Annotated in this window: 109 protein-coding genes, 3 rRNA genes and 2 pseudogenes (2 of these 114 only partly in view); 47 read left to right on the top strand and 67 right to left on the bottom strand. The window is 67.4% G+C overall.

The features are described 5' to 3' along the window. The 3 genes from B840_RS11520 to glf form a co-directional block, all read right to left on the bottom strand. Nucleotides 1-177, bottom strand: partial view of a three-helix bundle dimerization domain-containing protein gene (locus B840_RS11520; RefSeq protein ID WP_052491190.1) — the start only. 465 nt of this gene lie to the left of the window's left edge; 177 of the gene's 642 nt are visible here — the first part of the coding sequence; it begins with the start codon at nt 175-177; the stop codon falls past the left edge of the window. A 252-nt stretch (nt 178-429) separates the two neighbouring features. Next, nucleotides 430-1071, bottom strand: coding sequence for an arsenate-mycothiol transferase ArsC (locus B840_RS11525; RefSeq protein WP_042622250.1), 642 nt, complete (start codon nt 1069-1071; stop codon nt 430-432). Between the two features lie 129 nt (nt 1072-1200). Continuing rightward, nucleotides 1201-2394, bottom strand: a complete 1194-nt coding sequence (gene glf / locus B840_RS11530) for a UDP-galactopyranose mutase (RefSeq protein ID WP_042622251.1) — start codon at nt 2392-2394, stop codon at nt 1201-1203. A 196-nt stretch (nt 2395-2590) separates the two neighbouring features. Here glf and B840_RS11535 point away from each other — a divergent pair, with 196 nt between their 5' ends. Next, nucleotides 2591-4684: an N-acetylmuramoyl-L-alanine amidase gene (locus tag B840_RS11535; protein WP_042622252.1), complete on the top strand. Its 2094-nt coding sequence runs from the start codon at nt 2591-2593 to the stop codon at nt 4682-4684. Between the two features lie 7 nt (nt 4685-4691). Here B840_RS11535 and glpK read toward each other — a convergent pair whose 3' ends face one another. From glpK to serS, 4 genes are read right to left on the bottom strand one after another with little or no spacing between them, the layout of a single operon-like run. Further along, nucleotides 4692-6200: a glycerol kinase GlpK gene (gene glpK, locus B840_RS11540; RefSeq protein ID WP_042622253.1), complete on the bottom strand. Its 1509-nt coding sequence runs from the start codon at nt 6198-6200 to the stop codon at nt 4692-4694. Nucleotides 6201-6234: 34 nt separating this feature from the next. After that, nucleotides 6235-7071 (bottom strand): Cof-type HAD-IIB family hydrolase, encoded by an 837-nt coding sequence (locus B840_RS11545; RefSeq protein WP_042622254.1) that lies wholly within the window; start codon nt 7069-7071, stop codon nt 6235-6237. Nucleotides 7072-7082: 11 nt separating this feature from the next. Beyond that, nucleotides 7083-8024, bottom strand: a complete 942-nt coding sequence (locus B840_RS11550) for a lysophospholipid acyltransferase family protein (protein ID WP_042622255.1) — start codon at nt 8022-8024, stop codon at nt 7083-7085. A gap of 2 nt (nt 8025-8026) precedes the next feature. Further along, nucleotides 8027-9286 (bottom strand): serine--tRNA ligase, encoded by a 1260-nt coding sequence (gene serS / locus B840_RS11555; RefSeq protein ID WP_042622256.1) that lies wholly within the window; start codon nt 9284-9286, stop codon nt 8027-8029. Between the two features lie 116 nt (nt 9287-9402). Here serS and B840_RS11560 point away from each other — a divergent pair, with 116 nt between their 5' ends. Genes B840_RS11560 through B840_RS11570 form a run of 3 tightly spaced genes read left to right on the top strand, consistent with a single transcriptional unit; the run spans nt 9403 to nt 11593 of the window. Continuing rightward, nucleotides 9403-10161, top strand: coding sequence for a GntR family transcriptional regulator (locus B840_RS11560; protein WP_042622257.1), 759 nt, complete (start codon nt 9403-9405; stop codon nt 10159-10161). A gap of 35 nt (nt 10162-10196) precedes the next feature. After that, on the top strand, nt 10197-11231 hold the full coding sequence (locus tag B840_RS11565) for a septum formation family protein (RefSeq protein WP_042622258.1): 1035 nt from the start codon (nt 10197-10199) through the stop codon (nt 11229-11231). Between the two features lie 14 nt (nt 11232-11245). Next, nucleotides 11246-11593: a metallopeptidase family protein gene (locus tag B840_RS11570; protein WP_042622259.1), complete on the top strand. Its 348-nt coding sequence runs from the start codon at nt 11246-11248 to the stop codon at nt 11591-11593. A gap of 32 nt (nt 11594-11625) precedes the next feature. On the opposite strand, the gene B840_RS11575 is transcribed toward B840_RS11570, so the two are convergent. Both B840_RS11575 and pheA read right to left on the bottom strand, forming a co-directional pair. Next, nucleotides 11626-12312, bottom strand: a complete 687-nt coding sequence (locus B840_RS11575) for a histidine phosphatase family protein (RefSeq protein ID WP_042622260.1) — start codon at nt 12310-12312, stop codon at nt 11626-11628. Between the two features lie 7 nt (nt 12313-12319). Continuing rightward, nucleotides 12320-13267, bottom strand: a complete 948-nt coding sequence (gene pheA, locus B840_RS11580; RefSeq protein WP_156971912.1) for a prephenate dehydratase — start codon at nt 13265-13267, stop codon at nt 12320-12322. A gap of 34 nt (nt 13268-13301) precedes the next feature. On the opposite strand from pheA, the gene B840_RS11585 reads away from it, so the two are divergent. The 3 genes from B840_RS11585 to B840_RS11595 are packed head-to-tail and all read left to right on the top strand — an operon-like array spanning nt 13302 to nt 16498. Beyond that, nucleotides 13302-14528 carry an amidase gene (locus B840_RS11585; protein WP_156971913.1) on the top strand — a complete coding sequence of 409 codons (1227 nt, stop codon included), beginning with the start codon at nt 13302-13304 and terminating at the stop codon, nt 14526-14528. Continuing rightward, complete coding sequence (locus tag B840_RS11590; RefSeq protein WP_042622262.1) at nt 14525-15256, top strand: CPBP family intramembrane glutamic endopeptidase; 732 nt, start codon at nt 14525-14527, stop codon at nt 15254-15256. The genes B840_RS11585 and B840_RS11590 overlap by 4 nt, the downstream gene beginning before the upstream one ends. Before the next feature lie 9 nt (nt 15257-15265). Beyond that, complete coding sequence (locus tag B840_RS11595; RefSeq protein WP_084603022.1) at nt 15266-16498, top strand: LCP family protein; 1233 nt, start codon at nt 15266-15268, stop codon at nt 16496-16498. An 83-nt stretch (nt 16499-16581) separates the two neighbouring features. Here the strand turns inward: B840_RS11595 and B840_RS11600 are convergent, their stop codons facing one another. The 4 genes from B840_RS11600 to B840_RS11615 form a co-directional block, all read right to left on the bottom strand. After that, complete coding sequence (locus B840_RS11600) at nt 16582-17502, bottom strand: DUF5926 family protein (protein ID WP_042622263.1); 921 nt, start codon at nt 17500-17502, stop codon at nt 16582-16584. 22 nt (nt 17503-17524) lie between these two features. Beyond that, complete coding sequence (locus tag B840_RS11605; RefSeq protein WP_042622264.1) at nt 17525-18241, bottom strand: glycerophosphodiester phosphodiesterase family protein; 717 nt, start codon at nt 18239-18241, stop codon at nt 17525-17527. A gap of 4 nt (nt 18242-18245) precedes the next feature. Further along, nucleotides 18246-20120, bottom strand: a complete 1875-nt coding sequence (locus B840_RS11610) for a pyruvate kinase (RefSeq protein ID WP_042622265.1) — start codon at nt 20118-20120, stop codon at nt 18246-18248. An 83-nt stretch (nt 20121-20203) separates the two neighbouring features. Beyond that, nucleotides 20204-21169, bottom strand: coding sequence for an L-lactate dehydrogenase (locus B840_RS11615; RefSeq protein ID WP_042622762.1), 966 nt, complete (start codon nt 21167-21169; stop codon nt 20204-20206). A gap of 109 nt (nt 21170-21278) precedes the next feature. Here B840_RS11615 and B840_RS11620 point away from each other — a divergent pair, with 109 nt between their 5' ends. Continuing rightward, nucleotides 21279-23120 carry an alpha/beta-hydrolase family protein gene (locus B840_RS11620; protein WP_084603024.1) on the top strand — a complete coding sequence of 614 codons (1842 nt, stop codon included), beginning with the start codon at nt 21279-21281 and terminating at the stop codon, nt 23118-23120. Here the strand turns inward: B840_RS11620 and B840_RS11625 are convergent. Continuing rightward, complete coding sequence (locus B840_RS11625) at nt 23110-24816, bottom strand: alkaline phosphatase D family protein (RefSeq protein ID WP_229676623.1); 1707 nt, start codon at nt 24814-24816, stop codon at nt 23110-23112. The genes B840_RS11620 and B840_RS11625 overlap by 11 nt on opposite strands. Before the next feature lie 109 nt (nt 24817-24925). Between B840_RS11625 and B840_RS11630 the strand changes: the two genes are divergently transcribed. Further along, entirely contained in the window at nt 24926-25600 is a 675-nt protein-coding gene (locus B840_RS11630) for an HAD family hydrolase (protein ID WP_042622267.1), read from the top strand. Here the strand turns inward: B840_RS11630 and msrA are convergent. Then, entirely contained in the window at nt 25597-26268 is a 672-nt protein-coding gene (gene msrA / locus B840_RS11635; protein ID WP_042622268.1) for a peptide-methionine (S)-S-oxide reductase MsrA, read from the bottom strand. The genes B840_RS11630 and msrA overlap by 4 nt on opposite strands. Before the next feature lie 165 nt (nt 26269-26433). Here msrA and B840_RS11640 point away from each other — a divergent pair, with 165 nt between their 5' ends. After that, a complete protein-coding gene (locus tag B840_RS11640) occupies nt 26434-27033 on the top strand; it encodes a superoxide dismutase (RefSeq protein WP_042622269.1) in 600 nt (199 codons plus the stop codon). 67 nt (nt 27034-27100) lie between these two features. On the opposite strand, the gene B840_RS11645 is transcribed toward B840_RS11640, so the two are convergent. Next, a complete protein-coding gene (locus B840_RS11645) occupies nt 27101-27985 on the bottom strand; it encodes a LysR family transcriptional regulator (protein WP_156971914.1) in 885 nt (294 codons plus the stop codon). A gap of 70 nt (nt 27986-28055) precedes the next feature. Here B840_RS11645 and B840_RS11650 point away from each other — a divergent pair, with 70 nt between their 5' ends. After that, nucleotides 28056-29243, top strand: a complete 1188-nt coding sequence (locus B840_RS11650; RefSeq protein ID WP_042622270.1) for an MFS transporter — start codon at nt 28056-28058, stop codon at nt 29241-29243. A gap of 1 nt (nt 29244) precedes the next feature. Here the strand turns inward: B840_RS11650 and B840_RS11655 are convergent, their stop codons facing one another. Next, on the bottom strand, nt 29245-30780 hold the full coding sequence (locus B840_RS11655) for a TM0106 family RecB-like putative nuclease (RefSeq protein ID WP_042622271.1): 1536 nt from the start codon (nt 30778-30780) through the stop codon (nt 29245-29247). A 78-nt stretch (nt 30781-30858) separates the two neighbouring features. Here B840_RS11655 and B840_RS11660 point away from each other — a divergent pair, with 78 nt between their 5' ends. The 3 genes from B840_RS11660 (at nt 30859) to B840_RS11670 (ending at nt 33515) form a co-directional block, all read left to right on the top strand. Then, the gene (locus tag B840_RS11660) at nt 30859-31494 is read left to right on the top strand and encodes a DUF6474 family protein (RefSeq protein ID WP_042622272.1); all 636 of its coding nucleotides are present in this window, start codon (nt 30859-30861) and stop codon (nt 31492-31494) included. A 192-nt stretch (nt 31495-31686) separates the two neighbouring features. After that, on the top strand, nt 31687-32037 hold the full coding sequence (locus B840_RS11665) for a histone-like nucleoid-structuring protein Lsr2 (protein ID WP_042622273.1): 351 nt from the start codon (nt 31687-31689) through the stop codon (nt 32035-32037). Between the two features lie 179 nt (nt 32038-32216). Next, complete coding sequence (locus B840_RS11670; protein ID WP_084603026.1) at nt 32217-33515, top strand: benzoate/H(+) symporter BenE family transporter; 1299 nt, start codon at nt 32217-32219, stop codon at nt 33513-33515. Here B840_RS11670 and B840_RS11675 read toward each other — a convergent pair. Beyond that, on the bottom strand, nt 33512-34150 hold the full coding sequence (locus tag B840_RS11675) for a LuxR C-terminal-related transcriptional regulator (protein ID WP_042622274.1): 639 nt from the start codon (nt 34148-34150) through the stop codon (nt 33512-33514). The genes B840_RS11670 and B840_RS11675 overlap by 4 nt on opposite strands. A 22-nt stretch (nt 34151-34172) precedes the next feature. Then, complete coding sequence (locus tag B840_RS11680) at nt 34173-35450, bottom strand: sensor histidine kinase (protein ID WP_042622275.1); 1278 nt, start codon at nt 35448-35450, stop codon at nt 34173-34175. Between B840_RS11680 and B840_RS11685 the strand changes: the two genes are divergently transcribed. Continuing rightward, nucleotides 35449-36063 (top strand): DUF2020 domain-containing protein, encoded by a 615-nt coding sequence (locus tag B840_RS11685; RefSeq protein WP_042622276.1) that lies wholly within the window; start codon nt 35449-35451, stop codon nt 36061-36063. The genes B840_RS11680 and B840_RS11685 overlap by 2 nt on opposite strands. Here the strand turns inward: B840_RS11685 and B840_RS13725 are convergent. Both B840_RS13725 and B840_RS11695 read right to left on the bottom strand, forming a co-directional pair. Then, nucleotides 36060-36212, bottom strand: coding sequence for a hypothetical protein (locus B840_RS13725; protein ID WP_042622277.1), 153 nt, complete (start codon nt 36210-36212; stop codon nt 36060-36062). The two genes, B840_RS11685 and B840_RS13725, sit on opposite strands and share 4 nt — an antisense overlap. Further along, nucleotides 36213-37028, bottom strand: coding sequence for a class E sortase (locus B840_RS11695; protein WP_042622278.1), 816 nt, complete (start codon nt 37026-37028; stop codon nt 36213-36215). A 91-nt stretch (nt 37029-37119) separates the two neighbouring features. Here B840_RS11695 and yidC point away from each other — a divergent pair, with 91 nt between their 5' ends. Beyond that, nucleotides 37120-38328 (top strand): membrane protein insertase YidC, encoded by a 1209-nt coding sequence (gene yidC, locus B840_RS11700; protein WP_042622766.1) that lies wholly within the window; start codon nt 37120-37122, stop codon nt 38326-38328. On the opposite strand, the gene B840_RS11705 is transcribed toward yidC, so the two are convergent. From B840_RS11705 to B840_RS13730, 4 genes are all read right to left on the bottom strand, one after another. Further along, the gene (locus B840_RS11705) at nt 38255-38887 is read right to left on the bottom strand and encodes a TetR/AcrR family transcriptional regulator (protein WP_042622279.1); all 633 of its coding nucleotides are present in this window, start codon (nt 38885-38887) and stop codon (nt 38255-38257) included. The two genes, yidC and B840_RS11705, sit on opposite strands and share 74 nt — an antisense overlap. A gap of 183 nt (nt 38888-39070) precedes the next feature. Then, nucleotides 39071-39337, bottom strand: coding sequence for a GlsB/YeaQ/YmgE family stress response membrane protein (locus B840_RS11710; RefSeq protein WP_042622280.1), 267 nt, complete (start codon nt 39335-39337; stop codon nt 39071-39073). 223 nt (nt 39338-39560) lie between these two features. Continuing rightward, on the bottom strand, nt 39561-40457 hold the full coding sequence (locus B840_RS11715) for a universal stress protein (RefSeq protein WP_042622281.1): 897 nt from the start codon (nt 40455-40457) through the stop codon (nt 39561-39563). Between the two features lie 159 nt (nt 40458-40616). Then, nucleotides 40617-40763, bottom strand: a complete 147-nt coding sequence (locus B840_RS13730; RefSeq protein ID WP_169745281.1) for a hypothetical protein — start codon at nt 40761-40763, stop codon at nt 40617-40619. Between B840_RS13730 and B840_RS11720 the strand changes: the two genes are divergently transcribed. Further along, nucleotides 40762-41763, top strand: coding sequence for a pseudouridine synthase (locus tag B840_RS11720; protein WP_042622282.1), 1002 nt, complete (start codon nt 40762-40764; stop codon nt 41761-41763). The genes B840_RS13730 and B840_RS11720 overlap by 2 nt on opposite strands. Here the strand turns inward: B840_RS11720 and B840_RS11725 are convergent. From B840_RS11725 to B840_RS11780, 12 genes are all read right to left on the bottom strand, one after another. After that, nucleotides 41726-42256, bottom strand: coding sequence for a Na+/H+ antiporter subunit E (locus B840_RS11725; RefSeq protein ID WP_042622283.1), 531 nt, complete (start codon nt 42254-42256; stop codon nt 41726-41728). The genes B840_RS11720 and B840_RS11725 overlap by 38 nt on opposite strands. Then, the gene (locus B840_RS11730) at nt 42253-44001 is read right to left on the bottom strand and encodes a proton-conducting transporter transmembrane domain-containing protein (RefSeq protein ID WP_042622284.1); all 1749 of its coding nucleotides are present in this window, start codon (nt 43999-44001) and stop codon (nt 42253-42255) included. The genes B840_RS11725 and B840_RS11730 overlap by 4 nt, the downstream gene beginning before the upstream one ends. Next, nucleotides 43998-45500: a complex I subunit 5 family protein gene (locus tag B840_RS11735; protein WP_042622285.1), complete on the bottom strand. Its 1503-nt coding sequence runs from the start codon at nt 45498-45500 to the stop codon at nt 43998-44000. Before B840_RS11735 ends, B840_RS11730 begins: the two co-directional genes overlap by 4 nt. Further along, nucleotides 45494-47122, bottom strand: coding sequence for a complex I subunit 5 family protein (locus B840_RS11740; protein WP_052491193.1), 1629 nt, complete (start codon nt 47120-47122; stop codon nt 45494-45496). Before B840_RS11740 ends, B840_RS11735 begins: the two co-directional genes overlap by 7 nt. After that, complete coding sequence (locus B840_RS11745; RefSeq protein WP_042622286.1) at nt 47119-47406, bottom strand: NADH-quinone oxidoreductase subunit K; 288 nt, start codon at nt 47404-47406, stop codon at nt 47119-47121. Before B840_RS11745 ends, B840_RS11740 begins: the two co-directional genes overlap by 4 nt. Further along, nucleotides 47403-48383, bottom strand: a complete 981-nt coding sequence (locus tag B840_RS11750) for an MnhB domain-containing protein (protein WP_156971915.1) — start codon at nt 48381-48383, stop codon at nt 47403-47405. Before B840_RS11750 ends, B840_RS11745 begins: the two co-directional genes overlap by 4 nt. After that, nucleotides 48364-48675, bottom strand: coding sequence for a monovalent cation/H(+) antiporter subunit G (locus tag B840_RS11755; protein WP_042622768.1), 312 nt, complete (start codon nt 48673-48675; stop codon nt 48364-48366). The genes B840_RS11750 and B840_RS11755 overlap by 20 nt, the downstream gene beginning before the upstream one ends. Beyond that, entirely contained in the window at nt 48665-48967 is a 303-nt protein-coding gene (locus tag B840_RS11760; RefSeq protein WP_229676624.1) for a hypothetical protein, read from the bottom strand. Before B840_RS11760 ends, B840_RS11755 begins: the two co-directional genes overlap by 11 nt. 229 nt (nt 48968-49196) lie before the next feature. Continuing rightward, nucleotides 49197-49314 (bottom strand): 5S ribosomal RNA (gene rrf, locus B840_RS11765). Nucleotides 49315-49462: 148 nt separating this feature from the next. Further along, nucleotides 49463-52545: ribosomal RNA gene (locus tag B840_RS11770) — 23S ribosomal RNA — on the bottom strand. Between the two features lie 474 nt (nt 52546-53019). Continuing rightward, nucleotides 53020-54537 (bottom strand): 16S ribosomal RNA (locus tag B840_RS11775). Together the 16S, 23S and 5S rRNA genes form the textbook arrangement of a ribosomal RNA operon. A gap of 663 nt (nt 54538-55200) precedes the next feature. Then, nucleotides 55201-55575 carry a GntR family transcriptional regulator gene (locus tag B840_RS11780; protein ID WP_042622769.1) on the bottom strand — a complete coding sequence of 125 codons (375 nt, stop codon included), beginning with the start codon at nt 55573-55575 and terminating at the stop codon, nt 55201-55203. A gap of 202 nt (nt 55576-55777) precedes the next feature. On the opposite strand from B840_RS11780, the gene B840_RS11785 reads away from it, so the two are divergent. After that, a complete protein-coding gene (locus B840_RS11785; RefSeq protein ID WP_042622289.1) occupies nt 55778-57046 on the top strand; it encodes an NYN domain-containing protein in 1269 nt (422 codons plus the stop codon). A gap of 6 nt (nt 57047-57052) precedes the next feature. Here the strand turns inward: B840_RS11785 and B840_RS11790 are convergent, their stop codons facing one another. Together B840_RS11790 and trxA are read right to left on the bottom strand one after the other, a co-directional pair. Continuing rightward, the gene (locus B840_RS11790; RefSeq protein WP_042622290.1) at nt 57053-57946 is read right to left on the bottom strand and encodes a PspA/IM30 family protein; all 894 of its coding nucleotides are present in this window, start codon (nt 57944-57946) and stop codon (nt 57053-57055) included. Nucleotides 57947-58119: 173 nt separating this feature from the next. Then, on the bottom strand, nt 58120-58503 hold the full coding sequence (gene trxA / locus B840_RS11795) for a thioredoxin (protein WP_042622291.1): 384 nt from the start codon (nt 58501-58503) through the stop codon (nt 58120-58122). Nucleotides 58504-58647: 144 nt separating this feature from the next. Between trxA and B840_RS11800 the strand changes: the two genes are divergently transcribed. Further along, nucleotides 58648-58854, top strand: a complete 207-nt coding sequence (locus B840_RS11800) for a heavy-metal-associated domain-containing protein (RefSeq protein WP_042622292.1) — start codon at nt 58648-58650, stop codon at nt 58852-58854. A 111-nt stretch (nt 58855-58965) separates the two neighbouring features. Beyond that, nucleotides 58966-59853 (top strand): annotated as a pseudogene (locus tag B840_RS13265) (IS5 family transposase). Between the two features lie 45 nt (nt 59854-59898). Here B840_RS13265 and B840_RS11815 read toward each other — a convergent pair. From B840_RS11815 to B840_RS11840, 6 genes are all read right to left on the bottom strand, one after another. Then, nucleotides 59899-60711 (bottom strand): hypothetical protein, encoded by an 813-nt coding sequence (locus B840_RS11815; RefSeq protein ID WP_042622295.1) that lies wholly within the window; start codon nt 60709-60711, stop codon nt 59899-59901. Then, complete coding sequence (locus B840_RS11820) at nt 60708-61427, bottom strand: ATP-binding cassette domain-containing protein (RefSeq protein WP_052491194.1); 720 nt, start codon at nt 61425-61427, stop codon at nt 60708-60710. Before B840_RS11820 ends, B840_RS11815 begins: the two co-directional genes overlap by 4 nt. After that, nucleotides 61424-61966, bottom strand: a complete 543-nt coding sequence (locus B840_RS11825) for a helix-turn-helix domain-containing protein (RefSeq protein WP_042622296.1) — start codon at nt 61964-61966, stop codon at nt 61424-61426. The genes B840_RS11820 and B840_RS11825 overlap by 4 nt, the downstream gene beginning before the upstream one ends. A gap of 632 nt (nt 61967-62598) precedes the next feature. Further along, nucleotides 62599-63411 carry an AAA family ATPase gene (locus B840_RS11830; RefSeq protein ID WP_042622297.1) on the bottom strand — a complete coding sequence of 271 codons (813 nt, stop codon included), beginning with the start codon at nt 63409-63411 and terminating at the stop codon, nt 62599-62601. After that, nucleotides 63411-64874: a Mu transposase C-terminal domain-containing protein gene (locus B840_RS11835; RefSeq protein ID WP_042622298.1), complete on the bottom strand. Its 1464-nt coding sequence runs from the start codon at nt 64872-64874 to the stop codon at nt 63411-63413. Before B840_RS11835 ends, B840_RS11830 begins: the two co-directional genes overlap by 1 nt. A gap of 333 nt (nt 64875-65207) precedes the next feature. Continuing rightward, a complete protein-coding gene (locus B840_RS11840) occupies nt 65208-65831 on the bottom strand; it encodes a recombinase family protein (protein WP_042622299.1) in 624 nt (207 codons plus the stop codon). 350 nt (nt 65832-66181) lie between these two features. On the opposite strand from B840_RS11840, the gene cmtR reads away from it, so the two are divergent. From cmtR to B840_RS11855, 3 genes and pseudogenes are all read left to right on the top strand, one after another. Further along, entirely contained in the window at nt 66182-66541 is a 360-nt protein-coding gene (gene cmtR, locus B840_RS11845; RefSeq protein WP_042622300.1) for a Cd(II)/Pb(II)-sensing metalloregulatory transcriptional regulator CmtR, read from the top strand. After that, nucleotides 66499-67137, top strand: coding sequence for a cadmium resistance transporter (locus tag B840_RS11850; protein WP_206436436.1), 639 nt, complete (start codon nt 66499-66501; stop codon nt 67135-67137). Before cmtR ends, B840_RS11850 begins: the two co-directional genes overlap by 43 nt. A 485-nt stretch (nt 67138-67622) precedes the next feature. Further along, nucleotides 67623-68862, top strand: a pseudogene (locus B840_RS11855) (IS256 family transposase). A 54-nt stretch (nt 68863-68916) separates the two neighbouring features. Here the strand turns inward: B840_RS11855 and B840_RS13270 are convergent. Further along, complete coding sequence (locus tag B840_RS13270) at nt 68917-69726, bottom strand: IS5 family transposase (RefSeq protein ID WP_084603031.1); 810 nt, start codon at nt 69724-69726, stop codon at nt 68917-68919. A gap of 190 nt (nt 69727-69916) precedes the next feature. Between B840_RS13270 and B840_RS11860 the strand changes: the two genes are divergently transcribed. From B840_RS11860 to B840_RS11870, 3 genes are all read left to right on the top strand, one after another. Next, nucleotides 69917-70123 (top strand): heavy-metal-associated domain-containing protein, encoded by a 207-nt coding sequence (locus tag B840_RS11860; RefSeq protein WP_042622302.1) that lies wholly within the window; start codon nt 69917-69919, stop codon nt 70121-70123. 118 nt (nt 70124-70241) lie between these two features. Then, nucleotides 70242-72524, top strand: a complete 2283-nt coding sequence (locus B840_RS11865; protein WP_042622303.1) for a heavy metal translocating P-type ATPase — start codon at nt 70242-70244, stop codon at nt 72522-72524. A gap of 58 nt (nt 72525-72582) precedes the next feature. Then, on the top strand, nt 72583-73923 hold the full coding sequence (locus B840_RS11870; protein ID WP_042622304.1) for an MFS transporter: 1341 nt from the start codon (nt 72583-72585) through the stop codon (nt 73921-73923). A 17-nt stretch (nt 73924-73940) separates the two neighbouring features. Here B840_RS11870 and B840_RS13585 read toward each other — a convergent pair whose 3' ends face one another. Continuing rightward, the gene (locus B840_RS13585; protein ID WP_156971916.1) at nt 73941-74111 is read right to left on the bottom strand and encodes a hypothetical protein; all 171 of its coding nucleotides are present in this window, start codon (nt 74109-74111) and stop codon (nt 73941-73943) included. Nucleotides 74112-74551: 440 nt separating this feature from the next. Between B840_RS13585 and B840_RS11875 the strand changes: the two genes are divergently transcribed. After that, nucleotides 74552-75733 carry an MFS transporter gene (locus B840_RS11875; RefSeq protein ID WP_042622305.1) on the top strand — a complete coding sequence of 394 codons (1182 nt, stop codon included), beginning with the start codon at nt 74552-74554 and terminating at the stop codon, nt 75731-75733. Here the strand turns inward: B840_RS11875 and B840_RS11880 are convergent. The 9 genes from B840_RS11880 to B840_RS11920 all read right to left on the bottom strand — a co-directional run bounded on the left by B840_RS11880 (nt 75699) and on the right by B840_RS11920 (nt 84542). After that, nucleotides 75699-76268: a PadR family transcriptional regulator gene (locus B840_RS11880; RefSeq protein ID WP_042622306.1), complete on the bottom strand. Its 570-nt coding sequence runs from the start codon at nt 76266-76268 to the stop codon at nt 75699-75701. The genes B840_RS11875 and B840_RS11880 overlap by 35 nt on opposite strands. A gap of 125 nt (nt 76269-76393) precedes the next feature. Then, a complete protein-coding gene (gene dnaB / locus B840_RS11885; RefSeq protein WP_042622307.1) occupies nt 76394-77887 on the bottom strand; it encodes a replicative DNA helicase in 1494 nt (497 codons plus the stop codon). A gap of 582 nt (nt 77888-78469) precedes the next feature. After that, nucleotides 78470-78922 carry a 50S ribosomal protein L9 gene (gene rplI / locus B840_RS11890; RefSeq protein WP_042622308.1) on the bottom strand — a complete coding sequence of 151 codons (453 nt, stop codon included), beginning with the start codon at nt 78920-78922 and terminating at the stop codon, nt 78470-78472. Nucleotides 78923-79021: 99 nt separating this feature from the next. Continuing rightward, the gene (locus B840_RS11895) at nt 79022-79657 is read right to left on the bottom strand and encodes a single-stranded DNA-binding protein (protein WP_042622309.1); all 636 of its coding nucleotides are present in this window, start codon (nt 79655-79657) and stop codon (nt 79022-79024) included. An 87-nt stretch (nt 79658-79744) separates the two neighbouring features. Further along, nucleotides 79745-80032, bottom strand: a complete 288-nt coding sequence (gene rpsF, locus B840_RS11900; RefSeq protein WP_042622310.1) for a 30S ribosomal protein S6 — start codon at nt 80030-80032, stop codon at nt 79745-79747. Nucleotides 80033-80168: 136 nt separating this feature from the next. Next, entirely contained in the window at nt 80169-80369 is a 201-nt protein-coding gene (locus tag B840_RS11905) for a hypothetical protein (RefSeq protein WP_042622311.1), read from the bottom strand. Between the two features lie 7 nt (nt 80370-80376). Further along, nucleotides 80377-81804, bottom strand: a complete 1428-nt coding sequence (locus B840_RS11910; protein WP_042622312.1) for a glycosyltransferase family 87 protein — start codon at nt 81802-81804, stop codon at nt 80377-80379. Nucleotides 81805-81819: 15 nt separating this feature from the next. After that, the gene (locus B840_RS11915; RefSeq protein ID WP_042622313.1) at nt 81820-84060 is read right to left on the bottom strand and encodes a transglycosylase domain-containing protein; all 2241 of its coding nucleotides are present in this window, start codon (nt 84058-84060) and stop codon (nt 81820-81822) included. Between the two features lie 107 nt (nt 84061-84167). Beyond that, entirely contained in the window at nt 84168-84542 is a 375-nt protein-coding gene (locus B840_RS11920) for a DUF5318 family protein (protein ID WP_169745282.1), read from the bottom strand. 169 nt (nt 84543-84711) lie between these two features. Between B840_RS11920 and B840_RS11925 the strand changes: the two genes are divergently transcribed. The 4 genes from B840_RS11925 to B840_RS11940 are packed head-to-tail and all read left to right on the top strand — an operon-like array spanning nt 84712 to nt 87853. Further along, nucleotides 84712-85803 (top strand): inositol-3-phosphate synthase, encoded by a 1092-nt coding sequence (locus tag B840_RS11925; protein ID WP_042622315.1) that lies wholly within the window; start codon nt 84712-84714, stop codon nt 85801-85803. A gap of 35 nt (nt 85804-85838) precedes the next feature. Continuing rightward, a complete protein-coding gene (locus tag B840_RS11930) occupies nt 85839-86300 on the top strand; it encodes a MarR family winged helix-turn-helix transcriptional regulator (protein WP_042622316.1) in 462 nt (153 codons plus the stop codon). Nucleotides 86301-86349: 49 nt separating this feature from the next. Further along, nucleotides 86350-87300: a universal stress protein gene (locus tag B840_RS11935; protein WP_042622317.1), complete on the top strand. Its 951-nt coding sequence runs from the start codon at nt 86350-86352 to the stop codon at nt 87298-87300. Between the two features lie 22 nt (nt 87301-87322). After that, nucleotides 87323-87853: a hypothetical protein gene (locus B840_RS11940; RefSeq protein WP_042622771.1), complete on the top strand. Its 531-nt coding sequence runs from the start codon at nt 87323-87325 to the stop codon at nt 87851-87853. A gap of 16 nt (nt 87854-87869) precedes the next feature. On the opposite strand, the gene trhO is transcribed toward B840_RS11940, so the two are convergent. The 3 genes from trhO to B840_RS11950 are packed head-to-tail and all read right to left on the bottom strand — an operon-like array spanning nt 87870 to nt 90663. Next, nucleotides 87870-88781, bottom strand: a complete 912-nt coding sequence (gene trhO, locus B840_RS11945; RefSeq protein ID WP_042622318.1) for an oxygen-dependent tRNA uridine(34) hydroxylase TrhO — start codon at nt 88779-88781, stop codon at nt 87870-87872. Then, entirely contained in the window at nt 88718-89125 is a 408-nt protein-coding gene (locus B840_RS14075) for an Imm70 family immunity protein (protein WP_084603033.1), read from the bottom strand. The genes trhO and B840_RS14075 overlap by 64 nt, the downstream gene beginning before the upstream one ends. Nucleotides 89126-89169: 44 nt before the next feature. After that, the gene (locus tag B840_RS11950) at nt 89170-90663 is read right to left on the bottom strand and encodes a DUF1846 domain-containing protein (protein ID WP_042622319.1); all 1494 of its coding nucleotides are present in this window, start codon (nt 90661-90663) and stop codon (nt 89170-89172) included. A 74-nt stretch (nt 90664-90737) separates the two neighbouring features. On the opposite strand from B840_RS11950, the gene B840_RS11955 reads away from it, so the two are divergent. After that, nucleotides 90738-91556, top strand: coding sequence for an Fpg/Nei family DNA glycosylase (locus tag B840_RS11955; protein WP_042622320.1), 819 nt, complete (start codon nt 90738-90740; stop codon nt 91554-91556). A gap of 10 nt (nt 91557-91566) precedes the next feature. Next, entirely contained in the window at nt 91567-93219 is a 1653-nt protein-coding gene (locus B840_RS11960) for a bifunctional ADP-dependent NAD(P)H-hydrate dehydratase/NAD(P)H-hydrate epimerase (RefSeq protein WP_042622321.1), read from the top strand. Here B840_RS11960 and B840_RS11965 read toward each other — a convergent pair. The 3 genes from B840_RS11965 to B840_RS11975 form a co-directional block, all read right to left on the bottom strand. Next, nucleotides 93216-94553: an MFS transporter gene (locus tag B840_RS11965; protein ID WP_042622322.1), complete on the bottom strand. Its 1338-nt coding sequence runs from the start codon at nt 94551-94553 to the stop codon at nt 93216-93218. The genes B840_RS11960 and B840_RS11965 overlap by 4 nt on opposite strands. Nucleotides 94554-94600: 47 nt before the next feature. Beyond that, nucleotides 94601-95908, bottom strand: coding sequence for an AMP-binding protein (locus B840_RS11970; protein WP_042622323.1), 1308 nt, complete (start codon nt 95906-95908; stop codon nt 94601-94603). Between the two features lie 235 nt (nt 95909-96143). After that, nucleotides 96144-96770, bottom strand: a complete 627-nt coding sequence (locus tag B840_RS11975; protein WP_042622324.1) for a TetR/AcrR family transcriptional regulator — start codon at nt 96768-96770, stop codon at nt 96144-96146. Nucleotides 96771-97001: 231 nt separating this feature from the next. On the opposite strand from B840_RS11975, the gene paaI reads away from it, so the two are divergent. The 10 genes from paaI (at nt 97002) to B840_RS12025 (ending at nt 105051) form a co-directional block, all read left to right on the top strand. Further along, entirely contained in the window at nt 97002-97433 is a 432-nt protein-coding gene (paaI, locus tag B840_RS11980; RefSeq protein WP_042622325.1) for a hydroxyphenylacetyl-CoA thioesterase PaaI, read from the top strand. A 150-nt stretch (nt 97434-97583) separates the two neighbouring features. Continuing rightward, complete coding sequence (gene paaA / locus B840_RS11985; RefSeq protein ID WP_042622326.1) at nt 97584-98558, top strand: 1,2-phenylacetyl-CoA epoxidase subunit PaaA; 975 nt, start codon at nt 97584-97586, stop codon at nt 98556-98558. Between the two features lie 30 nt (nt 98559-98588). Next, entirely contained in the window at nt 98589-98879 is a 291-nt protein-coding gene (gene paaB, locus B840_RS11990; protein WP_042622327.1) for a 1,2-phenylacetyl-CoA epoxidase subunit PaaB, read from the top strand. Beyond that, a complete protein-coding gene (gene paaC / locus B840_RS11995; RefSeq protein ID WP_042622328.1) occupies nt 98876-99712 on the top strand; it encodes a 1,2-phenylacetyl-CoA epoxidase subunit PaaC in 837 nt (278 codons plus the stop codon). The genes paaB and paaC overlap by 4 nt, the downstream gene beginning before the upstream one ends. 28 nt (nt 99713-99740) lie before the next feature. After that, the gene (paaD, locus tag B840_RS12000; protein WP_229676562.1) at nt 99741-100268 is read left to right on the top strand and encodes a 1,2-phenylacetyl-CoA epoxidase subunit PaaD; all 528 of its coding nucleotides are present in this window, start codon (nt 99741-99743) and stop codon (nt 100266-100268) included. Continuing rightward, nucleotides 100268-101428, top strand: a complete 1161-nt coding sequence (gene paaE / locus B840_RS12005) for a 1,2-phenylacetyl-CoA epoxidase subunit PaaE (protein ID WP_042622330.1) — start codon at nt 100268-100270, stop codon at nt 101426-101428. The genes paaD and paaE overlap by 1 nt, the downstream gene beginning before the upstream one ends. An 11-nt stretch (nt 101429-101439) precedes the next feature. Further along, a complete protein-coding gene (locus B840_RS12010; protein WP_042622331.1) occupies nt 101440-102210 on the top strand; it encodes an enoyl-CoA hydratase/isomerase family protein in 771 nt (256 codons plus the stop codon). Between the two features lie 31 nt (nt 102211-102241). Then, nucleotides 102242-103441 carry a thiolase family protein gene (locus B840_RS12015; RefSeq protein WP_042622332.1) on the top strand — a complete coding sequence of 400 codons (1200 nt, stop codon included), beginning with the start codon at nt 102242-102244 and terminating at the stop codon, nt 103439-103441. Between the two features lie 4 nt (nt 103442-103445). Then, a complete protein-coding gene (locus B840_RS12020; protein WP_042622333.1) occupies nt 103446-104204 on the top strand; it encodes an enoyl-CoA hydratase/isomerase family protein in 759 nt (252 codons plus the stop codon). Between the two features lie 10 nt (nt 104205-104214). Next, on the top strand, nt 104215-105051 hold the full coding sequence (locus B840_RS12025; RefSeq protein WP_042622334.1) for a 3-hydroxyacyl-CoA dehydrogenase family protein: 837 nt from the start codon (nt 104215-104217) through the stop codon (nt 105049-105051). Here B840_RS12025 and B840_RS12030 read toward each other — a convergent pair. After that, on the bottom strand, nt 105048-105440 hold the full coding sequence (locus tag B840_RS12030; RefSeq protein ID WP_042622335.1) for a PaaI family thioesterase: 393 nt from the start codon (nt 105438-105440) through the stop codon (nt 105048-105050). The two genes, B840_RS12025 and B840_RS12030, sit on opposite strands and share 4 nt — an antisense overlap. A 102-nt stretch (nt 105441-105542) precedes the next feature. On the opposite strand from B840_RS12030, the gene paaZ reads away from it, so the two are divergent. Further along, nucleotides 105543-107627, top strand: coding sequence for a phenylacetic acid degradation bifunctional protein PaaZ (gene paaZ / locus B840_RS12035; protein ID WP_042622336.1), 2085 nt, complete (start codon nt 105543-105545; stop codon nt 107625-107627). A 51-nt stretch (nt 107628-107678) separates the two neighbouring features. Here paaZ and B840_RS12040 read toward each other — a convergent pair whose 3' ends face one another. The 3 genes from B840_RS12040 to B840_RS12050 are packed head-to-tail and all read right to left on the bottom strand — an operon-like array spanning nt 107679 to nt 110343. Further along, nucleotides 107679-108641 carry a winged helix DNA-binding domain-containing protein gene (locus B840_RS12040; RefSeq protein WP_229676561.1) on the bottom strand — a complete coding sequence of 321 codons (963 nt, stop codon included), beginning with the start codon at nt 108639-108641 and terminating at the stop codon, nt 107679-107681. 8 nt (nt 108642-108649) lie between these two features. After that, nucleotides 108650-109297: an ABC transporter ATP-binding protein gene (locus tag B840_RS12045; RefSeq protein ID WP_042622338.1), complete on the bottom strand. Its 648-nt coding sequence runs from the start codon at nt 109295-109297 to the stop codon at nt 108650-108652. Next, nucleotides 109294-110343, bottom strand: a complete 1050-nt coding sequence (locus B840_RS12050; protein ID WP_042622339.1) for an ABC transporter permease — start codon at nt 110341-110343, stop codon at nt 109294-109296. The genes B840_RS12045 and B840_RS12050 overlap by 4 nt, the downstream gene beginning before the upstream one ends. Nucleotides 110344-110578: 235 nt before the next feature. Here B840_RS12050 and B840_RS12055 point away from each other — a divergent pair, with 235 nt between their 5' ends. Genes B840_RS12055 through B840_RS12065 form a run of 3 tightly spaced genes read left to right on the top strand, consistent with a single transcriptional unit; the run spans nt 110579 to nt 112896 of the window. Then, nucleotides 110579-111061, top strand: coding sequence for a hypothetical protein (locus B840_RS12055; RefSeq protein WP_169745283.1), 483 nt, complete (start codon nt 110579-110581; stop codon nt 111059-111061). A gap of 27 nt (nt 111062-111088) precedes the next feature. Next, a complete protein-coding gene (locus B840_RS12060; protein ID WP_052491195.1) occupies nt 111089-112291 on the top strand; it encodes a sensor histidine kinase in 1203 nt (400 codons plus the stop codon). Then, a complete protein-coding gene (locus B840_RS12065) occupies nt 112288-112896 on the top strand; it encodes a response regulator (protein WP_042622341.1) in 609 nt (202 codons plus the stop codon). Before B840_RS12060 ends, B840_RS12065 begins: the two co-directional genes overlap by 4 nt. Here B840_RS12065 and B840_RS12070 read toward each other — a convergent pair. After that, a protein-coding gene (locus B840_RS12070) for a cupin domain-containing protein (RefSeq protein WP_042622342.1) crosses the window boundary here: on the bottom strand, nt 112893-113115 show its 3' portion. It continues 122 nt past the right edge of the window; the window shows 223 of its 345 coding nt (coding positions 123-345); its start codon lies off the right edge, out of view — the gene reads right to left on this strand; its stop codon occupies nt 112893-112895. The genes B840_RS12065 and B840_RS12070 overlap by 4 nt on opposite strands.

Below are 113115 nucleotides of genomic sequence, written 5' to 3' on the forward strand. Positions count from 1 at the left end.
GATCCGCTCCGCCGCCTCTCGGTGGACCAGCAGCGGCATGAAGTCGCTGATCCGCGCGGTAGCCGCGTGCTCGGAGATCACGTGCTCGAGAATCTCGTCGATGAGCGCGCTGTCGGCGCGGTGGCCGAAGCGGGTGTACAGGTCGTGGCGGACGGGGCGGAAGATGTTCTCGTTCATTATTACACTCACTTTCTCGGTGCGGCGGGCCCAGAAGCCCGGCCGCAAGTCGTTTACCTTTCGTTCACTTTAGATGAACATAAGGTGAACGAGCAAGTGTTGTGCTGGCCTTTTCTGTTCACGATTCCCATTATCGCAGGTTAACGCAGTTAACTATCCGTTCATCTTCCCGCCCCTCCGGACAGAAAAGCTCCCCCCGAACGACAAAACCGCCACCCGCCGGGGAGGCGGATGGCGGCGAACTTCGGGCGGTTAATTGACGGAGGCCCCGGAGGCCGACTCGCTGGGCTCGACGTCGAGCTCGTGGAGCAGCTCGCGGACCTTCGCCTCGACCTCGTCGGCAATGCGCCGGACAGTCTCGATCCCCCGCCCCGCGGGGTCGCCGATGTTCCAGTAGACGTAACGGTGCCCCGGGACAGCCGGAAGCTCCTCGACGCCCATCAGCACCACGACCTCGGCACGGTGGACTGTGCGCGGGATGATCGTCGCCTTGTAGACGTGCTCCGTCGAGATTCCCCGCTCCTCCAGGACGGCGAGCACGTTCGGATCGACCCCGTCCTCCGGATCGAGACCGATGGAGCGGACGAAGACCCGGTCCCCCGCGAGATGATGGGTGATGCAGGCCGCCAGCTGCGAACGGCCGGCATTGCGCTGGCACACGTAGAGCACCTCCGGGCGCGCCACGACCTGCGGAGCGCTCTTGGCGGCGAGCTGCTCGAGCACCTCGGAGACCTCGCGCTCCACGAGGACGGGCAGGTAGGTCTTGATCCTGGCCCGTGCGGAAACCTCGGCGACCGTCCGGTCGAGGAGGTCGTCGATCATGTCGGCCTCGAAGTGCTGGCCGTAGCGGCGGTGCAGGTCCTCGCGGACGATGGCGAAACGGTCACCGGTCATTATGATGACCCCTTTCTGTGCGGGCGGGAGAACCGGAGGTTCTCCTTTAGTTAACCTGCTGTTAACTTTACGCCGGGTGGTTGGCACTGGCAAGAAAGTAGTGCGCGGGCCGAAACAACCCCCGCCACCTTAGTGCCCGCGCTCCTGCTCCAGCGGCGCCCCGTCCGCGAAGTGGGGGGCGAGTTTGTTGTCGAACATGGTCAGCGCCGCCGCGATCGCCATGTGCATGTCCAGGTACTGGTAGGTCCCCAGCCTTCCGCCGAAGATCACCTTGCCGTCCCTGGCCTCCGCGGCCGCGAGCTCGCGGTAGGCCTTGAGCATCTCCCGGTCCTCGCGCGTGTTGATCGGGTAGTACGGCTCATCGCCCTCCTCGGCGAAGCGGGAGTACTCCTTCATGATGACCGTCTTGTCCCTGGGGTAGACGCCCTCACGCTCGGGGTGGAAATGACGGAACTCATGGATTCGGGTGTACGGGACGTCCGCGTCGTTGTAGTTCATCACCGGGGTGCCCTGGAAATCACCGGTCTCCAGCACCTCCGTATGGAAGTCCAGGGTGCGCCACCCGAGCTGGCCGGCGGAGTAGCCGAAGTAGCGGTCGAGCGGTCCGGTGTAGACCACGGGCGCCTCCGGGGACTGCGCGCGCAGCTCCTCCCGCACCTCGAACCAGTCGGTGTCCAGACGGACATCAATGAGCTCGTGATCGGCCATCCGGTGGAGCCAGGCGGCGTAACCGTCGACGGGCAGACCCTCGTAGGTGTCGTTGAAGTAGCGGTTGTTGAAGGTGTAGCGCACCGGCAGGCGGGTGATGTTCGAGGCCGGCAGATTCTTCGGGTCGGTCTGCCACTGCTTGGCGGTGTAGTCGCGGATGAACGCCTCGTAGAGGGGGCGGCCGATGAGCGAGATCGCCTTCTCCTCCAGGTTGGCCGCGTCGGCCGGATCGATCTCGCTGGCCTGCTCGGCGATGAGCTCGCGCGCCTCGTCCGGGGAGTAGTAGCGCCCGAAGAACTGGTTGATCATCCCCAGCCCCATGGGGAACTGGTAGGCGGTGCCGTCGTGCATGGCGAAAACGCGGTGCTGGTAACCGGTGAACGCGGTGAACTGGTTGACGTAGGTCCACACGCGTTCGTTGGAGGTGTGGAAGAGGTGCGCACCATACTTGTGGATCTCGATGCCCGTCTCCGGCTCGGCCTCGGAGTAGGCGTTGCCACCGAGGTGGGAGCGGCGCTCGACGATGAGCACCTTTTTCCCGAGCTGACTGGCGGCACGCTCCGCCACAGTGAGTCCGAACAGGCCGGAGCCGACAACAATGAGGTCGTAGGTCATGAGAGTCAGGCTAACCGACGTCTGCCCCGCCCACCCGATGCGACACCGTCGACGCCCGCCCCTCAAACACCAGCAATCCCACTAGCCCCATTCCTGCATTTTCCTCACTCAAGTATCATGGGCCACTAATATCGGTTACAGTTCACTCTGACCCATTGGGCCACTCGAGTATCAGCTATTCCAGGGAGTATCCACCGTGCAGCAACGACGCCGAATCGCCATGTCACGGCAGACCAGCGTCAGCCCGACGCTGGCTGTCATCCTCTCCATCGCACTCGCCGTCTCCGCCGCCTTCGGTGGAAACCAGATCCTGAAGACCCAGGACACCGGCGGCGCCCCCATCGACGTCGCCTCGGCCGAAGCCTCCTTCGCCGCCGGCGACAACGTGCTCATCGACGACGCCGCCATCGCCGCCCAGTCCGGCATCCCCGGACCCCGCACCGTCAAGGAATTCAGCCGCGAAGAGCAGTTCTCCATGTTCGCCCTCACCTGGAACGGTCACCGCGACATCGCCGCCTTCGTCCGTTCCGAGCAGGCCGACGGCTCCTGGGGTCCCTGGTGGGACGCCGAGCCCATCGGCCAGACCGGACCCGGCGGCGAGAACGGCACCGAGCTGATCTACGTCGAGCCGACCAACCGCGTCCAGGTGTCGGTCACGGGCGTCGACATCCTCGGCGCCCCCGCCGAGGAGTCCGCCCCGGAAGCCGCTCCCGCCGAAGCTCCCGCAGTGGCCGACGTGGACATCAACGTCGCAGAGGCCCCTGCCCCCGCTCCTGAGCCTGCTCCGGCTCCGGCGCCGGCAGCGGCAGCGGCAGCAGCACCGGCGGGCATCGCCCCGCTGCCGACCAACTACGGCGACATCCAGCCCGTCGCCGACGTGGCCGAGGCCGCGGACCTCAACGTCGTCTTCATCGACGGCCGCGCCGACGAGGGCGGCATCGCCCTGGCCACCGACTCCGTCACCTACGGCATGCCCGACGTGGTGACCCGCGCCGGCTGGAGAGCCAACGAGACGTTGCGCTGCCAGGGCACCACCTACGACAGCGAGGTGCAGGCGGCGGGCGTCCACCACACCGCCGGTTCCAACAACTACTCGAGGGCAGAGTCCGCCGGCATCGTCCGTGGCATCTACGACTACCACGCGCGCTCCCTGGGCTGGTGCGATGTGGGATACAACGCGCTCGTCGACAAGTACGGCACCATCTACGAGGGCCGCTTCGGCGGCCTGGACAAAAACGTCCAGGGCGCGCACGTCGGCGGCTTCAACCGCAACACCTTCGGCATCTCCATGATGGGCAACTACGACGTCGCCCAGACCACCCCGGCGATGATCCAGTCCGTCGGCGAGATGATCGGCTGGAAGGCCGCCGTCGCCGGTTTCGACCCGCAGGGTTCCGCCCCCTACACCCCCCTGGCCTTCAACGGCTCGAAGTACACCGGCGGCCGCTCCATGACCCTGCCGAACGTGTTCGCCCACCGCGACGCCCACAACAACGCATGCCCGGGCACCTACGGCTACGCGCAGATGGGCAACATAAAGACCATCGCGGCCCAGAAGGTCCAGGAGATCGAGTCCGGCTCAGCGGGCGCGTCCACCACCAGCACGCCGTCCACCACCAGCACCCCCTCGACGACGAGTACGCCGTCCACCACGGCGACCACTCCCCCGCCGGCGGAAGGGAACACCCGGACGGAAACCACCACGACCCTGCAGGAGCCCGTCGGCCAGGAGCCCCCTGCCCAGCAGGACAGCGCCACCGCCCTGCTGAGCAGCGCCGCCAACGGGGAGCAGACCGCCCTGCTGACCATCATCGGTTCACTCGCGGCCCTCGCCGTCACCTACCTCACCGCGGAGGGCGCGTCCCCGGGAACGACCGCGCAGGTCGGCGACGTGCAGATCCTCGAGGGCGTCACCCTCGACAACCTGAAGCCCGTCCTCGACATCGCCTCCTCCCTGGCCGGGGACACCAAGGTCACCCAGGCGGTCGACCGGGTGAACACCAACTACGGCGCCGTGCTGGGCGAGCCGCGCGGCGGGCTGAACACCGCGGACGCCACCTACGCCCTGTTCGACAACGGCATCGTGCTCGACGAGTCCGGATCCGCGGAGGCCCGCGCACTGTGGGGCGCCATCGGCGACGTGTGGGCGGGCCAGGGCTTCGACCTCGGTCCCCTGGGCATGCCGCTCAACGAGCAGTACAGCGAGGGCGACCTCGTCCGCGTCGACTTCGAGGGCGGTTACGTCACCTTCGATCCGGCCACCGGCGACGTCGACGTGAAGCTGAGCTGAGAACCGCTCACGCCCAGTCGAAGGAGCGCTCCACCGCCCGGTTCCAGTCGGCCACCAGCGCCTCGCGCTGTTCGGCCGTCCACCGGGGCGACCAGGAGCGGTCGGCGGTCTGCCGGGCACTGACCTCGGCGAGCGAAGACCAGTAGCCGCCGCCCACGCCGGCCGCGAACGCCGCGCCGAGGGCGGTGGTCTCGATGTTGGCGGGACGGACCACCTCGGCATCGAGAAGGTCGGCCTGCAGCTGCATGAGCAGGCTGTTCGCGGTCATGCCCCCGTCGACGCGCAGGCGGACGGGCCGGATGCCGGAGTCGGCGATCATCGCCTCGACGACCTCCCGGGTCTGCAGCGCGGTGGCCTCGAGTGCGGCCCGGGCGATGTGGGTGCGGTCGGCGAAGCGGGTCAAACCCACGATGACACCGCGCGCGTCGGGGCGCCAGCGCGGCGCGAACAACCCCGAGAACGCCGGCACAATGAACACGCCGCCGTTGTCCTCCGCCGCGATCTTCTCCACCTCGGCGGCCGAGCGGATGATCCCGAGCTGGTCGCGCAGCCACTGGATGAGCGATCCGCCGACCGCGACGGAACCCTCCAGGGCGTAGACGGGCGCCTGCCCCTCGATCTCGTAGAGCACCGTCGACAACAGGCCGTGCCCGCTGATCTGCGGCTGCGTGCCCGTGTTGAGCAGCAGGAACAGGCCCGTCCCGTAGGTGTTCTTCGCGTCGCCGACCTCGAAGCACCCCTGCCCGAACATCGCGGACTGCTGGTCGCCGAGCACGCCCGTGATCGGCACGCCGGCGAGCGTGCCGCGCCGGCGGACCCGGCCGAATTCGCTTATCGACGCCCTGATCTCCGGCAGCACCCGCACCGGCACCCCGATTTCCGCGCACAGCTCCGGGTCCCAGCGGCGCGTCCGCAGGTCCATGAGCAGGGTGCGCGAGGCGTTGGTGACGTCGGTGGCGTGGACCGCGGGCTTCCCGTCGTCGCCGTGCGCCCCGCCGGTGAGGTTCCACAGCAGCCACGTATCGATCGTGCCGGCCAGCAGCTCCCCCCGCTCCGCCCGCTCCCGGGCGCCCTCGACGTGGTCGAGGATCCACGCGATCTTCGGGCCCGCCGGGTAGGAATTGGCCAGCAACCCCGTCCGGTCGAGCCAGCGGCGCGGATCCTCCCCCGCTATGCCGGCGGTGCGGGTGTCCTGCCAGACGATGGCGTTGTGGACCGGCCTTCCCGTGGCTTTCTCCCACACGACGGCGGTTTCCCGCTGGTTGGTCACCCCGAGCGCGACGATGTTGGCAGGGGAGACATCGATGTCCACCATCGCCGTCGACACCGCCCGGCGGGTGTTGTCCCAGATCTCCAGGGCGTCGTGCTCCACCCACCCTTGTCTCGGCATGATCTGCTCGTGCTCGTACTGGCCGGAAGCCACCACCTGCCCGTCGTGGTCCACGATGACGCAGCGGGTCGACGTCGTGCCCTGGTCGATGGCCGCCACATAGCGTTTCTGAGGGGAAGCAGTCACAGGCCCAAGTCTGCCACGGGGCGCGCCCGGAAAGTCAGAACCAGCACTCCAGGACCTGGGCCACGCCGGCCTCGTCGTTGGTGGCGGTGACGTGGTCGGCCACGTCCTTGACCGAGTCCCGCGCGTTGCCCATGGCCACCCCCCGGCCCGCCCACCGGAGCATCTCGATGTCGTTGGGCATGTCACCGAAGGCGATCACGTCGGCCTGGTCGATGCCGTGGAGCCGGGCGAGCGTCGACACCCCCAGCGCTTTGGTCACGCCCGGCGCGGCGACCTCGAGCAGCCCCTCGTTCATGGAGAAGGTCAGGTGGGCGACGTCGGCGTCGATGAGCGGGGCGAGGAGCTCGTACATCTCCGGCGCGCTGAGGAACTCGTTGCGCAGCAGCATCTTCACGGCCGGTTCGCCGATGACCTCGTACTCGGGCAGGATGCCGTAGCCCTGCGCCTCCCAGGTGTGCAGGTAGTCCGGGGAGATGACGAACATCTCCTCCTCCGGGTCGAAGGCGGACTGGCCGACGCGTTCACAACCGATGGACACCCCGCCGATCCCGTGGAAGGTCTCCCTCGCCAGCTCGACTACCTCGGCCATCGTCTCGGGCGCCAGGGTGTGGGAGCGCAGGACCCGGTCATTGGCGGAGTCGTAGAGCACCGCGCCGTTCGCGGTGACGCACACCGGGCGGATGGGCAGCTGGTCGAGGACGGGGTAGATCCAGCGGTGGGGCCGGCCGGTGGCCAGCGCCACCTCGGCGCCGTCCCGGACGGCCCGGACGACTGCGTCCCGGACCCGCGGCAGGACCCGCTCCTGCGAATTGAGCAGGGTCCCGTCGACGTCGCTGGCCACCAGTTTCGGTGCCTGCCCAAATGTCTCCATGGTGGTGGTCGCTACCTCCTGAATTTTTCCTTCATCGAATCGATGAAGGTGCGGGCGTTGCCGAGCGCCGCGTCGGCACGCTTGTCCAGTTTCGCCGCGGCCTTCTTTTCTTTCTTTTCGGCCCTGGCGGCGCGGGCCGCCCGGTCGATCTCGGCGGCGTCGTCAAGCGTCGGGGCGGCACCGCCTGCGGCGGCGGGGATCCAGAACTCTCCGGCCGGGAACGGCCCGTAGGCGCGGTTGTAGTCGTCGCGGACCCGTTCCAGCAGGATCTGCATGGCGTCCTTGAGCCGTTCGATCGCCTCGTCAGTGTCCCCGCCGGGATCGACGGGTTCACCGACGCGGATGAACACCGGCGTGTTGGTCCGTCCCAGACGCTTGGGGTGGTCCTTCGTCCACAGGCGCTGCGAACCCCAGATGACCACCGGCAGCAGCGGGGTGCCGGCCTCAGCGGCGATGCGGACTGCGCCGTTCTTGAAGTCCTTGAGCTCGAAGGAGCGGGAGATCGTGGCCTCCGGGAAGATGCCCACCAGCTGGCCGGAGCGCAGATGCGCCACCGCCTCGTCGAGCGAGGACGCCCCGCTCGACCGGTCCACCGACACGTGCTTCATCGCGCGCATGAGGGGACCTGCGACGGGGGTGTCGAAGATCTCCTTCTTCGCCATGAACCGCACCAGGCGGCGGCCGCGCAGATGCGCGGGGATGCCGCCGAAGATGAAGTCGTAGTAGCCGGTGTGGTTGACCGCCAGGAGCGCTCCCCCGGCGGCGGGGATGTTCTCCGCGCCGAAGACGGTGATCCGGACGCCCTGCGCCCGGAGGATCGCCTTGACCATGCGGATGATGACGCCGTTGTAGACCGGTTCCTTCGCCTCCGTGGGGTGGTCGGGCACCTTCGGCAGGTCGACGGGCGCGTAGATCATCCCGGCCCGCTTCCCGAACTTGTGCTCTCCCGCCATGGCTACTTCACCGGCTCGATGATGTCCTTGCCCACGAAGGGGCGCAGCGCCTCGGGCACGACGACGGAGCCGTCGGCCTGCTGGTGGTTCTCCAGGATGGCGACGAGCCAGCGCGTGGTCGCCAGCGTGCCGTTGAGGGTGGCGGCGGTCTGCGTCTTGCCGTCGGCGTCCCGGTACCGGGTGTTCAGGCGGCGCCCCTGGAAGGTGGTGCAGTTCGAGGTGGAGGTCAGCTCCCGGTAGGTGCCCTGGGTGGGGATCCAGGCCTCGGTGTCGAACTTGCGGGCGGCGGAGGAGCCGAGGTCCCCGCCGGCGATGTCGATGATGCGGTAGGGGATCTCGACGGCGGCGAGCATCTCGCGCTCCATGGCGAGCAGCGCCTGATGCTGCTCGGCGGCCTCCTCGGGGCGGCAGTAGACGAACATCTCCAGCTTGTCGAACTGGTGGACCCGCAGGATGCCCCGGGTGTCCTTGCCGTAGGAACCGGCCTCCCGGCGGAAGCAGGAGGACCAGCCGGTGTAGCGGACGGGGCCCTGGGACAGGTCAATGATCTCGTCCTTGTGGTAGCCGGCCAGGGCCACCTCGGAGGTGCCGACCAGGTAGAGGTCATCGCGCTCGAGGTAGTAGATCTCGTCCGAGTGCTCGCCCAGGAAACCGGTGCCGGCCATGATGTCGGGGCGGACCAGCACCGGCGGGATCATCAGCTGGAAACCCGCGTCGCGGGCCTTCTGCGCAGCCAGCATCATCATGCCCAGCTGCAGGAAGGCGCCGTCGCCGGTGAGGTAGTAGAAACGCGAGCCGCCGACCTTGGTGCCGCGCTCCATGTCGATCAGGTTCAGGCTGGTCCCCAACTCAAGGTGGTCCTTCGGCTCGAAATCGAACGTCGTCGGCTCGCCGACGTTTTCGAGCACCACGAAGTCGTCCTCCCCGCCGGCGGGCGCGCCCTCGACGACGTTGGAGATGAGGAACTGGAGCCGGGCGACCTCCTCCTCGGCGGCCTTCTGCGACTCTTCGGCCTGCTTGACCTTCGCCTTCAGCTCGTTCGAACCCTCCAGCAGCGCGGGGCGGTCAGCCGGGTCGGCCTGCCCGATCGTCTTGCCGAAGGCCTTCTGTTCGGAACGCAGCGCGTCCGCGGCCTGGATCGACGCGCGGCGGGACTCGTCGGCGGCGATCAGCTGGTCGACCAGCTCCGGGTCCTCGCCACGGTTGTTCTGGGAGGCGCGGACGATGTCAGGGTTCTCGCGGAGGAATTTGAGATCAATCACGGATATCAGCCTACCGCGCGGACCCGCCGCCCGTGCCGCGACCTGCACTCCCCGGACCGACCAGACGCCAGATCGTTTCTCCGCACTGGTCATAACCACCGGTCTAGGATTGAGTCATGTCCGCCAATCCGCACCACATCGATCTGCCCCCCACCAGAATCGTCGAGGGGCCGGTGCCCAAGCACGCCCAGCTCCGCGCGATCCTGGAGGAGTTGTGCGATACCCGGCTGCACCCCGGAGATCTGCTCCCCGGGGAACGCGTGCTGGAGGAGACCTACGGTGTCTCCCGCATCACCGTCCGCCGGGCGATCGGCGATCTCGTCGCGGCGGGTCGGCTTCGCCGGGCACGCGGAAAAGGCACCTTCGTGGCGCCGAACACCCTGGTCTCCCGCCTGAACCTGGCGTCCTTCAGCTCCGAGATGGAGGCCCAGAACGTCTCCGCCAGCTCGAAGATCCTGTCCTCCGCCCGCGCACCGGCGCCGCCGGAGGTGCAGAAATTCTTCGGCGGCGGGCCGGGCACCCTGCACACCCACCTGCGCCGCCTCCGGCTCGGCGACGGCGAACCCTACTCCATCGACGATGCCTGGTACAACGCCCTGCACGTGCCCGGACTGCTGGAGAACGACGTCTACAAATCCGTCTACGCGATCCTCGACGAGGACTACCAGGTACCCGTCACCGAGGCCGACCAGATGGTCACCGCCGTCAACGCCGACGACCAGACGGCGTCGCTTCTCGACGTCGCCCTCGGCACCGCCCTTCTCCGGATCATCCGGCTCTCCCGCTCCCGCGAGCTGCCCGTGGAGTGGTGCTCCTCCGTATACCGGACCGACCGCTACCGGCTGAACACGCGCGTCATGCGTGGTGCCGGGTAGATTTCCGCCTTTCCCGGGTGCACAATGGGGGGACTATGACCACTCGTCCCGCCCGTTCAGCGGTAGCCGTGCGCACCGGCCTGGTGGCGGCGCTCGCCGCCGCCGTCGCTGTCGGCTCCTACGACTACTTCTCCACCGCCGGCTCCGGCTCCGGCGCGTCCGCATCCGGCGACGGGACGTCGGTCTCGGGCCCGTCCACCCCCTCCGACGGCGACAACCCCACCGGGGTCGCCCCGTTCACCACCGCCGACGTGGGCGCCTGCCTGACCTGGGACATCACCGGGGATGGCACGGTGAGCAGATTCCAGCAGGCCGACTGCTCGGCGGAACACCGGTTCGAGATTTCCGCCCGGGAAAACCTGGCCACCTACCCCTCCTCGGAGTTCGGCGAGAACGCGCCGATCCCTGACCTCACCCGCCAGGCCCAGCTGCGCGAGGAGCTGTGCCACACCCCGACCGTGCGCTACCTGGAGGGACGTTTCGACCCGGCGGGCCGCTACTCCATCGCCCCGATCCTGCCGCCGGCGGAGGCGTGGGCCGCGGGCGACCGCACGATGCTGTGCGGCATCCAGTCGACTGATGCGAACGGCACTCCGGTCCTCACGGCCGGGCCCGCCGCAGAGCAGGATCAGGCTGTGGTCGCCGAGCCGGGCGCCTGCCTGTTCGTCGACGAGTCCCGCTCCCTGCGCACCGTCGACTGCGCGGCGGACCACCAGCTGGAGACCACCCTGGTGGTGGATCTCGCACCCGTCTTCCCCGAGGGCACCCCGAGTATCGAGGACCAGGACAACCACCTGCGCGACGTGTGTTTCCAGGCGGGGGTCGACTACCTCGGGTCCGACGAGAACCTCTACCAGTCCACCCTGCAGCCCTACTGGGGAACCCTTCCGGAGACCTCGTGGGTCGGAGGTTCCCGGTCGGTCAACTGTTCCCTGGTGTTCGCCGACGAGGCCGGTGGCTTCGCCACGCTCAACGGCTCGGCCCGCGACGGCCGCGAGGGATTCACCATCAACGGCCAGCCCCCGGCCGAGCAGCCGGAGCGCAACCCGCTGCGCGAACCCGCCGCGTAGCAGGGGCAGGCACCGTGGTGGAGGTCAGCGAGGAGCGTTTCGACGAGATGGTCGACGACGCCCTCGACCGCATCCCCGAGGAATTCGCCCGGCGCATGACCAACGTCGTCGTGCTGGTGCGCGACGTCAACGAGGACCAGCCCGAGATCCTCGGTCTCTACGAGGGGGTGTCGCTGACCGAGCGCACCTTCGACCACACCGGCTTCCTGCCGGACGCCATCTTCATCTACAAGGCCGCCCTGGAGGCGCACTGCCGTTCCGAGGAAGAGTTGGCCGAGGAAGTCATGGTGACGGTGTTCCACGAGGTCGGCCACTACTTCGGCATGGATGAAGAAGCGCTGCACCGGCTCGGTTGGGGCTGACACCGCGGGACCTCCGCCGCGGCCCGGGCCGCTCAGATCTGGTGCTCGACGTCCGCCCAACGCACGAGGTTCCACTGGCCGAAGGGCCGGTCGCGGGGCTCCAGGACGATGAAACGGCAGTTTCCCAGGTAACCCGCGTAGGCGAAGTCGGGGTCGACGCCGGCGGCGTGGGTGGCCATGGTGCGGATCGCTGCTCCGTGGCTGACCACCAGGACGTCCTTGGCCGCCCCGTTGCCCAGGTGGGTGAGTGCGAGATCCTCCATCCTCGGCCGGTAGCGGGTCATGAGTTCGAGGTAGGTTTCCCCGCCGGGGATGCGGGCGGTGTCGTCGGCGTCGAGCCAACCGCGCAGGGCCGTGGCGTAGGAACGGTGGGAGTCGTCGTCGGCGAGCATCTCGTGGTCGCCGGCGTAGATCTCGTGGAGGCCCGTCTCGACGTCGATCCGCATCTCGTGCTCCCGCAGCCCGGCGGTCTGTTCGAAGGCGTTCATGGCCAGCAGCGCGGTCTGCTGCGCCCGCAGCGCGACGGAGCTGACCACCGCCCCGAGCCGTCCCGGGGAGCCGTTGCCCGCCCCGCAGAATTCGGCGAGTTCCGCCCCGACGTTCCACGCCTGGTTGCGGCCGGTGTCGGTGAGTTCGGCACCCGGCGGGCGGGTGTCGAGCCGACGGGCGACGTTGCTGTAGGTCTGTCCGTGGCGTAGCAGGATGAGTCGTCCGGTCATGGTGTCGCTACAGTTCCTTTCCTTCACGTGCGGCGGCCACCCAGGCGGCGGCGCGCTCCAGGCGGGCCAGGTCGGCGGCGAGCGCCGCGTCCCGGCCGCCGCGGCCCGGGGTGGGCCAGGAACCCAGGTAGCTGATGTCCTCGGCGCGCAACCACAGCGCGCGCAGCGCCTCGGCGACGGGGGCGTCGTCGATGTGGCCGACCAGGTCAGCGTAGAAGTGGTACGTCCCGAACTCCCGGCGCGTCGGCCGCGACTCGATCCGGCTCAGGGACACCCCGCGCAGGGAGAATTCGGTGAGCGCCCCGACGAGGGTGCCCGGCTCGTTGGGCAGGGTGAACACGACGGTGGTCTGGTCGGAACCGGTGCGCGGCGTGGGCACGCCCCGCGGGCCGACGACCACGAAACGGGTCCGCGCGCCGGCCATGTCCGCCACCCCCTTCTCCACGACATCCAGGCCGAAGAGCACGGCGGCGCGGTCGGGGGCTGCGGCGGCGTCGGCACGCCCCTCCGCGACGGCCTGCGCGGCCGCCGCGTTGGAGGAGGCGGGGACGAACTGGGCGCCGGGAATATTGGCCGCCAGCCACTTTCGCACCTGCTGGTGGGCGACCGGGTGGGTGGCGAACTTCTTCGCTTCCGCCAGCCGCGCGCCGGGGCGGACCATGATGGAGAAAGCGATCTCGATCTCCAGCTCATGGTAGATCTGCACGCCTCCGTCCTCGACGAGCGCGTCGAAGGTGGAGGTCACCGAACCGTCGACGGAGTTCTCGATGGCCACGCACGCGAACTGTGCGCGTCCCACGCGGACCGCGTCCAGCGCCTCGCGCGGCGAACTGACCGGCAGTTGTTCGACCTCCCCGGCGCCGAACGCCCCCGCGCCCTGGAAACGGATGAGGGCCGCCTCGGTGAATGTTCCGGCGGGGCCGAGGTAGGCGACGGTGACGGCGGGTTGAGTCATGTCTGCCAGCCTAGACAGTCGTATTCTGGTCCGCATGACCACTTCCCTGCGCCACCTCGCCGCCGCGCTGCTCCGCGGCGAGGTGGGCGCGGCGGAGCAGGTCGAGGAACTCGCGCGGCGGCTGGCCGGTCTCACGCCCGCCGAGCACGGCTTCTCCCATCTGGCACTGGAGCAGGCCCACGAGCAGGCGGAACTGGCGGACCGGCTCGCCGCGGCGCACCGCGGCCGCCTCCACGGCCTGCTCATCCCCGTCAAAGACCTCTCGGACGTCCGTGGCATGCCCACCACCTTCGGATCCGCGCACCGCACCCGCCCCGCCGGGGACACCGATCCCGCGGCCCGGGCGCTCCTCGACGCCGGCGCCATCATCCCCGGCAAATCCGCCGCCGCCGAGCTCGGCCTGACGATCTACACGGAGCCGTCCGGCCTGCCCTTCCCCGACAACCCGCTGTGGCCCGGGCGCACCCCGGCCGGGTCCTCCGGCGGCGCCGCCGTGCTCGTGGCCCGCGGGATCCTGCCCGCCGCGCACGCCTCCGACGGCGGCGGCTCGATCCGCGTGCCCGCCGCGGCCTGCGGGGTCGTCGGTTTCAAACCCTCCGCCCCGCGCCTGGCGGCCCAGGGTTTCATCACCCGCGCCCTCGACGACGCCGCCTTCCTCCACCGGCTCTCCCCGGAGCCGGGCCGCCGCCGCATCGGCGTGCTCGTCCAGCCGTTGTTCACCGGTTCCGCCGTGGACGAGGTGCACCTGCGTGCGACGGCCGAGGCCGCGGCGCAGCTGGCGGAGGCCGGCCACGACGTCGTCGACGTCCACCCCTACCCCTCCGCTGAGGAGACCTTCGAGGCTTTCCGGACGATCTTCACCGCCAAGCTCGCCGGGTTGCCCGGACCGGCGAAGGACCTCGTCGGTTGGCTGCGCGCCCACGGCCGGTCTCTCAGTCGCGGCCGCATCGACCAGGCCAACCGCCACGCCGACGCCCTGCCGCAGTACCTCGCGGAGTACTGGGGCGTCGACGCCCTGCTGACCCCCATGACGACCACCGATCCCCCGCCCATCGGCCACTTCGCGTCGATGGATCCCGAAGGGAACTTCCTCGGGCAGACCCGTTGGTCGCCGTGGGGGTCACTGTTCAACATGACCGGCCGCGCGGCCGTCTCCGTGCCGTGGCCCGTGCCCGGCCGACAGCCCGTCGGCGTGCACCTCGGGGCGGTCACGCTTTCCGACGCCGCCCTGCTCACCCTCGCCCGGGAGCTCCACGAATGACCCGCCGGCGCCTGTGGGCGGAGATCCTCATCGTTCTGGCCGTGAGCTTCGGCATCTCCGGCATCCGCGCGCTCCTGCGCCTCACCGACGCGCTACTCGACCCCCGCCCGCTCGACGAGCAGCAGGTCACCCTCCACCAGACCCTCTCCCGCAGCCCGTGGATCGATCTCGGCCTCCAGCTCGCGTCCGCCGCGACCCTGTTCGCCTACGGTGCCCTGGCGTTGTATCTCCTCGCCGGTCAGGTCCGGTTGCCGCGCCCGCGCTGGTCGGACCTCGGATGGGGCGCGGGGTTGGCCGCGGCCATCGGTGTCCCCGGGCTCGCGTTCTACGCCGCGGCGGTCCACCTCGGATTCTCGCGGGAAGTGATTCCCACCACTCTGGAGCACCCCTGGACCGAGGTCCCCGTCCTGCTCGTCTTCTCCTTCGCCAACGCCTTCGGCGAAGAGATCGTCGTGGTGATGTACCTGCTCACCCGCCTGCGGCAACTGGGGTGGGGACTGCCTGCGGCGTTGGCCGCCTCCAGCCTGCTCCGCGGCAGTTACCACCTCTACCAGGGGATGTCCGCCGGCTTCGGCAACATCCTCATGGGCCTGCTCTACGGCTGGTTCTACTGGCGGACCGGACGTGTCTGGCCGCTGGTCATCGCACATTTCCTCATCGACGCCGTCGCCTTCGTCGGCTACTCCGCTCTCGGCGGCGACCTCTCATGGCTGGGCCTGTCTGACTAGTCTGTTTCTATGCATGAACGCGACCCCAGGCAGCGCGACTCCGATGACATTGTCCGGGGCCGCGACGGCCGCCCGCTCCTCGACCGCTACGGCCGGCCCGTCCGCCGCCGCCCCGCCCCCTCCCCACGGCAGCCGGACGCCGCACGGAACGAGCCGCGGCGACGACCCCCGCGGCGGGAAGCCGCACCCGCCGACCGGCCCCAGCAGTACATTCCGCCCCGCCGCGAGGAGCCGCCGCGCTACCAGCCGGCGCCGAGCCGCCAGACCGCACCACCTGCCCGGTCCGCACCCTCCCGCCAGAGCGCACCGCCCGCACCGCCCCGCCGCCGGACTCCGCGCCGCTCCCGGGGCGGCCCGCTGCGCATGGTGGGCTGGATCCTGGCCATCGTCCTGGTTCTCGGCCTGTCGCTGACGCTGTGGGCCGACGCGCAGCTCAACCGCATGGAGGCGGTGCCCGAGCAGCGCGTGGCCAACACCGCCGGCACGAACTGGCTGCTCGTCGGCTCCGACTCCCGCCAGGGCATGAGCGAGGAGGACGCCGCACGCCTCGGCACCGGCGGCGACATCGGCGTGGGCCGCACCGACACGATCATGCTGCTCCACATCCCCACCGGCGGACAGGCGCGGCTGGTGTCGCTGCCGCGCGACTCGTACGTCACCATCCCCGGCTACGGCGACGACAAGATCAACGCCGCCTTCACCTACGGCGGCCCGCAGCTGCTGACGGCGACCGTCGAACAGGCCACGGGGCTGCGCATCGACCACTACGCGGAGATCGGCATGGGCGGGCTGTCCAACGTCGTCGACGCCATCGGCGGTGTGGAACTGTGCCCCGCCGAGCCCATCAACGATCCCCTGGCGCAGCTGGACATCCAGGCCGGCTGCCAGGAGATGGACGGACCAACGGCGCTGGGCTACGTGCGCACCCGCGCCACCCCGCTGGGTGACCTCGACCGGGTGGACCGGCAGCGCGAGTTCTTCGCCGCGCTCATCGACGAGGCCACCGCCCCCAACACCCTGTTCAACCCCTTCCAGTTCTTCCCCCTGGTGGGTAACACCGCGAACTCCTTCACCGTGGGCGAGAGCGACCACGTGTGGAACCTCGCGCGCGTCGGCCTGGCCATGCGCGGCGGTGTGCAGACCGAGACGGTGCCTGTCGGCGGCTTCGCCGACTACGCCGTGGGCAACGTCGTCCTCTGGGACCTGGCCGGCGCACAGGCCCTGTGGGACACGATGCGTTAGCCGGGCCGGCGTTTCAGAAACTGGGGCGCCACAAGGAGAAGGCCGCCCACCCCGCGGGGAGTGGGCGGCCTGGGCGGGTCGAACTAGCGGATGGTCACCTGGCGGGACTTGATGTTCTGCAGCTGCTTGCGCTCGTCGGCGGTGAGCTGGGCGTCGTTGGCGATCTCGGTGTCAACCAGCCCGGACACGCGGGTGAGTTCGGCGCCGTAGGAATCGGCGGCCACGGACGGGTCGAGGTCGAAGACGGGCACAATGATGCCGTGGGTGCGGAATACCCCGGCGAACTTGGTCCCCTCACCCAGGTTGAGCTCGCCGCGGGCGGCGACGCGGGCGAGAGCGTTGATCAGGGCGTCCTCGTGGTCCTCGGGGCGGATCCACCGGATGTGCGCCTTGCCGCCGCCCGGGTTGACCCACCACACGGCGCCGGGGATCTCGGTGTCGACGCGGTGGGACTCCACGACGGAGTCGTTGGCGGCCTGGAGGGCCTGGCCGGTGACCTGGTCGAGCTCGACGCTCTCCGGGATCCACCAGTTGAAGTCCTGGTGCTCGGTGATCTCGAGGGCGGCGTCGGCGTCGATCAGCTCGGTCAGGGCGGGCTGGGAACCGTCGGCGACGGCCGACTCCAGGGTCTGGCCGGGCTGCGCATCCTTGAGCCAGGTGAGGGCGTAAGCCAGGTCGCGGCCCGGGCTCTGGCTCTGGGACGCGGTCTGCAGCGCGACGAATCCCGCGCCGCCGTCGGACTCCTCGCGGACGAGTGCCGCGGAACCGCCGGGCAGGACGGTGACGACGTAGACGTCCCGGTCGATGCCGTTGACGGCGACCTTGGCCACCGCGGAGGGGACGAACTCCTGCAGGGCGACGAGGTCCGCTTCAGCGCCGAGGCCGCCGTAGGGGCGGGCCTCCTTTTCCAGGGCGGCGCGTTCCGCGGCGCGGGCGGCGAGCTTCGCCTGGCGGCGGCTCATGCCCTCGGGCAGGTTGTCGTTCTTCTGATTCTTCTTGGCCATGGGTCAAAGATACCCGCCCGGGTCAGCCGCCGAGGGTGCGGAGGGCTAGTTCGGGTTCGTCGGTGGCCATCATGTCGACGCCCCGGTCCCGCGCCCACAGCATGTCGGCGGGTTCATTGACGGTCCACAGGTAGGTGGGCAGGCCGTGGCTGCCGATGAGGTCCGGCCGCCGGCGGGCCCGCCACAGGGAGACGCCGAGCCCCGTGGGATGCCCGGGGTGGGTGTCCACGGGGTTGAGCCAGCGCTCGATCTTGCGGCGCAGGTGGATCCGGTCGACGCCCGGGGCGAGGTGGCGCATGCGCGCGACCGCGGCGGCGGAGAAGGAGATGACGTGGATGCGGGGGTCGTCGAGAAGCGAGGCGTGCCGGAGCGCCCGCACGACCTGCTCCTCGAGGATGCGGCCGTAGCGCATGGGGTGTTTGGTCTCGATGTAGATGTGCTTGTCGTCGTGCGTCTTCACCATCTCCAGCACCTCAGGGAGGGTGAGCACCTGCTGGGGGTGCTCCGCGTCGCCGAAGTTGTGGTCGCGCAGGCGGGCCAGGGTGGCGGTGGAGACGCGGCCGCGGCCGTTGGCGACCCGGTCGATGACGGGGTCGTGGATGAGTACCACCTCGCCGTCGAGGGTCAGGCGGACGTCGCACTCGATCCCGTGGACCGGTAGCTCCAGGGCCTTCTCGAACGCGAGCCGTGTGAGTTCGGGGTACTTCGCGGAGTAACCCCGGTGGGCGATGATCTTCATGTCGTCATTCATTGCCGTCGGGCACCCAGCTGCCGATGCGGCGCAGCAGCTGACGGTTCTTGCGCTGGGAACGGCCCAGCTTGGTGGACAGCCGGTGCAGGATGCGGATGGCGTCGGTGATGTGCGGCCCCTTGTTGAGCATGACGGCCTCCGAGCGCAGGGCGTAGCCGGCGTCGGTGATCTCCGCGCGGGAGGGCAGCCCCGACTTGGCCATATTCTCCAGCACCTGCGTCGCCATGACGGTGGGCACGTGGGCGGCCTCCGCCATCTGGGCGATGAGCCGCGGAACCTCGGCCATCCGCTCGAAGCCGAGTTCGACGGCCAGGTCGCCGCGGGCGATCATGACGCCGAGGTTGGGGTGGCGCATCCCCTCGAGCAGGACGCCGCACAGGTTCTCATACGCCGGGATGGTCTCGATCTTGAGCACGATGCCCAGGTTGCGCACGCGCTCCGGGTCTTCGGACTCCTCGGCGATCCGCTCAAGCGTGGCCAGGACGAACGCGACGTCTTCGGCGTTGCGGATGAAGGACACGTTGGCGATGTCGCCGTGGGCGGCGACGAAACGGAACGCCTCGATGTCCTCCCCGGTGAGGCTGGGCAGCGGCAGATCGGTCTGCGGCAGGTTGATGCCCTTGTAGGCGGCGAGGTTGGTGCCCTCGGGGCGGGCGCGCGTGATCTCGAGGCCGACCTCGGTGTGCCCCTCCGGGGTGGTGTGCCGGCAGTAGGCGCGGGCGGCGATCGAACCGTCGTCGAAAAGCACGGGCTGGCCGACCTCGATGGCGCCGACAGCCTCGGGCAGGGTGCAGCTGATCTTCGCGGTCCGGCCCGGGGCGGGCTCGGCGGGGGCCTGGTCGTCGGTGAGGATAAGGCGGTCGCCGGCGAACAGGCGCAGGCGCTGCTCGGTGGCGGGGACACCGGAGACGCGGGTCTTCTCCCAGTCGTGCTCCAGCAGGGTGGAGTTGGAGATGTAGGCGTTGCGCTGCCCCTCCGCGAGAACCCCGCCGTCCCCGACGCGGGAGACGGTGAACCTGCGCTTGGCGTCGCGGGTGTCGTGCAGGGTGATCTCGGATTCCGGGGTCAGCTTCTCCAGCCACTCCGGGTCGACCCGCAGCGCCAGGGCGGGGCGGCCCGGCAGGTCGGCGGGGACCGGGGGTGTCTGGTCCGGGGACAGGTCGTCGGGGGTCAGCCACAGCTTGGCCGGGGTGATCACCTGTCCGGTGTTTGTGCGGGTGACCCGCGCGCGGCCCACGGCGGGGCCGGGCGCGATCTCGCCTGTGCGGACCTTCGGGCCGGCCAGGTCCATGGCCACCTTGATCTCCCGGCCGATCTCCCGGGCCGCGGTGTGGACGTGCGCGATCATGCGCTCCCACACCTCCGGGCCGTCGTGGGCGCAGTTGATGCGGGCCAGCTCCATGCCGGCGTCGGCGAAGCCGCGGACCAGCTCGAGGTCGTGCGCGGCCTCGGTGGGGAGAGTGACCATGATGCGCGAGTGGGTTTCTTCCGAGGACTCGCCGAACAGGGTGGTGGCGTGCTCCTCGAGGATGTCGTCCGCCAGCGCGAAGGCGTCGCTGACCTCCGCGCCCCGGTACTTCAGCTCCTCGCCCGCATACGCGGAGAGGACGTTGCGGGCCGCCTGCAGGCGGGCGAGGACGGCCGGTTCCGTGGTGGTCAACCGGGTCGCGCCGATGGCGGAGAGCTCGTTCTGCATCTTGCGGATGTCGTGGCCCCGCAGCTCCGCGTAGTGCACGAGGTTGACGGCGCCGCGGCGGTGGTTCTCCGCGACCCTGCCCATGGCCGCGGCCCGCCGCTCCTCCTCCGCCACGAGCGCCTCGATGAGGTGGTCGACCTGGTTGATCAGTTCCTGCAGCCTGTCGTCCACTGCCAACCTCCGTACGCGCGAGATGGTGGGTAATACCTTCCCATTGTGCCCCCGATCGGGAGTTCCGGCATCTTGAACATGGCCTACGGCACGGCCGGGGCAGGCGGGAAGAACTCCTCCTGAATGGCGCGCAGAGTTGCTGCGGAATGCGTGAAACGCTCCTGCTCGCGGGCGCTGAGGGGGAGTTCGACCACACGGGCGACGCCGGAACGGTTGATGATCGCCGGGGTGCCGATGTAGAGGTCGTTCTCGCCGTATTCGCCCGCCAGGCGGGCGGACACCGGGAGCGCGACATCCTGGTTCTGGATGATCGCCTTGGTGATGCGCGCCAGCCCCATGCCGATCCCGTAGGAGGTGGAACCCTTGGCGTCGATGATCTCGTAGGCGGCGTCGCGGGTCTCCTCGAAGATCGTCTCGATGCGCTTCTCGAAGCCCTCCTCCCGCTCCATCCGGGAGGACAGGGGCACGCCTGCGATGGTGGCGGAGGAGATGACCGGCAGCTCCGTGTCGCCGTGTTCACCGATGATGTAGGCGTGGATCGACGTGGGCGAGGTCCGGGACAGCTCGCCGAGCATGAAGCGGTAGCGGGCGGAGTCCAGGATGGTGCCGGAGCCGATGACCTGCCGGTGGTCCAGACCGGAGTAGTGCCACACGCCGTAGGTGAGGATGTCCACCGGGTTCGTTGCGACGATGAAGATACCGTCGAAGGCGGCCGCCATGACTTCATCGACGATCGACTTCATGATCTTCATGTTCCTGTCCACCAGCTGCAGCCGGGTTTCGCCCGGTTTCTGCGCGGCACCCGCGCAGATGACCACGATCGCGGCATCGGCGCAGTCTCCGTAGGTGCCTTCGGTGACGCGGGTACGGGAGCTGGACCACACCACCCCGTGGTTGAGATCCATGACGTTGCCGCGGAGTTTCCGCTTGTCGATGTCGATGATGGCCAGGTGGTCGACCGTGCCCTGGTTCACCAGCGCGTAGGCATAGGCGACGCCCACGTCGCCGGCGCCGATGAGCACGATCTTGTTGCCGACTGCAGTTCGCACGGGGATCTCCGGTCTGTCGAGGTTCGGGGCAGTTCCCATTGTCGTCTGAACGGGCGGGCTCCGCAGGAAGATCTGCAGACCCGTCGACGCTCTGCCAGAATCAGCCCTCATGAGGGTCTCCCGCCGCCTGCACCACCAACTTCTGGCCGTCGCGGCCCCCGCAGCGGCGCACGGCCTGAGGGGAGTGGCGTTCGCGCTGGAGGTCACCGCGGACCTCATGCCCGGTTTCCGGATGACCCGCCGCCGACGACTCCCGGCGAACCTCGGCGCGGGGATCCTGGGCGCGGAGATGAGCACGTGGTGGGCGATCTCCCCGTCCCTGCTGCCCCGCCCGTGGTGGGTGACCGCGGCGAACGTCGCCATCTGCCAGGGGGTGGGCCATGTCGCGGGCACCGGTTTCGCCTGGACGGTGAACCGGTGGCTGAGCCACCATGACATCCACCCCCCGGCCGGGGTACGGCGGTTCTGGAAGGACACCGGCCATACCGCGGTGGCGGTGGTGACCGCGACCGCTGTCCTCCAGAGTCTCCGTCGCCAGCGGCAGCAGGCCCGCCTGGTGCGGGTGGAGAGGCAGCGCGGTCCCTCCCATGCGCTGGCCGGCGGCCTCGTGGGGACGGCAGGGTACGGCATCCTGCTCCTGCTCGGCGACGCGGCACAGGTCTCCGTGGACCACATGGGCCGGCGTCTGTCCCGCTGGATGCCCCTGAGCGTCGCGTGGTCCCTGACCGCCGGGGGGATGACCTGGTTGGTGCTGGTCCTGAGCGACCGGGTGCTCGTGCGAAGGATCCTGGCGGGTCTGTCCCGGCGGGCGGAGAAGGTCAACAAGTCCGTGTTCCCCGGCACCAGCATGCCGTGGGAGCCGGAACGCTCGGGTTCCCCCTGGTCACTCGAGCGGTGGTCGGCGGTGGGTTCGCAGGGGCGGGCCGTCTTGTCGCTGGGGCCGCGTGCCAGGCAGATTGCTGAGGTCACGGGCCTGCCCGGTGCCCGCGAGCCGATCCGGATCTTCGTGGGACTGGTGAAGGGCCGCTCGCTGGAGTCCGCGGCCCGGCTGATCCTCGCGGAAATGGACCGCACCGGGGCCTTCCGCCGGGACACCCTGGTCATGCAGACCTCGGCGGGCACCGGGTGGATCACGGACTGGTCGGTGGACGCGGTGGAGTTCCTCACCGGCGGGGACTGCGCCACCGTGGCCATGCAGTACTCCTTCCTGCCCTCGGCCGTGTCCTACCTGGTGGACCGCGACACCCCGGTCCGCGCCTCCCGGATCCTCCTGTCCGCGCTCCTCGACCGGCTCGACCGGATGGATCCGGAGGACCGGCCGAAGTTCTACGTCGCCGGGGAGTCCCTCGGCGGTTACGGGGTGGCCGCCTCCTTCGACGGCCTCGAGGACCTCCTGGCGCGCACCGACGGCGCCGTCATCTCCGGTTCCCCCCGCTTCACCCGGCTGCTGCGCGAGCTGACCGACGCCCGCGACGCCGGCTCCCCCGAACGCCTCCCCGTCGTCGACGGCGGACGGCACGTCCGCTTCGTCTCCCACCCCGACCACCTGTGGCAGGAGTTCACCGGCATGGCCTACGCCAACGGGTGGGAGCATCCCCGGGTGGTGGTGGCGCAGCACGCCTCGGACCCCATCGTCTGGTGGGATTCGGACCTGTTCTGGCGGCGCCCCGACTGGCTCACCGAGCCGGGCTCCCGCGGCGTGCCGGCCCCCCGCCCCCAGCACCTGGACGTGTTCCACGGGATGCGGTGGGTGCCGTTCATCACGGGGTGGCAGGTCGGCCTAGACCAGCTGACCTCGCTGTTCGTCCCCGGGGGCCACGGGCACAACTACCACGCGGAGATGCTCTGGTACTGGGACGCAGTGCTCGGCGACCATGCCTCCGTCCGGCTGGACCGGGCCCTCGCCCGCAGGGCGGAGATGTTCATCCGGCGCGACGCCGTCAAGCGGTGATCCGGGAGCCGTCGTAACGCAGGACGGGCCCGGCCACCACCGGCGAGCCCGCCACGGTGACGTCGACGACCCGGTGCCACGCCATCTCGACGTGGTCCGGGCGGACGGTGAGGGTGGCGTAGCCGTGGGCGTCGAGGTCCACGTGCCGGATGTGCGGGTTGTGCGCCAGAACGTGGTGTTCGGCGGTCCGGGAGAGCGGGTTGTCCTCGCCGAGTCCGACCTGCTCGTCGATGTTCGCGGCCGTCACCGACGAGCAGACCAGCTCGGCGGCGACGACACGGCCGCGGTGGTGGATGTCCCCGGCCCATTCGGAGTGGATGTCCCCGGTGAGGAAGACGTTGCGGCCGTGGCCCCGGGCCAGCTGATCGAGCAGGCGGTCCCGGTCGGCGGTGTAGCCGTCCCACTGGTCGACGTTGACGGGGGTTCCGGCGACGTCGAAGCCGACCATCCCCGCGAGCTGCGAACGCACGGCCTGGTCGATATGGATGAGGTTGAGCGGGGCCATCATCACGGATGTGCCGATGAGGTTCCAGCGCGCGTTGCCGGTGTTCAGGCGGTTGGCCAGCCACTCGAACTGCTCGGAGCCCATGATCGTGCGGTCGATGCTGTTGCGCTGCGCCGGGTGCATCATCCCCGGCGCGCTGCGGTAGGAACGCAGGTCGAGCATCTGGACCTCCGCGAGCCGCCCGTACCGCAGGGTGCGGTAGATGCGTCCGCCGCGGGAGGGCGCGGTGCCGCGGACGGGGAGCCATTCGAGGTAGGCCTGCATCGCGGCGTCGCGGCGCGTCCCCCAGTCACCGTGGAAGGGGTCGTGGCCTTCCGCCCCGCCGGCCCAGGAGTCGTTGGCGATCTCGTGGTCGTCCCACGTGACCACCCAGGGCGCCGCGGCGTGCGCCAGCTGCAGCTCCACGTCCCGCCGGTAGTGGCCGTGACGGGAACGGTAGTCCGCCAGGGTGCGGATCTCCCAGGTGGGCACGTGCGGGCGGACGACGCCGTACTTCCCGGCGTACTCGCCCGAGGCGTACTCGTAGAGGTAGTCGCCCATGTGGACGACGACGTCGATTTCCCCGGCGTAGGCCCGCCGCGCGATGTCGGAGTAGGCGGAGAAATAACCCGCCTCGAAGTTCGCGCACGAGCACACCGCCAGCCGCAGCGTATCGACGTCCGCATCATCCGCCGGGGCCGTCCGTGTCCGGCCGACCCGGGACGTCCGGCCCGCGTGCGCGCCGTCGAGCGCGGTGAAACGGTAGTGGTACACAGTGCCGGGGCGCAGACCGAAGGGGTCGACGTGGACGGTGTGGTCGTTCATCGCGCTGGCGGTCACGGTGCCCGCGCGGGCCACAGTTGTGAACTCCGGATCCTCCGCGACCTCCCAGCGAAGCTGCACGTCCGGGCCGGCGCCGGAGCCCGGCACCGCGTCCGGGGTCGGGGTCACCCGGGTCCACAGGATGACGGAGTTGGGCAGCGGATCACCCGAGGCGACGCCGTGCATGAAAGCGTGGTGCTCCGGGTCGCCGTAGGGGCTGGGGGCGTGGAGCGCGTCGAGGTCCGCGTCGCCGTAGGCCTGGACGTCGGAGGCGCGCACGCGAGTCAGCGAACTGGGCGCGGTCGCGGCCGCGCCGGCGATGAGGGTGCCCTGGAGAAGACCCCGTCGCGTGATCCGGGGGCTGGTTCGGTGCTGCCCTGTCTTCCTCACGGCGCTCATTGTCCCCCCTGGAGAGCGTCCCTGTCAGGCGGGCGGGCAATATTTCATGTCCGCTTAACCTGCATGGCCCCGGACTGGCCGGGTCATTTACGCTGAGTCCATGCATCTCCCAGCCCGCACGGCCGCCGTCCTCTACGACCTGGACGGGACGCTCGTCGACCACGACCACGCCGCCCGCGCGGGCGTCGACGCCTGGTGCAGCTCCCTCGGACTTCCCGGCAACCAGTGGGACCGCTGGTCGGCCATCGAGAGACTCTGGTTCACCCGCTTCGAGAACGGCGAGGTCAGCCACCTGGGCCAGCGCATCGAACGGTGCCGGGAGTTCCTCGGCCGGCCGGAGTTGAGCGACGGGGAGGCCCTCGAGCTCTACGAGTACTACCTGCGCGTGTACCGGGCTAACTGGCGGGCGTTCCCGGACGCCCGCCCCTCCCTCGACAACGCGCTGGCGGCCGGGCTGAAGGTGGGGATCCTCACCAACGGCGCGGCGGCCATGCAGCAGGCGAAGATGGAGGGCACCGGCCTGTGGCGCGAGGGGATGGTGATGTGCGCGACCGTCGAGCTCGGCTCGCCGAAGCCCCGGCCCGAGGCCTACCTCGGCGCGCTCGACAGGTTGGGGGTGCGGGCGGCCGAGACGGTCATGGTCGGCGACTCCTGGGCCAACGACGTCGAAGGCGCCCGGCGCGCCGGGTTGGCCGCGATCCACCTGGTGCGGGAGGGGGTTTCACGTGAACCCGGCCCCTCCGTGAGCAGCCTCGACGAGATTGTCTGGCACTAGTCCGGCAGTCGGCACGCCACTCCGGTGGAGTGGTGCGGGCAGTAGCCGTGGGGCACCTTGTGCAGGTACTGCTGGTGCTCGTCCTCGGCGAGATAGTAGGCGCCCGAGTCCGTCTCGGCGAGCGTCTTGACCTCGGTGGTCACCTCGCCGAAGCCGTGCTCCTTGAGCTGGGCGGCGTAGGAGTCGACGATCGCCTTGATCTCGTCGCGCTCCTCCTCCGCCCGCTCCCCGACGGTGTAGAAGGCGGAGCGGTACTGGGTGCCCACGTCGTTGCCCTGGCGCATGCCCTGGGTCGGGTCGTGCCCCTCCAACGCGGCGGCGACGAGTTCGCGGAGGGACACCTTCGACGGGTCGTAGACGACCTCGACGACCTCGGCGTGGTTCGTCCGCCCGGAGCACACCTCCCGGTAGGTGGGGTTCTTCGTCGTCCCGCCTGCGTAGCCGGCGGAGGTGCCGACGACGCCGGGCGTCTCCCAGTACATCTTCTCCACGCCCCAGAAGCAGCCGATGCCCACAAGGAGCGAGCGCTGCCCCTCGAGCCACGGGCCGGTGATCGGGGTGCCCAGGACGGCGTGCGGGCGGGGGTTGTCCAGGACGGGGGTTTCCCGACCGGGCAGGGCCCGGTCGGCGGGCACGAGTTCAGGGGTTCTGGCAAACATCCATGACATGCCGACCAGCCTACGCCCGCCCCTTACCCCGCCGCCACCTGCAATAATGCAATTAGACAACACTATCGTTGCGGAATTGATTCTTTCCCCTATCATGGTGGCAGAGCGCTTCCCGGCGGTACAGTCGGGAGCGTCCCTTGCTGATACGACAGAAAAGAGAACAACATGGCAGTCTACGAACTTCCCGAGCTCGACTACGCCTACGACGCCCTCGAGCCGCACATCTCCGCCGAGATCATGGAGCTGCACCACTCCAAGCACCACGCCACCTACGTCGGCGGCGCCAACGCCGCCCTGGAGGCTCTGGAGGCGGAGCGCAACGGCGAGGCCAACCCGGACCGCGTCCGCGCGCTGTCCAAGAACCTGGCCTTCAACCTGGGTGGCCACACCAACCACTCCATCTTCTGGAAGAACCTCTCCCCGAACGGCGGCGGCGAGCCCACCGGCGAGCTGGCCGAGGCCATCACCCGCGACTTCGGTTCCTTCGAGAAGTTCCAGGCGCACTTCAACGCCGCGGCACTGGGCCTGCAGGGCTCCGGCTGGGCCGTCCTGGGTTACGACCACATCGCCGGCCGCCTCGTCATCGAGCAGCTGACCGACCAGCAGGGCAACATCTCCATCAACCTGACCCCGCTGCTGATGCTGGACATGTGGGAGCACGCCTTCTACCTGCAGTACAAGAACGTCAAGGCTGACTACGTCAAGGCAGTCTGGAACGTCTTCAACTGGGAGGACGTCGCACAGCGTTACGCTGCCGCGAAGTAACCCCCACTGCTTTCGACGCCGCCTTCCCCCACCGGGGCCGGCGGCGTCCGGCGTTACCGGGCCCTGTTCAGCGGGCCAGGACGAAGCGGCGGAACTGGTCCACCGGCGGCGCCTCGCCTGCCCCGGCGCGCCACACCAGCCCGAGTTCCCGGTGCCGGGGCGGATCGAGCGGCCGCAGGACGATACCGGCGGGCGCCAGGTAAGGGTCGTCCAGCGGCAGGAGCGCCACGCCCAGCCCCGCGGACACAAGTCCCGCCACCGTGGTCAGCTCCATCGACTCGAACACCAGGTTCGGGTGGAAACCGAGCTCTCCGGCGATGCGGTCGAGCAGCAGGCGGGTGCCGTAGCCCGGGAGCATGCCCACGAAGGGTTCCCCCGCCGCCTCGCGCAGGTCGACGGGCCCCTCCCCGGCCAGGCGGTGCCCCTCCGGGACAGCCAGTGCCAGGTGCTGCAACTCCAGCTGGTGCCAACCGAGGATGCCGCCCGCCTCGGCTGGGCGGGGGCCGACGAGGGCGATGTCGGCGGCGTCGGCGAGCACGCGGTCGACCAGGGCACGCGCCGCCCCCTGATGGAGGCGGAAGTCCACGCCCGGGTGCAGCGACCGGTAGTCGCGGAGCAGGTCCGGAACAAGCCAGGTGCCCAGGGAGTGCATGAAGTCGAGGCGGACCGTGCCGCGCTCGGGGTCCATGAGGCGGGCGACCTTCGTCCGGCCGACCTCCAGCTCCGCGAGCACGGCACGGGCATGCGGAAGATACGCGCGGCCCCGGGCGTTGAGCGCCATCTGCCGCCCGGCGCGGTCGAAGAGGTCCGCTCCGACGGCGCCCTCCACCCGACGGATCCGCCGGGTGAGGGTCGGCTGGGGAACGCCCAGCTCGGCAGCCGTGGCGGTGAGGTGTCCGGACTCTGCGACGGCGATGAAACCATGCAGGTCGACGGCGGAAATATCTCTCATGCATCGATCGTATCGAGACCGACTGTTTGAGGTATTTTACACATGATCCCCGTTGGGCGACCATGGGTGAATGTCCAACCTGACCGGTCTGCGGCACGGCGACCGCGACTACCGCCGTGCCGTCCTCGCCATGCTCGCGGCCGGCCTGGCGACCTTCAACGCCCTGTACGCAACACAGGCGCTGCTGCCCATACTCGTCGAGGACCTGAACATCACCCCGACGGAGGCCGCCCTCACCGTTTCCGCCACCACGGGCATGCTGGCGGTGTGCATCGTTCCGATGTCGATCCTCTCCGAGCGATTCGGCCGGGGCCGGATCCTGATCATTTCGGCGTTGGCCGCCACCGCCCTCGGCCTGTTCATCCCCCTGGCCCCCAACGCCGCGGCGCTCATCGCGCTCCGCGGCCTGCAGGGCATCGCGATAGCCGGCGTGCCGGCGGTGGCCATGACCTGGCTGGCCGAGGAACTGGACCCCGCGGCCCTGGGCCGGGCGATGGGCCTCTATATCGCGGGCAACACCGTCGGCGGGCTGACTGGCCGCCTCATCCCGGCGGGGCTGCTCGAGATCACCGACTGGCGCACCGCGCTGCTGATCACCGCCGCGATCGCGCTGTTCACAGCCGTCCTCATGGCGGTCCTGCTGCCCCGGCAGAAGAACTTCACCCCGAAACAGATCGGCCTGCGCAGCGAGATCACCGCCATGGTCGGGCACCTGCAGAACCCGCAGCTGCTGGGCCTTTTCCTGATCGCATTCGTGGGCATGGGCACGTTCGTGTCGCTGTACAACTACTTCGGTTTCCGGATGATCGACCATTTCGGCCTCTCCCCCGCCCTGGTGGGCGTGGTCTTCCTGATGTACCTCTCGGGTACATGGAGCTCTGCCCGGGCGGGCGCGATGGCGGAGAAGTTCGGGCGGGGCAACGTCCTGACCGGCGGGGCCGCCCTCATGCTGGCGGGCCTGCTCGCCACGGCGGCCGGCTGGCTCCCCCTGGCCCTGCTGGGCCTGTTCCTGTTCACCGCGGCGTTCTTCGCCATGCACTCCACCGCCTCCAGCTGGATCGGCCTGGCCGCCACCGACGACCGCGCGGAGGCCTCGAGCATGTACCTGTTCAGCTACTACGCCGGATCCTCACTGGTCGGCGCGGCGACCGGCGCGGTGTTCATGAGCACGAGCTGGGCCGGTTTCGTCCTCGCCCTCGCCGGCATCCTCCTCCTGGTGCTCGTCATCGCCGTCGCCTTGCGACGACGCCCCTCCTGACCTACCGCGCACCCAGGCGCGGAGTCCCCGGCGCACCCGCGCGGAGCCAGTGCCGCACGGCTGCAGTGGCGCGGCAGTCGTCCTCGTTGTAGCGCAGCAACTGCGACCGGGCGTGCATCGCGGCGGCGTCCGAACCACGGGAGATGCGGCGGGCGTTGACCGATTCCTCGCCGTCGAAATCGCCCACGTCCCAGTTGAACCCCGCCTCGGGGGCGACCACCTTCAACCCCAGCCCGGAGGGCCCCGCCAGCTGGGCCCGCACCAGCTTGAACACGTCGACCCACTCGTCACCGGCGATGAACTCCTGCACCTCCGCCTCGCTGGGCACACGGACGTCGCCGAAGGTCCGTCCGGCGAAGCGGCGGGCGGACATCCTCAGCCAGTGGTTCTCGCCGTTGTTCGACCAGCAGTACGCGGCGAACGTCCGGCCCTCGGCGCGCGCCCGGGCGCGCCGGCCCATCAGCCAGTCCCAGAAGCGGGCGAAGTTCTCGGCCTCGGCGTCCCCGCCGAGCGCGATCCAGGTAACGAAGGGGTGGTAGCGCTCGCCGTCGAAAGCTCCCCACAGGTAGGCGCCCTGGTCGAGGTACGCCTCCATGTCGACGTCGATCTCCACGTCGGTCGCCGGCGCGGTCACCGTGTCCACCTTGCGGAGGAGGACGATCCCCTCCCGCCAGGCTGCGGCCAGGTCGCTGGCCTGCCCGAGGCCGGCGTCGATGAGACCCTGCACGGTGGTGATACCCCGCTCCCGGAAGTCGCGGGCCCGGTCCCCGGGGAGGGAGAGGGAGATGTCGTCGGCCGCGCGGAGATCAGCCTCGCACAACGGCCAGAAACGGCACGTGGCGCATTCCTTCACCCGGCGCGGGCCGGTGGGCAGGTCCACTGCCAGGGCGGCGTCGAGCGCCGGCTGCAACGGCGCGGTCGGGGTGAGGAACGCGCGGCTGCGGTCCTGGCCGATGGAACCGCCCACCCCGGAATCCAGCCCGAGCTCCGCCAGCGCGCGGGCCGCGAAGGCCAGGCGGTAGCCGTCCGCGGCGTGGTGGCGCAGCCGGAAGGCGCCCTCAACGGGCGCCCCCAGCCCCAGGCGGGAGGTGGCGATGACCGGAGTGGCGGAGCGGGCGTCGGGGCGGGCCACCCGGTGGTTGCTGATCACCACCGGCAGATAGGTGTCGTCGGGACGGCGCACGAGCAGGTCGACGCCCGTCCGCCAACTGATGCCCTCCGACATTCCGGCGAACACGGCACCGGTGATGAGGTCGGCCTGGGCGGCCAACGCCTCCAGCGTCGCGAGCTCCGCGGCGAACGTGTCCTCGTCCGCGTCGAGCCGGTGCGCGGCGACGTCGATACGCAGGAAACGGCGCCGGTCGCCCAGCGCGGCACCGACGGGGAGCCGGGCATGGACGGCGGCGCGGGCGGCGTCGAACCTCGCCTGCCGCATCGCGGCCGCTCTGGCGCGCGGAATCTCGGGATGATGCGCCCGCTGGACCTGCCGGTAACGGCAGCCCACCAGATCAGCGGGGCTAACGTGCTGGGCAATCACAATGTCGTGAGCTTATCCCACGAGCACAGGTAAAGTTGAACCAGACCATTCACTCCGGAAGTTAAAGGCTGAAAAGACATGGGCATTTTCGAGGCCATCCGTAAGAGCCGCGCCAAGACCAAGGCAGAGGTGCAGGCGGCCAAGGTCCGCGCCAGGCACGAGGCGAAGGAAGAGGCGAAGCTCCAGCTCAAGCGGGAGCGGCTGCTGCACAAGTACGAGAAGGGCCTGCTGAAGGAGGAGAAGAAGGGGCTGAAGGCGAAACGCAAGCACGAGGAGAAGATGGCGAAGAGCACCCTCGAGCAGCTGCGGGCGGGCCGACTCAACGCCGACACCTTCAAGCGCTATTCGTCCCTGGCGCGCGTCGCGCTACCGGTGACGCTGCCGCTCATCTACCGGGCGATCACCTCCGGCCGGGAACAGTTCGTCGACGCGAAGGCACGCCGGGTCGGCGTTTCCGCAGATCAGTTGGCCCGCTTCTCCGGCCACGGAGCGGATCTCAAGGCGCGCATCGACGGGGTCCGCGAGAACCTCGACGACCGGCAGCTGCCCACCGGATTCGTGCAGGACGTGAAGGAACGGCTCGCCGAATTGGAGACCGCCGCCGACAACGCCGAATTCATGACTCCTGAACAGCGCCGCCGGGCCCACAGCACCATTTCCCGCGATATTGATGCGGTGACAGTCGAAATTCAGGACCGCCTCCGCCGCCCCTGACATCAGGGCGAGTAGAGCCCTGAATTTGGCCGCTGAATTGTTTCTGGAGTGGACAATTTGGCGGTTATTCTGTTTCCGCTTTTACTATTTAAGACGTAGTAACAGATTGACCGCACAGGCACTAGAATGAGGAAGCAATTCCGGGGTTGGCCATTTCAATGGCCAACCCACCACCTAAAGGAGAATTCCCTCATGGCCCGCCGTGAAATCACCCAGTACTTCGACGACATCGACAATTCCCCCCTCAAGGACGATGAAGTGAACACCATTCGTTTCAGCGTCGACGGCAACCACTATGTTCTCGACCTGTCCGAAAAGAATGCCGCGGACTTCCGTTCCGCGGTGGAGCCGTGGATCTCCGCGGCGCGCCCCGCGCCCGCCACCGGGCCGCAGCGCACGACGAACCGGCAGACCTCATCCGCATCCGCCAAGCGCTCCCGCGCGATCCGTGAATGGGCCCGCGCCGAGGGTCTCGAAGTATCCGAGCGCGGTAAGATCCCGGCGCGGATCGTGGACGCCTACAACGAGGCGCAGGGCAAGTAACGCAGCCGACATCCTCCGCAACACCGTTCGTTGGGGGTACCTGCGTACGCCATGCGAACATGCGGCATACCCCTTCAGCTGGATCAATGGCTCCGCGGCGCCCCTGAACACCCTTTTCCGGCCGCAGTGAGGGGGTGGGCCCGTGGCCGTTGAACGTGTCCCATGCCACACTATGGGCCATGGCTCTGTCACCACTGCTCGCGATCGAGAGACCGCACCTGCCCCGCCCCTCGCTGCGGGAGATAGGCCGCGACCTCGGCCCCCAGGAGATCGGTAACGGGCTCGTCGCCCTGATCTTCTCCGCCTCCGGCCCGATCGCCGTGATTCTCGCGGCCGCCGCCGCCGGAAACCTGGATCCCGGCCAGACCTCCTCGTGGATCTTCGGGGCGTTCCTCGGCAACGGCCTGCTCACCCTGCTCCTGACCTGGCTCTACCGCAGCCCGCAGGCGTACTTCTGGACCATTCCCGGCACGGTGCTCGCCGGAGACGCGTTGACGCACCTGAGCTTCGGCGAGGTAATCGGGGCTTACCTGGCCACCGGCGTCCTGGTGTTCCTCCTGGGGTGGACGGGGCTCATCGGGCGGATCATGGCCATCCTGCCGCCGACGATCGTCATGGCCATGGTCGCCGGCATTTTCCTGCGCTTCGGCCTCGACCTGATCACCGCGGCCACCGGCGACCCCCTCATCGCCCTCCCGATGATCATCGTCTTCGTCGCCCTCGGGATCGTCCCGAGAGTGGCAGCGGTGGCACCGCCGGTGGCGGTGGCCGCGGTGGTGGGCACGGCCGTCGCTCTGGCCGCGGGCCGCCTGGGCTCCGGGATCCTCGACGACGGGCTCGTCGCCGCCCCGGTGTTCACGGCCCCCGAGTTCTCCACCGGCGCCATGATCGAGCTGGTGATTCCGTTGGCGATCACCGTGGTCATCGTCCAGAACGGGCAGGGCGTGGCCGTGCTGCGGGCCGCCGGGCACCGGCCGGGCGTCAACCTCGCCGCGGCGGCCAGCGGTCTCGTCTCCATCCCGATGGCGCTCATCGGCAACGTCACCACCTGTCTCACAGGCCCGACCAACGCGCTCATCACCTCCGGGCCGCGCAGCGAGCGGCACTACGCGGCCGCGATGGTCACCGCCCTCGGCGCCGTCGCCGTGGGGCTGTTCTCACCCGCCTTCGTGGGCTTCATGCTCGCCATGCCGGCGTCCTTCGTCGCCGCACTCGCGGGCATCGCCATGCTCACCCCGCTGAAGAACGCCTTCCTCGCCGGATTCTCGGGGCCGTTCTCGACCGGCGCCCTGGTGTGTTTCCTGGTCACCGTCTCCGAGATCACCCTGCTGGGCATCACCGCACCTTTCTGGGGGATCCTCTTCGGCTGCGTGACCGCCTGGCTGATGGACCCGAAGCCCGCCGGCACGAAGAGGTCGCAGACCGTCAGCGCTGAAACCCGCGCGGAGGACGCCCCCCGCGCCGACGTCCGCCGTTAGAGCACGCCCTGTTCGCGGGCGGCGGCCACCGCGGAGGTGCGCGAGCGGACTCCGAGTTTGTCGTAGATGTGCACCAGGTGGGACTTCACCGTCGCCTCCGAGAGCATGAGCTCATGTCCGATCTCCCGGTTCGAGGAGCCGGCAGCGACGAGGGTGAGCACCTCCAGTTCTCGGGGGGTCAGCGATGTGCGCGGGGTACGCACCCTGGTCATCAACCGGTCGGCGACGACCGGCGAGAGCGCCGAGTCCCCCTCCGCGGCGGAACGCACGGCGGCCAGGAGCTCGGCGGGCGGGGCGTCCTTGAGCATGTACCCGACCGCGCCGGCCTCGATGGCGCCCAGGATATCGGCGTCCGTGTCGTAATTGGTCACCACGAGAACCTGCGGCGGGTTGGTCATGGTGGCCCTGATCCGGGCGGTGGCCTCTGCCCCGGTGGCCACCCGGGTGCCTTCCACCCCGGGTCCGAACCGCAGGTCCATCAGCATGACGTCGATTCCGCCGGCCTGCGCGGCCGAGATGGCGGCGTCGGCGGTCGCGACCTCGCCGACGACCTCGATGTCCTCCGCCTCCTCGAGGACGGCGCGCAGTCCCATACGGACGATCTCGTGGTCGTCGGCCAGCAACACTCGAATCATGACGGCATCATGTCCCTTCCGGTCAGATCCCCGAACTTGGGTCGGCTTCGAGTGTAGCCCCCGGCGCGGCGCCCACCGGCAGGGGGATTGCCACCGACACCGCGGTGCCGTAGCCGGGGGAGGACTCCACCTCGAGGCTTCCGCCCTGTTCAGCGGCCCGCTGGCGGATGGCGTCCAGACCTATGTGACCGAGCCCGGCGGGGCGCTGCTCCACTTCCGAGGGGTCGAAGCCGCTCCCGTTGTCGACGACGTCGAGACGCACCTCGTCCGGTTCGTAGGTCACCGTCACCCGGCAGCGGGTCGCCCCGGCGTGCTTGGCGACATTACCCACCGCCCCCTGCGCAATCCGCAGCAGCGCCGCCTCGGTGCGCATGGGCAGCTGACGCCCGTCGCCTTCCACTCCGACCTCGATGGTGAGCTCCCCCGCCGCGGCGAAACCCGAGGCCATCCGCTCGAGTGCCCCCTGCAGTGACGTCTCCGACAACGACGCCGGCTGCAGGGCCGCGATCATCGCACGGGCCTCTCCCAGATTGTCCCGGGCCGTGGTCCTGGCGAGGGAGATGAATCGGTTGGGCCCGGCCAGCTGCTGCTCCGTCAGGCCGAGGTTCTGGAGGTCGCGTTCAGCGGAGTGGAGAAGCATCTGGATGCTCGACAGCCCCTGCGCGACCGTGTCGTGGATCTCGTGGGCCAGGCGCTGGCGTTCCTCCGCGACGCCGGCGGCCCGCTCGGTCTCCGCGAGCTGTGTGCGTGTGGCGATGAGCTGCGCGATCAGCTCCTCGCGCTCGCGACTGATGCGCACCAGCGTACGGAAGGCGTAGTGGATGGCCAGCACCACCGCCGCGGACACCGCCGGCCCCATGACACCGCCCATCGTCAGGCCCGTCGGCGCCTGGGTGAGCACGGAGGCCGCCGTCGCCGCGAGGACCGCGACGACGCCGCGGACGTCGTCCATCACCCGCAGATAGAGGAAGAACAGGGGGAACAGGAGGTAGATGCTCACCGGGGAGACGACCATCGCCAGCACCCACAGCAGCGTCAGCGCCGCCAACCACGCCAGGCTGGTGCGCTCCCGCCACGCCGGTTGCAGGGTGGTGCCGTAGAAGTACAGCACCGCGAAACCGGAGCAGAGCAGCAGGTTGAGCGCCGCCTCGCCGAACGGCAGGTTCACCGAGGACACCAGCGCGGCGATGAGCAGCGTGGTGGTGAGGATGTGGACTCCGTCGTTGAGCGCGTCCTCATCGGGTGCCTGGGTGCGCCGAAGCTTCTCGACGCCCGCCCGGGGATCTAGGCTGGTCTCCATGCGTCTGAGCCTACCGAGCGTTCCCGTCGCCACCACCGCCGTCGCCGCCGTGACCGTCGTCGCCGCCTCTCTGCTGGCCGGTTGCGCGCCCTCCGCGGAGGAAGCCACCCCGGCGGCTGCCGGGACCGGGGATCCCTCGCAGCCCAGCGTCGTGGCGGCAGATTCCGGCCTGCCCTTCGATGCTATGCCCGAGGTTCCGGGCGGCCGGGAGAGCTGGGAGGAGTGCCCCTACCTGGACACCGGTTGGGTGTCCGACACCAACGGGCAGCGCACCCTGGGAGTCGGGGTGGACGCCCGTTTCGACACCCCGGCCTGCGTCTTCTGGTCCTACCCCGAGGAGCCGCACCTGACGGTCATCGTCCGCGACATGCCGGACGTGGACGCCGCGATCGCGGTGGTCGACTGGGCCGCCCCCATCGACACCACCGAGCCCGCCGAGGAGCCCGCGGGGTGGTCCGGGGGCCGGGCCGGCGCGGGCATGGTTCCCGAGCGGCAGGGCGCGCTGTACGCGGTGCAGAAGGGCGACCGGGCGGTCGTGGTATTCAGCAACCAGGACCAGTCGCTCAAGGCGGAGCAGGTGGCCAAGGAGGCCATCGCCCGGCTGGGCCTCTAGACGGCCACGTCGTTGTAGGGCATCAGCGTGGAGACCCAGGGGAAGGCCACTTCCATGAGCAGCAGGAACACCGCGGCCAGAAGAATGAGAAGCAGCAGCAGCTTCACCGGCCAGGGGCCCGGGAGGGCCCGCCACAAAGGTCCGTACATCTAGTTCTCCTCCAGTAGCACTGCCGGGATCTCCCCGGCGATCTTCGGGGTCGACTCGACCTCCATGGCATGGACGATCATGCGTTCCGCGTTGGAGAACTGCGGGTGGCACGTGGTCAGCGTGACCAGGCTCTCCATCTCCGGGGTGGGCGCGAACGCGGACTCGCCCGGAACCGGGTTGATCACCTCGACGTCCCCCGGGAGGGTGATCGTCCTGCCCTGCACCCCCGCGTACTCGCCGCCGGACACCCGTTCCACCTGTTCCGGGCTCAGGCACCCGGTGGCCTCCGCCCGGCGGGCGTCGCCCTCGACATCGATGGGCAGCACCCGGTAGGTGATCCACTCGGACTGCGTCTCAACGACGATCGCGTCGCACACCTGCAGGTTGCCCAGGTCGTTGAAGGGCGCACCCTTGCCCACGCGGTGACCGGCGACGGCGAAATTGCCCGCCTGGCCCGGCATCTGGGATTCGGTGTAGCGGCCCGGGCCGGCCAGGAGATCCTCGTCGGAGGTGCCCTCGACGACGGCGAACTGGAAGTCCGAGCCGAAGGCGGGGATATGGATCCGGGCGAAGGCCTCGCCGAGCTCCGGCGTCAACCGCTGGCGCGGGTTCACCCGTTCGCCCTCCTCGCCCCCGCCCCATTTCTCCTCCAGGGCGCTCGACTTCTCGTCCTGGAGCCTGCCGGAGGAGATGTTGGTCCAGTAGGACTCGTAGAAGGCGAAGAGCAGGATGACCGCACCCACCGTGAGCAGTAACTCACCGAGGACCTGGGTGACGCTCATGCGCCTGCGCCCTGCTGGATCTCGTTGACTCATGCGGGAAAAACTCCTGGGAACGCTACGATCGACTGGGGCTGAATCAGTTTAACCCTGTTCGCACGTCTCCTGAAGGTTGGTGGATCCCACCGTGCTTGAACCGTTCATCTATCCGGTCTCCGGAGTCCTGAAGCTCTGGCACGTCCTGATGCACTCGATGCTGGGGATGAATGACTCCACCGCGTGGCTGGTGTCGCTCTTCGGACTGGTGCTCACGGTGCGCATTCTGCTCATCCCCCTCTTCTGGGCCATGGCGAAATCCGCACGCACCGGTGTCGCCATGCGGCCGGAGAAGGCGGCCCTCAAGCAGGAGTACGCCGCCCGGACCGACCGGGAATCCGTCCTCGAGTTCGAACGCAAATCGAAGGAACTGCAGGAACGCTACGGCTACAAGGTCTCCGCGGGCTGCCTTCCGGCCTTGATCCAAATCCCGGTGTTCCTCGGTCTGTACCAGGTGCTCCTGCGCATGGCCCGCCCTTCGGCGGGCCTCGAGGTCGAGCCTGGCACGCGGATCGGCTTTCTCAACGCCGCCGAGATCCAGGCTTTCCAGCGTTCCTCGGTCAACGACATCCCGCTGCCGGCCTATGTGGCGATGCCGGAGGAGACCCTCGCCCGCCTCGGCACCACCAGCGCCGACGTCCGCAGCTTCATCCTGCCCTTCCTCCTGGCAGCGGTTGTCTTCACCACGGGCAACATGCTCATGTCGATCGCCCGCAACACAAAGACGATGGACTGGGACTCCGGAATGTCCCGGGGCATGAACAGGTTCCTTCTGCTGCTCACCGTGTTCATCCCGGTTCTGTTGATCACTCTCGCCCTGACCGGGCCGCTGCCGGTGGCGATCATCCTCTACTGGTTCGCCAACAACCTGTGGACCCTCGCCCAGTCCCTCATCCTCTACCCCCTCGTCCACCGGAAGGTTCCCCTCCACGCATCCTTCGAGGAGTTCTCGCAGGAACGCCGTGCGGCCGCGCTGGCGGCGGACCGGGAGAAGAGGGCACGGAAGTGGGACGTGCGGCGCCGGAAAGCGGTCGGCGCGGTGAAGCCGTGGCGGATCCCGCAGATCAGGCGCGAGTTGAACGCGGAGAAAGCCGCCCGCCGGGAGGCGGCGGCGGAACGGAAGGCGGAGCGGAAGGCCCTCTCGAAAGCGAAGCGCGCGACGACCGCCGAATTGCGGAAGGAACGGCTCGCCCGGCGGCAGGAAGCGCGGGCGGCGAAGAAGCAGGCTAAATCGAGTAGTCCGCAGGCGGAGCCGACAACATCTGACGCGCCAGATCCCGGGCGGTCTGAAGAGGCGTGACGTCCCGGACGAACCTGGCCCCCGCCAATCCGCCGTCCAGGAAAATGAGCAGCTGGTTGGCCTGCGTGGCCGAGGGGTAGCCGTTCTTCGCGGTGAGCAGATCGGTCATGGTCCGGTGCATCCAGTGCCTGTGGGCCTGGCACGCGGCGACGATCCCGTGCTCCGACTCGGTCTCCGGGCGCGGGTACTCGTTGGCGGCGTTCTGGAAGTGGGAACCCCGGAAATCCTTGCCCGGCTCCTCGGCGATGGCAATGTCGAAAAACGCCAGGATCTTGTCCTCCGCGTCAGCCATATCCTTCGTGCGCTCCTCCCACTCGGCGCGGTACTGCTGGTCCAGGTTCTCCAGGTACGCCATGACGAGGGCATCCTTGGAACCGAAGAGGGAGTAGAGGGACGCCTTGGCCACATCCGCCTCACGGAGGATACGGTCGATGCCGATGACGCGTATTCCCTCGGTGGTGAACAGGTTGGTGGCTGAATCCAGCAGACGCTGCCGGGGGCTCGGCCGATTACGACGACGGGTGCTCGTCGTCTTTTTCCTCGCGGTGCCTGCGGCCACTGATGTACCCGATCCTTCCTGAGGTTTCCTCTCGCGCGGGAGAATATCTCTCCCAAACAATGTCTCCTACACAATATAGACAAACCGGTACGTCTTTTGACAGCCCGCCGGAACTGGCACAGGATCCGGGCATGAAAAAACCCGCCCTCCCGGTCGGGGAGCGGCGGGCCGTAAAGCGGCTGATTAGCCGCGGCGGCTGGTTACCGCGTTGACGATGGTGAGCAGGATGACAGCACCAAGCAGACAGGTCAGGAAGCTGAAGATGATGCCCGCCCCCTGCACATCGACGCCGAAGAGGCTGAGGAGGAATCCGCCGAGCAGGCCGCCGACGATACCGACCACGATGTTCATGAGAAGGCCCATCTGGGCGTCCCGTCCCTTGATCTTCGAGGCGATCCAGCCGGCGATGCCACCGATGATGACCCAACCCAGAATTCCGAGTCCAAGCATTGTGTTCTCCTAAGTTTGTGGTTCATTCGTGATTGCTCGCATGCAACCCATTACATATCCAGTGTTTCATGAGTTTCGGAGTCATGCGAACCCAGAAATAGACCGTTATGGGATCGTTGCAGGTGAACAAGCACTTTGAAGGAAAAAAGAGGGCCCTGAAGCGCAGCGTCCCGCGCCGACGACATCGGCGCGGGACGCTTTTCCCTCATTTTTTTCTCAGCTTTTACACGGCTTCCGGGCGGACGACCATCATCGGGCACGGAGCGGACTGCAGGAGAGCCCGGGAGGTGGAACCCAGGAGCATCCCCTTGAAGCCGCCGCGTCCGTGGGAACCGACGACCAGCAGCTGGGCGCCTTCGGAGTTCTCCACCAGCGCGCGGACCGGGCGGTCACGGGTGATCACCTTGCGGACCTCCACGTTCGGGTACTTCTCCGTCATCGGGGCGAGACGCTCGGTGAGCATGTCGATCTGCTCGCGCTCGACGACCTCCCACTGCTGCTGGGCGGCGGAGAGGCCGGCCAGGGAGGCCTGGACCTGCATGTCCATCCAGGTGTGGACCGCGACGAGCTCAGCGCCGCGGGCGTCCGCCTCGGCGAACGCGATCTCGGTGGCCTTCGCGGAGACGTCGGAACCGTCGACACCGATCACGACGGGGCCGTACTTGCTGGCCTCGTCGAGCTGGTTGTCCTCGCGGACGACAACCACCGGGCAGGAAGCGTGCGAGACCACGGCGGCGGAGACGGAGCCCATGACCATGCCGGAGAGTCCGCCGAGGCCACGGGAGCCCATGACGATCATGGTGACGTCGTGGGCCATGTCCAGCAGCATGTCGATCGGGGAACCTTCGGCGATGGTGTGGCCGATCTTGATGTCGGGGGCGACCTCGTGGGCGACCGCGCGGGCCTCGTCGATCTTCTCCATCGTCTCGGACTGCAGGTCGTCGAAGAGTTCCTGCGGGGGGACCATTCCCTCCGCGTAGAGGAACTGCGGCATCGTGTACGAGGACGCCAGTCGCAGCGGAATGCCGCGCTTGTTTGCGGTGTTGGCTGCCCAACGGACTGCGTTGCGGGAGGCCGGGGAGCCGTCAACTGCTACGACGACGATATCTTCCTGAGTCATCTCGATCGCCTTTCCTTCATGCGGATGGAATTTTGAGGTCATCATCGATTGTAGCCGTTTATGACCCGCTCCCGGGGGTTGTTACAACCAGTTCGGGAACACCCCGTCAGAGAGGATAGGCTGGTCTCATCTGCTTTCCGGAGGTGGACAGCCGTCGGATCAGGCGGGAACCACGACCGGGGTAGCCGGGTCGGAGTTCGCCGGGTAGAGGAGGGCGTACAGGTTCTCCGCGATGTTGAGCAGGAAAGCTCCGATGCCGTCGGACGAGAAAGCAATGGCCTGGTTGAGGAGTTCGTCGAAGTTCATGAGAGACACTTTAGTACAACCCCCTCGGGGGCAAAGGTCGCCGTTGCCCGTCCGGGACGGCCTGACCGCCACCCGAGCGCGCCTGCCGGAGACAGCCCCGGAGACCACCGCCGGCGAATTCGTGGGGCATCTCATCGCGACGCAGCGGCACCGCCACCCGCTTGACGACGCCGCCGCCCTCCGCGCCCGCTTCTCCGACGGTCAGGTCGTCGACCGCCGCGGCCGCCCCTTCTCCCCCGCTTCTCCGCTCAGCCCCGGCGAGGACGTCTTCTTCTACCGGATGCCGGCCCCGGAAACCCCGGTCCCCTTCGACATCGGCATCCTGTACCGCGACGACGACCTCCTGGTCGCGGACAAACCCCCGTTCCTGGCGACCATGCCGCGGGGCAGGCACATCACCGAAACCCTCACAGTCCGGCTCCGCCGCTCCCTCGACATCCCGGAGCTCGTCCCCGCCCACCGCCTCGACCGGGTCACCTCGGGCGTCCTGCTGTGCACGCTGCGCCGCGAGGTCCGCGGCGCGTACCAGACCCTCTTCGCCGAACGCGCCGTCGAAAAGACCTACGAGGCCATCGCCGCCCACGACCCGGCGCTGCGCCCGGGCACCGTCTGGCGTTCCCGCATGGAGAAGATTCCAGGGGAGATCCAGGGGAGCATCGTGTCCGGCGAGCCCAACGCGTTCACCCTCCTCGCCGACATCCTCCCCCTCTCCCCCGCCGAGCACTCCGCCCTCGAGGCAGTCCACGGGCCTCTCCCGCCCCAGGCCCGCTACATCCTGCAGCCGGAGACCGGCCGCACCCATCAGCTCCGGCTGCACATGTGGGCCGCGGGGGTGCCGATTCTCGGCGACAACATCTATCCCCGCATCCACACCGAGGAAGAGGAGGACATGACGCGCCCCCTGCACCTCGTGTCCACGGGGCTGGCGTTCACGGACCCGCTCTCCGGCGAGCGGCGGGAATTCACCGTTCCCCGGCGTCTGTTCCACGGGGGCCTCTGACTCCGGGATCCACCCCGAAGGCTATTCCCACCCGGCGCTGCAGGGCATCCCACTGCTGCGCCGGTTTCAGCGACGCGGACAGGGTGTGCAGCTCCACGTCGTCGCCGACCACCCGCTGCACCATCGACCCCGGCATGAGGTTCATCAGCAGCAGCGCCATCCCGCGCGCGTGCCCCGGAGGCAGACGCAGGGGCGCGGTCACCACCACCGGATCGACATCCGGGGTCGACCGCACCGCACGCAGGGACACGTCCATGCCCCCGTGCACTGCCTTGCGGAGGAACCACCCGGCCAGGGCCGCCACCCCCAGCGCCCGGCGCGGCCACTGACGCACCCGCAGGTCACCCGGCGGGATGAGCGCGATGCTCAAAGCCGTGGCGGCGAGGACGCTGACCAGGCCGTACAGGATGTAGTCCCGCTCCCAGGAGCCCAGCGCCGCCCACACCAGCGAGAAGGCCGCCGCCCGTCCGGCCACCGCCACCGCGAATCTCATTGCGCCCCACCGCCGTTGATCAGAAGCGGCAGCAGCAGCACCACCAGCAACGTGAGGACGGCGATTCCGGTCAGCGTCCACACGCGTGCGCGGGTCTCCACCGCCTCCACGCCCTGCCGGGTCAGAGCCGCGGCGGCGGCCCAACCCCGGTCCCAGCCGTCCGCGACACGGCCCGTACGGTCGTGCACCAGCTTCAACCCCGCGCCGCCGTGTTTCCGCGCCGCCCCGACCGCGGACTCCGCGAGCACGACGGCATCACCCGGGGGGATCACCGAGCCGTCGGATGCTGGCCATGCGGCGGGCAGGCGTCCACGGGAGGCGAGCAACCACACCGGCACGCCGGCGGCCAGCGCCAGGAGTATCGGCCAGGCCATGTCCCACAGCGTCGCCGATGTCCACTGCGGAGCGCTCAGTCCCAGCCAGCTGGCACCGATCCACCAGGGCACCGTCAGTCCCAGGACGCAGAGCACCAGCCATGCGCCGAACTGGGCATCCGCCCGCCCCGCCGAACGTTCCCCGTGCCACATCACCCAGGCCAGCCGCAGGAGCAGCAGGGTGGAGCCGGTGGCCACCAGCGGCAGCAGGTCCGCCAGGCCGGCAACACCCAGGTAGACGTCCTCGACCGCGTATTTCGCGTCGTATTTGGCGAACGCCCCCGAGGTCCACGGCGCACCCGCCAGCGCCAGCCCCGCCCACGTCATACCGAGCAGCGTAACTGCGCTCAGCGCGCCGCGGCCGTGCTTCTTCACCACCGGAACGCCGATGAACAGTGCGCCCTTGACCAGCCCGTGGTGCACCGCGTACAGGGCCACAGCCGAGGTGGTGGCGGGGTGGATCCCCGGCGCGAGGACGCCGGCGGCGAGCACCGCGGTGATGAAACCGAGCTGGGAGATCGTCGAATACGCGAGGATGACCTTGGGGTCGTTCTGCAGCAGGCCGGCCGCCACCGGGAGGAACGCGCCGGCCAGGGCGAGGACGAGCAGAATCCAGGCGTACGCGGAGACGCTGTCTGCCGGCGGCAGGAAGCGCAGCCAACCGACGACGCCGACTTTGACCATCACCCCCGAGAGCACCGCCGAGGCCGCTGGCGGCGCGGCCGGGTGGGCGAGCGGGAGCCACAGGTGCAGGGGCACCAGGCCGGCTTTGACGCCGAAGCCGAAGATGAGCAGCCCGACGATGAGGCCGGGCTGATCGGCTGCGGCGACGGCTGAGTGGGCGTCGGCAAGCAGGGCGCCACCCGCGCCGACGACGAGCAGGAGCGCACCGAGCAGCGCGGTCTCGCTCAGCACCGTCATGGCGAGGTAGACCGCCGTCGCACGGTGCGCATGCGGCGTGCGGTGGTGGATGACCAGGCCGGCCGCGGAGAAGCTCATCACCGCGAACGCCAGATAGAAGACCACTGCATCGGCGGCAAGGTAGGCGCCGGCTGTCCCCACGTAGCTGGCCAGCAGAAACGCCGTCAACGCAGGGGCCCGCCGCCGCGTCCACGCCACGGCGATGAGGGCAGCGCCGTAGAGCACCGCGGCGACGAACAGGAGGGGCCGGGCGATGTCGTCCATCTGGAGGGACGTCCCCATCAGCAACCACGGGAGATCCAGCGCAGCGGTCGGCGTGCTCACCGTCAACACGATCGCCGGGGCGACGGCGAGGGGTGCCGCGGCGCAGGCCCCGGTGCGTATCGACGCCCGCGGGACGGCCAGCGCCGCGATCACGAGGATCGGCAGAAGGAGCGTCAGGGAGATCATGGTGAGAACACCGCCCCCGCGATCTGCTCGGCGATGCCCAACGGGAGGAAGGAGGTGGAGGCGGCCACGCCGAAGATGATCACCATCGCGGTCGTGCTCAGCGTCGGCACCAGCAGCGCCCGCGGCTCAGCCGCCCGCTGATCGAGCTCGGGTTCCCGGAACCACAGGCTGTAGATCACCGGCAGGAAATAGAGTGCGTTGAGCAACGAGGAAACCAGGAGCACCGCCACCACCCACGGGTGGGAGGAGTCCAGCGCACCCAGGCCGAGCTGCCACTTGGAGATGAACCCCGCCGTCGGCGGGAGCCCGATCATGCCGAATGCCGCCACGGTGAAGGCGATCGAGGTGCCCGGCATCCGCCGCCCCAGGCCGTTCAGCTGATCTACCCGCTTGGCCCCCAGGGATTCCGCGAACAGGCCCGCGCAGAAGAACAGGGTGATCTTCATGATGCCCTGGTGCACCAGATGGACGATTCCTCCGGTCGCCCCGGACATCGTGGCCAGAGCTATGCCGAGGGTGACGTAGCTGACCTGGGAGACGGTGGAGTAGGCGAGCCGCTTCTTCAGGTCCTTCTGCCGCAAGGCCTGGTAGGAGCCGTAGAGGATGGTGAAACTGGCGAGGACCAGCAGCGGGGTGAGAACCCCGAGTTCCGCCGCGACGTCGACACCATAGACGTCGTCAATGACCCGGATGATCCCGAAGACACCCGCCTTGACCACCGCCACCGCATGCAGGAGCGCCGAGACCGGCGCCGGCGCCACCATCGCGGCGGGCAGCCAGCCGTGGAGCGGGAAGAGCGCCGCTTTCACCCCGAGACCGCCGATGAGCACCGCGAAAATTGCCGCGGCGATGCCCGGCGAATGCGCCGCCAGCTCCGTCACGCCGGCCGCGCCGCCCGGGGCAAAGTCCACGGGGCCCGCGTAAATGGTCAGCCAGACCACCCCGAAGAGCAGCGCCAGGCCGCCCGACAGGGTGTAGCGCAGGTACAGCCTCGCCGCGCGGAGCGACTCCGGGTTTCCCCAGTGCGCCAGCAACGGGTACGTGACGATGGTGAGCATCTCGTAGAAGATGAGGAAGGTGATGAGGTTGCCGGAGAATGAGATTCCCACCGTCGCGGTGACGCACAGGCTGAAGAACCCGAAGAAGCGGCTGCGGTGCTTCTTCCCCTTCAGGTAGCCGATGGCGTAGATCGTGGTCAGCAGCCAGAGAATGGACGAGAGCGCGGCGAAGAAGACCGACAGCTGGTCCACCCGGAGCACCAGGTCAATGCCTGGCAGGAAGGACATGGAGAACTCGGGCCGGACGTCCGCGTCGACAACCACGGGAATCAGGAGGATGACCAGCGACACCTTCAACAACGCCGCACTGATGTTCACCGTCGCACGGAGCCGGGTGCGCTCCTCGGGCAGGGGGAAGATCAGCATTGCGGCCAGCAGCGACAACGCCAGCATCACGACCGGGATATAGGTCAGGAGGCCCTCCGGAATCTGGCTCACCATGGCGCGCCCACCTCCAGCAGATCAGCGACCCGGGCGCCGAGGAAGCCGGTCACGAGGGTGAGCGTCCCCAGGGCCAGGGGCGGGAAGACGGCGATCGCCGGAAGGCCCGACTGCCGACGCCCCGGCAGGCTGACCGGGTGCCCGTCCTCCTCCGCCTCGAGGAGCAGCGGGGCCATCATCTTGAGCAGGTACGCAGCAGACAGCAGAGTCGCGACGACCACGACCCCCACGATCCAGTACTGCCCCGAGGCGAACGCCGAGGTGGACAGCTGCCACTTCCCGGCGAAGGACAGGGAAATCGGCAGGCCGGCCAGCCCGACGGCGGACATGCCCATCGCCAGGACAAGGCCGGGGTGTTCCTGGCCGACGCCGCGCAGCTCGTCCAGTTCATCGGTCCCGTAGATCTCCTTGAGGTAGCCAGCGGCGAGGAACAGCGCGGCCTTCGCGACGCCGTGCCCGAGCGCCAGGCTCAGCGTTCCGCCGAGCGCGCCCGCGATGACGACGTCCTCCGTGAGTTCCGTGACCGGAAGCTCCTCGAGGCGGCGGGAGTCCGGGTTCGTCAGGATCGGGAAGAAAAGGAACCAGTAACCGACCTGCGCCACCGTCGAGTAGGCGACCAGCGGCTTGAGCCGGGTCTGCCGCAGCGCCATCACTGAACCGACGAAGATGGCCAGGACACCGAGCGCCGCCAGCACCCACGACATCCAGGCCAGCGTAGCGGTGATGGCCGGCGACGCCGCCGCCTCGGGCGCGCCGACGTTCGGGCTGACCCCGGGGGCCACGAGCCACAACCAGCAACGGAGGAGGACGAAGAGCGAGGCCTTGATGACCAGCGCCGACAGCAGCGGGGACACTGCCGTGGGGGATCCGGCGTGGGCGGGGATGAGCCAACCGTGCAGCGGGACGAGCGCCACCTTCAGGGACAGCCCCACGGTCAGCAGGATCAACGCCGCGAGGACGACCGGGTGGCTCTCCGGCGTCTCCGCGATGACGCCCGCCGCCTGGTTGATGTCCAGGGTGCCGGTCACCGAGACCACCAACCCCACCGCGACCAGAAATAGCAGGGAACCGAGCACCGCGACGAAGAGGTAGCGCAGCGCAGCGTGCCACGCATCCGTCTTTCCCAGGGCGACCAGGCCCACCGCCGTCAGCCCGACCAGTTCCAGGCCGACGTAGGTGTTGAAGAGATCCCCCGCCACGAAGACTGCGTTGAGGCCGGCCCAGCACCCCAGCCACAGCGGCCAGAAGGCCGGATGCTCCCCTTGCCAGCGGAGAGTCCCCTCATCGTCGGCGGATGCGAGCCTGCGCCCCGTCGAGGCAGGGAAAACTGCGGCGAAGAGGGTGACGAGCCCGCCGACGGCCGTGGTCAACAGCGCCAGCAGCACGGAAAACCCGTCCGCCCGCAAGGTGATCCCCAGCGGGGCGTCGTACCCGCCCAGGCTGAGTTCCACCACCTCACCTGCACCCACGGCTGAAACAACGGCCGCGGTGAACCCGGCGCAGCCGAGCGCCACGGCGAGCCCCAGGACACGGCGGGCCGCCACCGGCATGAGCGCCGCGCACGCCGCCGCGATCAGCGGAAGGAGCACCAGCGCACCTGTGCTGAACTGCGCGGCGTTCACGGCCCACCACCCTCTTCGCGCAGGCCCTCAATCCGTCGGATGAGCACGGCGGCCACACCGGTGAAAGCCACCGTGATGACCAACCCGGTGATCACCAGAGCACTGAGAACAGGATCCACCGGATCACTCCGGGCGGCGAGCGCGAGCAGGAAGAGCAGGGAGCCCGACCCGAGGACATTCATCGCGACCAGCCGTGCCACACGGTCGCGGACGAGCAGGAAGCGGGCCAGTCCGGCGGCGATGAGCGCGACCGCCACCAGGAGGTACCACAGGGAGACCGTCATGCCTTCCCCTCCCCGGTCGCCGTGCTGATGCGCTGGCCCGGATCCGCCAACGCCAGGTAGAGGAGATAGAGACCGGAGGTTATCCCGAGGGTGAGGAAGACCTCGATGGTGAAGATCATCAGGAACGGCTGCCCGCCGACCCAGGTGAGCCATGGCTCGCCGGCCAGCGGACCGACCAAACCCATGCCGACGAAGACAACGACACCGACGATCAGCAACGGCACAAGCAGCCTCTGCAGCAGCGGCGGACGGATCTCCGCCAACCGCAGAAGAATCAGCAATCCCGCGAAGACCGCACCGGACTGGAACGCTCCGCCGGAATCGGAACTCCCGACGAACAGCAGCCACAGGCCGAGTATCAGCAGCACCGGGGCAGCGACGCTCACGAACCACTTGAACACCGAGGGCAACCGGACTTTCCGCGCCGGCGGCTCACTATCGCCGCTGAGCGCCAGGGCCACGATCCCGGAGAACAGCAGCACCGCGGATTCCAGCAGGGTGTCGTAGGCACGGAACGCCAGAAGAACCGCGGTGATGTCGTGCTCCACCCCGGTGCCCGCCATCTCGGCGGACAGGCTCTGCGGCCACTGCGGCCCCGCCTGCCGGGCGCGCAGCACCACCGATCCGAGAACGACCGTGATGGCCGCGCCACTGAGCACTCCGGTGCCGGCCTTCAGCCAGCCGGGCGCACGCAGGGGTTTCCCGTCCGCCGGGCGCCCGGGGATTCGTCGGTCGGCAAGCACCAGCCACACCAGTATCGCGGAGAGCACGCCGCCGCCCAGGGCGGCCTCCGCCAACGCCACGTCCACGGATCCCAGACGCAGCCATACCCCGCTGAGCACGGCGCCCAGACCCAGCAACCCGCCGACCTGGGCCCGGCGGTCCGGAACTGCAACTATCAGCAGGACCATACCCAGCAGCAGAACACTGAGCAGGACGTCGAGGATGCCCACGGCATCATCGGGCAGCAGACCCACGTCGCCCACCGTCCTCCCTGTTCTCTGCCTCCACACCCGCCAGGATCTGGGCGGAGACCGACGAGGAACCGAGTACCAGCAGCCACACCAGGAAAAGAGCGAAACCCGTTCCGGGGCTGCCCAGGTGCACCGCGGCGCCCAGAAGAAGAAATCCGAGGCCCAGATTGTCTGCCTTCGTCAGGGCATGGAGCTGGCTTCTGACATCCGGGAACCGTATGAGGCCGATGGTCCCTGCGGTGAAGAACAAGAGACCCACGATCATCAGGAGCGCCGCGAGCAGATCAGACAGCATCGTCGGCACCCTGCCCCGGCGGTCTCCGCTCTGCCATTCCGGGGAAAGCGGCGATCACGACGGCGGCGCTGATCGCGGCCAGACCGGCGAACACGAGCGCCACGTCGACGCTGCGCCCGCCCAGTTCGGCCGACAGCATCCCGATAAGCACTGCGAGGGCTGCACCCGTTGTACTGGACAGCAGCAGGATCAGCAGCCAGCTGCCGCCCTGCGCCCGCCGCAGAACTGCCACGGCCGCAGCCAGAAAATTCAGCAGGAGGACCGCAGCGACCACGATCAGCACGTACTGCATTCGAGGCAGACCTCCCTCCGCTGGCTCTGGATAACTCACCGCCATGCTACGGGAGTCAACGAAGCGCAGTCGGGGGAAAACGGACTTTTCCCAAGCCTGGCGAGGCTCGCACGCTGCGGTCCCGGGCAGGCACAAAGCACAAAAACCCGCCGCCGTGATAGCCGCACCCTGTGAGGGGTGCGGCTATCACGGCGACGGGTCTTCATTTATTCAGTTGTGTATGTTTTAGTGTCGGCGGTAACCTACTCTCCCACACCCTCCCGGGTGCAGTACCATCGGCGCGGGCAGGCTTAGCTTCCGGGTTCGGAATGGGACCGGGCGTTTCCCTGCCGCTATCAACCACCGACACACCCTCGGAACAACACCCCCCTGGGGGGGTGTGCCCGGTGATACGGGTGTGTTGTGTCAGATACTGCATAGTGGACGCGGGCAAACCTTGAGTGTTTGCTTGATTTTGTTACGGTGCGTAAGTCCACACCTCCCACACGTGGGGGGTGGTGTGTTGTTGTCGGTGTATTAGTACCGGTCACCTCCACACATTGCTGTGCGTCCAGATCCGGCCTATCAACCCCATCATCTATGGGGAACCTCAAATGAAACCTCATCTTGAAACAGGCTTCCCGCTTAGATGCTTTCAGCGGTTATCCCTTCCGTACGTAGCCAACCAGCCCTGCTCCTGGCGGAACAACTGGCACACCAGAGGTACGTCCGTCCCGGTCCTCTCGTACTAGGGACAGCCTTCCGCAAGTTTCTACGCGCGCGGCGGATAGAGACCGAACTGTCTCACGACGTTCTAAACCCAGCTCGCGTGCCGCTTTAATGGGCGAACAGCCCAACCCTTGGGACCTACTCCAGCCCCAGGATGCGACGAGCCGACATCGAGGTGCCAAACCATCCCGTCGATATGGACTCTTGGGGAAGATCAGCCTGTTATCCCCGGGGTACCTTTTATCCGTTGAGCGACACCACATCCACTAGTTGGTGCCGGATCACTAGTCCCGACTTTCGTCCCTGCTCGAGTTGTCACTCTCACAGTCAAGCTCCCTTGTGCACTTACACTCAACACCTGATTGCCAACCAGGCTGAGGGAACCTTTGGGCGCCTCCGTTACTATTTAGGAGGCAACCGCCCCAGTTAAACTACCCACCAGGCACTGTCCCCGACCCAGATCATGGGCCAAGGTTGAGGTGTCCAGTCCGATCAGAGTGGTATTTCAACAACGACTCCCACACCACTGGCGTGATGTGATCTACGTCTCCCACCTATCCTACACAAACCGAACCGAACACCAATACCAAGCTATAGTGAAGGTCCCGGGGTCTTTTCGTCCTGCCGCGCGTAACGAGCATCTTTACTCGTACTGCAATTTCACCGGGCCTGTGGTTGAGACAGCAGGGAAGTCGTTACGCCATTCGTGCAGGTCGGAACTTACCCGACAAGGAATTTCGCTACCTTAGGATGGTTATAGTTACCACCGCCGTTTACTGGGGCTTAAATTCTCAGCTTCGGGGATTACTCCCCTAACCGGTCCTCTTAACCTTCCAGCACCGGGCAGGCGTCAGTCCGTATACATCAACTTATCGTTTTCGCACGGACCTGTGTTTTTAATAAACAGTCGCTTCCCTCTATTCTCTGCGACCCACACCAGCTCCACATGCAAGATGCTTCACCAGCGCAGGCCCCCCTTCTCCCGAAGTTACGGGGGCATTTTGCCGAGTTCCTTAACCACAGTTCACCCGAACGCCTTAGTATTCTCTACCTGACTACCTGTGTCGGTTTGGGGTACGGGCCATGTATGTACATCGCTAGAGGCTTTTCTCGACAGCACGGGATCACCGACATCACCCACAAAGGGGCTACGCATCACGTCTCACACTTGTATGAGGGGCGGATTTACCTGTCCCCTCGTGCTACACGCTTACACCACAATCCAATAAGTGGCACGGCTACCCCACTGCGTCACCCCATCACTTGGCTACTACCAGATCAGGCTCCACGCACGCCCCGACCACACCGGGCAAAGCCCGACACGGAAGGATTATGGGTGGTTAGTATCACTGATTCACCATGGGCGCACATACACGGGTACGGGAATATCAACCCGTTGTCCATCGACTACGCCTGTCGGCCTCGCCTTAGGTCCCGACTCACCCTGGGAAGACGAACTTGACCCAGGAACCCTTAGTCATCCGGCGGGCAAGATTCTCACTTGCCAATTCGTTACTCATGCCTGCATTCTCACTCGCACACACTCCACAGCCCCTCACGGTACTGCTTCACCGCGTGCACGACGCTCCCCTACCCAACGATCACTGAAGATCATTGCCGCGGCTTCGGCGGTGTACTTGAGCCCCATTACATTGTCGGCGCAGGACCACTCGACCAGTGAGCTATTACGCACTCTTTCAAGGATGGCTGCTTCTAAGCCAACCTCCTGGCTGTCTTCGCGATCCCACATCCTTTTCCACTTAGTACACCCTTAGGGGCCTTAGCCGGCGATCTGGGCTGTTTCCCTCTCGACCATGAAGCTTATCCCCCACAGTCTCACTGCTGCGCTAACTTAACCGGCATTCGGAGTTTGGCTGACATTGCTAAGATTGTAGTCCCGCTCAACCAACCAGTAGCTCTACCTCCGGCAAGCACCACGCAACGCTGCACCTAAATGCATTTCGGGGAGAACCAGCTATCACGGAGTTTGATTGGCCTTTCACCCCTACCCACAACTCATCCCCTCAGTTTTCAACCTAAGTGGGTTCGCGCCTCCACGACGTCTTACCGTCGCTTCACACTGGCCATGGGTAGATCACTCCGCTTCGGGTCCAGGACATGCCACTAATCCACACTAGTTAGTATTCGCTTTCGCTACGGCTACCCCTCACCGGGTTAACCTCGCGACATGCCGCTGACTCGCAGGCTCATTCTTCCAAAGGCACGCCATCACACACAAGAGGTGCTCTGACGGATTGTAGGCACACGGTTTCAGGTACTATTTCACTCCCCTCCCGGGGTACTTTTCACCATTCCCTCACGGTACTAATCCGCTATCGGTCATACTGGGTATTTAGGCTTACCGGGTGGTCCCGGCAGATTCACAGCAGATTTCACGTGCCCGCTGCTACTCGGGAATACGACAACACGCCACACACAGTCTTCACGTACGGGACTCTCACCCACTCCGGTGGGCCTTCCCAGACCACTTCCGCTGACCACGCATGCACGCGCAGATGGCCGGCAGACCACCCACATCGCATCCCACAACACCGCATGCGCAACCCCTGCCGGGTATCACACACACACGGTTTAGCCTCATCCGCGTTCGCTCGCCACTACTAACGGAATCATTAAAGTTATTTTCTCTTCCTACGGGTACTGAGATGTTTCACTTCCCCGCGTCAACCTCCACAACAGCTATGAATTCACTGAAGGGTGACCGCCCATCACGGCGGCCGGGTTTCCCCATTCGGACATCCTCGGATCAACGCTCTGTTGGCAGCTCCCCGAGGCTTAACGCAGCCTCACACGTCCTTCATCGGCCCAGTATGCCAAGGCATCCACCATGTGCCCTTACACAAACACACATCCACCGGCCACCCCAACGGGCGCCGGCAGGTGAACCTACTCGAACAAAACACACCGCACACACCCACCCCGGCCACACCCCCACACAGGGAACACAACCAGGATCATCGGCGCATACGGCACACAAAAAAATAAAGATGCTCGCGTCCACTATACAGTTCTCACACAACACACCACCTGCCCCACCACCCACCAGAAACACCCCACCACCCCCACAAAGAGGCAGCAGACCATCCCACCAGCAGGCGACAAGTCACAGATGATCACCGAAACAACCATGTTGTCCCAGACACCCAACAGCGTGCCAACATACCCGTCTACATGTTCATGACTTATCTTCTGGCTGTCATCGCCCACCGTGACGGTGCGCGTCCACCCGATTATTCATGCCGGCGGATTGACACTCGCAACCCCAACCGACAGGCACCTTGGACACGACCACCGGTCGTGCGGGATTTGTTTAAGCTCCTTAGAAAGGAGGTGATCCAGCCGCACCTTCCGGTACGGCTACCTTGTTACGACTTCGTCCCAATCGCCGATCCCACCTTCGACAGCTCCCCCCACAAGGGTTGGGCCACTGGCTTCGGGTGTTACCAACTTTCATGACGTGACGGGCGGTGTGTACAAGGCCCGGGAACGTATTCACCGCAGCGTTGCTGATCTGCGATTACTAGCGACTCCGACTTCATGGGGTCGAGTTGCAGACCCCAATCCGAACTGAGGCCGGCTTTGAAGGATTGGCTTACTCTCACGAGTTCGCGACCTGCTGTACCGACCATTGTAGCATGTGTGAAGCCCTGGACATAAGGGGCATGATGATTTGACGTCATCCCCACCTTCCTCCGAGTTGACCCCGGCAGTCTCTCATGAGTCCCCACCATCACGTGCTGGCAACATAAGACAAGGGTTGCGCTCGTTGCGGGACTTAACCCAACATCTCACGACACGAGCTGACGACAACCATGCACCACCTGTACACCGGCCACAAGGGAAGACGTATCTCTACGCCGGTCCGGTGTATGTCAAGCCCAGGTAAGGTTCTTCGCGTTGCATCGAATTAATCCACATGCTCCGCCGCTTGTGCGGGCCCCCGTCAATTCCTTTGAGTTTTAGCCTTGCGGCCGTACTCCCCAGGCGGGGCGCTTAATGCGTTAGCTACGGCACAGAGAACGTGGAAGTCCCCTACACCTAGCGCCCACCGTTTACGGCATGGACTACCAGGGTATCTAATCCTGTTCGCTACCCATGCTTTCGCTCCTCAGCGTCAGTAACTGCCCAGAGACCTGCCTTCGCCATTGGTGTTCCTCCTGATATCTGCGCATTTCACCGCTACACCAGGAATTCCAGTCTCCCCTACAGCACTCAAGTATTGCCCGTATCGCCTGCACGCCCGAGGTTAAGCCCCGGAATTTCACAGACGACGTGACAAACCACCTACGAGCTCTTTACGCCCAGTAATTCCGGACAACGCTCGCACCCTACGTATTACCGCGGCTGCTGGCACGTAGTTAGCCGGTGCTTCTTATACAGGTACCGTCATTTTCACTTCGTCCCTGTCGAAAGAGGTTTACAACCCGAAGGCCGTCATCCCCCACGCGGCGTCGCTGCATCAGGCTTCCGCCCATTGTGCAATATTCCCCACTGCTGCCTCCCGTAGGAGTCTGGGCCGTATCTCAGTCCCAATGTGGCCGTCCACCCTCTCAGGCCGGCTACCCGTCGACGCCTTGGTAGGCCATTACCCCACCAACAAGCTGATAGGCCGCGGGCTCATCCTGCACCGATAAATCTTTCCACCCCCCACACTAAAGAAGGTCATATCCGGTATTAGACCCAGTTTCCCAGGCTTATCCCGAAGTGCAGGGCAGATCACCCACGTGTTACTCACCCGTTCGCCACTCGAGTACCCCGCAAGCGGGGCCTTTCCGTTCGACTTGCATGTGTTAAGCACGCCGCCAGCGTTCGTCCTGAGCCAGGATCAAACTCTCCACAAAATAAACTTCAGAAGAAATCAGAGCTGTGAAAAGCCCAAAACCCAACCAAAAACAAACAACCAGCACACCACCACCCCCACAACGGAGACGATGGCACACAAAATTGTCCATCAAAAACAACCACAGACACCCCCCACCACACAACCGCGCAGCAGGAAACGCCATGATCACAAAAAACAAACGACCCCCACTCCAACCCTGACGGGGAAAAAGCATCCGGAGGCCGCCACTTTCCAAACGCGACCATGATCCATGCCTGCACCACAACAACTCACACGATCACAACAACCGCGCGCATTATTTACAGTGGCACCCATTGCAGCAGGTACCACCCGGCACACACCCACCACACACCCCCCACAAGGGGACATGCAGCCGATGAACGACACAACCAAAGTCACAAACAAAAGTACATTGGCACACTATTGAGTTCTCAAACAACATCTCCACGCAAGGTCTCCACAAGACTGAGAGTCCAGCAGATCCGCCAGCGGGATAATAATTTTGTCAGGGCCTGTTTTCCTTCCGCCTACTCACATAGCCAAACTCACTGGGAGTCTGTCTGCGGGGCGTTGTCGGTCGCGCTGACCTGTTTAAAGTTACACACCCTCAAAGTTCAACACAAATCACCAGGTCACAACGTTTAAAGCCGGATCAGAGACGTCATCCGTAGAGCCCACGGCTTTCCGCAACGGCGTCGACCAGCTCCCTGACCTCCTGCCGGGTGAGGTCGAGCTTGACTGCTTCGTCGACAAGCGGGACCAGGTAGCCGGCGGTGAAGCTCTCCCGCCGGCGATCGAGGATGAGCCGGCGCGCCTTATCTGTCACGAACATGCCGACTCCGCGGCGCTTGAACAGGACCCCTCTCTCCACCAGGAGTCCGAGTCCTTTTCTTGCAGTTGCCGGGTTGATGTCATGGAAGCCCGCCAACTCGTTCGTGGAAGGGACCTGTTGGCCGGCGGCCAGGTCCCCGTTGACGATGGAGTCCTCCACGAGCATCGCGATCTGCCGGAAGAGCGGCGCTGCACCGTCGTCCATGTCCACCTTCCCCAGGTTCATTGGTTAGTTACTTAACTCATTAACTTAGCCAGGAATGCGGGCGCACAGGTGGCCCCCCGCTTTCGACCTGCGAATCTGCCGTTAATCTTCCGCCCCTCATCGACGTGGACCTCGTGGTTAAGGCATGCTGGTGGGGACAAACCCTTAACTTATGACCAACGAAAAAAAGAAATTAGGAGCCATGCTTGAACGCACACTGGTATTCGTCGACACCTCTTATCTCCTCGCGAGCTTTTACAACTCCTGGGAGACCGGCGCGCGCTCCCAGTTGGAGATCGATCTTCCCGAGGTAGTGAGCGCTCTGGGGGGCATGATCCAGAACCAGCTCCACCAGCCGATCCACCGTCAGCTCTGGTATGACGGCATTCCGGATTCCGGCCCGCACCGGTACCAGCGGGCGCTACGCACCTGCGACGGCGTGCAGCTCCGTGCCGGCCAACTCATTGAATGGGGTGAACGCCGCACCCAGAAGGCGGTGGACACCAGGCTCGTCGCGGACATGGTCGTGGCCGCCTGCCGGCAACAGGTGTCGGACATGGTTCTCGTCTCCGGCGACGCCGACATGATCCCCGGCGTGCAGGAGGCCACCAACCACGGCATCCGAGTCCATCTCTACGGCTTCGGCTGGGATTCCATGTCCTCCGCGCTCCGCCACGCCTGCGATTCGACCACCATCCTCGACCCGCGCGAGGATTTCGCCGACGCCATGCAGCTGCAGGTCCTCGAGGGGCCGCTCCCGCCGGTGGTCCGCGAACGTCCGCTCGCCGACGCCGAACCGATCGAGGAACTCGGCATGACCGCGGTCCCGGTTCCGCCCGTCCCGCCGATGCCCGGCAGCGCGCGGCACACGCAACCCGCTCCGGAGCCGGGCGGTCCGGACGAGGACCCGACGGAACCCGCCGCAGAGGTCCCTGCCCCGGCGGTGGAGGACACCGTCTCCCTCGTGGAGGCGGCGGTCGAGGCCGCCGTCGACACTGCGGAAAAAGTGGATGAGGTGGAGGAAGCAGACCGGGATCCCGAAGTCGAGGCCCCCGCGGCCTCCGAACCCGCTGTCCCCGGCTCCGCTGTCCCCGGCCCCCCGAAACCCGGACCGAAGCCCGGCATCCCGAAACCGTCGATGATGGCGCCGCGCCGCAGGCTTCGTTCCCGTTATGTGCCGCTTCCGGAGGAAGTCTGGTCTTCCGCCGGGTTCCAGACGCCCTTCGACGTCGGCCAGCAGTACGCGACCTGGTGGTACGAGAATGCCGCCACGGCCGAGCAGCGCGACCAGGCGCATCTGCTCTCCGGTGGCGGCCTTCCGCCGGAGATCGACCGCCCCCTGCTGCAGTTCGCGTGCGAAACTCTCCACGAGTACACCCTCAGCGAAGGGCAGCGGGTGAATCTCCGGGACGGCTTCCACTCCGGGATCCGCGGCGTGCTGATCAGCTACCGCCGCGAGCCCCGCGAGTGACGGAAGCTACTTTTCGGTAGCTCCGGCCTCGCCTGCGGTCTTGTCCTTCATGTCCGCGGCCGGGGCCTCCTGCTCGGTCTCCGTCTCTACCGTCTCCGCTTCCACGAGCTCCGGCTTTTCCGCCGCACCCTCGGCGCTGTCGGTGCCCTCGGTGAGTTCCCGTCCGCCCTGTCCCCCGTCGGAGGACAGGGCGGCGCGGATCTCCGCGAGCCGGGCCGACGCCTTCATGTCGGTGCCGGCCGCGGCGATCTCCGTCATCCGGTCGTGCACGGAGTTCTGCGTGAGCTCCTGCGCGCCCAGGGCGTCCGCGTATCGACGCTCGATCTTCTCGCGCACCGCATCCAGCGTCGGGACGTCCGCGTCAGGACGAAGTTCCTGCATGGAATCCATTGCCCGGGTCGTGGTCTCCTGCATCGCGGCCTGATCCGCCTGGGCCCGCAGCTGGTCGATCTGCGCGAGCTGCTCCTTGAGGCGGAGCTCCGATTCCTTCTGCTGGCGCTGGGCCTGCTCTGCGTTCTGCGAGGCCTGGGCGTGCAGCTGCTTCGTCTCCTCGAGCTGCTGCTCCACGGCCACGAGCTGGGAGGCGAAAATTTCGGCGGTGTTGTTGTACTCCTGCGCCTTGGCCTGGTTGCCGTCGGCGACAGCCTTGTCCGCGGCATGGATGGCGGTGCGCGCCTGATCCTGGTGCTCCTGCTGGGACTTGAGGAGACGGTCGAGCTTCATCTCCAGCTGCTTCTTGTTGCCGATGACGGCCGCGGCCTGCTCGGTGATCTGCTGGTGCTGGCGCTTCGCGGCGTCGGTCGCCTGCTGGATCTGCACCTTGGGGTCCGCATTCTCGTCGATCTTGGTGTCGAAGGACGCCATCAGGTACTTCCAGCCCTTGCTGAACGGGTTAGCCATGGTGTGGGTCTCGCTTTCTGACAAAATGATCACGGAGCTTTCGTGTCTTAACCCACAGCTTACGGAGATATCCACATGCCCGCTGAGCTCCCGGGAACCACCTTCCAGCCGGAAAGGCCCGGCGCGGGACCCGCCGTACGCGGGTTCCGGGCCGGGCCTGGAAGGGTGTGGGGCTACTGGCCCTCGGCGTCGCGGGCCGCGTTGGCCTCGGCGACCTGCTGGCGGACATCGTCCATGTCCAGACCCTTGACCTGGCCGATGAGGTCCTCCAGGGCGGCCGGGGGAAGGGCACCGGCGTCGCGGTAGACCATGATGCCGTCGCGGAAGATCATGAGCGTCGGGATGGACTGGATCTGCAGAGCGGCAGCGAGGGACTGGTGCGCCTCGGTGTCCAGCTTCGCGAAGGTGGCGTCCGAATGCTTCTCGGAGGCTGCCTCGTAAGTGGGGGCGAAGGCGCGGCAGGGGCCGCACCAGGATGCCCAGGCGTCGACGAGGACGATGCCCTCACCGGTGACCGTGTCTTCGAAAGTTGCCTCTGTGATGTCAATGGTTGCCAAGGGAATCTCCTGATTCGTGGTTTTGTATGGTCATATATATAGAACCGCGTATCAATGCGGCACTGTTCAGCTCAACCCTACCCGGCTGACCTCTATTCCCGACCGGTGGCGATAGAGGGCTTCCACGCCCGGTGAAAGGACCCCATGATCAAGCATTACGTCGTCGAAGGCATGACCTCCGATCAGTCCCGCGCCTCGGTGGAGGGCGAGATCAACGATCTCCCCGGCACTCAGGGCGTGGAGGTGAACCTGTCTGCCGGCACTGTGTCGGTGACCGGCGAGGGCTTCACCGACGCCGACATCGCCCATGCGGTGGAGACTGCGGGTTACGTGCTGCGGCTCGAGGACTAGGTCGTGTTACGAAAATCCGGTGAGTGACACCGGTGTGTCATAAACGGCAACGAGGGTTTCCCCACGCACGCTGTTGGTGTCGAATCATCAACGCTTGCAAGGAAACCCTCGTTGCCTACTTTACCGCCCTCGGCACGCCACGACCTCACCGATGCCGAATGGGCCCTGCTCGCCGCATTCCTGCCCACCCCGTCTCGGCGGGGCCGTCCCCCCACCTGGGACCTACGATCCCTGGTCAACGGCATCTTCTTTAGGGTGCGTACCGGCTGTCCGTGGCGCGACGTCCCTGAACGCTACGGCCCCTGGTGGCGGGTCTACCACCTGTTTGTCCGTCTCCGGGCTGACGGGGTGTGGACGAACGTGCACACCCGGCTGCTGTCTCATGCCCAGGAGAAGGGACAACTGTCCTGGGAGGTCAGCGTGGATTCCACCACCAGCCGCGGGCACGTCCACGCCGCCGGCGCGCGTGCCGACAGCGCAGTCCGGCACCCGGATGAGCCAGCCGATCACGGGTTCGGCCGCTCCCGGGGCGGGTGGTAAACCAAGATCCACGTCGGTATCGACGCCGGTTGCGGGGTGATGTCGTTTCTCATCACACCCGGCCAGACAGGGGATGGTCCGCAGATGATGCCGGTGATCGAGAACATCCGGGTGCCGTCCGCCGGGCGTGGCCGGCCGCGGCGTCGACCCGACCGGGTGCTGGCGGACAAGGCGTACTCCTCACGGGCCAACCGAAAGTATCTGAGGTCAAGGGGCATCAAGGCGACGATCTCCCAGCCGAAGGACCAGCTCGCGAACCGGCGGCGCCGGGGATCGGCCGGTGGCCGACCTCCGGCCTTCGACACCGTGGCCTACCGGCGGCGTAATGCCGTGGAGCGGGGAATCAACCGGATCAAGCAGCACCGCGGGTGTGCCACCCGGTTCGACAAGTTAGCGGTGCACTTCGAGGCAACCGTTCAGGTGGCGGTGATCCGGTACTGGCTGAAACGACTTTCGTAACACCGCCTAGTGGGGGTGTGCTGGTGTGGAGTGGGTGTGGGCGGTTCAGGAATCGAGAACCCGGGCGCTGCGAAATCCGCGGGCGGTGAGGTAGACGATGAGCGCACTGGCGGCCACAGTGGTGGAGAAAATAAGGGCAAGGACGGGCAGTGCCCATTCGTGCAGGAGCATGAGGCAGGGGGCTGTCAACAGTGACGGTGCGATCGCGAGGAGGCGGATGGGTCCGCCGTTCATCCCTGCCCGCGATTCCAGGCTGCGTGGATACAGTAGTGCCCCGAACAGGGTGGCGGTTGCAGACCAGATGCCCAGCGACAGGGGGAGGATGAGTAGTGCAGCCACGAATGGGAAGGTCACTGATACGGATATGCCCGTGATCAGCGCCACGAGAATGGTTGCGGTGGTGAATCCGGTGGCTGCCATGGCCCAGGAGGCTGTGGTGAGGATGAGACTGGCTCCCAGGTAGGACTGGAAGAGGCGACGGCGTGGGATCGGCCCGGCCAGAAGGACTTCGATGCCGCCGCCGTGGATGTCATCGGCGACGACTCCCGGGAGGGTCAGTGTCGCGACGATTCCGACCAGGGCGCCCAGCAGGACCGGTGTCATGATCAGCAAGTAGGAGGCGATCGGCTGGACCTCGCCCAGGCTGTCGCGGACGGTGGCGAGGTGGAGGGTCTGGTTCGGGATCATGGTCTCCATGCCGGGCCTCATGTCGACGTTGCCGGCTCCGAGGAGGGCAAGTATCCCGATGCCGGCTCCGACCAGTGCGGAAAGCCAGAGTGTCATGCCGCCCTGCTGGATCCACGCCCGCTTCGCGAACGCCTGAACCTGATGAGGTGTGGCGGTGGTGGCTCGGGTCATGATGATGCTCCTAGTGACTGCAGGATCTGCGTCTCGGTGATGGCAGTGCCGTCGCTGCCCAGGGTCAGCACGTCACGTCCATCGACGATGAGGAAACGGGACGCGAGTTCCAGCGCCTCCGGGACACTGTGGGTGGAGTAGAGCACCGTCCGGGTTGTGCCCCACTCGTGCAGGAGTGCGCGGGTCTCAGCGGCGTAGACCGGGTCGAGGCCCGTCAGGGGCTCGTCGAGCACCACAAACTCTGGATCTGTCATCGCCAATCGTGCGAGATCCACGCGTTGACGCTGCCCGCGACTGAGCGCGGACACGCGTTTGTCGAGGATCGGTTCAAGATCGAAACGTCCGATCAACTCCGCCTCTGCTATCAGGGATATCTGCGGAAGGCTGGCGTTGATCGTGCGCCAGAACGACAGGTTCTGCGCGACACTGAGCCCGGAAGACAGGGCGGATTTATGCCCGAGATAACCAACCCGGGACCGTACCGCAGCCCCGTCCGCCACCTCTTCACCCAGCACGACGCAGCGTCCTGACAGCGGGGGGATGATGCCGCAGAGGGTGCGCATGAGTGTAGTCTTGCCCGACCCATTGCGCCCCAGCAGGGCGGTGATGCCTGGGTGGAGTCGAAGCTGGAGGGGGCCCAGGACCGCGGTGTCGTCGTATCCTGCGATCATATCGTCGGCCCGGGCGGTGATAAGTTCGCTGCCTTCTGGGGTCATGGTGTCGTCTTTTCGGCCGGGCGGGGAATCATGATGGTCGTCAGTGCACGGCGGCGCCGGTTATGGCCGGCGGTGTTGGCCATCAGGGGGCGGAGCGCTGTCATAACCGCCTGCGAAAAGACCTCGACTTCGGTATCGGTCGCCCAGAAATCCGCCAGCGCGAAGCTCACCTGATCTTTGGCCAGATCAGGCACACCCTGGTCGAGATAGTCCCCGAAATCCCGGATCACCCCGGAGGCGAACACGGTGAACGCCGCCAGGATCTCTTCGGGGGTCAATGAGGCTAGTTCGTCTGCCGTGGGGTTGGTGAGTTCTTCGGCCACCTTGTAGGTCTTTTCGCTTGTGCCTCTGACTGGTCGTTCCTCCACCACTTCAATGAGGCCGTGGTCGACGAGATGGGCGATGTGTCGGTAAAGGGTTGCGATGGGAACATCAGGGAGTCGGTCGTGGAGCTGGCGGGTGGTGGATCCGTCGGTGGCGAGCAGTGTCTGGACGATGCGGAGGCGAACAGGGTGGAGAAGCGCGGAGGAGGTGGCCATACCCCAATGATATCAGTATCAATAATGATAGGAAAAGATAAGGCGATCTTAATGTCACTTTAGTGGTCTTAACCACCGTTGACGTAACCTAGAATAAATAACGTGTTAAGTGACAGACCGGGAATTTCTCCGCTGTGACTCGCAGCTTCGTTTGGCGGCTTTTTAGCAACTTCAGATGGCGGTTTTAAATGTAGGCGTGCCCATGCCAACAGCACCCTTTAGGGTGGAACCATGACTGATGAGCAGCCTGGCCGCCGGGTGACATATGTGACCTGGAATCTCGTGGCCACAGGTGTGCTCGGAGTCTTGGCGTTCGGAGACGTAGCTCCCGCCCTGGTAGATGACCCCAGGTCCCCGGTTCTGTGGGTTATCAGTGCGGCTGTCGTAGCGGCCGTGGCGTGGGCCGTGTGGAAACGTCGCCGTCGACCCACCTGGCTTCTTCCACGTCTTTACCTATTCAGCGTGATTCCAGTGGGGCTTGCCTTGCTGCTGACGAACGCGATGACCGCGTTCTGGCTCGGTGCCATCTGGTTGTTGATCATCCCGGCCCTCCTGAGCGGTGACTGGCTGGACCGATGGCTAGGCGCTCCTGTTCAACCGCCATCAACACCTCACCGCTAATATCAGTTCTTTTAGGTGATGCCGATGACCAGCGTGGAGCGGGCTGCTTCGACGACATCATCGGTGATGGTGGTCAACTCGTTGATCTTCATGATCCGTTGCATCTGGGTGAACAGCCGGTCGACGAGGCGGAAGTTGCCGCGGGTGATCCGGGCGATCGCGGCGATGGCCTGGGCGTCGGTGAAGTCTTCGGTGTTGAGGTCCTGGCCGAGGGCGCGCCACCGGCGTTCGAGGACGAAGACCAGTTCTTCCTCGGCCAGGGGGCGGTATTCATGCGCGAAGCCGACCCGGCTGTAGAGCTGGGGAAACCGGCTGAATTTCCGCTCCATGCCGGGCATGCCGATCAAGATCAGGGCGATGTTGGTGCGGTCGAAGCGATCGCGCATCATCTCCAGGGCGGTGGGGTTGAGGCGCTCGGATTCGTCGATGATGATCATGTCGAGGTACTTGTTCAACCGCGAGGTCGGTCGTGCCACCTCGCCACTGTTGATCAGGTGTTGTTCGATGCAGATGGCGACCCGGTCGCTGAGATGGGCGAGGTCTTCCCTGATCCGCTTCGGGGTAGTGGCGACCTCCGGGGTGTAGAAGACCGTGCGTTTATGCGCCAGGGCTGCATAGACCTGAAAATCCGAGTCATCTCTGGGGCCCCAGTCCTCCAGCAGGGTCTCGGCCACCGGCCAGTGGGCATAATGCCGGGCGGAGAGTGTTTTCCCGGTGCCGGCCTGCCCGTAGCAAATGCCGATGGTGCGTTGCCGGCGCACCGCGTCGGCGAATTCGACGAACCGACGGTGTTGTTTGGTGGCGATGAAGCGGTGCGGGGACATCAATCCTCCTCCAGATAGGTACGCAGCTTCGGCTTCTTCCTGGCTGGTGTCCCGGATGGTGATGGTTCCGGGCTCGTGGGTCTGGGACGGGGGTTATGGTCGGCGACCACGGCGATGCGTTCATTGATCTGCTCGCGTAACTGTCGGCGTCGTGCCCGCCTAGCGGCCTGGATGTCTTTGAGACTGACGGTGGCGGCAGCGTGGTCGGGGTCGACGGCGGTACAGATGTACTGGTCGTGGTGGAAGACTTTGATCTCGGAGATATCGCGTGGGTCGTAGCGGATGACCACGGGTTCTTTGACGTAGGCCGCCAGCAGTGGGGAGAGATACCGCAACCCCTGGAAATGCACCCCATCGCGGTGGACGACCCGCGGTGTCGCCACGGTGAGCAGCAACAGGTTGAGATCGTCAATCGAGTCGGGCAGACGTGGCAGCCAACCGGTGCCGAGCCAGGCCTGCTGCGGGGTGGTGTTAATCTCCGGGTGAATCCGCTGGTGGTAGGTGCTACTGATAAACGCCCCGATGGCGGCATCCAGCTCCGGGAGAGTCAGCACCGGTTCGGGACGCCGGTGTCCTGGTGCGAGATAACCGGGCAATTCGGCCAGGAGCTCGGTGTTAAGGGTGCGGAAGATCCGCTCGATCTTGCCGCGTCCCTGGGGGCGGGCGACCGCGGAGTAGATGATCTCAAAGTGCAGGTCCCTCGCGGTTTGGGCGAGGTGATGGCTGGTGAAATCCGGGCCGTGATCGACATAGAGCACGTCCGGGATCCCGCACATCGGCCACTCGGGATCACGTTTGGGCCAGATTCCCTGCCGCAGCGCCAGGGCGGTGTTCATCGCCGAGGGGGCACCGAGAAAGACCAGGTAACCGCAGACCGCGCGGGAGTAGTCATCCAGGATCACCGTCAACCAGGGGCGGGCGGGGGCACCGTTGGCGTCCCGAATGAGGAGGTCGAGTGCGGTGTGATCGGCCTGCCAGGTGGCATTGGCCCGCTCGGCCCGGTGTCGCCAGACCAGCTCGAAGGTGTCCCGGTAGGCCACTGGCCCCTGGTGGGCGAGGGTGAGCAGGCCCGGATCCAGGTCACCGATGATCGAGCGGACGGTGCTGGAGGAGACGGTGTTCCAGCCCTGTTCGGCGGCGACCGCCTTGGCCCTGCGGGTGATCGCCGCTCCTGTCAGCCGTGGTCTGATCAGGGCCAACCCCTCGATCAGGGCATGGAGTTCCGGATGGATCCGTCGCCCCCGGGGTGCTGGTTGGACCGGGGATAACCCGGCTATTCCCTCGGTGCGGTAGGCCGCGTGCCAGCGCTGCAGGGTCCGTAACCCGATCCCTGCCTGGGTGGCCAGCCGGGTCAACGGGATCCCGTCCTCGACGTGTCGGCGCAGTATCTCCCAGCGGGCGGCGGCGGTGTGTTCACGTGCGGAGACGCCGGTGGGTGTCTGGGACCTGCCGCCTGCGCTCATGACTACTCCACCCGGTTCGTTTCCCGCCGACGTCGGGGTGGGGTGACTCCGGCCTCGCGGCGCAAGGTCCGGCAGGCGGTGGTGCGGCTCACACCTAGAACTGTACCGATCTAGGCGAGGGTCATGTCTTTGTGCTCATAGCAGTTTCCGCGCGGTGCGCAGTGTATCTCCACTCAGGAGCGGGGCGGGCCCCTCGGGCGGCCTCGAGCCCGGCTGGGGTTTTCAGAACTCGTCTGTCTAGCTGCCTATCGTGACCTGGGCGAGTGAAGTCGAATTCTGACATTCTGATGCCAGTACTCACCTGCACTGTCCGTCATTTTTCAGAAGCCATGTTCACTCACCAGCACCAGGAGCGAGGTCCTGTCCTTCGGCGGTGTGGGTATCTACCGGTCGGGGAGGTAGGTACCGGTAGAGGGTGGTGCGGGCAATGTTTGTTTTCTCCACGATCTCGCGCATCGAGAATCCTTCATTGCGCAGATGCTCGGCATATTTCAACTTGTCTGGGTCGACCACACTGGGCCTGCCCACCCGCTTGCCCTTCGCCGTGGCCACGGCTCGGGCGTGAGCTGCGCGCTCGAGGGCGTAGGTGCGTTCCATCTGCCCGAACAACGACAGGATCACCACCGCCAGTTGGGCCATCGGATCATGAGGGTCGGAGGAATCGACCTTGATCGGATCGGCCAGGGTGCGTACCCCGACCTCGCGCTCCTGGAGGTCGTGGATCAGGTTGAGGGTGTCGCGAACGGTGCGCCCCAACCGGTCGAGGGTGTGGACGACGATGACATCACCCGCGCGAGCTTGATCCAGTGCCTTGTGGAGTCCCGGGCGGTTGGTGGTGGATCCGGATTTCTTGTCGACGTAGATGTATTTGTCCGCAATACCTTCCTGGCGCAGCGCGTCGACCTGACGGTCGAGGTCTTGTTTTGCGGTCGACACTCGGGCATATCCGATCTTCATGCCGAAATCGTACCGGAAGTATATTCCGCAACGGGTCTGACGGGACAGTCTATTGGGATAACTTGTGGAACAGGCGCGTCCTGGGACAATGAATTTTCAATTCATTGTCAATAGAGGTGTCCCACTTCCAAGGAAGTGGGACACCTTGATCGGTACGTGGGCCGCCGCTGGCCTGGGCCGGAAGCTGCCGGCAATAGCCCTCACCTTTAAATCACGTCGGGAACACCGCCAACTAGGCAGCCACTTCCTTCCTGCGCAGTGAAGGCCTCAGCCTGAAAGTGCAGACGACCTCTGGCAACGACGCCACCCCATGTCGAAGTTAGTTCAGCAACAGCTGTATAGTTCAGCACATGCTGACTATTGCTTCTCGTCTAGACGTGATGAACCGGTTGGGTCGGGCCATGGCGGATCCGACTCGTTCCCGCATTCTCCTGGCGCTGCTGGAGGGGCCGGCCTACCCGGCCGCTCTCGCCCAGGATCTGGAACTGACGCGCTCGAACGTGTCGAACCATCTCGCCTGCCTGAGGGACTGCGGAATTGTTGTCGCCGAACCGCAGGGGCGACAGACCCGCTACGAGATCGTTGATGCTCATCTGGCGCAGGCGTTGAACGCGTTGCTGGATATCACCCTGGCCGTCGATGACAACGCCGAATGCATCGACGTCGGATGCGCCGTACCTGGGTGTGTCACTGGACAGGAGAGTGCGTAGTGGTAACCGGTCTACTGTCGGCGATTGGTCTGTTTATCGCCACCAATATCGACGACATCATCGTGCTCTCGCTGTTTTTTGCCCGCGGGGCGGGGCAAAAAGGGACCACGCTTCGGATTCTGGCTGGTCAGTACCTCGGCTTCATGGGCATCCTCGCGGCCGCAGTCCTGGTCACGCTGGGGGCAGGAGCATTCCTACCCGCTGAGGCGATCCCGTACTTCGGACTAATTCCCCTGGCCCTGGGACTATGGGCGGCCTGGCAGGCCTGGCGAAGCGATGATGACGACGATGATGATGCGAAGATCGCCGGGAAAAAGGTGGGTGTGCTGACCGTCGCCGGTGTGACGTTTGCCAACGGTGGCGACAATATCGGCGTCTACGTCCCGGTCTTCCTCAACGTGGACACTGCCGCCGTCATCATCTACTGCATCGTTTTCCTCGTCCTGGTGGCAGGCCTGGTCCTGCTGGCAAAGTTCGTGGCCACCCGCCCGCCCATCGCAGAAGTCCTTGAGCGCTGGGAGCACGTGCTGTTCCCGATCGTCCTGATCGGCCTGGGCATCTTCATCCTCGTCAGCGGCGGCGCCTTCGGCCTCTAATAAGCCCATCCCGAGCGCCCGGGTGGCCTATCCAGGTGTTGCCATCGGCGTCGACTGAACCGCCATTCGAAGCCGCGGAAAAACCGCCAAACGAAGCTGCAAGTCACACTCCGCCTGTGGGAACGGCAATCGTCCCCCTTGTCACGTAAACGATCGAATATGACACAAGGGGGAGGGGAGAACTCCGGGACGCTTCAGTGTGACCTGCCCCGCGGTCATGCTCGGTGGGTCTAGGTCGTGTTACGAAAGTCGCTTGAGCCAGTACCGGATCACCGCTACCTGAACAGTGGCCTCGAAGTGCACCGCTAACTTGTCGAAACGGGTGGCACACCCACGGTGCTGCTTGATCCGGTTGATCCCCCGTTGGTTGCGTCCGTTAGCGTGGTGTATCTGTAACTGCCGGTGACGACCCCATGAATGCACGAGGCGACCACCGCAGTACCTTTCGAATCAACTCCTACATCTCCTCGAAAGGGACAACCGCGATGGCCGCTGGCCCCCATTCTATCGACCCCACCACCTATCTCGACGACCTGCTGTCCCAAGCCTCCCCGGACCTGATGAGACAGATGCTGCAGAACTTCATCAACCAGATCCTCTCCACCCAGGCCGACCAGATCTGCGGCGCCGAATACGCCACCACCAGTGATGCTCGCACCAATGTCCGCAACGGCTACCGCCACCGCGACCTCGACACCCGCGTCGGCACCGTGGACGTCGCCGTGCCTAAGCTGCGCACCGGGTCGTTCTTCCCGGACTGGCTACTGGAGCGCCGCACCCGGGCCGAACGGGCCCTGACCACGGTGATCGCCACCTGCTACCTAAAAGGCGTGTCGACGCGCAGGATGAACGACCTGGTCGCCAGCCTGGGGATCAACAATCTCTCGAAATCACAGGTCTCAGAAATGGCCAAGGATCTTGATCAGATGGTGGAGGATTTCCGGACCCGCCCGTTGGATTCCGGCCCGTACCTGTATGTCTCGTGTGACGCGCTGACCATGAAGGTCCGCGAAGGCGGCCGCGTGGTCAAAACCTCCGTCCTGCTGGCCACCGGAGTCAACGCCGAAGGCTACCGGGAACTACTCGGTATGCAGGTCGCCACCTCGGAGTCGGTCGCCTCCTGGACCGGGTTCTTCCGCGACCTCAAGGCCCGCGGCCTGGACCAGGTGTACCTGGTCACCAGCGACGCGCACCTGGGCATCCAGCACGCCATCGGCGACGTCCTGCCCAACGCCTCCTGGCAACGGTGCCGCACGCACTTCGCGAAGAACCTCTCCGGGCTGGTGCCCAAGACCCAGTGGCCGACGCTGTCGGCGATGTTCCACACGATCTTCCAGCAACCCGATGCCCAGGCTGTATGGGATCAGGCCCGGGAGGTGGTGGGCTTCTGTGAGCAGAAGTTCCCCCATGTCGCGCACTCACCTCGAGGAAGCGCTCGACGAGCTGCTGGCGTTCACGAACACGCCAAGGGCGGTGTGGACGAAGGTGTGGTCGAACAACCCGACCGAAAGGCTCAACCGGGAGATCCGCCGGCGCACCGACGTCGTCGGGATCTTCCCCAACCGCGACGCCGTCGTCCGCCTCGTCGGTGCCGTGTTGGCGGAGCAGCACGATGATTGGATCCAGCAGAAGCGCTACATGTCGCTGACGAGCCTGGAGCAGACGAAGACGATGATGACCGCCGGCGTCATCGATGCCGGCGAGCCCACCCGGGAGGTCGCATGAGCCAGTCTCACCATCGGGCTCGTGCCGGTCCCTGACACCGTCATGCTGCTTGTTTTATCGAAAGGCAGAAACACCACTTCCGTGGACTTGACCCCCCCGTTCCACGGTGTTGCGGCGCCGGTAGGCTGCGGTGTCGAAAGCAGGGGGTCGGCCACCGGCCGATCCCCTGCGCCGACGGTTCGCGACCTGATCCTTCGGCTGGGAAATCGTGGCCTTGATGCCCCTCGATCTCAGATACTTGCGGTTGGCGCGTGAAGAATACGCCTTGTCCGCCAGCACCCGCTCGGGTCGTTTCCGCGGCCGACCACGCCCGGTGGACGGCACCCGGATCTTCTCCAGTACCGGCACCATCTGCGGCCCATCTCCTGCCTGACCAGGGGTGATCACCACCGACATCACCCCGCAGTCCGCGTCGGTACCGACGTGGATCTTCGTTGACCACCCGCCCCGGGATCGTCCGAAGCCATGATGGGCCGGCTCCCCCGAGTGCCGGGTGACACTGTCCTTGCGCGCACCTGCGGCGTGGACATGCCCGCGGGTGGTCGTGGAATCGACGCTGACCTCCCAGGAGAGCTTTCCGGTGTGCTGGGCCTGGGCAAGCAACCGGGTATGCACGTCCTGCCACACCCCGTCAGCCCTGAGCCGGACGAACAGGTGGTAGATCCGCCACCACGGTCCGTAGCGTTCGGGGACGTCGCGCCAGGGGCAGCCGGTACGGATGCGGAAGAAGATGCCGTTGACCAGGGATCTCAAGCCCCAGGTGCGGGGTCGGCCCCGGCGTGACGGGGCGGGCAGGAGTGTGGCGAGCAGGGTCCATTCGGCGTCGGTGAGGTCATGCCGGGCCGAGGGCGGTAAAGTAGGCAACGAGGGTTTCCTTGCAAGCGTTGATGATTAGACACCAACACCGTGCGCTGGGAAACCCTCGCTTGTGTTTAAGACACGCCGGTGTCACTCACCGGACTTTCGCAACACGACCTAGACCCTTGTGACATACCCTACTGGGGTATAACATCAGAAGACAGCGACTATCCGACACGCGAAGGGAAGCAGCCGCATGGCCGACATCACCAAGAATTACCAGGTCGAAGGGATGACCTGCGGACACTGCGAGAAGTCCGTGCAGGAGGAGATCGGCGAGATTCTCGGAGTCACCGACGTGCAGGCATCGCACGAGACCGGCGCAGTCAGCGTCTCCGGCGCCGGCTTCACGGACGAGCAGATCGCAGAAGCGGTGGAGGAGGCCGGCTACTCCCTCAAGTAGCGGCTGCACCTCCCGGCCCGGCACCCTCCAGGGGTGCCGGGCTTTTCGCGTGCACGCCCCTTGCCAGATACCCCAGTGGGGTATAGCGTCGGAAGTTGAAGGAAGGAATGGTACAGCCATGACACACACGCCACAGATGCAGCCGGCGGTCGACCTGGTGCAGGTCGACCTCGGCGTGACAGGAATGACCTGCACGTCGTGTTCGGCCCGCGTCGAGCGCAAGCTCAACAAGGTCGAGGGCGTGGAGGCGACCGTCAACTTCGCCACCGAATCGGCGAGCGTCTCCTACGACCCGGCCAAGATCGACCCAGGCTCCCTCATCGAGGTCGTCCGGAACGCGGGTTACGATGCATTCGAGGTCGCCGGGGAGTCCGCGGCGGAGGATGCGGGGATCGACGGGGCGTCGATAAGCGAGGACCCCCATGAGGCCGCCCGCCGGCGCGAGGCCGCGGACCTCAAACACCGCCTCACCATCTCCGCGCTCCTCACCGTGCCGATCGTGCTGCTGAGCATGATCCCGGCGCTGCAGTTCACCAACTGGCAGTGGGCCGTGCTCACGATGACCACGCCGGTGTTCTTCTGGGGCGGAGCGCCCTTCCACCGCGCGACCTTCGTCAACCTGCGCCACGGTTCCTTCACCATGGACACCCTCATCACGCTGGGCACCTCCGCCGCCTACCTGTGGAGCCTGTGGGCGCTCTTCCTCGGCAACGCCGGCCACCCCGGTATGACGATGGAGATGCACCTGTTCCCCTCCGACACCACGATGGACGAGATCTACCTCGAGACCACCGCCGTGGTGATCACCTTCCTGCTGCTCGGCCGCTGGTTCGAGACGAAGGCCAAGGGGCAGTCCTCCGAGGCGTTGCGCGCTCTGCTCGACATGGGGGCGAAAGACGCCGCCGTGCTCCGCGACGGCCGCGAGGTGCGCGTCCCCGTCAACCGCCTGCAGGTGGGGGACGTCTTCGTGGTGCGTCCGGGCGAGAAGATCGCGACGGACGGCACAGTGGTCGAGGGTTCCTCGGCGGTCGACGAATCGATGCTCACCGGCGAATCCGTTCCCGTCGAGGTGGGCGCGGGTTCCCGCGTCACCGGGGCCACGATCAACGCCTCCGGCCGCCTGCTGATCGAGGTCACCCGAGTCGGGGCGGACACCACGTTGGCGCAGATGGCCCGCCTGGTCACTGACGCGCAGGCGAAGAAGGCGCCGGTCCAGCGTCTGGTGGACCGGATCTCCCAGGTGTTCGTGCCCACGGTCATCGTCGTCTCGCTCATCACCCTCGGAGTCCACCTGGCCACCGGCTCCGGCCTGGCCCCGGCGTTCACGGCCGCAGTCGCGGTACTCATCATCGCCTGCCCCTGCGCCCTCGGGTTGGCCACGCCCACCGCGCTGCTCGTGGGCACGGGCCGCGGCGCGCAGCTGGGCCTGCTCATCAAGGGTCCGGAGGTCCTCGAGTCGACCCGGCGCGTGGACACCATCGTCATGGACAAGACGGGCACCGTCACCGAGGGCGTCATGTCCATGACCGGCATCGACGCGGCGGATGGCTTCGACCCGGACGATGTCCTGGCGAAGGCGGCGGCCGTCGAGGCCGCCTCCGAGCATCCGATCGCCCGGGCGGTGGTCCGCCGGGCGGAGCAGGAGGTCGTGGTCCCCGAGGTCAGCGGCTTCGAGAACCTGGCTGGCCGGGGAGTCACCGGCACGGTCGAGGGACGGACCGTCCTCGTGGGACGTCCGGCAGGTGCGCTGCCCGGCCGCCTGCGGGAAGCCTTCGATCAGGCGCAGAGCCGGGGCGCCACCCCGATCGTCGTGTCGATCGACGGTGCGGCGGCCGGCGTGATCACCGTGCGGGACACGGTGAAGGCCACTTCAGCGGAGGCCGTCGCCGAGCTCCGGAAGCTCGGCCTGACCCCCATGCTGCTCACCGGCGACAACGCCGGGGCGGCGCAGGCGGTCGCCGCGGAGGTCGGCATCGGCGCCGACGACGTCGTCGCCGAGGTGATGCCGGACGACAAGGTCGCGGTCGTCGAGAAGCTCCAGCAGGAGGGCCGCGTCGTGGCCATGGTCGGCGACGGCGTCAACGACGCCGCCGCCCTGGCCCAGGCCGACCTGGGCCTGGCCATGGGGGCGGGCACCGACGTCGCGATCGAGGCCTCCGACATCACGCTGATGAACAACGATCTACGGTCCGCGGTCGACGCCATCCGGCTCTCCCGCCGCACCCTGGGCACCATCAAGGGCAACCTGTTCTGGGCCTTCGCCTACAACGTGGTGCTCATCCCCGTCGCGGCCCTCGGCCTGCTCAACCCGATGTTGGCGGGCGTGGCCATGGCCTTCTCCTCGGTGTTCGTGGTGAGCAACTCGCTGCGCCTGCGCCGGTTCCGCTCGCTGCACCAGTAGGCGCCGGCAGGACGCCGCCGGGACGCCGCCGGGCCCGGCCCGGGTCTACGATCAGACCATGAGCCAAGAACTGACCAGAAATCAACGGTTGGACAGGCTGCCGGTCACGGGAAAACACCGGCGGCTGCTCCTCGGGTCCGGCATCGGCTGGGCGCTCGACGCCATGGACGTCGGGCTCATCTCCTTCATCATGGCGGCCCTGGCCGTCCACTGGGGTCTCACGCCCACCCAGACCTCGTGGCTGGGGTCCGTCGGGTTCGTGGGCATGGCCCTGGGCGCCACCTTCGGAGGGCTGCTCGCCGACCGGATCGGCCGGCGCCAGGTATTCGCCATCACCCTGCTCGTCTACGGCCTGGCCACCGGCGCATCGGCGCTGGCCACCGGCCTGGGGGTGCTCATCGCCCTCCGGTTCATCGTGGGCATCGGCTTGGGCGCCGAGCTCCCCGTGGCGTCCACCCTCGTCTCCGAGTTCGCGCCGCGCCGCATCCGCGGCCGCATGGTGGTCCTGCTCGAGGCTTTCTGGGCGGTCGGCTGGATCGCCGCGGCGATGATCGGCGCTTTCGTGGTCACCGCCGACGACAACGGTTGGCGCTGGGCGTTGGCGCTCGGCATGGTCCCGACGCTCTACGCCATCTACGTGCGCAAGGGTCTCCCGGAATCCGTGCGCTTCCTGGAGGACAAGGGCCGCCACGAGGAGGCGGAGCAGGTCGTCTCCTCCTTCGAGGCGCAGGTCGACCCGGCGGAACTGGAGCGCCTCGACGCCGCCGAGCACGACCACCTCCGGTTGGCCCCCCGGGAGGACTTCGAGGACGCCACCTCCATCTGGGAGCGCCGCCTCCGCCGGCGCACCGCCGGCCTGTGGATCGTCTGGTTCTGCGTGAACCTCTCCTACTACGGCGCCTTCATCTGGATTCCGTCGTTGCTGGTGGCTGACGGATTTTCGCTGGTGCGGTCCTTCCAGTTCACGCTCATCATCACGCTCGCCCAGCTGCCGGGCTACGCCGTGGCGGCCTGGCTCATCGAGGTCTGGGGGCGTCGGAGCACGTTGGCGACCTTCCTTCTCGGGTCGGCTGCTTCCGCGCTGTTTTTCGGGACGGCGTCCACCGAGCTGACCATCATCGTCGCCGGCTGCCTACTGTCCTTTTTCAACCTGGGCGCCTGGGGCGCGCTCTACGCCATCGGCCCGGAGCTCTACCCCTCCCCCGTCCGGGGCGCCGGAACGGGAGCGGCGGCCGGTTTCGGCCGCATCGCGTCGATCATCGCCCCGTTGGTCGTCCCCCCGATACTGGCCTTCGGCGGTTCCATCGCGTTGTTCGGCCTGTTCTCCGCTGCGTTCCTCGTCGCAGCGGGCGCGGCGCTCACGCTCCCCGAGCAGCGCGGCAAGGTTCTCGACGCCTAGAAGACGCCCGGAAACCGTCAGGCCGCGGAGAACATGTCCGCGAGCCGGCCGAGCAGGCTCGGCTTGCGCTCGCGGGTAAAATCGTCGAGGCTGCGCGGAACGGCCAGGATGGTGGCTCGCTCGGTGCGCTCGACGCGGATGGTGGCGTTGAAGTCGGCGGTGCGGGGGTTGAACTCTCGAGTGGTCATAATGTCCCTCCTTGGTCCGTGATCCGTTGATGGTCCGTTGATCGGTTTCTGATTGCCCTGAGTCTAGGAAGTTTTTGCAGGTCAGGCACCATTGCTAAGCCATGCCTAACTAATGTCGCCCTTATATAGGCTGACCTAAGGACGCCAAAAGCGCAGGCCAGGCCAACCTTGAACAGTGACCTGCATCACTGATAGGCAGGGCCGCAGGACGCGCGCCACATCGCGAACCACCCCATTTCGGGGGCGCCCTAACGCAGGGGAATACCCCAGGGCACATTAGGGGGGACTCGTCCGGCGCCCCCATCCGTGTTAGCGGAGCCCGCCAGGGCGTCGGCACTGCCGGTACTCCCGGCACGGAAGTTCCTGCCCCACGGTGGCATAGACTGTGCTGGCCATCACGGCCGCGTCCGCGCCGTCGAGCAACCCCAGGAGGCAACTGCATGTCAGCTCCCGACCCCCGCGCCTGGCTCCGGGTGGGCCTGGGCATGTTCACCGTCGCCTTCGGCGCCAACCTCTTCGCGCCCCTGCTGCCCGCCTACCGTGCGCACGCCGGGCTGAGCCAGTCCCAGGTGACCTTTCTGCTGGCGGTCTACGTCGTGGGACTCATGCCGGCGCTGCTGGTCGGCGGCCCGCTCTCCGACACCCGGGGACGCAGGGCAATGATGCGGCCCGCGCTACTGCTGTCGGGGCTCGGATCGGTTGTCCTCGCCTTCGGCGCCACGGGGTCATTCGCTGCACTGTCGGCCGGCAGGCTCATCGCCGGCGCGGCGACGGGACTGGTCATGGCGGCCGGGGCCGCGTGGCTGCAGGAGTTGTCGACCGGCCCCTCCTACCTCGGCGCCCGGCGGGCGACCGTCGCCCTGTCGCTCGGCTTCGCGGGCGGCCCGCTCATGGCCGGCCTGATCGCCGAGTTCCTGCCGCGACCCGACCTCCTGCCCTACCTGGTCCACCTGGGGCTGCTGCTGCTCATCCTCCCGCTGGTGTGGGGCACGCCGGGCGGCGGGGCGCGCACCGACGGCCGCCGCCGCCGGATGCTCTCCCGCAGCGTCCTGTCCGCGCATTTCCTGTGGACGGTGGCCGCGTGGGCGCCATGGGGTTTCGGCGTGGTGAGCACCGTGATCGCCACGCTCACCGAACTGGTCGACGCCCACCTCACCTTCCCCGTCGCCTTCACCGGACTCGTCGCGGCGGTGACGCTGGGCACCGGCGTCCTCATCCAACCCGTGGCCACCCGGTTCGGCAGCGATCTGGTGCCCCCCGCGGTGCTCGGGCTGGGGCTGGTGGTCGCCGGCATGCTGGTGTCCGTCGCCGTCGCGGCCACGAGGTGGCCGTGGCTGGTGTTCGCCGCCGCAGTCCTGCTCGGCGCGGCCTACGGCGTGATGATGGTCTCCGGACTCCGGGAGGTGCAGTTGACCGCGCCCGCCGAGGAGCTCGGCGCCGCGACGGCGGTCTTCTACTCACTGACGTACGTGGGCTTCTTCGCCCCATTCGCCATGTCCTTCCTCGGGCCCGCGGTCGGGTACCACACACTGTTCATCGTGGGCGCCCTCATCGCGGCGGCCTCCATCGTTCCGGTGGTGCGGATCGCTAGAGGCCCCGGACCCTCGCGGCGGCTTCGCTGACGATGTCGGCGACGGCGTCGTGCTTGGCGACGCCCGCCCCGCCCACCGCCTCACGCAGCTCCCGGAGGGCGACGCCGAGTCGGCCGCGCGGATCTTCGTCGGCGTGCTCGCGGTAGTCGTCGAGGATGCGCGCCCACTCGGTGCGGTTGGCCTCGACCTCCGCCCTGCCGGCCGGGGTGAGGCTGGCCAGCTTGCGGCCCTCCTCCACCGCGACGGTGATCAGACCCTCGTCCTCGAGCAGGCTGAGGTTGGGGTAGATGCCGCCCGCCGAAGGAGTCCACGCGCCGTCGGTGCGTTCGCCGATCTTCGCGATCAGCTGGTAACCGTGCATCGGCTCCTCGGACAGCAGCACGAGGATCACCTGGCGGAGATCGCCGCGCCCGGCCCTGCCGCCGCGGCCGCGGCCCCGCCGGCGGTGGCCGTGACCGTGTTCGTGGCCGTGATGGCTCCTGCCGTGCTGCCGTCCGCGGCGGCCCCCTCGGCGCCCTCCGCAGCAGTCGTCGTTCATGTCCTGGTAAATAGTGATGTCGTACATTCTCGTTCCTTTCGATATATCGGAATGTCTCCATCAGGATATATTTCGATACATCGCTATGTCAATAGTGATGTATCGCTAAAGGTAGGGGGCCCGCCCGGCGGGGGCGGGCGTCGAGAAGCGGGCTAGCCGCGCGCCATGTCCACGAAGCGGGAGAAATGCAGCTGGTGGGCGACGGTGACAGTGTCGATCGGGCCGCCGCGGTGCTTGGCCAGGATGATGTCCGCCTCGCCGGCGCGGACGTCCTCGCGGTCCTGGGAGTCGGGGCGGTAGAGGAGCATGACCATGTCGGCGTCCTGCTCCAGCGAGCCGGACTCGCGCAGATCGGCGAGCTGGGGCTTCTTGTCGGTGCGCGCCTCCGGGCCACGGTTGAGCTGCGAAATTGCGATGACCGGCACGTCCAACTCCTTCGCCAGCAGCTTGAGCTGGCGGGAGAACTCCGAGACCTCCTGCTGACGCGACTCGACCTTCTTGCCCGAGCTCATCAGCTGCAGGTAGTCGAGGACGATCATCTGCAGGTCGTGCTTCTGCTTGAGGCGGCGCGCCTTGGAGCGGATCTCCATCATGGTGAGGTTCGGGGAGTCGTCGATGAACAACGGCGCCTCCGAGATCTGGCCCGAACGGTTGGCCAACGTGGTCCAGGCCTCGTCGCTCATGCGGCCGGAACGCATGTCGGAGAGCTTGATGCTCGTCTCCGCGGACAGCAGCCGCATGACGATCTCCGACTTGCTCATCTCCAGGGAGAAGATCACCGACGCCTTGCGGTGCTTGATCGACGCCGAACGCATGAAGTCCAGCGCGATGGTCGACTTACCCACACCGGGCCGCGCGGCGACGATGATCATCTGGCCGCCGTGCAGGCCGTTGGTCAGGTTATCCAGGTCGACGAACCCGGTGGGCACACCCTGCGCCAGGCCGCCCAGGTTGGCGATCTGGTCGAGCTCCTCCAGGGTCGGGGTCAGGATGTCGCCCAGCACCGCGTAATCCTCGGTCTCGGTCTTCTGCGCGATGGCGAAGACCTCCTGCTGCGCCATGTCGAGGACGGTCTCGACCTCCGCGCCCTCGTTCCCCTCGTAACCCAGCTGCACCACGCGGGTGCCGGCGGCGACCAGCCGGCGCAGGATCGCCTTCTCCGAGACGATCTCCGCGTAGTAGCGGGCGTTCGCCGCCGTGGGCACAGAGGAAATGAGGGTGTGCAGGTAGGGTGCACCGCCGACCCGCTCAAGATCGTTGTGGCGGTCGAGCCGCCCGGCGACGATGACGGGGTCGATGTCCTTGCTCTCGCCGAACAGGTCGATCATCGCCGTGTAGATCAGCTGGTGCGCCGGGTGGTAGAAGTCCTCCGGGCTCAGCTCACCGACGATCTCCACGACCGTGTTCGGGCTGAGCAGCATCGCGCCGAGGACGCCCTGCTCCGCCTCCCGGTCATGCGGCGGCTGCCGGTACTCGCCGAAGCTGGGTGCGGGATCCCGCTTGTGGCGTTCCTTGTGGCGGCGCGGCGCGGCGTCCTTGAAGGCCTGCACCGGGAGCCCCCCGCCGCCTGTGTCCTCCGGCAGATCCGGTTCAGCCGGCGGAACAAAATCATCGTCGAAACTGGTGCCGCCGAGTCCTGAGGTCATCTGTACGCGTTAGTCCTTTCCTCCGGGCCGGCCCCCCCGGTGAGGAGGCGCGGCCCACGCTTCTGCTCGCAGTCTAGCCCCCGGCGGGCCTGGGGCGAATCCCCTTGCCGACCCCTGTGGACAAGCCCCCTCCCGAGGCCCGCGATGACGTCCGTCACCCGAGTTATCCACAGGGTTTGTGGACAACCCGAGGTAAACAGGGGGTTTATCCCCCGGCGTCCCCTCCGGCCTGTGGACAACATGTGGACAACCGTCCACACAGACTCGACGTTCTCCCCTGTCGTACCAGTTCAGAAGCGTTTTTCCCCGTTGTGGACAACTCTGCGCCACCGGTGCATAACCCCCAAGACCAGCACGTTTGACAGGCCAGGAAGGGCAAGGTAGCGCGGAACGTGCGGGTAAAGGACGGAAACCACACGGTTACTGGCAGGTTAAATGCCCCAGTTTCTCCACAGTCATCCACAGGCGGCAGAAAAAACCGACGGCCCTGCGGATCACGAATCCACAGGGCCGTCGGAGTGCTGTTGTCGTTGGGCCGGAGATCCCGTTCACGCGGGAACACCGGCCGTCGTCTGGCGCGAGTTACGCGGCGACGACCTCGAAGTTGATCTTGCCGGCGACGTCGGCGTGGAGCTGAACGGAAACCTGGTAGTTTCCGGTCTGCTTCACGAGACCCTTGGGCAGCTTGATGATGCGCTTGTCCAGGGTCGGGCCGCCGGCCTTCTTCACTGCGTCAGCAATATCATCGGTTTTCACGGAACCGAAGAGCTTGCCGGAGTCAGAAGTACGGACCTGCACGGTCACGCCGGTCAGCTGCTCGAGCTGGTGGCGCACCTCGCGGGCATGGTCGAGGTCGCGAATTTCGCGGGCCTCCTGGGCACGCTGAATGCCCTCGATCTGCTTCTCAGCACCACGGGTGGCCACAATGGCCAGTCCGCGGGGAAGCAGATAGTTACGTCCGTAACCGTCCTTGACCTCGATAATGTCGCCTGCGACACCGAGGTTTTCAACGGCAGCGGTGAGGATCAGCTTCATGATCCCTGCCTTTCGTTGTGTGTCCCTGTCCGGCCCCGCATGCGTTGAGCACCCGGGCGCCGTCAAGAAAAGTCAGTTGAGATGGGTTGATCTGCTCGATCAGAACGGAGGCTCGTCCTCGGCTCCACCGCCGAAACCACCGGCCGGCGGGGCGGAACCCCACGGGTCGTTGGCCGGCATCTGCTGCGGCTGGTTACCCTGCTGCCCGCCGAAGCCACCCTGCTGTCGCTGGGGCTGCTGCTGCGGCGGCGCCTGGTTACCCTGCTGCTGCCCGCCGAAACCGCCCTGCATCTGCTGGGGCGGGGACTGAGGCTGCTGAGGCTGGCCGCCACCGAAGTTTCCGCCGCCACCGAAACCGCCGCCCTCACGGGCTTTACGGTTGACGGTCGCGGAAGCGAACTTCAGTGACGGGCCTACCTCGTCGACCTCGATCTCGAACACCGTGCGCTGCTCGCCCTCTTTGGTCTGGTAGCTTCGCTGCTTCAGACGTCCGTTGACGATCACGCGCATGCCCTTGGAGAGGGACTCGGCGACATTTTCGGCGGCCTGGCGCCACACGTTGCAGGTCAGGAACAGTGCTTCGCCGTCCTCGTACTGCCCGGTGTCCTTGTTGTAGACACGGGGCGTGGAGGCGATGCGGAAATTGGCCACCGCCGCACCCGAAGGGGTGAAGCGGAGTTCGGGATCAGCAACTACGTTGCCGATGACGGTGATCGGGGTATCTCCAATTGCCATTACTGTTCAGCCTTCCTGCTTCGCGTGTGATGCTCTGTGACGTGCCTGCCGGGTGACGGGCATATGCTCGTCTCCCAGTATCCGTTCTTAAGCGTCGGTCCGCAGGACCTTGGTGCGCAGGACAGAGTCGTTCAGGCTCAGCACGCGGTCAACCTCGAGCACGGTCGCAGACTCGCACTCCACGTTGACTACGGCGTAAACGCCCTCTTCCTTCTTGTTGATCGGGTACGCAAGACGACGCTTGCCCCACACATCAACCTTCTCGACCTTGCCGTTGTCCTTGCGGACAATCTCAAGGTACTTGTCCAGGGACGGGGCAACGGTGCGCTCATCCTGAGACGGATCCAGAATGATCATGATTTCGTAGTGACGCACGACCTCATCACCTCCTATGGTCTAGTATTTTGGCTCGGCCACACCCATTGTGGGCGTGACAGGAGGGTCTGTTGCGTCAAGCAACCCCCGCAGCCTACCGCAACCGCCCCGGAATGCGTTAATTGCTTTTCTACGTTCAGCGGGTGACGTCACCGGGCATCGTCGCGAAGAAGACGGCGAGAAACACCGGGATGACGGTGACGAAGACGAAAGCCGCGAGACCGAAGCCGACCGCCCAGGCGGTGGGCTTCTTCTTCATGAAGGAGTAGAAGGCCGCGGCGATGCACAGAAAGCCGACGGCGATGGAGATGATTCCGATAACGGTCGTGGTGGTCATGCGTCCATCATGGTCGAGCCGGCACCGGTTCGGGAAACGCCAGGGGGTCCGCGCCGCCGTGGGCGGCCGTCACCTTGTCCACCCCGCGGCCGAGCATCTGGCGGACCACCAGTACCGCCATCGCCGCGAGGATGACCAGGCGCGCGAGGAGGACGACATCGAGAAGCCCGGCGGGGATGCCGTTGTTGTCCGTGCCGAGCATGTGCCACATGAGCAACGGCCACACCAGGGCGTCGACGAACATCCAGGCGAGCAGGAGCCGCCACCGGGGAAACGCCAGCACCGCGGGGACGATCAGCCAGAGCGAATACTGCGGCGACCACACTTTGTTGAAGAGCAGGAACGCCACGACGATGAGGAAGACCAGCTCGGCCACGCGGGGGCGCCGGCGCGCGCGCAGGCCCAGAACCGCGATGGCCAGGCAGGCCGCGGCGAACAGCCCGAAGGAGACCGTGTTGAGGACCTGGACGGGCATGTCCGGCAGGAGGGTGTTCCGGGAGACGAGCGCGTAGATGGTGGTCCACTCGAAGCCGCGCTCGCTGTTGAGCCGGAGGAATTCGTTCCACGCCGCCGGGTACATGACCATGACCGGGAGGTTGACCGCCAGCCAGGTCACCGCGGAGGTGAGGAGCATGGTGAGGAACGGGGCCGGGCGGCGGTCCCGGACGGCGAGCACCAGGAAAGCGCCCAGCACGTACAGCGGCCACAGTTTGAAGGCGGTGCCCAGGCCGATGAGTACACCGGCCAGGCCCGGGCGGCCGCGGCTGACTGCGTGGAGCGCTCCGACCACGAACATGATCGACGGGATGTCCCAGTTGGTGAAGGCGTGGACGACGACCAGCGGAGAGGCCGCCACGAGCACGGTGTCCCAGACGCGGTTGCCCGCCAGATCGGCCACGAGCCGGATGGTGAACACCCACATGCCCGACATCGCCAGCGCCGTGAGGGCGAAATACCAGGAGGCGGCCGGAATGATCAGCGGGGTGAGTTCGATGAGCGGGTACGTCAGGCGGGACAGTCCCGCCATGAGCCACTGGAACAGGCCCGCCAACACCGGGTACTCGAGGTAGCGGGTCAGATCCCCCTCCACCCAGGAGAAGGCGTAGGGGAAGCCGCCCTGATCCAGGCCGCGCCCGGAGTAGAGCGGGGTGATGTCGTTGTAGCAGGCAGCGACATACTGGCGGTTGCCGGACCAGTTGAGGGAGATCAGGCCGTCCTCACCTTGCGATCCCCCGAGGCAGCGCGCCTTGGACAGGAAACCGAAGGACAGGAACACCAGGGCCACCGAGATGAGCACCCGCAGCGGCGTCCACCACCGCTGCCGCCCCACCGCGGCGAACCGGCCGACGGGCCCGCCCAGGAAGGAGACAACACCTCCGGAGACGGGTTCCGTCAGGGCCGGGGAAACCCGCTCTTCGGGGTGGAGGGTCCGCATCCTTCTGACTTTCTGCTAGTTGGGCACTTCGATGGTCAGGCCGGGCAGGATCTCGATCTCACCGTTCTCGTCGGGGGTCGGCAGCTGCGGCATCGGGATCGACTGGGCGGGCGGCTCCGCCGGCGGCTCGACGGCCGGAGCCTCCTCGACCTCCTCCGGGGCGGGCTCCGGCTCCGGCTCCGGCGCGGGGGCGGGTGCCGGCGCCGGCACCCGGGCGGGCGCGGGCGCCCGCACCGGAGCGGGGGCCGGGGCGTAGCGCATCCCGTTGCCGCCGGAGGGGATGCCGGTGCCGAAGTTGATGGGGCCGGGCGCCGCGAACTGGAGGATCTCCTTGTCCTGGTGGGCGCCGTCCATCGCCGCCTTCCAGATGCGGGAGGGGGAACCGGAGCCGAACATGTTGCCGCCCCACTCGTTGAAGATGGCGGAGGTGTTGTCGGCGGTGCCGACCCACACGGCCGTGGCCAGCTGCGGGGTGGCGCCTACCATCCAGGCGTCCTTGTTGTTGCCCGTGTCGCCGAGCTGTGCGGTACCGGTCTTGGCCGCGGAGGGGCGCCCGCCTGCGAGGGCGTTACCGTTGGAGAACGCGGCGATCGGTTGCATGGCGTAGAGCAGGTTGTCGGCGACGACCTCCGCGACGCGGCGCTCACCCTGCCCGGACTCATGCTGGTAAAGCAGCTCGCCGTCGCCGGTCTCGACCCGCTCGACGAAGTAGGTCTGGTGCCACACGCCACGGTTGGCCACCGTGGCCAGGGCGGTGGCCATGTCGAGGGGACGGGACTGGTACTGGCCGAGGATGATGCCCTCGTAGGGCTGCGCGCCGTTCTCGGTGAGGGTCTGCGGGACACCCGGGAGAGACTCCGCAACGCCCAGGGCGTGCGCCATGTCGGCGGTGTCCTGGGTGGTGTTGTTCAGGTCGTCCTGAAGGCGGATGAAGCTGGTGTTGTAGGAGTTCTTCAGGGCCTCTGAGAGGGTGGTGTATCCGGCGCTGCCGCCGTCCCAGTTCTCCACCACGATGTTGCCCGGAAGCGTCACCGGGGAGGAGTCGTACATCGCCGTCAGCGGGATGCCCTGCTGGAGGGCGGCGGCCAGACCGAAGATCTTGAAGGTCGAGCCGGTCTGCAGGGCCGCGTTGCCGTAATCCCAGCCCGCGGCGTCCTCGCCGCCGTAGTAGGCGCGGACGGCGCCGGTGCCCGGCTCGACGGAGACGGCTGCGGCGGCGGCGTCGTCCTGGAGCGGGGCGAGGTTGTTCTGCACCGCGTCCACCGTGGCGGACTGCGCCGCCGGGTCGATCGTGGTGGTGATGCGCAGACCCCGGGTGGTCACGTCCTGTTCGGTGATGCCGACGGCCTTCAATTCGTTGATCACGTGATTCTTGATCATGCCGTTGGTGCCGGTCGCCTCGGTGTAGGCGGAGTACTCGGCCGGGTCGCGGGTCTCGGGGTAGACCATTCCGTTGCGTTCCTCGGCGGGGAGGACCTCCATGTCGACCATGCCGTCAAGGACGTAATTCCACCGCTGCTCGGCGCCCTGCGGGTTGTTCCAGGGGTCCAGCTGGCTGGGCAGCTGGACCGTGGCGGCGAGCATGGCGCTCTGCTCGGGGGTCAGGTCCGTCACGGGCTTGTCGAAGTAGGCGTGCGACGCCGCCTCGACCCCGTAGGCGTTGCGCCCGAGGTAGACGGTGTTGAGGTAAGCGGAGAGGATCTCCTCCTTGGACCACTGGTTGGTCATCTTCACCGAGTAGACCAGCTCGCGGGCCTTGCGCACGTAGGAGTGGTCGTCGCCCACCAGCGCGTTCTTCACGTACTGCTGCGTGATCGTGGATCCGCCGCCGGCGGAGGTGTTGCCGGTGATCTGGCCGAGGACGGCGCGGCCGAATCCGGTGAAGGAGAAGCCCTGGTTGGTCCAGAACTCGCGGTCCTCCGCGGCGAGCACCGCGTTCTGCAGCGACTCCGGGACCTCTTCCAGCGACACCTGCCGGCGGTTACCCTCCGGCGGCACGACACGGGCGAGCTCGGTGGCGGAGTCGGAGGCGTAGATGGATGACACCTGCGCGGTCGTCAGCTCACCCGGTTCCGGGACGTCGACCGTGGAGTACGCCACGAGAAAAACGCCCAGGGGGATGAGGATCAGCGCAAGCAGCCCGCCGAGCACGGCCAGCAGAACCGGCCGGTCCCGGAGGTCCCGCTTGTCCTTCGGCTTCGACGCGGAACCTGCCCGGGTCGACCCGCGCGATGCGTTGTTCTTCTTCTCAGTCAAGTGTTGTCCCCGTTGCGATCACTGATGACGGTTGTTTCACCCGTGAACACTACTGCGCCTGATGCATGTTAGGGAAACATCCGGAACGTGAATTGGCGCATGTCTCCTCAGCCGGCGGTGGCGGTGGCGGCGGTGAGGAGATGGTTCCACCGGCACGCGGGGCACACCTCGACGATGTGGACGGTGACCTCTTTACCCGCGGCCACGATGGCGGCGATCTCCTCGTCGCTGCGCGCCGTGCCCGACTTACGGCCGAGGTGTTCGCCGTGAATCCACTGGACGATGCGCAGGTCCCCCGAACCGCAGACCGGGCACGGGTGGGTGGCGGGCACGCCGTGGTAGCGGGCGGCAGTGACCAGCAGGAAGTCCGCGTCGCACACGTCCTCGCGGGAAACCTCGTTGGCCCGCCAGCGGCGCAGGAGGTCCTGTCGGGCGAATCGGTGGGAGATTTCGTTGCGGTAGACCACATTTCCGGCAGGCACACCGCCACTCTACCGGGGAGCCCCGGCGGGGCTTCTTGATCGATACCGCCCCAACCCGACCACCATTCCCCGGACAGGTGCGCTTACGATGGGCTGTTGAACACGGGGCTTGCAGGCCCCCCTCTTCGACTCTCTTAGACAAGGCCTGCCTCAAGGAGTGAACGAATACATGAGCAAGGTTCGCGTAGCGATTGTCGGCGTCGGCAACTGTGCCGCATCGCTGGTCCAGGGCGTGGAATTCTATAAGGACACCCCCGCTGACGGAAAGGTCCCGGGCCTGATGCACGTCCAGTTCGGCGACTACCACGTCAAGGACGTGGAGTTCGTAGCCGCCTTCGACGTCGACGCCGCCAAGGTGGGCACCGATCTGGCCGACGCCATCGACGCCTCCATGAACTGCACCATCAAGTTCGCCGACGTCCCGGCCACCGGCATCACCGTCCAGCGCGGTCCGACCCTGGACGGCCTGGGGTCCCACTACACGGACTCGATCGAGGAGTCCGCGGACGCGCCCGTCGACGTCGCACAGGCCCTCCGCGAGGCCGAGGTCGACGTCGTCGTCTCCTACCTCCCCGTCGGCTCCGAGCAGGCCGACAAGTTCTACGCCCAGGCCGCCATCGACGCGGGCTGCGCCTTCGTCAACGCCCTGCCGGTGTTCATCGCCTCCGACCCGGTCTGGGCCCAGAAGTTCGTCGACGCGGGCCTCCCGATCGTCGGCGACGACATCAAGTCCCAGGTGGGCGCCACCATCACCCACCGGGTGATGGCGAAGCTCTTCGAGGACCGCGGCGTCCGCCTCGAGCGCACCATGCAGCTCAACGTCGGCGGCAACATGGACTTCAAGAACATGCTCGACCGTGACCGCCTGGAGTCCAAGAAGATCTCCAAGACCCAGGCCGTCACCTCCAACCTGCACGAGGGCCCGCTGGCCGGCAAGGTCTCGGACCGTAACGTCCACATCGGCCCCTCCGACTACGTGGAGTGGCTCGACGACCGCAAGTGGGCCTACGTCCGCCTCGAGGGCACCGCCTTCGGCGAGGTGCCGCTGAACCTGGAGTACAAGCTCGAGGTCTGGGACTCCCCCAACTCGGCCGGCATCATCATCGACGCCGTCCGCGCCGCCAAGATCGCCCTCGACCGCAAGATCTCGGGCCCGGTCCTCCCGGCTTCGGCCTACCTGATGAAGTCCCCGCCGGTGCAGATGGCCGACGACGATGCCCGCGCCCAGCTCGAGGCCTTCATCATCGGCGCCGAGGACTAGATGGTTTTCCGGGGAAAATGCCTAGGATCAACTCCATGACATCAACAACCCCGGAGGACATCGCCGCCCGGATCCGCCCGGCAATGACGAAGTTGTACGTCATGTACTTCCGCATTGCCGAGCAGTCCGACCTGACCGGCCCGCAGTTGTCGATCATGGCCAGGCTCAAGGACAACGGCCCCGCGCGGATCAGCCAGATCGCGCGGGAAGAGGGAATCCGCATGCCCACCGCCTCCAACGCGCTCCACCAGCTGGAGCAGCGGGAGCTGGTGGAGCGGATCCGCGACGAGCAGGACCGCCGCGGCGTGCGGGTCAGGCTCACCCGACTGGGAGTGAGCGAGCTCGAGCGGGTCGGCGAAGAACGCACGAAGTACCTCGCCGAGATGATCGGCACCCTCGGGGACGAGGACCTCGCGCGCGCCGGCGAGCTGGTGGACATCATCAACAAACTCGCGGACAGCTACGGCACGGACCTGATTGACACGAACAGCGGGTAAACGGGAATAATAGGGCGCGTAAACACCCCCCCGACTCTCCGCTGAAGGAATGGCGACTCCAATTCACGCTGCCACTGATGCACCTGCCCGCATCCTGGTCGCCTGGCGACCCGGATCCCCAGGCACCGAGGCCATCGACCTCGCGGCCTGGCTCAGCCGCACCGTCGACGTCCAGATCCGCGTCGTGTCCACCTTCCTCCGGCCGTGGCCGGCCGCCCCCCTTGGCCGTCTGGGCGGCAAGTACCGCAAGTGGTTCCGGAAAGAGGCCGAGGCCTGCGAAACGGCCGTGAAGCGGGCGCTGTCCGACGCGGGTGTCGACAAGGAGAGCTGGAGCGAGCAGGTCTCCGTCTTCCTCGACGGGCCCTCGGAATCCGTTCTGCTCAGCGACGCGGCGAACAGTTTCGACGCCCACCTGGTCATCCTCGGTTCCGACGCAGCCGCGCCCAAGGGACGCTTCCTCGCCGGATCCACCGCGGACGCGCTGCTGCACTCCTCCCCCAAACCGCTCGGGCTCGCCCCCCGCGCGGTCAAACTGGCCAAACGAGGGGTCACCCGCGTCAACTACGCTTTCCTCGAGAGCGAGATCGACGAGAATGACCCTTCCCTCCACTTCGCCGCGCAGCTGGCCGACAGTTGGGGCGTGGATCTGCGTGTCCTCGCGTTCTCCCCTTCCGGTCTGGCCGACCAGCCTTTCCACGACAAGTTCGACTTCAGCCGGGAGCTCGTCGACGAGTGGCGCGAGCATTCCCTCGCCGTCCTCGACCGCTCCCACGATGTCATCGCGGACCTCTTCCCCGACCTGGCCGTCGAGTCGGAGATCGGCTCGGGCAAGGGCTGGCAGGGAGCGATCGACGCATTGAAGTGGAAGAAGGGCGACCTGCTGGTCCTCGGCTCCACCCCGCCCGGCACGCTGGAGCGGGTTTTCGTCGGCTCCACCGCCACGGATTTCCTCCGCCACGTCCACGTGCCCGTCCTCATCCACCCCGCGCACCGGTATTGACGCGGAGACTATGGTGGTGGGCATGAATGGAAGTGACCCGGATAAGAAACCGCCGCAGCGTGGCGGCCGTCGCTTCGGGAACTTTCTCGAGCACCCGGAAAATGACCTCGCCGACGACGCCGACTTCGCCAACCGGCGCCCCCCGACCCCCCGGACCGCGGAGGAACTGGCCTCGTCCACCGATCCGGTCCTGCAGGCGGACCGGAACCGGCAGTCGACGCGCCAGGCCCTGACCTGGCTCTTCGGCACGATCATCCTCACCGTCGTCGTGGCGTATCTGCTCGCCTGGGTCGCCCGGCTCATGGGCGGCCCTGCCTGTGATGCGGGCGAGGCCGTCTGGCTGTGCTCGCGTTCCGCCCAGATCTGGTGGCCCATCGCCACCAGCCTCATACCCGCCGCGGGCATCATCGGCTGCGCGATCATCATGGTGCGCAAGCTCAACAGCTTCACCAGGTGGCGCCCCTGGATGGGCGTGTTCTGGGTGCTCATTCCCTTCGCGATGATGTGGATGCTGCAGACCTGGCAGATCCTGGTGCTCGCTCTGAGCGACTAGGACAGGCCAGGAACGGCTAGTTCGCGGCGGCGGCCGCCACCTCGGCGCAGTCCGAGCGACCGCAGTGCGCGGTCGCCGGCTGCGCCGCACACGATTCGCACACCAGCGCCTGCTTCCGGCAGGTGTCCTCGTTGATGCAGTTGATGAAGTTGTTCGTGTGGTCGCCGCAGTGGACGCAGTGGCCGAGCTTCTTGTAGTCCTCGCCGAACTCCATGTGCATCCGCTTGTCGAAGACGTAGAGTGAGCCCTCCCACAGCCCCTGGTTGCCGTATTTCTCGCCGTAGCGGACGATGCCGCCGTCGATCTGGTAGACCTCCTGGAAACCGCGGTTCTTCATCAGTGCGCTGAGCACCTCGCACCGGATGCCGCCGGTGCAGTAGGACACCACCGGGCGGTCTTTCATCCAGTCGTATTTGCCGGACTCCAGTTCGGCGATGAAGTCGTGGGTGGTCTCTACGTCCGGGACGACCGCGTCACGGAACCGGCCGATCTGCGCCTCCAGGGCGTTGCGGCCGTCGAAGAAGACGACGTCGTCGCCGCGGGCGTCGACAAGCTCGTTGACCTCCTCCGGTTTGAGGTGCACCCCGCCGCCCATGACGCCGTCCTCGTCGACCTTGATCTCCCCCGCCGCGTTGAAGGCCACGATCTCGTCGCGCACCTTCACGGAGAGCTTGGGGAAATCCTCCGCGCCGCCCTCGGACCACTTGAACTCCATGTCGCGGAAGCCCGGGTAGTCGCGCGTCTTGCGGATGTAGCGCTTGCACGCGTCCATGTCGCCGCCCACGGTGCCGTTGATGCCGTGCTCGGAGATGAGGATCCTGCCCTTCAACCCGAGGGATTCGCAGAGGTCGCGCTGCCAGAGCATCACTGCCTGCGGATCGGAGATCGGGGTGAAGCGGTAGTAGAGGAGAATTTTGCTGATGGCCACGGAAAGGAGTCTATCGGGTGCTCTTCCGTCGCCACTCGAGGAGGCGGTAGCGCTGATTCCGGGACGGCTCCGGCGGACGCCGGGATGCTGACAATCTCGAAAAGCAGATCCTGCCCCTCCGACGTGGTGTAGAGATGCGCACAGGATGTCACGACAGGGCTGAGGTTACCCGACCAGGGACCTTTTTTGTTCAGGTCCTTCTGGTCAAACACCGCCAGGCTCGGAGGAACCTGCGAGAGAGCATCGCGAATAAGGTTGAACTGACGAGCAGTCTCCTCACCCAGACCACTCGGACAAAATCCGGACTCCAGGAAAACAATCGCCAGAGGGGCCTCATCCTTCATTCCACCCGAGCGAAGGTTGATGGTGGAAAGAAAAGCAGCGCAGATCAGCGCTTCCGGTAGAGCGACTTCCGCCAGTACTCCGGCTCCGAGGTGACCAGCACGCCGAGGTTGCGGAAGATGTCCTCGTCCACCGAGCCGAGGATGGTGGTGGTGTGCGCCTCGCTGCCGCGCAGGTCCTTCAGCGCGGCCAGGGCCCGGCGGGACTCCTCCGATCGGGCTGCGGAGACCGAGAGCGCGATGAGCACCTCGTCGGTGTGCAGGCGCGGGTTGCGCGAACCCAGGTGCTCGGTCTTCAGCGTCTGGATCGGCTCGATCGATTCCGGGGAGAGCAGGTGCAGCTCCGGGTCGATGCCCGCCAGGTGCTTGAGGGCGTTGAGCAGCATCGCCGCGGAGCAGCCGAGCAGCTCGGAGGTCTTGCCGGTGATGATCGTGCCATCCGCGAGCTCGACGGCAGAGCCGGGCTCGCCGGTCTCCTCGGCCACCGCGAGGGCGGGGGCCACGACCCGGCGGTCCTCCGTCGTCGTGCGCGCCTTCGACATGACCATGCCGATGCGGGAGGAGACGATGTCGTCGAGGTCCTCGCGGCGCTCCTCGACGAGCGCCTTGTAGTAGCGGCGCACGATCTCCTGGCGGGCGGCGTCGCGGCAGACCTCGTCGTCAGAGATGCAGTGGCCCGCCATGTTCACTCCCATGTCGGTGGGCGACTGGTAGGGGCTTTCCCCGGCGAGGGTCTCCAGGAGGGCCCGCAGGAGGGGGAACACCTCGACGTCGCGGTTGTAGCTGGTCACCTGCCGGCCGTAGGCCGCGAGGTGGAAGGGGTCGATGACGTTGATGTCGTCCAGGTCGGCGGTGGCGGCCTCGTAGGCCAGGTTGACCGGATGCTCCAGCGGCAGGTTCCAGATGGGGAAGGTCTCGAACTTGGCGTAACCGGCTTTCCCGCCCCGCTGGTACTCGTGGTAGACCTGCGACAGGCAGGTGGCGAGCTTACCGGAGCCCGGACCCGGCGCGGTGACGACGACCAGGTCGCGGGTGGTTTCGACATAATCGTTGACGCCGAACCCGTCCGGAGACACGATGCGCCGGATGTCGGTGGGGTAGCCGGGGATGACGCGGTGGCGGTAGACCTTCAGGCCGAGGCGCTGGAGCCTGTCCATGAACGCGTGGGCGATGGGGTTGTCGTCGGTCAGCTGCGTCATCACGACGTGCTCGACGAGGAAGCCGCGCTCCCGGAACACGTCGACGAGGCGCAGCGTGTCCTCCTCGTAGGGGATGCCCAGGTCGGCGCGGACCTTCTGGCGCTCCAGGTCCTTCGCGTTGAGGCAGACGATGATCTCCAGGTCGTCCTTGAGGCGTTCGAGCATCGCGATCTTGTTGTCCGGGGTGAAGCCCGGCAGGACGCGGGAGGCGTGCATGTCGTCGAAGAGCTTGCCCCCCATCTCCAGGTACAGCTTGCCGCCGATCTCCGCACGCCGTGCGTTGATGTGCTCCGACTGCATCTCGATGTAGCGTTCGCGGTCGAAACCGATCCTGTGCGGCATGGTGCCCCTTCTTTTCGACGTCGGCGGACTGACCCGTTCGACTCTACCGCGCGCCGGAACCCTAAACTGTCCCCATGCCCGAAGGCCATGTCATTCACCGTCTCGCCCGCGAGTTGAACTCCATCTTCGCCGGCCGGGAGCTCGAGGTCAGCTCACCGCAGGGCCGGTTCGCCGCGGAGGCCACGCTTCTCGACGGCCACCGGATCGAGCGTGCGGAGGCCGTGGGAAAGCATCTGTTCATCGACTTCGACGCCCCGCACCCCGCGCACATCGTCTACGTCCACCTCGGCCTGATCGGGCAACTGAAGTTCGAGGACGCGGCGTCGGCGGAGGGGCAGATCCGCCTGCGGCTGTCCGACGGCACCACAGCCGCCCACCTGCGGGGCCCGCAGTGGTGCCGGCTGATCACCGGGGAAGAATACGAGGCGACCCGGGCCAGGTCCGGCGAGGACCCTCTCCGCAGCGACGCCGACCCCTCCGCCCTCTGGCCGCGGGTCCAGCGCAGCCGGCGGAGCATCGGCTCCCAGCTCATGGATCAGAAGCTCTTCGCCGGCGTGGGCAACATTTACCGCGCGGAGACGCTCTTCCGCCTGGGTATCTCCCCGTTCCGCCCGGGCAACCGGCTGTCGAGGGCGGAGTTCGACAGCATCTGGCTGGACCTGGTGGGGCTGATGGCCGAGGGCGTGCGGACGGGGCGGATCGACAGCGTGCACCCCGAGCACACGCCCGAGGCGATGGGCCGCGAGCCCCGCAAGGACGACCACGGCGGAGAGGTCTACGTCTACCGCCGCGCTGGTCTGCCCTGCTACCTGTGCGGCACGCACGTCAGCCACCGGGTGATGGAGGGCCGCAACCTCTTCTGGTGCCCCGCCTGCCAGCCGGACGCCGACTAGCCTGGAGGCCATGAGCCTGCAGAGCCACGCTTACCCGGTCGACCTCATCCGCATCTGCGAGCAGGTGCTTCTCGACGCCCAGTCGACCCCCGACGAACTCATGCGCCAGGCGGCGCACGCCGTGGCCGCGGCCGCGGGTGTCATCGTCTCCGCGCCGGCCCCGACCATCCAGCACCTGCAGGCCACCGACCGACGTATTCTGCTGCTCGTCGGCGCGGGCGGCAACGGCGGCGACGCGCTCTACGCCGGTGCCGAACTCGTGGCGGACCACACCGTCGAAGCGGTGCTCCTCGGCCGCGGCGGGAGGGTCCACGAACGCGCCCTCACGGCGTTCCGGACCGCTGGCGGACATGTCGTCGGCGGCCTGCCGGAGGATCTGCGCCCTTATCGTCTGGTCGTCGACGGCGTCCTCGGCATTGGCGGGTCGGGGGGCCTGAACCAGGGTTTCGGGGAATGGTTGGAACGGGTCCGCGAACACCACAACATCCCGGTGCTCGCCGTCGACGTCCCGTCGGGGGTGGACGCCGACACCGGCGCCCTGCCCGAGCACCACGTCACCGCCGACGTCACCGTCACCTTCGGCTGCCTGCGCCGTGCGCACGCGGTGAGCCCGAGTTGCGGGGAGGTGGTGGTGGCCGACATCGGTATCCGGGGGCGGACGTTGAGCGAGGAGTTGCTGCGCCGGGTCATCCGGGGGGAGGCCAGCTACGTCATGGCGTTGCGCGCGGTCCCCTCCACGCGTTACGAGTGGCCACCGCTTCTGCGTCCTTTGATCGCCTACAGCAACAACGAGCCCCTGGAACCGGAGCCGGGGGACGACAAGTACTCCGGCGGGGTCGTCGGACTGTGCGCCGGATCCGCCACATATCCCGGCGCGGCTCTACTCGCGGCGACCGGTGCGGTGCGCGCGACCAGCGCGATGGTGCGCTACGTCGGCGGCCAGAAACTCGAGGTGGTCCGTGCCGTCCCGGAGGTGGTCATCTCCGACACGGTGGCCGAAACCGGCCGGGTGCAGGCCTGGGTGGTGGGCCCGGGCCGCGGCACGGACGAGGCCGCGGAGGCGGAGCTGGACGAGCTGCTCGCCCGCCCGGAACCGCTGCTCATCGACGCCGACGCCCTCACCCTCCTGGCCCGCAGTGCGCCGTTGCGCACCGCGCTGCGCGAACGGGCCTCGTCGACACTGCTCACCCCGCACGACGGTGAATTCCGCCGGCTCGCCGACGCGGTGGACGCGGCTGTCCCCGATCCCGTCGCCGACCGTCTGGGCGCGGTGCGCGCCCTCTCCGACGAGTTCGGCTGCGGGGTACTGCTCAAGGGCAGGCACACCGTCATCGCCCTGCCGGGCACGCGTCTGGGGATGTACGCCTTCGACGCCGGTTCATCCTGGGCCGCGACCCCCGGTTCCGGCGACGTGCTCGCCGGCATTGCGGGGGCCTGGCTGGCCAGGGCGGCCGCCTGGTTGGAGAGGATGCCGGTGGAGCCCGAGCAACGGTTCCCCACCGAGCTGCTCGGCGCCTGCGACGCCGTGCAGGTCCATTCGACGGCGGCGTGGCTGGCGGCGCAGACTCCGGACGGGCCGGCGCCTACGTCGGCGTCGAGAATCGCCGGAGCCGTGCCGCAGGCCACGGCACGGCTGAGTCATCCGGAGTTTCTCGGGCGTTAGTGCAGGGACTTGCCCTGGATGCCCTTCGGAACGTTGAGCACGGCGATCAGGGAGATGACCGAGATGACCGCGATGTAGATGCCGATGGACATGGAGGTCCCGGTGGCGTCGAGAAGCAGGGCCGCGATCATGGGGGCGAACGCGCCGCCGATGACCGAACCGATGGCGTAGCCGATGGAGACGCCCGACAGGCGGACCTGCGCCGGGAACATCTCCGCGTAGAGCGCGGACTGCGGACCGTAGGTGGCGCCGAGGAGGACGCCCAGGATCACGACGGCCAGAGCGAAGAGGAAGGCGTCGCCGGAGTCGATGAGCAGCCACGTGGGGATGGCCCACAGGATGGAACCGACGTAACCCACCGCGAAGGTCTGCTTACGGCCGATCGTGTCGGAGAGGGCGCCGAAGACCAGGGTGGAGATGATCCAGGCGATGGCGCCGAGGGAGGTGATGCCCAGGACCGTGGTGCGCTCGTGGCCGATCACCTGGGTGCCGTAGGACACGAAGTAAGCGATGGCGAGGTAGCCGGCGGCGTTGACGCCCGCGAAGATCAGGGCGGCGAGGAGGACCAGCTTCCAGTAACCCTTGAACAGCAGCGACAGGGGCGCGGAGGACTTCTTCTTCAGATCCTCGAGCTCCGAGAAGACCGGGGACTCCTCGACGAGGCGGCGGATCCAGAAGCCGACGATGATCAGGACCAGGGAGGAGACGAACGGGACACGCCAGCCCCAGTCGTTGAACTGTTCGGTGGTCAGCGCCGCGGAGAGCACGAGCATGAACAGGGTGGCCAGGAGCATGCCGGCCGGCACTCCGACCTGCGGGAATGCACCGTAGAAGCCGCGTCGGCCCGTCGGTGCGTGCTCAACGGCCAGCAGTGCGGCACCGCCCCACTCACCGCCCGCGGACAGTCCCTGGAGGATACGCAGGAGCACCAGGATGATCGGTGCGGCGACGCCGATGGCGGCGTAGGTGGGCAGCAGGCCCATGGCGACGGTCGCGCCGCCCATGCCGAGCAGCGTGATCACCAGGACTGGTTTGCGGCCGAGCCGGTCGCCCAGGTGGCCGGCGATGACCGCGCCCAGGGGGCGGAAGAGGAAGGAGATACCGAGCGAGGCCCAGGCGATGACCTGAGCGACCACTGGGGAGTCGTTGGATGCGGGGTTGAAGAACTGCGTGGCGAAGATCAGCGCCGCCGCCTGGGCGTAGATGAAGAAGTCGAACCACTCGATGGTGGTGCCGACCATGGCGCCGGCGAGAACCCGCCGGTGCTCCGGGGTGATCGGCGTGGGTTCCGTCGAGGACACAGCCGTACCGGGGGCCAGGGTGTCGTTGCTCATCTCGGTGGACTTTCTGTGGGAGGAAAAAGAAGGGGGTAGGGAGGGTCTTAGGTGCGGTTGTCGACGATCCGCTTGGCCTTGCCTTCACCGCTGTCGACGTGGTCGCGCACGTCGACGTCGACGGAGACGCCGATGCGGTCCTTGATCATCTTGCGGAGGTGCAGCTGGGAGTTGGTGATCTCGTCCGGGGTGCGGCCCGGGGCGTGCTCGACCACGAGGGTGAGGTGGTCCATGCGGCCGCGCTTGGTCAGGACGCACTGGTAGCGGGGGCGGAGGTTCTTGTCCTCGACGATGAGCTCCTCGAACTGGGAGGGGAAGCAGTTCACGCCGCGGAGGATGATCATGTCGTCGTTGCGGGCGCTGATGCGGTCGAGGCGGCGCATGGAGCGGGCGGTGCCCGGCAGGAGGCGGGTGATGTCGTGGGTGCGGTAGCGGATGACCGGGAAGGCCTCCTTGGTCAGCGGGGTGATGACCAGTTCGCCGTACTCCCCGTCCGGCACCGGCTGCAGGGTCTTCGGGTCGAGGATCTCGGGGTAGAAGTGGTCCTCCCAGAGGGTGAGGCCGTCCTTGGTCTCGATGCACTCCTGCGCGACGCCCGGGCCCATGACCTCGGACAGGCCGTAGATGTCGGTGGCGTCGAGGCCGAAGCCCTCCTCGAGGTCGCGGCGCATGCCCTCGGTCCACGGCTCGGCACCGAAGATACCCACACGCATCGGGGTGTTCTGGGGGTCCATCCCCTCCGCACGCATGCGGTCGAGGACGTTGAGCATGTAGGACGGGGTGCCGACGATCGCGTCGGGCTGGAAATCACGCATGATCTGCAGCTGGCGGTCGGTCTGGCCGCCGGAGGTCGGGATGGCGGTGGCGCCGAGCTTCTCCACGCCGTAGTGGAGGCCGAGTCCGCCGGTGAACAGGCCGTAGCCGAAGGTCACCTGGACGCGGTCGCCGGGGCGGACGCCGCCGGCGCGCAGGGAGCGGGCGACGAGGGTGGCCCAGGTCTCGATGTCGTTGCGCGTGTAGCCGACGACGGTGGGCTGGCCCGTGGTGCCGGAGGAGGCGTGGATACGCGCGATCTGGTGCTTCTGCACCGCGAACATCCCGAAGGGGTACTCAGAGCGCAGGATCGCCTTGTCGGTGAAGGGGAACAGGGTGAGGTCGCTGAGCTGGCGGAAATCGTCCGGGTGCACGCCCTGCTCGTCGAAGGCCTTCTTGTAGTGCGGGACGTTGTAGTAGGCGTGCCGCAGGGTGTTCTTCATGCGCTCGGTCTGCAGCGCGGTGATCTCGTCGCGGGAGGCGTACTCGATGCTGGTCTGCGGACCGTTGAGAGTGGAGATGATGTCCGTCGGGGAAGCCACGGGTGTGTTCCTTTCCTGCGGTCGTGACCGGCTGGGGAACCGGGACCGTGGGTTGGCAGTGTTGTGTAAACCATTTACTAACCGACCAATCGGTCAGGAAGTATGTGACAGAGGTTACAACGCGCTTCCTTTGTGCGCAAGATTATCTCCGAGGAAAAACGGCGCCGTCCCTGACTGCGCCGCCCCCACTACCCCCTCTTCCCACATTTACGCACGTCAACGCGGGTGCCGGCAATCAGCCGCGCCGCACCCCCGGTTTCACGATCCCCTCGAAGATCATCTGCGGGGTGAGCTCGGCGAGGTCCTCCGGCGCATACTTCCCGTCCGGCCGGTACCACTCCACGATGGAGTTGATCATCCCGAAAATGAGCCGGGCGACCACTCCCGCCTCCAGATCCGAACGCAGGGAGCCCTCCGCCTGCGCCCGGTCGACCACATCCACCAGCGCCCGGGTGAGCAGCCGGCGGCGGGCCATGATCTCGCGCTCGACCTCGGTGTTGCCGCGCAGCCGCAGCAGGAGCCGGACATAGGCGGGGAACTCGCACAGCACACGCGTGGTGCCGGCGACGAGCAGCCGCAGCTGCTCGAGCGGATCATCCGACTCCGCCAGCGCGGCGTCCATCACCGCCTTCAACTCCGCCAGCGCCTTGTCCGTGGCCTCCACCAGGATCTCCTCCTTCGACGAGATGTGGTGGTAGATCGCGGACTTGCTCAGCCCCAGGCGCTCGGCGAGCGTCCCCATCGACGTGGCCTCGTAGCCCCTCGCGTTGAACTCCTCGACGGCGATCTGGATGACATCCTCGCGGGTGTAACCGGGCCGGCCGCGGGTGGCCGTCGCAGCGGTGGTGGAGGAAGAGGGCATGGGGTTCTCCTTGCGTCGGGCGGCGTTGTGCTGGCGTGGAACTGTCGTTGTGCTGTCGTTGTCGTGCACCTCCGTCGGGAGTCGGCGCATCACTCATTGTGGCAGCTGTTTCCCTGCCGGAGTGACTCCGATCACGTACACTCTCCCCACAATACCGACCGAACGGACGGTAATGACCTTCGGGGGCACGCCAGCGCGCCCCCGCACCCTTCCCCCAAGGAGCACATCACCATGAGCCAGATCCTCGCCTCCGGCGTCGCCCAGGAGCCCCGCTACGACCACGTCCGCGCGATGTTCGAGGCCGACCTCGCATCCCAGGGCATCGGCATGACCATCACCGAGATCGCCGACGGCGAGGCCCGCGGACACTTCACCGTCCGCCCCGAAATGTGCAACGGCCACGGCACCGCCCAGGGCGGATTCCTCTTCACGTTCGCCGACTCCCTGTTCGCGGGCGCCTGCAACTCCACCGGAAACATGGCCGTGGCCGCCCAGGTGGGCATCCACTACATCGCCCCCGCCCGCGCGGGAGACGTGGTGGAGGGCCACGCCGTCGAGCGCCGCACCTGGGGACGCAACGGCATCACCGACGTCACCCTGACCTCGAACGGTCAGGTCATCGCAGAGTTCCGCGGCACCTCCCGGACCGTGAGGGGGGTCTGACCGGGGCTGAAAAGTCATGCCCGGCCAGAAAAGTGACGTGCGCCATTGACATGGATCACATCGTCCACATAAACTGACCGAACGATCGGTAATTAAATGCCGACGAGACAGTTGACAGTTGTCGAACTTCACCCAGACGAAGGATCACCGATGACCACCGTGACCGAAACGCTCTCCCCCGCCGACGAGGCCGGGCAGGAGATCTTCGACCGCCTCATTGCCGAGGATTCCCGCATCGAGCCCACGGACTGGATGCCCGCCGCCTACCGCCGGACCCTGACCCGCCAGATCTCCCAGCACGCGCACTCCGAGATCATCGGAATGCAGCCGGAGGCCAACTGGATCACCCGCGCCCCCTCCCTCAAGCGCAAGGCCATTCTCATCGCCAAGGTCCAGGACGAGGCCGGCCACGGGCTCTACCTCTACTCCGCGGCCGAAACCCTGCGCACCGGCCGCGACAAGCTCGTCGAGCAGCTTCTCGACGGCTCCGCCAAGTACTCCTCGATCTTCAACTACCCGGCGCGCACCTGGGCCGACATCGGCGCCATCGGCTGGCTCGTCGACGGGGCCGCCATCGCCAACCAGGTCCCCCTCTGCCGCGCCTCCTACGCCCCCTACGGCCGGGCCATGGTCCGGGTGTGCAAGGAAGAGTCCTTCCACCAGCGCCAGGGCTGGGAGATCCTCTTCGAGCTGGCCAACGGAACGCCCGCCCAGAAGCAGATGGCACAGGAAGCGATCAACCGCTTCTACGGCCCCGCGCTGCAGATGTTCGGCCCGCCGGACGACGACTCCCCGAACTCCCAGCAGTCGATGGCCTGGAAGATCAAGCGCTTCTCCAACGATGAACTGCGCCAGCGCTTCGTCGACATGATCGTCCCCCAGGCGGAGGCCCTCGGCCTCCACTTCGAGGATCCGGACCTCAAGTGGAACGAGGAGCGCGGCCACTACGACTTCGGCGAGCTGGACTGGACCGAGTTCAAGTCCGTCGTCCGCGGCGAGGGCCCCTGCAACACGCAGCGTATGCAGCGGCGTCGCCAGGCATTCGACGACGGCGCCTGGGTCCGCGAGGCCGCCGCCGCCTACGCGGAGAAGTACCACTCCGCGGATTCCCAGCTCATCGCCTAACCCACCCCATATATAAGGAGCACACCAGATATGTCTGAGCAGCAGCACTGGCCCATGTGGGAGGTCTTCGTCCGATCCTCCCGCGGCCTGTCCCACGTCCACGCCGGTTCCCTCCACGCGCCCGACGCCACCCTGGCGCTGCGAAACGCCCGCGACCTGTACACCCGCCGCAACGAAGGCACCTCCGTGTGGGTCGTCCCCACCGAGGCCGTCACCTCCTCCGACCCGGACTCCAAGGGCGGATTCTTCGAGTCGGCGTCCGGCAAGAACTACCGCCACGCCACCTACTACGACAAGTCTGAAGGGGTGCCTCACCTGTGAGCAACTTCGCCTCCGTTGATTCCGCCACCCGCCAGACCCAGGGCGACTCCCTCACCGCAGAAGAGATCCTGCAGTCCGGCGCACAGGCCACCGAGGACGCCGCGACCTACGCCACGATCCTCGGCGACGACGCCCTCATGCTCGGCCAGCGCCTGAGCTGGTGGATCTCCCGCGCCCCGGAGATGGAAGAGGACATCGCCCTCGGCAACATCGCCCTGGACCTGATCGGCCACACCCGCTTCCTCTACTCCTACGCCGGCACCGCCTGGGGCAAGACCGAGGACGACCTCGCCTACTTCCGCGAGGAGGAGGAGTTCCGCTCCGCCCGCCTCATGGAGCAGGAGAACGGCGACTTCGGCCAGACCATCGCCCGCCAGCTGCTGGCCTCCTACTACATGCTCGGCCTGTACACGGCCCTCATGGACTCCACCGACGAGACTCTCGCCGCCATCGCGGCCAAGGCCGTCAAGGAGGTCGAGTACCACGTCGACCACGCCAACCAGTGGACCCTGCGTCTCGGGCTGGGCACCGAGGAGTCCAAGCACCGCATCAGCGAGGGCCTGTTCTACATGTGGCCCTACATCAGCGAGCTCTTCGAGGACCTGGACATCCACACCCGCCTCGCCGAGCAGGGCATCGCCGTCCTCCCCTCGAGCCTGCGCGCCGAGTTCGACGAGCGCATCGCGCACGTGCTCACCACCGCCGGCCTGGACATCCCGGATTCCCCGCAGGCCATGTCCGGCCAGCGCACGGGCCGCTTCTCCGAGCAGCGCGGCTACATTCTCACCGAGCTGCAGGTTCTCGCCCGCAAGCATCCCGGCGCCACCTGGTAACCAACCGTTCATCCGAAGGAGGTCTGACGTGACCACCCATCCCCTGCGTCCCACCAATCCGGCGGACGCCCTGGTCTGGGACACCGCCGCCAGCGTCCCCGACCCGGAGATCCCCGTCGTCTCCATCGCCGACCTGGGAATTCTCCGCGACGCCGCCATCATCGACGGCACCGCGGTGGTGACGATCACCCCCACCTACTCCGGATGCCCGGCCATGGACCACATCACCCGTGAGGTCAAGGAGGCACTGGAGGCGGCGGGCTACGAATCCGCCCGCGTCGACCTGGTCCTCCAGCCCGCCTGGACCACCGACTGGATCACCGACCTCGGCCGCGACCAGCTCCGCGAGTACGGCATCGCCCCACCGACCCACTCCTCCCGGCCCACCCGGCAGGGACCGATCCCGCTGACCCTCGCTCCCCCGCCCCCGGTTCCGTGCCCCCGCTGCGGCTCGACCCGGACCCGTAATATCGCCCAATTCGGCTCGACCTCATGCAAGGCGCTGTACTCCTGCGAGGACTGCCTCGAGCCCTTCGACTACTTCAAGGTGCACTGATGACTGCTCCCACCAAACAAAAGGCCAAGTTCAACCCGCTGCAGGTCTCCGAGGTCCGCCGTCTGACCGACAACGCCGTCGAAGTCAGCTTCGAGGTTCCGGAGGAGCTGCGCGAGGACTACGACTACGTCCCCGGCCAGTACGTCGCCCTGCGCGCCGACATCGAGGGCCAGGAGGTGCGCCGCTCCTACTCCATCTGCGACATCCCGCGCCCCGGCGTCATCCGCGTCGCCATCAAGCGCGACCTCGGCGGTGTCTTCTCCACCTGGGCCAACGACACTCTGCAGCCCGGCACCGTCATCGACGTGATGAACCCCCAGGGTGCGTTCACCTCCCGTGTGCACGTCACCTCTCTCAACGACGCGAAGGCGCTCGTCGAGGAAGGGTTCGGCGACGTCGGCGACGCCCCGCACCTCGTGGCCATCGCGGCCGGTTCCGGCATCACCCCGATCATGTCCATCGCCCAGGCGCTGCTCTCCTCCCTGCCGAAGGCCAGCTTCGAGGTGGTCTACGCCAACAAGGGCGGTGGCGACGTGATGTTTGCCGAGGAGATCGGCGACCTCAAGGACAAGTACCCCACCCGCTTCGCGGTCCACCACGTGCTCTCCCGCGAACAGCGCGTCAACCCGCTGTTCTCCGGCCGCATCGACGACGAGAAGCTCTCCCTCCTGCTGGACAAGGTCGTCCAGACCGAGAACACCGACGAGTGGTTCCTCTGCGGCCCCTTCGAGCTGGTCCAGCTGGTGCGCGACGAGCTCTCCGAGCGGGGAGTCGAGAGCGACAAGGTCCGCTTCGAGCTCTTCTCCACCGGCAAGCCCTCCGACGGCCCGCAGCAGGGCAACACCGGCCGCGCCGTCGTGGCCGATCCGAACGGCAAGAACGTCACCATCGCGTTCACGCTCGACGGCCTCTCCGGCTCCATCGAGTCCCCGCAGTCCGCGAACGAGACGATCCTCAACGCCGCCCTGCGCGCGCGTCCGGACGTCCCCTTCGCCTGCGCCGGCGGCGTGTGCGGCACCTGCCGCGCCAAGGTCGTCGAGGGCGACTTCAAGATGGACGAGAACTACGCGCTGGAGGCGGACGAGGTGGCCAAGGGCTACGTCCTGACCTGCCAGACCCGACCCACCGGTGACTCCATCACCGTCGACTACGACGCATAAAGGAAGCCGGCATGATCGATCTCCACATCGAGGACAACGTCGCCGAGGTTGTGCTCAACAACCCCAAGGCGATGAACTCGCTGACCGAATCCGACCTGCAGGAACTCTCGGACGCCTACACCGAGGCCGCCGACCGCGGCGTGCGCGCCCTCCTCCTGCGCGGCGAGGGCCGCGGCTTCTCCGCCGGACGCAACATCAAGGGTCTCAACCCGGCCGACGATGACGCCACCGACTACCTGGCCAACAAGGTCACCCCGGTGCTCCAGCAGATGAGCGCCTTCCCCGCCCCCACTTTCGCCGCTGTACAGGGCGTCTGCCTGGGAGTGGGCCTGGGCCTGGCCATCGCCACCGACATCGTCTACGTCGCGGAGGACGCGAAGTTCGGTTCCCCCTTCGCCAACCTCGGTGCGACCCTGGACTCCGGCGGGCACGCCCTGTTCGTCGAGCGTCTGGGGGCACACCGGGCGATGGACCTCATCGTCACCGGCGACTTGATCAGCGGCGAGGAGGCTGTGCGCGCGGGGCTGTTCTCCCGCTCGCTGCCGGCCGGGGAACTGCTCGAGTTCACCAGGGAGAAGGCCCGCCGCGCCGCCGCTGGCGCCACCCGCGCGTTCCTCACCAGCCGTAGCCTGGTCCACGACGTCCGCGACAACGGGCACGGCCTCTGGGAGTCGGTCTCGAACGAGAACATCGCCCAGGGCGAGCTGTGTTCGAGCGCGGACTACGCCGAGGGCTTCGCGGCCTTCAACGAAAAACGCACCCCCGTCTTCCAGGGCAGCTAGCCCACCCACCCCACAGAAAAGGAGCAGCCCAGTGACCACTGCGTACCTGGTGTCCGGCCGCCGCACCCCGGTCGGCCGATACGGCGGCGCACTGTCGTCCGTCCGCCCCGACGACCTCGCCGCCCTGACCATCAAGGCGGTCATCGAGGACGCCGGCATCGACCCTGCGGCCGTCGACGAGGTCATCCTCGGCAACGCCAACGGAGCCGGTGAGGAAAACCGCAACGTCGCCCGCATGGCCTGGCTGCTCGCGGGCTACCCCGACACCGTCCCCGGCATCACCGTCAACCGGCTCTGCGCCTCCGGCATGTCCGCCATCGCCATGGCCACCGCAATGGTCGAATCCGGCCAGGCCGACGTCGTCGTCGCCGGCGGAGTGGAGTCCATGTCGCGCGCGCCGTGGGTCATGGCGAAGCCGACCTCGGCTTTCGCGAAGCCGGGCGAGACCTTCGACACCTCCATCGGCTGGCGCTTCACCAACCCCGTGTTCGCCGCGCAGGAGAAGATGACCTACTCCATGCCGGAGACCGCCGAAGAGGTCGCGCGGGTCTGCGACATCTCGCGCGCCGACGCCGACGCTTTCGCCGCCGAGTCCCAGCGCCGGGCCGTCGCCGCGATCGAGGCGGGAAACTTCGCCGCCGAGATCGTGCCGGTCGAGATCACCGACCGGAAGGGCAACGTCACGGTCGTCGACACCGACGAGGGGCCGCGCCCCGGCACCACCACCGAGGTGCTGGCGAAGCTTCGCCCGGTCGTGGCCGGAGGCGAGGTCGTCACCGCCGGCAACTCCTCCACCCTCAACGACGGCGCCTCCGCGATCATCGTGGCGTCCGAGGAGGCCGTCGAGAAGTACGGCCTCCAGCCCCGCGCCCGGGTGGTCGCCAACGCCAACGCCGGCCTCGCGCCCGAGGTCATGGGCCTGGGCCCGATTCCGGCCACCCGCAAGGTGCTGGAGCGCGCGGGCTGGAACATCGGCAGCCTGGACGCGGTGGAGCTCAACGAGGCCTTCGCCACCCAGTCGCTGGCCTCCATCCGCGAGCTGGGCCTGGACCACAACAAGGTCAACGCGTGGGGCGGGGCCATCGCGCTCGGCCACCCGCTGGGATCCTCCGGTTCGCGCATCACCATCACTCTGCTCAACCGGCTGGAGCAGGAGGGCGGGCAGCGCGGCGTCGCGACGCTGTGCATCGGCGTCGGCCAGGGCTCCGCCATCGCGATCGAGAGGGTCTAGCACCATGTTCGAGAATTTCCAGGCGATGACCGTCACCGAGACCGGGGACCGGCTCCTGGTCGAGCTCACCCGGCCGGAGGTCCGCAACGCCATCGACGACCAGATGGTCGAGGAGCTGCACGCGGTCTGCGCGTACCTCGAGCGCGAACCGAAGATCCTGATCGTCACCGGCTGCCAGATCAACGGCAAGGGCATCTTCGTCTCCGGGGCGGACATCTCCCAGCTGCGCGAACGCCGCCGCGAGGATGCCCTGCGGGGCATCAACAACACGATCTTCCACCGCATCTCCCAGCTGCCCTCCCCCGTCATCGCCGCTGTCGACGGCTACGCCCTCGGCGGCGGGCTGGAGCTCGCGCTGGCCGCGGACTTCCGCATCGCCACCCCGGGCGCGAAGTTCGGCCAGCCGGAGGCGAACCTCGGCATCATCGCCGCGGCCGGCGGCCTGTGGCGTCTCAAGGCGCTGGTGGGTGAGGCGATCGCGAAGGAGATCCTCCTCGCCGGCCGCGTCCTCGACGGCAACCAGGCTCACGACGTGCATCTGGTCACGGAGCTGGCCTCCCCCGGAGAGCTTCTCGACACCGCCCACGCCCTCGCCGACCGCATCGCCGCCCTCGACCCGCTGGCGGTGCGCATCAGCAAGCAGGTCATGGCGATGCCGGCGGCGGCCCACCCGGCCGTCGACAACATCGCCCAGGCCATCCTCTTCGAGTCGGACGCCAAGTTCGACCGCATGCAGGCATTCCTCGACCGCAAGAAGAAATAAGGAACCCAACATGAACGTCCCCCAGAAAGTCGGTGTCCTCGGCGGTGGCCGGATGGGCGCCGGAATCGCCCACTCCTTCCTCGCCGCCGGCGCGGAGGTGACCGTCGTCGACATCAACGACGCGGCCATCGCGGCCGCCCAGGAACGGATCACCAACGACGTCGAAGGCTCCATCAAGCGCGGGGCCGAGGGCACAGCCGAGGAATGGCTGGGGCGTCTGACCGTCACCACCGACGCCGCGGCCTTCGCCGGGCTGCCGCTGGTCGTGGAGGCTGTGCCGGAGTCCATGGACCTCAAGGTCGCCTCCTTCCGGAAGATCGAGGAGAACGCCCCGGACGCGGTCATCGCCACGAACACGTCCTCCCTCTCGGTCTCCGACCTGGCAGTCACCGTGCGCAACGACGTCATCGGCCTGCACTTCTTCAACCCGGTGCCGGCGTCGAAGCTGGTGGAGATCGTCATCGCGGACTCCACCCCGGCCGAGCTCGTGGAGCAGGCCAAGGGCTGGGTCGAGGGCCTGGGCAAGACGCCCATCGTCGTGAAGGACGCCCCCGGCTTCGCGTCCTCCCGCCTCGGCGTGGCCATCGCGCTGGAGGCGATCCGCATGGTCGAGGAAGGCGTCGCCAGCCCGCAGGACATCGACAACGCCATGGTGCTGGGCTACAAGTTCCCGGTCGGCCCGCTGGCGCTCACCGACATCGTCGGCCTCGACGTCCGCCTCGGCATCGCCGAGTACCTCGAATCCACCCTGGGCGAGCGCTTCGCCCCACCGCAGCTCATGCGCGACATGGTCGAGCGCGGCGAGCTGGGCCGGAAGTCCGGCCAGGGCTTCTACAACTACAGCTAGCGCTTCTCGATAATCGCGTTGGTGATCCGCGCCGTGCACAGGCGCCTGCCGTCCTCGTCGGTGACGATCACCTCGTGGCTGGTCAGTGTCCGTCCCAGCCGGATGGCGGTGGCGGTGGCGGTGACCAGCCCGGTCCGTCCCGAAGCGTGGTGGGTGGCGTTGATGTCCACACCGACGGCCACCTTCCCCATCGTCGAGGCGTGGATGACCGCCGCCCAGGAACCCACCGCCTCGGCGATCGCGACCATCGCGCCACCGTGCAGGAGACCCAACGACTGACGGTTTCCGTCCACCGGCATGGTCGCCACCACCCGTTCGGGCGACTGCTCGAGCACCTCCACACCCATCTTGCGGTCGAGTTCACCGAGCTCAATTGTCCAGGGCGTCATAATTTCTCCTCGTGGGGGGTGGCGGAAAATGTGATCTTGATTATACTGGCCAGAAATACTGACCGTCCGTTCGGTTACTAAATGTTTCAGGAAAGGCTCCCGATGTCCACCCTCATCGACACCCTCGTCCCCAGCTACCTCTCCGGCGCCTGGGTCACCCCCGACAACCCCTCCCGAGTCACCGAGGTCGCCGACTCATCCACCGGCGAGATCATCGCCACCGTCTCCACCGAAGGCCTCGACCTGGCCGGCGCCATCGACTACGCCCGCAGCACCGGCCAGCGCAACCTCCGCGAGCTGACCATCCATGAGCGCTCCCTCAAGCTCAAGGAACTGGCGATCTACCTGGACGAGCACAAGGAGGAGCTCTACGAGCTCGCCTACCGCGCCGGCGCCACCAAGCGCGACAACGGCGTCGACATCGACGGCGGCATCTCCACCCTGTTCACCTACTCCTCCAAGGGCCGCCGCGAGCTGCCCAACGGGCACGTCATCGTGGACGGCCCCACCGAGGTCCTCTCCCGCGACTCGAGCTTCCTGGGCACCCACATCTACACCACGATGCCCGGCGTCGCGGTGCAGATCAACGCCTTCAACTTCCCCGTCTGGGGCATGCTGGAGAAGTTCGCCCCCTCCTTCATCGCGGGCATGCCCACCCTGGTGAAGCCGGCGACCCCCTCCGGCTACGTCACCGCCGGGTGCGTGCGCCTCATGGTCGAGTCGGGCATCCTGCCCGAGGGTTCCATCCAGCTCATCTCCGGCTCCGCCCGCGACCTCCTCGACCACCTGGACCACCGCGACCACGTCGCCTTCACCGGTTCCGCCGCCACCGCCGCCACCCTGCGCTCCCACGAGAACGTCCTGGTCAACGGCGTGCGCTTCACGGCCGAGGCGGACTCCCTCAACGCCGCGATCCTCGGCGAGGACGTCACCGTCGACTCCCCCGAGTTCGAGGCCTTCATCAAGGCCGTGTTCGTGGAGATGACCGCCAAGGCCGGCCAGAAGTGCACCGCCATCCGCCGCGCCATCGTGCCCGCCGGAATGGTCGACACCGTCGCATCCGCCCTCACCGAGCGCCTCGCCGCCAAGATCGTCCCGGGCGACCCGCGCGACCCGGGCGCCACCATGGGCCCGCTGGTTTCCGTGGAGCAGCGCGAGGACGTCGCCTCGGCCGTCGAGAAGCTCATCGCCGCCGGCGGCAAGGTCGTCACCGGCGGCGCCGACCAGCTCGAGGGCGCATTCTTCGCCCCGACCGTCCTCACCTTCGAGGACGCGGACGCCGACGCCGTCCACGACGTCGAGGCCTTCGGCCCGGTCGTCTCCGTCATCGGATACACCGACACCGAGGACGCCATCCGCCTGGCCGCCCGCGGCCGCGGTTCCCTGGTCGCCTCCGTGATCACCCACGACCCGGAGCTCGCCGCCACCTACGCGCACTCCATCGGCGCGTACCACGGCCGCCTGCACTTCCTGGACCGCGACGACGCGAAGACCTCCACCGGCCACGGCTCCCCCCTCCCCCACCTCGTGCACGGCGGCCCCGGCCGCGCGGGCGGCGGCGAGGAGCTCGGCGGCATCCGCGGCGTCAAGCACTACATGCAGCGCACCGCCATCCAGGGCACCCCGGACCACCTCACCGCCATCACCGGCGAATGGGTCCGCGGCGCCAAGGTCAACAAGGTCACGCGCGCCGACGTGGACGCCGGTGCCGCCGATCACCCCTTCCGCAAGGACCTCGCGAGCCTGAAGGTCGGCGACCAGTTCGCCTCCGACCTGCGCCACGTCTCCATCGAGGAGATCCTGGAGTTCGCCGAGAAGACCGGCGACACCTTCTACGCCCACGTCGACGAGGAGGCCGCGACCGCCAACCCGTTCTTCCCGCGCCGCGTCGCCCACGGTTACCTGCTGGTCTCCTGGGCCGCGGGACTGTTCGTCGAGCCCGCTCCGGGCCCGGTCCTGGCCAACTACGGCCTGGAGAACCTCCGCTTCATCACCCCGGTCACCTACGACGACTCCGTCCGCATCGAGCTGACCGCCAAGCGCATCACCCCGCGCGTCACCGACGCCTACGGCGAGGTCTGCTGGGACGCGCAGCTGTTCAACCAGAACGACGAGCTCGTCGCCTCCTACGACGTGCTCACCCTCGTGGAAAAGGTGAACACCACTTACGCCAACTGGGGCAAGTAGTTCCCCCAGGTGAAGCGCCGGGAAGCCGCGGGTTCCCGGCGCTTCGCCGATTCACGGCTCCGCCCGCCCCGTGACCACCCCGTCCGACATGATGAACGGCCAGCTCAGGCCGTTCTTCGTCAGCACCTCCGGACGCAGTCGCTCAGGCAGGACGAGCGACTTGTCGCCGTAGCCCAGCAGGATCTCGTCGAAGGCGGGCAGCTCGTGCGTCGCCGCCAACGCCGCGTCCAGCTCCTGCTTCCCGACACCCTCCTGCCACTGCCCCATCCAGTACTCCTCCCCGTCGACGGTCAGGGGCACCACGTCGCGCGCCAGAGCCACCGCCTTCCTCGCCTGCGCGACGGTCAGGCCCGCCCACCACACGAGGTCCTTCACCGAGGCCGGCCCGTGGGAGTGCAGGTACCGGGTACCCAGCTCCGCCAGCGCCTCATCCCCCTCGAGCTCACGCTGCGTCACGGGCAGCTGCGCCACGTGGACGAACGTCTCCACGGCGCCCGCTTTCGGCCCCTGCACCACCTCGCCCTCACCGCCGAAGGCGCGCAGCAGATGCGGACCCCGACCGTCGCCCGGGTCGACCCCCGCCGCGGCGAACACCTCGTAGGCCTGCGGCCGGGTCAGGGGTTCATGCAGCTCACGGAGCAGCAACTCGGCGTGCAACGCCTCCCGGGCCACCTCGACCTGCCGCTCATCCAGCCCCAGCCGGGGGCGGCGCCGCGCCTGCGCCCGGGCCACCCGCGGGTTGCACAACCGCATGAGCCACCGGACGTCCTCCGCCGCGAGGAAATGCAGCGTGCCGCGCTGCGGCCAGGCGCGCACGATCTCGTGGGCGTCGACGGCGGCGAGCACGGCGGCGTCGTCACGCGGACCACGCAGGGACAACGCCCGGATACCCGCCGGGTACGTTTGCCCCTGCAGCGCGAGCATCCAGCGGGCCGCCTCCGCGGCGCCGCGTGCGGGGGATGAGAGCCCCTGCGCGATGAGCCGCCGGGCCCGTAGCTCCCGCAGTGAGGTCATGCCCGCCATTATCGCCGGGCGGGCTGCGCTTCCGTGATCCGCCCGTCACGCATCTCCACCACCCGGTCGAAGGAGTCGAGCAACGAACGGTCGTGGGTGACCATGACAGTCGCGGCGCCGGCGTCCCGGGTGACGCCGGCCAGCAGCCCCACGATCTCCCGCGCCAGAACCGTGTCGAGCGCCGACGTCGGCTCATCGGCCAGCAGGACCGCCGGCGAGCCCATGAGGGCGCGGGCGATGTTGACGCGCTGGCGCTGGCCGCCGGAGAGCTGCCCCATCCGGCGGTGGCCGAAACCGGCCAGCCCGACGCGGGCCAGCAGCTGATCGGCGTGCCCCGCCCTCCGGCGCAGGGCCCGGCCACGCAGCCCGCGGATGTGATCGGTGACCAGCAGCTGATCGCGCACGGTGAGGGCGCCGAGCAGGTTGGGCTGCTGGAAGACCAGGCCGGTTCCGCCTTCGGCCCGCACGCGGCCGGAGGTGGGCGTGAGCAGGCCGGCCGCCACGGAGAGCAGCGAGGACTTGCCCGAGCCCGATTCCCCGACGACGGCGGTCATCTCCCCCGCCCGGGCGGTGAAGGAGACGTCGTCCAGGGCGGTGACTGATGTGTCGCCGTCCGGGTAGGTGAGCGTGATGTTCTCCAGGGTCAGCGGCGTCATGCGTTTCCTCCGAGTGCGTCGAGCGGGTCGATCCCGGCCACCCGGCGGGTGGCCAGCAGGGCGCCGACGAGGCCGAGCGCCCAGATTCCCAGGGCCGGGTAGAGCACCGTCGCGGTGCTGAGCAGGAAGGGCACGGCCTGCCCGGCCGCGGTCCCCAGTGCCCAGCCGGCCAGCGCTCCGGCGGAGACGCCCGCGGCGAGGACGAGCGCCGCCTGGCCCAGGGCGTCGGCGCCCAGGTACCGGGGCGAGGCGCCGAGCGCCCGCAGGATGGCCAGGTCGCGGGTGCGCTGGATCGTCCAGACGGTGAGGAAGGAGACCGTGACCAGGGCGGATATCACGTACAGGAAGCCCTGCATCGCCCGGAGCGAACCCTGCTCCGACTGGTGGGAGGCCAACCCGGTGAAGGCGCCGGAGACGGTCTCCGCACGCATCCCGGTGGCTGCCGACGCCGCCTCCCACCCCGCCCCGTCCAACCCGCCGTCGACGGCCAGCACCGTGCCCGAGACGTCGTCCGGCGCGTGCGACACCGCCCGCCAGGTCTGCGTGTCCACCCAGACGACGGGGGAGTGGGAGTGGTACTCGTCGGCGGCCGTCCCCGCGACGGGAACCTCCCGGCCGCCGAGGAGGACGGCGTCGCCGGGGGTGTCCGCCAACGACTCGGACAGCACCACGCCGCCCGCGGGGACCGTGGCGCCGCCGGGGATCCGGTGGCCGGCGGGCAAGCCGACGACGGCGACCGCCGAGGTCTTCCCGGCCTCCAGCCGGGTCTGCGTGAAACCGACCGGGGTGACGGCGTCGACGCCGTCAACGCCCTCCCAGGCGTCCACGTCGGCGGGGGAGACCGTGGATTCGGTGAAGGAGGGTTCCTGCGAGGCGAAGACGTAACGGTCGGGATCGAGTGCGCTGAGGGCGGACGTGTTCTGCGCCCCGAGTCCGCCCGTCAGGCCGGTGAGCATCACCAGCAGCAGGGTGAGCAGGCCGACGACCGCGCCGATGAGCGTGAATCTGCCCCGGGCGTGGGTGATCTCCCGGATTCCGAGGAACATGATGAGGGGGTGACCTTTCTGGTCTCAGGATGGGAATTTCTTCCCCTGATCCTGCCTTTCGTCAGGTCACACCCACATCGGTGGACGCGCTGAAAATCCACTCAACCGATCGGTTGAGCGGGCTGCGCCGTTTTCCCGCCCGCGGGCCCCGGACGGACTAGATTGAGTGATGTACGTCACCAGTACGGATGCGGGAAGGGAGGACTCCGTGGACAACCGGCGACCCCGACATCTGATGACGCTGCTCGTCGCGGGAACGGCCCTCGCGCTCGGCGCCTGCACCGGCGCCGACGGGACGGGGGAGACGACGGTGACGGCGACCGCGACCATCACCCGGACGGTCACCGGCTCCCCGGCCGCACCGACCACGACGTCAATGGCCGAAGGGACGACCGAGGCCACCACCGAGACCTCTACGGCGACTTCTGCGGCGACCACGGCGGACCCCGCCTCCGGGGACTGCGACCGCACGGCGTTCCTGGGGGAGTTCACCGACCCCGGGGTGCTGTTCTGCGACGGCTCCTGGGCGCGGGCGGGGCAGTGGCAGACCGATCACGTGCTGCTCTTCCGCTTCGAGGACGGCCAGTGGCGGACCCACCCCGCCGACGGGCGTTCCCCGGTCACGGAGTACCCCTGCTACGACGAGCAGACCCTGCGCTCCGCGGGAGCGCCCGAGGAACTCGTGGACCAGGTTCTGCTGTGCGGGGCCGCGGGGTAGGGGAGGACCGCGCTACCGTCGGAGAACGTGAGCCATCTCAGCCGCCCCCGCACCCTGGACCCGTTGACGCGCATCCTCGTCTACCTGCGTGCCGGGCTGCACCTGACCTTCGCCCTCCTCCTGCTGCTGGGCCTGTTCCGCTACGCGGCGGCCGACCCGGCGCGCCTGGGCGATTCCCCGGCTCTTCCCCTGGTCGCGGCCCTGGCCGGGACCTACCTGGTGGGCACGGTCCGGTCCCCGGCCAGGTTCGCGCCGGCGTGGCTGGCGGTGGTCGTCGTGCTGTGGTGCGGGCTGGTGGCGGTGTCGGCGCACTTCGTGTGGGTGCTCTTCCCGCTCGCCCTGCTCGCCCTGCAGGTCCTGCCCCGGTGGGCCGGCCTGACGTCGGTGGCGGTGCTGTGGGCGATCGCGGCTTTCGTCCCCCTCCTCCTGCACCCCGAGGGCTGGAGCACGGGGTCGGCGCTGGGCCCGGCGATCGGCACGGTGGTCGCGGTGGCGATCTTCTTCGTCTACCGCACGCTGCATTCCGAGGCCGCCCGACACCGCCGGGTCGCCCAGCAGCTGCGGGCCACCCGCGCGGAACTGGCGGCCACCGAACACGAGGCCGGCCGGATGGAGGAGCGTGAACGCCTGTCCCGGGAGATCCACGACACCGTGGCGCAGGGCCTCAGCTCAATTCTGCTGGTCTCCCGGGCGGCGCAGGCCAGCCTGTCCCGGGGCGACGCGGCCACGGCCGGCGAGCAGCTGGGCACCATCGGTGAGGTCGCGGCGGAGAACCTGGCGGAGGCCCGCCGTTTCGTCCGCGACCTCGCGTCGCCCGCGCTGGGGGAGTCGGTCCCCGACGCGTTGCGCGGCGTGATCGACCGCGTGCGCGCCCGGCAGGGGGCGCTCGGCGAGCCGGTGGAGATCTCCCTGCAGCTGGCGGGGGACACCGGCCGCGCGCTGCCTGAGCCGGTGGCCCGGGTGATCGTGCGGGCGGCCCAGGAGGCGTTGACGAACGTGGTCCGGCACGCCCGCGCCGGGATGGCGGTGGTGACCTTCGCGGTGTGGGAGGACACGGTCACCCTGGACGTGGTCGACGACGGCGAGGGCTTTGACGGAGAATACGGGTACGGGCTGCGCGGCCTGGAGGCACGCGTGGCCGCCGTCCACGGGGATCTGGACGTCCTCACCGGGGACGGCACCACTGTGGTCGTCTCGATACCCCTGACCTCCGCGAAGGAACTGCCGTGATCCGTGTCATGCTCATCGACGACCACCCCGTCGTCCGCGCCGGCCTGCGCGCCATCCTCAACGGCTTCGAGGACGTCGACGTCGTCGCCGAAGGCGCTGACGGCGCCGACGCCCTCGAGGCGACCAGGGCGGAGGTGGACGTCATCGTCTGCGACATCCAGATGCCCGGCATGGACGGCATCACCGCCACCCGCCGCCTCCGCGCGGCCGACGGTCCCCCCGTGCTCGTCCTCACCACCTACGACACGCAGGCGGACATCGTCGCCGCAGTCGAGGCCGGCGCGCTCGGCTACCTGCTCAAGGACGCCCCCGAGCAGGCGCTTCACGACGCCGTCGTGGCCACCGCCGCCGGCCGCCGCACCCTCTCCCCGGAGGTCGCCGCGAGCCTGGCGGAACGGGTGAGCAGGCCCGCCGAGGCGCTCTCCCCCCGGGAGATCGAGATCCTGCGGGCCCTGGCGACCGGCGCAGGCAACCGGGAGCTGGCGAAGCGGCTGTTCATCTCCGAGGCCACGGTGAAGACGCACCTGGTGCACATCTACCAGAAACTCGGTGTGGAGAACCGCACCGCGGCCATCACCGCGGCCCGGGAGAGACGCCTGATCTAGTGCCCGTCGTGGGAGCCCTGCCCCGCCACGCTGGTGACCGTGGTCAACAGGAACACCGAGTCCTCGAGCGCGGTGACCGAGTGCCGCTGGTGGGTCAGCGTGACCAGCTCGCCCTCGCCGACGGTCTCCTCCTCCTGCCCCTTGACCGTCACCCGGCCGGCGAACAGGAACAGCGAGGCCGCGGGCGGGGAGTTGTGCTCCTGGAGCATGACGCCCTCC

It is taken from the genome of Corynebacterium marinum DSM 44953 (genome assembly GCF_000835165.1).
Lineage (GTDB): Bacteria > Actinomycetota > Actinomycetes > Mycobacteriales > Mycobacteriaceae > Corynebacterium > Corynebacterium marinum.

Bases quoted from the DNA above. Each gene is read 5' to 3' on its own strand.
- B840_RS11525 (WP_042622250.1), bottom strand. From the start codon at position 1,071: ATGACCGGTGACCGTTTCGCCATCGTCCGCGAGGACCTGCACCGCCGC.
- glf (WP_042622251.1), bottom strand. From the start codon at position 2,394: ATGACCTACGACCTCATTGTTGTCGGCTCCGGCCTGTTCGGACTCACT.
- B840_RS11545 (WP_042622254.1), bottom strand. From the start codon at position 7,071: ATGGAGACATTTGGGCAGGCACCGAAACTGGTGGCCAGCGACGTCGAC.
- B840_RS11550 (WP_042622255.1), bottom strand. From the start codon at position 8,024: ATGGCGGGAGAGCACAAGTTCGGGAAGCGGGCCGGGATGATCTACGCG.
- B840_RS11560 (WP_042622257.1), top strand. From the start codon at position 9,403: ATGTCCGCCAATCCGCACCACATCGATCTGCCCCCCACCAGAATCGTC.
- B840_RS11565 (WP_042622258.1), top strand. From the start codon at position 10,197: ATGACCACTCGTCCCGCCCGTTCAGCGGTAGCCGTGCGCACCGGCCTG.
- B840_RS11575 (WP_042622260.1), bottom strand. From the start codon at position 12,312: ATGACCGGACGACTCATCCTGCTACGCCACGGACAGACCTACAGCAAC.
- pheA (WP_156971912.1), bottom strand. From the start codon at position 13,267: ATGACTCAACCCGCCGTCACCGTCGCCTACCTCGGCCCCGCCGGAACA.
- B840_RS11585 (WP_156971913.1), top strand. From the start codon at position 13,302: ATGACCACTTCCCTGCGCCACCTCGCCGCCGCGCTGCTCCGCGGCGAG.
- B840_RS11590 (WP_042622262.1), top strand. From the start codon at position 14,525: ATGACCCGCCGGCGCCTGTGGGCGGAGATCCTCATCGTTCTGGCCGTG.
- B840_RS11595 (WP_084603022.1), top strand. From the start codon at position 15,266: ATGCATGAACGCGACCCCAGGCAGCGCGACTCCGATGACATTGTCCGG.
- B840_RS11600 (WP_042622263.1), bottom strand. From the start codon at position 17,502: ATGGCCAAGAAGAATCAGAAGAACGACAACCTGCCCGAGGGCATGAGC.
- B840_RS11605 (WP_042622264.1), bottom strand. From the start codon at position 18,241: ATGAAGATCATCGCCCACCGGGGTTACTCCGCGAAGTACCCCGAACTC.
- B840_RS11620 (WP_084603024.1), top strand. From the start codon at position 21,279: ATGAGGGTCTCCCGCCGCCTGCACCACCAACTTCTGGCCGTCGCGGCC.
- B840_RS11630 (WP_042622267.1), top strand. From the start codon at position 24,926: ATGCATCTCCCAGCCCGCACGGCCGCCGTCCTCTACGACCTGGACGGG.
- msrA (WP_042622268.1), bottom strand. From the start codon at position 26,268: ATGTCATGGATGTTTGCCAGAACCCCTGAACTCGTGCCCGCCGACCGG.
- B840_RS11640 (WP_042622269.1), top strand. From the start codon at position 26,434: ATGGCAGTCTACGAACTTCCCGAGCTCGACTACGCCTACGACGCCCTC.
- B840_RS11645 (WP_156971914.1), bottom strand. From the start codon at position 27,985: ATGAGAGATATTTCCGCCGTCGACCTGCATGGTTTCATCGCCGTCGCA.
- B840_RS11650 (WP_042622270.1), top strand. From the start codon at position 28,056: ATGTCCAACCTGACCGGTCTGCGGCACGGCGACCGCGACTACCGCCGT.
- B840_RS11660 (WP_042622272.1), top strand. From the start codon at position 30,859: ATGGGCATTTTCGAGGCCATCCGTAAGAGCCGCGCCAAGACCAAGGCA.
- B840_RS11665 (WP_042622273.1), top strand. From the start codon at position 31,687: ATGGCCCGCCGTGAAATCACCCAGTACTTCGACGACATCGACAATTCC.
- B840_RS11670 (WP_084603026.1), top strand. From the start codon at position 32,217: ATGGCTCTGTCACCACTGCTCGCGATCGAGAGACCGCACCTGCCCCGC.
- B840_RS11675 (WP_042622274.1), bottom strand. From the start codon at position 34,150: ATGATTCGAGTGTTGCTGGCCGACGACCACGAGATCGTCCGTATGGGA.
- B840_RS11685 (WP_042622276.1), top strand. From the start codon at position 35,449: ATGCGTCTGAGCCTACCGAGCGTTCCCGTCGCCACCACCGCCGTCGCC.
- B840_RS11680 (WP_042622275.1), bottom strand. From the start codon at position 35,450: ATGGAGACCAGCCTAGATCCCCGGGCGGGCGTCGAGAAGCTTCGGCGC.
- B840_RS13725 (WP_042622277.1), bottom strand. From the start codon at position 36,212: ATGTACGGACCTTTGTGGCGGGCCCTCCCGGGCCCCTGGCCGGTGAAG.
- B840_RS11695 (WP_042622278.1), bottom strand. From the start codon at position 37,028: ATGAGTCAACGAGATCCAGCAGGGCGCAGGCGCATGAGCGTCACCCAG.
- B840_RS11710 (WP_042622280.1), bottom strand. From the start codon at position 39,337: ATGCTTGGACTCGGAATTCTGGGTTGGGTCATCATCGGTGGCATCGCC.
- B840_RS11715 (WP_042622281.1), bottom strand. From the start codon at position 40,457: ATGACTCAGGAAGATATCGTCGTCGTAGCAGTTGACGGCTCCCCGGCC.
- B840_RS11720 (WP_042622282.1), top strand. From the start codon at position 40,762: ATGAGAGACACTTTAGTACAACCCCCTCGGGGGCAAAGGTCGCCGTTG.
- B840_RS13730 (WP_169745281.1), bottom strand. From the start codon at position 40,763: ATGAACTTCGACGAACTCCTCAACCAGGCCATTGCTTTCTCGTCCGAC.
- B840_RS11725 (WP_042622283.1), bottom strand. From the start codon at position 42,256: ATGAGATTCGCGGTGGCGGTGGCCGGACGGGCGGCGGCCTTCTCGCTG.
- B840_RS11730 (WP_042622284.1), bottom strand. From the start codon at position 44,001: ATGATCTCCCTGACGCTCCTTCTGCCGATCCTCGTGATCGCGGCGCTG.
- B840_RS11735 (WP_042622285.1), bottom strand. From the start codon at position 45,500: ATGGTGAGCCAGATTCCGGAGGGCCTCCTGACCTATATCCCGGTCGTG.
- B840_RS11745 (WP_042622286.1), bottom strand. From the start codon at position 47,406: ATGACGGTCTCCCTGTGGTACCTCCTGGTGGCGGTCGCGCTCATCGCC.
- B840_RS11755 (WP_042622768.1), bottom strand. From the start codon at position 48,675: ATGCTGTCTGATCTGCTCGCGGCGCTCCTGATGATCGTGGGTCTCTTG.
- B840_RS11760 (WP_229676624.1), bottom strand. From the start codon at position 48,967: ATGCAGTACGTGCTGATCGTGGTCGCTGCGGTCCTCCTGCTGAATTTT.
- B840_RS11780 (WP_042622769.1), bottom strand. From the start codon at position 55,575: ATGGACGACGGTGCAGCGCCGCTCTTCCGGCAGATCGCGATGCTCGTG.
- B840_RS11785 (WP_042622289.1), top strand. From the start codon at position 55,778: ATGCTTGAACGCACACTGGTATTCGTCGACACCTCTTATCTCCTCGCG.
- B840_RS11790 (WP_042622290.1), bottom strand. From the start codon at position 57,946: ATGGCTAACCCGTTCAGCAAGGGCTGGAAGTACCTGATGGCGTCCTTC.
- B840_RS11800 (WP_042622292.1), top strand. From the start codon at position 58,648: ATGATCAAGCATTACGTCGTCGAAGGCATGACCTCCGATCAGTCCCGC.
- B840_RS11815 (WP_042622295.1), bottom strand. From the start codon at position 60,711: ATGACCCGAGCCACCACCGCCACACCTCATCAGGTTCAGGCGTTCGCG.
- B840_RS11820 (WP_052491194.1), bottom strand. From the start codon at position 61,427: ATGACCCCAGAAGGCAGCGAACTTATCACCGCCCGGGCCGACGATATG.
- B840_RS11825 (WP_042622296.1), bottom strand. From the start codon at position 61,966: ATGGCCACCTCCTCCGCGCTTCTCCACCCTGTTCGCCTCCGCATCGTC.
- B840_RS11830 (WP_042622297.1), bottom strand. From the start codon at position 63,411: ATGTCCCCGCACCGCTTCATCGCCACCAAACAACACCGTCGGTTCGTC.
- B840_RS11835 (WP_042622298.1), bottom strand. From the start codon at position 64,874: ATGAGCGCAGGCGGCAGGTCCCAGACACCCACCGGCGTCTCCGCACGT.
- B840_RS11840 (WP_042622299.1), bottom strand. From the start codon at position 65,831: ATGAAGATCGGATATGCCCGAGTGTCGACCGCAAAACAAGACCTCGAC.
- cmtR (WP_042622300.1), top strand. From the start codon at position 66,182: ATGCTGACTATTGCTTCTCGTCTAGACGTGATGAACCGGTTGGGTCGG.
- B840_RS11850 (WP_206436436.1), top strand. From the start codon at position 66,499: ATGCGCCGTACCTGGGTGTGTCACTGGACAGGAGAGTGCGTAGTGGTA.
- B840_RS11860 (WP_042622302.1), top strand. From the start codon at position 69,917: ATGGCCGACATCACCAAGAATTACCAGGTCGAAGGGATGACCTGCGGA.
- B840_RS11865 (WP_042622303.1), top strand. From the start codon at position 70,242: ATGACACACACGCCACAGATGCAGCCGGCGGTCGACCTGGTGCAGGTC.
- B840_RS11870 (WP_042622304.1), top strand. From the start codon at position 72,583: ATGAGCCAAGAACTGACCAGAAATCAACGGTTGGACAGGCTGCCGGTC.
- B840_RS13585 (WP_156971916.1), bottom strand. From the start codon at position 74,111: ATGACCACTCGAGAGTTCAACCCCCGCACCGCCGACTTCAACGCCACC.
- B840_RS11875 (WP_042622305.1), top strand. From the start codon at position 74,552: ATGTCAGCTCCCGACCCCCGCGCCTGGCTCCGGGTGGGCCTGGGCATG.
- B840_RS11880 (WP_042622306.1), bottom strand. From the start codon at position 76,268: ATGTACGACATCACTATTTACCAGGACATGAACGACGACTGCTGCGGA.
- dnaB (WP_042622307.1), bottom strand. From the start codon at position 77,887: ATGACCTCAGGACTCGGCGGCACCAGTTTCGACGATGATTTTGTTCCG.
- rplI (WP_042622308.1), bottom strand. From the start codon at position 78,922: ATGAAGCTGATCCTCACCGCTGCCGTTGAAAACCTCGGTGTCGCAGGC.
- B840_RS11895 (WP_042622309.1), bottom strand. From the start codon at position 79,657: ATGGCAATTGGAGATACCCCGATCACCGTCATCGGCAACGTAGTTGCT.
- B840_RS11905 (WP_042622311.1), bottom strand. From the start codon at position 80,369: ATGACCACCACGACCGTTATCGGAATCATCTCCATCGCCGTCGGCTTT.
- B840_RS11910 (WP_042622312.1), bottom strand. From the start codon at position 81,804: ATGCGGACCCTCCACCCCGAAGAGCGGGTTTCCCCGGCCCTGACGGAA.
- B840_RS11925 (WP_042622315.1), top strand. From the start codon at position 84,712: ATGAGCAAGGTTCGCGTAGCGATTGTCGGCGTCGGCAACTGTGCCGCA.
- B840_RS11930 (WP_042622316.1), top strand. From the start codon at position 85,839: ATGACATCAACAACCCCGGAGGACATCGCCGCCCGGATCCGCCCGGCA.
- B840_RS11935 (WP_042622317.1), top strand. From the start codon at position 86,350: ATGGCGACTCCAATTCACGCTGCCACTGATGCACCTGCCCGCATCCTG.
- B840_RS11940 (WP_042622771.1), top strand. From the start codon at position 87,323: ATGAATGGAAGTGACCCGGATAAGAAACCGCCGCAGCGTGGCGGCCGT.
- B840_RS14075 (WP_084603033.1), bottom strand. From the start codon at position 89,125: ATGAAGGATGAGGCCCCTCTGGCGATTGTTTTCCTGGAGTCCGGATTT.
- B840_RS11950 (WP_042622319.1), bottom strand. From the start codon at position 90,663: ATGCCGCACAGGATCGGTTTCGACCGCGAACGCTACATCGAGATGCAG.
- B840_RS11955 (WP_042622320.1), top strand. From the start codon at position 90,738: ATGCCCGAAGGCCATGTCATTCACCGTCTCGCCCGCGAGTTGAACTCC.
- B840_RS11960 (WP_042622321.1), top strand. From the start codon at position 91,567: ATGAGCCTGCAGAGCCACGCTTACCCGGTCGACCTCATCCGCATCTGC.
- B840_RS11965 (WP_042622322.1), bottom strand. From the start codon at position 94,553: ATGAGCAACGACACCCTGGCCCCCGGTACGGCTGTGTCCTCGACGGAA.
- B840_RS11975 (WP_042622324.1), bottom strand. From the start codon at position 96,770: ATGCCCTCTTCCTCCACCACCGCTGCGACGGCCACCCGCGGCCGGCCC.
- paaI (WP_042622325.1), top strand. From the start codon at position 97,002: ATGAGCCAGATCCTCGCCTCCGGCGTCGCCCAGGAGCCCCGCTACGAC.
- paaA (WP_042622326.1), top strand. From the start codon at position 97,584: ATGACCACCGTGACCGAAACGCTCTCCCCCGCCGACGAGGCCGGGCAG.
- paaB (WP_042622327.1), top strand. From the start codon at position 98,589: ATGTCTGAGCAGCAGCACTGGCCCATGTGGGAGGTCTTCGTCCGATCC.
- paaE (WP_042622330.1), top strand. From the start codon at position 100,268: ATGACTGCTCCCACCAAACAAAAGGCCAAGTTCAACCCGCTGCAGGTC.
- B840_RS12010 (WP_042622331.1), top strand. From the start codon at position 101,440: ATGATCGATCTCCACATCGAGGACAACGTCGCCGAGGTTGTGCTCAAC.
- B840_RS12020 (WP_042622333.1), top strand. From the start codon at position 103,446: ATGTTCGAGAATTTCCAGGCGATGACCGTCACCGAGACCGGGGACCGG.
- B840_RS12025 (WP_042622334.1), top strand. From the start codon at position 104,215: ATGAACGTCCCCCAGAAAGTCGGTGTCCTCGGCGGTGGCCGGATGGGC.
- B840_RS12030 (WP_042622335.1), bottom strand. From the start codon at position 105,440: ATGACGCCCTGGACAATTGAGCTCGGTGAACTCGACCGCAAGATGGGT.
- paaZ (WP_042622336.1), top strand. From the start codon at position 105,543: ATGTCCACCCTCATCGACACCCTCGTCCCCAGCTACCTCTCCGGCGCC.
- B840_RS12040 (WP_229676561.1), bottom strand. From the start codon at position 108,641: ATGACCTCACTGCGGGAGCTACGGGCCCGGCGGCTCATCGCGCAGGGG.
- B840_RS12045 (WP_042622338.1), bottom strand. From the start codon at position 109,297: ATGACGCCGCTGACCCTGGAGAACATCACGCTCACCTACCCGGACGGC.
- B840_RS12050 (WP_042622339.1), bottom strand. From the start codon at position 110,343: ATGTTCCTCGGAATCCGGGAGATCACCCACGCCCGGGGCAGATTCACG.
- B840_RS12055 (WP_169745283.1), top strand. From the start codon at position 110,579: ATGACGCTGCTCGTCGCGGGAACGGCCCTCGCGCTCGGCGCCTGCACC.